Origin of the sequence: Nocardioides sp. J54 (genome assembly GCF_000519005.1) — a bacterium.
Lineage (GTDB): Bacteria > Actinomycetota > Actinomycetes > Propionibacteriales > Nocardioidaceae > Nocardioides.
This window is the reverse complement of the sequence record NZ_JAER01000004.1, coordinates 1-112686: the sequence shown is the minus strand read 5'-3', so window position 1 is coordinate 112686 and position 112686 is coordinate 1. Positions and strand designations below refer to the sequence as shown.

At 72.1% G+C, this 112686-nt stretch carries 108 protein-coding genes and 1 pseudogene (1 of these 109 only partly in view); 62 read left to right on the top strand and 47 right to left on the bottom strand.

The genetic code is table 11. The features are described from left to right. Positions 1-721: the 5' portion of an SDR family NAD(P)-dependent oxidoreductase gene (locus NOCJ54_RS0104230; RefSeq protein WP_028654484.1), read on the bottom strand. It extends 68 nt beyond the left edge of the window; 721 of the gene's 789 nt are visible here — the first part of the coding sequence; its start codon is at positions 719-721; its stop codon lies beyond the left edge, outside the window. A gap of 139 nt (positions 722-860) precedes the next feature. Here NOCJ54_RS0104230 and NOCJ54_RS0104225 point away from each other — a divergent pair, with 139 nt between their 5' ends. Next, a complete protein-coding gene (locus tag NOCJ54_RS0104225; RefSeq protein ID WP_028654483.1) occupies positions 861-2483 on the top strand; it encodes an AMP-binding protein in 1623 nt (540 codons plus the stop codon). 82 nt (positions 2484-2565) lie between these two features. On the opposite strand, the gene NOCJ54_RS23795 is transcribed toward NOCJ54_RS0104225, so the two are convergent. Genes NOCJ54_RS23795 through NOCJ54_RS0104210 form a run of 3 tightly spaced genes read right to left on the bottom strand, consistent with a single transcriptional unit; the run spans position 2566 to position 6014 of the window. Beyond that, on the bottom strand, positions 2566-3468 hold the full coding sequence (locus tag NOCJ54_RS23795) for an acyl-CoA dehydratase activase (protein WP_232221674.1): 903 nt from the start codon (positions 3466-3468) through the stop codon (positions 2566-2568). A gap of 26 nt (positions 3469-3494) precedes the next feature. Then, complete coding sequence (locus NOCJ54_RS0104215; protein WP_028654482.1) at positions 3495-4835, bottom strand: 2-hydroxyacyl-CoA dehydratase subunit D; 1341 nt, start codon at positions 4833-4835, stop codon at positions 3495-3497. 15 nt (positions 4836-4850) lie between these two features. Then, positions 4851-6014, bottom strand: a complete 1164-nt coding sequence (locus NOCJ54_RS0104210; RefSeq protein WP_028654481.1) for a 2-hydroxyacyl-CoA dehydratase subunit D — start codon at positions 6012-6014, stop codon at positions 4851-4853. 98 nt (positions 6015-6112) lie between these two features. Here NOCJ54_RS0104210 and NOCJ54_RS0104205 point away from each other — a divergent pair, with 98 nt between their 5' ends. After that, positions 6113-7177, top strand: coding sequence for an NAD(P)H-dependent flavin oxidoreductase (locus NOCJ54_RS0104205; RefSeq protein ID WP_051485462.1), 1065 nt, complete (start codon positions 6113-6115; stop codon positions 7175-7177). Positions 7178-7298: 121 nt separating this feature from the next. Here the strand turns inward: NOCJ54_RS0104205 and NOCJ54_RS0104200 are convergent, their stop codons facing one another. From NOCJ54_RS0104200 to NOCJ54_RS0104180, 5 genes are all read right to left on the bottom strand, one after another. After that, positions 7299-7568 (bottom strand): cytochrome C oxidase subunit IV family protein, encoded by a 270-nt coding sequence (locus NOCJ54_RS0104200; protein ID WP_028654479.1) that lies wholly within the window; start codon positions 7566-7568, stop codon positions 7299-7301. Next, complete coding sequence (locus NOCJ54_RS0104195) at positions 7565-8182, bottom strand: cytochrome c oxidase subunit 3 (RefSeq protein WP_028654478.1); 618 nt, start codon at positions 8180-8182, stop codon at positions 7565-7567. Before NOCJ54_RS0104195 ends, NOCJ54_RS0104200 begins: the two co-directional genes overlap by 4 nt. Further along, positions 8179-8973, bottom strand: a complete 795-nt coding sequence (locus NOCJ54_RS0104190) for a hypothetical protein (RefSeq protein WP_028654477.1) — start codon at positions 8971-8973, stop codon at positions 8179-8181. Before NOCJ54_RS0104190 ends, NOCJ54_RS0104195 begins: the two co-directional genes overlap by 4 nt. Before the next feature lie 193 nt (positions 8974-9166). Further along, positions 9167-10303 carry an acyl-CoA dehydrogenase family protein gene (locus NOCJ54_RS0104185; protein ID WP_028654476.1) on the bottom strand — a complete coding sequence of 379 codons (1137 nt, stop codon included), beginning with the start codon at positions 10301-10303 and terminating at the stop codon, positions 9167-9169. Between the two features lie 8 nt (positions 10304-10311). Beyond that, complete coding sequence (locus tag NOCJ54_RS0104180; protein ID WP_232221671.1) at positions 10312-11115, bottom strand: enoyl-CoA hydratase-related protein; 804 nt, start codon at positions 11113-11115, stop codon at positions 10312-10314. A 108-nt stretch (positions 11116-11223) separates the two neighbouring features. Between NOCJ54_RS0104180 and NOCJ54_RS0104175 the strand changes: the two genes are divergently transcribed. Then, a complete protein-coding gene (locus NOCJ54_RS0104175; protein ID WP_028654474.1) occupies positions 11224-11991 on the top strand; it encodes a PaaI family thioesterase in 768 nt (255 codons plus the stop codon). A gap of 7 nt (positions 11992-11998) precedes the next feature. Here the strand turns inward: NOCJ54_RS0104175 and NOCJ54_RS0104170 are convergent, their stop codons facing one another. Next, on the bottom strand, positions 11999-12511 hold the full coding sequence (locus NOCJ54_RS0104170; protein ID WP_036516780.1) for a thioesterase family protein: 513 nt from the start codon (positions 12509-12511) through the stop codon (positions 11999-12001). A 148-nt stretch (positions 12512-12659) separates the two neighbouring features. Here NOCJ54_RS0104170 and NOCJ54_RS0104165 point away from each other — a divergent pair, with 148 nt between their 5' ends. After that, positions 12660-13121 (top strand): MaoC family dehydratase, encoded by a 462-nt coding sequence (locus NOCJ54_RS0104165; protein ID WP_028654472.1) that lies wholly within the window; start codon positions 12660-12662, stop codon positions 13119-13121. Here the strand turns inward: NOCJ54_RS0104165 and NOCJ54_RS0104160 are convergent. Both NOCJ54_RS0104160 and NOCJ54_RS0104155 read right to left on the bottom strand, forming a co-directional pair. Continuing rightward, complete coding sequence (locus tag NOCJ54_RS0104160) at positions 13106-13501, bottom strand: DUF2834 domain-containing protein (RefSeq protein ID WP_028654471.1); 396 nt, start codon at positions 13499-13501, stop codon at positions 13106-13108. The two genes, NOCJ54_RS0104165 and NOCJ54_RS0104160, sit on opposite strands and share 16 nt — an antisense overlap. 108 nt (positions 13502-13609) lie before the next feature. Next, positions 13610-14623 carry an LLM class flavin-dependent oxidoreductase gene (locus NOCJ54_RS0104155; RefSeq protein ID WP_028654470.1) on the bottom strand — a complete coding sequence of 338 codons (1014 nt, stop codon included), beginning with the start codon at positions 14621-14623 and terminating at the stop codon, positions 13610-13612. A gap of 220 nt (positions 14624-14843) precedes the next feature. On the opposite strand from NOCJ54_RS0104155, the gene NOCJ54_RS0104150 reads away from it, so the two are divergent. Genes NOCJ54_RS0104150 through NOCJ54_RS0104130 form a run of 5 tightly spaced genes read left to right on the top strand, consistent with a single transcriptional unit; the run spans position 14844 to position 19324 of the window. Next, the gene (locus NOCJ54_RS0104150; protein WP_028654469.1) at positions 14844-15947 is read left to right on the top strand and encodes an NAD(P)-dependent alcohol dehydrogenase; all 1104 of its coding nucleotides are present in this window, start codon (positions 14844-14846) and stop codon (positions 15945-15947) included. Between the two features lie 30 nt (positions 15948-15977). Next, complete coding sequence (locus tag NOCJ54_RS0104145) at positions 15978-17435, top strand: aldehyde dehydrogenase (protein ID WP_028654468.1); 1458 nt, start codon at positions 15978-15980, stop codon at positions 17433-17435. A 15-nt stretch (positions 17436-17450) separates the two neighbouring features. Next, on the top strand, positions 17451-18782 hold the full coding sequence (locus NOCJ54_RS0104140) for a cytochrome P450 (RefSeq protein ID WP_028654467.1): 1332 nt from the start codon (positions 17451-17453) through the stop codon (positions 18780-18782). A 22-nt stretch (positions 18783-18804) separates the two neighbouring features. Then, positions 18805-19017: a ferredoxin gene (locus tag NOCJ54_RS0104135; protein ID WP_028654466.1), complete on the top strand. Its 213-nt coding sequence runs from the start codon at positions 18805-18807 to the stop codon at positions 19015-19017. Then, a complete protein-coding gene (locus tag NOCJ54_RS0104130; protein ID WP_028654465.1) occupies positions 19010-19324 on the top strand; it encodes a 2Fe-2S iron-sulfur cluster-binding protein in 315 nt (104 codons plus the stop codon). The genes NOCJ54_RS0104135 and NOCJ54_RS0104130 overlap by 8 nt, the downstream gene beginning before the upstream one ends. A 433-nt stretch (positions 19325-19757) precedes the next feature. Here NOCJ54_RS0104130 and NOCJ54_RS23790 read toward each other — a convergent pair whose 3' ends face one another. Further along, entirely contained in the window at positions 19758-20705 is a 948-nt protein-coding gene (locus NOCJ54_RS23790; RefSeq protein ID WP_157514785.1) for a LuxR C-terminal-related transcriptional regulator, read from the bottom strand. Positions 20706-20935: 230 nt separating this feature from the next. Between NOCJ54_RS23790 and NOCJ54_RS0104120 the strand changes: the two genes are divergently transcribed. From NOCJ54_RS0104120 to NOCJ54_RS0104005, 24 genes are all read left to right on the top strand, one after another. After that, positions 20936-23299, top strand: coding sequence for an ATP-binding protein (locus NOCJ54_RS0104120; protein ID WP_036516850.1), 2364 nt, complete (start codon positions 20936-20938; stop codon positions 23297-23299). Positions 23300-23481: 182 nt separating this feature from the next. Further along, a complete protein-coding gene (locus tag NOCJ54_RS0104115) occupies positions 23482-23904 on the top strand; it encodes an SCP2 sterol-binding domain-containing protein (RefSeq protein WP_028654463.1) in 423 nt (140 codons plus the stop codon). Continuing rightward, entirely contained in the window at positions 23901-25133 is a 1233-nt protein-coding gene (locus NOCJ54_RS0104110; protein WP_028654462.1) for an NAD(P)/FAD-dependent oxidoreductase, read from the top strand. The genes NOCJ54_RS0104115 and NOCJ54_RS0104110 overlap by 4 nt, the downstream gene beginning before the upstream one ends. Positions 25134-25270: 137 nt before the next feature. Next, positions 25271-26128 carry an MlaE family ABC transporter permease gene (locus tag NOCJ54_RS0104105; RefSeq protein ID WP_198020095.1) on the top strand — a complete coding sequence of 286 codons (858 nt, stop codon included), beginning with the start codon at positions 25271-25273 and terminating at the stop codon, positions 26126-26128. Between the two features lie 10 nt (positions 26129-26138). Then, entirely contained in the window at positions 26139-27002 is an 864-nt protein-coding gene (locus tag NOCJ54_RS23785) for an ABC transporter permease (protein WP_198020094.1), read from the top strand. Between the two features lie 72 nt (positions 27003-27074). Then, positions 27075-27902 carry an ABC transporter ATP-binding protein gene (locus NOCJ54_RS0104095; protein ID WP_084254903.1) on the top strand — a complete coding sequence of 276 codons (828 nt, stop codon included), beginning with the start codon at positions 27075-27077 and terminating at the stop codon, positions 27900-27902. A gap of 1 nt (position 27903) precedes the next feature. Continuing rightward, positions 27904-29133, top strand: a complete 1230-nt coding sequence (locus tag NOCJ54_RS0104090) for an MlaD family protein (RefSeq protein WP_028654458.1) — start codon at positions 27904-27906, stop codon at positions 29131-29133. Beyond that, on the top strand, positions 29133-30557 hold the full coding sequence (locus NOCJ54_RS0104085) for an MlaD family protein (RefSeq protein ID WP_028654457.1): 1425 nt from the start codon (positions 29133-29135) through the stop codon (positions 30555-30557). The genes NOCJ54_RS0104090 and NOCJ54_RS0104085 overlap by 1 nt, the downstream gene beginning before the upstream one ends. A 3-nt stretch (positions 30558-30560) precedes the next feature. Then, positions 30561-31823 carry an MlaD family protein gene (locus NOCJ54_RS0104080; protein WP_036516778.1) on the top strand — a complete coding sequence of 421 codons (1263 nt, stop codon included), beginning with the start codon at positions 30561-30563 and terminating at the stop codon, positions 31821-31823. Next, positions 31823-33124, top strand: coding sequence for an MlaD family protein (locus NOCJ54_RS23780; protein WP_036516777.1), 1302 nt, complete (start codon positions 31823-31825; stop codon positions 33122-33124). Before NOCJ54_RS0104080 ends, NOCJ54_RS23780 begins: the two co-directional genes overlap by 1 nt. Further along, positions 33121-34353 carry an MlaD family protein gene (locus NOCJ54_RS0104070; RefSeq protein WP_028654455.1) on the top strand — a complete coding sequence of 411 codons (1233 nt, stop codon included), beginning with the start codon at positions 33121-33123 and terminating at the stop codon, positions 34351-34353. The genes NOCJ54_RS23780 and NOCJ54_RS0104070 overlap by 4 nt, the downstream gene beginning before the upstream one ends. Then, positions 34350-35654: an MlaD family protein gene (locus NOCJ54_RS0104065; RefSeq protein WP_028654454.1), complete on the top strand. Its 1305-nt coding sequence runs from the start codon at positions 34350-34352 to the stop codon at positions 35652-35654. The genes NOCJ54_RS0104070 and NOCJ54_RS0104065 overlap by 4 nt, the downstream gene beginning before the upstream one ends. Next, positions 35651-37909: a hypothetical protein gene (locus tag NOCJ54_RS23775; protein WP_051485457.1), complete on the top strand. Its 2259-nt coding sequence runs from the start codon at positions 35651-35653 to the stop codon at positions 37907-37909. Before NOCJ54_RS0104065 ends, NOCJ54_RS23775 begins: the two co-directional genes overlap by 4 nt. Further along, positions 37906-39048, top strand: a complete 1143-nt coding sequence (locus NOCJ54_RS23770; protein WP_084254902.1) for a peptidylprolyl isomerase — start codon at positions 37906-37908, stop codon at positions 39046-39048. The genes NOCJ54_RS23775 and NOCJ54_RS23770 overlap by 4 nt, the downstream gene beginning before the upstream one ends. 4 nt (positions 39049-39052) lie before the next feature. Next, the gene (locus NOCJ54_RS0104050; protein ID WP_028654453.1) at positions 39053-39271 is read left to right on the top strand and encodes a hypothetical protein; all 219 of its coding nucleotides are present in this window, start codon (positions 39053-39055) and stop codon (positions 39269-39271) included. A gap of 108 nt (positions 39272-39379) precedes the next feature. Further along, positions 39380-39772, top strand: coding sequence for a hypothetical protein (locus NOCJ54_RS23765; RefSeq protein WP_051485454.1), 393 nt, complete (start codon positions 39380-39382; stop codon positions 39770-39772). 108 nt (positions 39773-39880) lie between these two features. Continuing rightward, entirely contained in the window at positions 39881-41545 is a 1665-nt protein-coding gene (locus NOCJ54_RS0104040; RefSeq protein WP_036516775.1) for an AMP-binding protein, read from the top strand. A 145-nt stretch (positions 41546-41690) separates the two neighbouring features. Next, positions 41691-42644, top strand: coding sequence for an LLM class flavin-dependent oxidoreductase (locus NOCJ54_RS0104035; RefSeq protein WP_198020093.1), 954 nt, complete (start codon positions 41691-41693; stop codon positions 42642-42644). Continuing rightward, positions 42641-43621: a zinc-binding dehydrogenase gene (locus NOCJ54_RS0104030; protein ID WP_028654450.1), complete on the top strand. Its 981-nt coding sequence runs from the start codon at positions 42641-42643 to the stop codon at positions 43619-43621. Before NOCJ54_RS0104035 ends, NOCJ54_RS0104030 begins: the two co-directional genes overlap by 4 nt. Before the next feature lie 13 nt (positions 43622-43634). Next, entirely contained in the window at positions 43635-44414 is a 780-nt protein-coding gene (locus NOCJ54_RS0104025) for an enoyl-CoA hydratase/isomerase family protein (protein ID WP_028654449.1), read from the top strand. After that, positions 44411-44698, top strand: coding sequence for a hypothetical protein (locus NOCJ54_RS0104020; protein WP_028654448.1), 288 nt, complete (start codon positions 44411-44413; stop codon positions 44696-44698). The genes NOCJ54_RS0104025 and NOCJ54_RS0104020 overlap by 4 nt, the downstream gene beginning before the upstream one ends. A gap of 151 nt (positions 44699-44849) precedes the next feature. After that, entirely contained in the window at positions 44850-45362 is a 513-nt protein-coding gene (locus tag NOCJ54_RS0104015; RefSeq protein WP_051485453.1) for an aromatic-ring-hydroxylating dioxygenase subunit beta, read from the top strand. Next, positions 45359-46165 (top strand): SDR family NAD(P)-dependent oxidoreductase, encoded by an 807-nt coding sequence (locus NOCJ54_RS0104010; RefSeq protein ID WP_028654446.1) that lies wholly within the window; start codon positions 45359-45361, stop codon positions 46163-46165. Before NOCJ54_RS0104015 ends, NOCJ54_RS0104010 begins: the two co-directional genes overlap by 4 nt. Positions 46166-46183: 18 nt before the next feature. Beyond that, the gene (locus tag NOCJ54_RS0104005) at positions 46184-46849 is read left to right on the top strand and encodes a dienelactone hydrolase family protein (protein WP_028654445.1); all 666 of its coding nucleotides are present in this window, start codon (positions 46184-46186) and stop codon (positions 46847-46849) included. A gap of 188 nt (positions 46850-47037) precedes the next feature. On the opposite strand, the gene NOCJ54_RS0104000 is transcribed toward NOCJ54_RS0104005, so the two are convergent. Further along, the gene (locus NOCJ54_RS0104000; protein ID WP_028654444.1) at positions 47038-48351 is read right to left on the bottom strand and encodes an aromatic ring-hydroxylating oxygenase subunit alpha; all 1314 of its coding nucleotides are present in this window, start codon (positions 48349-48351) and stop codon (positions 47038-47040) included. A gap of 193 nt (positions 48352-48544) precedes the next feature. Between NOCJ54_RS0104000 and NOCJ54_RS0103995 the strand changes: the two genes are divergently transcribed. Genes NOCJ54_RS0103995 through NOCJ54_RS0103985 form a run of 3 tightly spaced genes read left to right on the top strand, consistent with a single transcriptional unit; the run spans position 48545 to position 51207 of the window. Further along, complete coding sequence (locus NOCJ54_RS0103995; RefSeq protein ID WP_028654443.1) at positions 48545-48880, top strand: non-heme iron oxygenase ferredoxin subunit; 336 nt, start codon at positions 48545-48547, stop codon at positions 48878-48880. Continuing rightward, positions 48877-50091 carry an NAD(P)/FAD-dependent oxidoreductase gene (locus NOCJ54_RS0103990; RefSeq protein ID WP_028654442.1) on the top strand — a complete coding sequence of 405 codons (1215 nt, stop codon included), beginning with the start codon at positions 48877-48879 and terminating at the stop codon, positions 50089-50091. The genes NOCJ54_RS0103995 and NOCJ54_RS0103990 overlap by 4 nt, the downstream gene beginning before the upstream one ends. Before the next feature lie 48 nt (positions 50092-50139). Beyond that, positions 50140-51207 (top strand): extradiol ring-cleavage dioxygenase, encoded by a 1068-nt coding sequence (locus tag NOCJ54_RS0103985; protein WP_028654441.1) that lies wholly within the window; start codon positions 50140-50142, stop codon positions 51205-51207. Between the two features lie 113 nt (positions 51208-51320). Here the strand turns inward: NOCJ54_RS0103985 and NOCJ54_RS0103980 are convergent, their stop codons facing one another. Beyond that, positions 51321-52133 carry an IclR family transcriptional regulator gene (locus NOCJ54_RS0103980; protein ID WP_028654440.1) on the bottom strand — a complete coding sequence of 271 codons (813 nt, stop codon included), beginning with the start codon at positions 52131-52133 and terminating at the stop codon, positions 51321-51323. Positions 52134-52308: 175 nt separating this feature from the next. On the opposite strand from NOCJ54_RS0103980, the gene NOCJ54_RS23760 reads away from it, so the two are divergent. The 4 genes from NOCJ54_RS23760 to NOCJ54_RS0103960 all read left to right on the top strand — a co-directional run bounded on the left by NOCJ54_RS23760 (position 52309) and on the right by NOCJ54_RS0103960 (position 57163). Then, positions 52309-53334, top strand: a complete 1026-nt coding sequence (locus tag NOCJ54_RS23760; RefSeq protein WP_198020092.1) for an amidohydrolase family protein — start codon at positions 52309-52311, stop codon at positions 53332-53334. After that, positions 53331-54518, top strand: coding sequence for an FAD-dependent monooxygenase (locus NOCJ54_RS29315; RefSeq protein ID WP_028654439.1), 1188 nt, complete (start codon positions 53331-53333; stop codon positions 54516-54518). Before NOCJ54_RS23760 ends, NOCJ54_RS29315 begins: the two co-directional genes overlap by 4 nt. A gap of 72 nt (positions 54519-54590) precedes the next feature. Continuing rightward, the gene (locus tag NOCJ54_RS0103965; RefSeq protein ID WP_028654438.1) at positions 54591-55442 is read left to right on the top strand and encodes an alpha/beta fold hydrolase; all 852 of its coding nucleotides are present in this window, start codon (positions 54591-54593) and stop codon (positions 55440-55442) included. 5 nt (positions 55443-55447) lie between these two features. Further along, on the top strand, positions 55448-57163 hold the full coding sequence (locus tag NOCJ54_RS0103960) for an AMP-binding protein (RefSeq protein WP_157514783.1): 1716 nt from the start codon (positions 55448-55450) through the stop codon (positions 57161-57163). Here NOCJ54_RS0103960 and NOCJ54_RS23755 read toward each other — a convergent pair. The 7 genes and pseudogenes from NOCJ54_RS23755 to NOCJ54_RS0103920 all read right to left on the bottom strand — a co-directional run bounded on the left by NOCJ54_RS23755 (position 57138) and on the right by NOCJ54_RS0103920 (position 63406). Further along, the gene (locus NOCJ54_RS23755; RefSeq protein ID WP_198020091.1) at positions 57138-58310 is read right to left on the bottom strand and encodes an MFS transporter; all 1173 of its coding nucleotides are present in this window, start codon (positions 58308-58310) and stop codon (positions 57138-57140) included. The two genes, NOCJ54_RS0103960 and NOCJ54_RS23755, sit on opposite strands and share 26 nt — an antisense overlap. A 79-nt stretch (positions 58311-58389) precedes the next feature. After that, positions 58390-59415 (bottom strand): 4-hydroxy-2-oxovalerate aldolase, encoded by a 1026-nt coding sequence (dmpG, locus tag NOCJ54_RS0103950; RefSeq protein ID WP_028654436.1) that lies wholly within the window; start codon positions 59413-59415, stop codon positions 58390-58392. After that, the gene (locus NOCJ54_RS0103945; protein WP_028654435.1) at positions 59412-60368 is read right to left on the bottom strand and encodes an acetaldehyde dehydrogenase (acetylating); all 957 of its coding nucleotides are present in this window, start codon (positions 60366-60368) and stop codon (positions 59412-59414) included. Before NOCJ54_RS0103945 ends, dmpG begins: the two co-directional genes overlap by 4 nt. Then, the gene (locus NOCJ54_RS30665; protein WP_442937290.1) at positions 60368-60904 is read right to left on the bottom strand and encodes a 2-keto-4-pentenoate hydratase; all 537 of its coding nucleotides are present in this window, start codon (positions 60902-60904) and stop codon (positions 60368-60370) included. The genes NOCJ54_RS0103945 and NOCJ54_RS30665 overlap by 1 nt, the downstream gene beginning before the upstream one ends. 353 nt (positions 60905-61257) lie before the next feature. Next, positions 61258-61728: a DUF6069 family protein gene (locus NOCJ54_RS30660; RefSeq protein WP_442937289.1), complete on the bottom strand. Its 471-nt coding sequence runs from the start codon at positions 61726-61728 to the stop codon at positions 61258-61260. 37 nt (positions 61729-61765) lie between these two features. Then, positions 61766-62731: pseudogene (locus tag NOCJ54_RS30655) on the bottom strand (RNA polymerase subunit sigma-70); the annotation flags it as partial. 237 nt (positions 62732-62968) lie between these two features. Further along, the gene (locus NOCJ54_RS0103920) at positions 62969-63406 is read right to left on the bottom strand and encodes a hypothetical protein (protein WP_157514782.1); all 438 of its coding nucleotides are present in this window, start codon (positions 63404-63406) and stop codon (positions 62969-62971) included. Positions 63407-63562: 156 nt separating this feature from the next. On the opposite strand from NOCJ54_RS0103920, the gene NOCJ54_RS0103915 reads away from it, so the two are divergent. Together NOCJ54_RS0103915 and NOCJ54_RS0103910 are read left to right on the top strand one after the other, a co-directional pair. Continuing rightward, the gene (locus NOCJ54_RS0103915; RefSeq protein WP_028654431.1) at positions 63563-64441 is read left to right on the top strand and encodes an AAA family ATPase; all 879 of its coding nucleotides are present in this window, start codon (positions 63563-63565) and stop codon (positions 64439-64441) included. Positions 64442-64449: 8 nt separating this feature from the next. Beyond that, positions 64450-65862, top strand: coding sequence for a vWA domain-containing protein (locus NOCJ54_RS0103910; RefSeq protein WP_036516772.1), 1413 nt, complete (start codon positions 64450-64452; stop codon positions 65860-65862). A gap of 228 nt (positions 65863-66090) precedes the next feature. Here NOCJ54_RS0103910 and NOCJ54_RS0103905 read toward each other — a convergent pair whose 3' ends face one another. From NOCJ54_RS0103905 to NOCJ54_RS0103865, 9 genes are all read right to left on the bottom strand, one after another. Then, positions 66091-67557: a flavin-containing monooxygenase gene (locus tag NOCJ54_RS0103905; RefSeq protein ID WP_028654429.1), complete on the bottom strand. Its 1467-nt coding sequence runs from the start codon at positions 67555-67557 to the stop codon at positions 66091-66093. Then, positions 67554-68267 carry a TetR/AcrR family transcriptional regulator gene (locus NOCJ54_RS28030; protein WP_028654428.1) on the bottom strand — a complete coding sequence of 238 codons (714 nt, stop codon included), beginning with the start codon at positions 68265-68267 and terminating at the stop codon, positions 67554-67556. The genes NOCJ54_RS0103905 and NOCJ54_RS28030 overlap by 4 nt, the downstream gene beginning before the upstream one ends. Positions 68268-68287: 20 nt before the next feature. Continuing rightward, positions 68288-69979, bottom strand: a complete 1692-nt coding sequence (locus tag NOCJ54_RS0103895; RefSeq protein WP_028654427.1) for an FAD-dependent oxidoreductase — start codon at positions 69977-69979, stop codon at positions 68288-68290. A 35-nt stretch (positions 69980-70014) separates the two neighbouring features. After that, complete coding sequence (locus tag NOCJ54_RS0103890) at positions 70015-71034, bottom strand: AurF N-oxygenase family protein (RefSeq protein ID WP_028654426.1); 1020 nt, start codon at positions 71032-71034, stop codon at positions 70015-70017. Positions 71035-71264: 230 nt separating this feature from the next. Next, a complete protein-coding gene (locus NOCJ54_RS0103885; RefSeq protein ID WP_028654425.1) occupies positions 71265-72644 on the bottom strand; it encodes a hypothetical protein in 1380 nt (459 codons plus the stop codon). Further along, the gene (locus NOCJ54_RS0103880; RefSeq protein WP_028654424.1) at positions 72641-73582 is read right to left on the bottom strand and encodes a hypothetical protein; all 942 of its coding nucleotides are present in this window, start codon (positions 73580-73582) and stop codon (positions 72641-72643) included. The genes NOCJ54_RS0103885 and NOCJ54_RS0103880 overlap by 4 nt, the downstream gene beginning before the upstream one ends. 8 nt (positions 73583-73590) lie before the next feature. Then, entirely contained in the window at positions 73591-74058 is a 468-nt protein-coding gene (locus NOCJ54_RS23740) for a hypothetical protein (protein WP_051485451.1), read from the bottom strand. A gap of 74 nt (positions 74059-74132) precedes the next feature. Beyond that, positions 74133-75302, bottom strand: coding sequence for a pyridoxal phosphate-dependent aminotransferase (locus NOCJ54_RS0103870; RefSeq protein WP_028654423.1), 1170 nt, complete (start codon positions 75300-75302; stop codon positions 74133-74135). A 108-nt stretch (positions 75303-75410) separates the two neighbouring features. After that, on the bottom strand, positions 75411-76895 hold the full coding sequence (locus NOCJ54_RS0103865; protein WP_232221670.1) for an FAD-binding protein: 1485 nt from the start codon (positions 76893-76895) through the stop codon (positions 75411-75413). A 152-nt stretch (positions 76896-77047) separates the two neighbouring features. Between NOCJ54_RS0103865 and NOCJ54_RS0103860 the strand changes: the two genes are divergently transcribed. Further along, positions 77048-78556 carry a potassium/proton antiporter gene (locus tag NOCJ54_RS0103860; protein WP_028654421.1) on the top strand — a complete coding sequence of 503 codons (1509 nt, stop codon included), beginning with the start codon at positions 77048-77050 and terminating at the stop codon, positions 78554-78556. A gap of 10 nt (positions 78557-78566) precedes the next feature. On the opposite strand, the gene NOCJ54_RS0103855 is transcribed toward NOCJ54_RS0103860, so the two are convergent. Both NOCJ54_RS0103855 and NOCJ54_RS0103850 read right to left on the bottom strand, forming a co-directional pair. Continuing rightward, positions 78567-79109, bottom strand: a complete 543-nt coding sequence (locus NOCJ54_RS0103855; RefSeq protein ID WP_036516769.1) for a LytR C-terminal domain-containing protein — start codon at positions 79107-79109, stop codon at positions 78567-78569. 2 nt (positions 79110-79111) lie between these two features. After that, on the bottom strand, positions 79112-79408 hold the full coding sequence (locus NOCJ54_RS0103850) for a type II toxin-antitoxin system VapB family antitoxin (protein ID WP_028654419.1): 297 nt from the start codon (positions 79406-79408) through the stop codon (positions 79112-79114). 248 nt (positions 79409-79656) lie between these two features. Here NOCJ54_RS0103850 and NOCJ54_RS0103845 point away from each other — a divergent pair, with 248 nt between their 5' ends. After that, positions 79657-81147 carry a helicase HerA-like domain-containing protein gene (locus tag NOCJ54_RS0103845; RefSeq protein ID WP_396954720.1) on the top strand — a complete coding sequence of 497 codons (1491 nt, stop codon included), beginning with the start codon at positions 79657-79659 and terminating at the stop codon, positions 81145-81147. Positions 81148-81349: 202 nt separating this feature from the next. On the opposite strand, the gene NOCJ54_RS0103840 is transcribed toward NOCJ54_RS0103845, so the two are convergent. The 4 genes from NOCJ54_RS0103840 to NOCJ54_RS0103825 form a co-directional block, all read right to left on the bottom strand. After that, the gene (locus NOCJ54_RS0103840; protein ID WP_232221669.1) at positions 81350-82321 is read right to left on the bottom strand and encodes a PfkB family carbohydrate kinase; all 972 of its coding nucleotides are present in this window, start codon (positions 82319-82321) and stop codon (positions 81350-81352) included. A 219-nt stretch (positions 82322-82540) separates the two neighbouring features. Then, positions 82541-82759, bottom strand: a complete 219-nt coding sequence (locus NOCJ54_RS23735; protein WP_036516768.1) for a hypothetical protein — start codon at positions 82757-82759, stop codon at positions 82541-82543. Between the two features lie 107 nt (positions 82760-82866). Beyond that, positions 82867-83148 carry a hypothetical protein gene (locus NOCJ54_RS0103830; protein WP_157514781.1) on the bottom strand — a complete coding sequence of 94 codons (282 nt, stop codon included), beginning with the start codon at positions 83146-83148 and terminating at the stop codon, positions 82867-82869. Between the two features lie 4 nt (positions 83149-83152). Continuing rightward, entirely contained in the window at positions 83153-83908 is a 756-nt protein-coding gene (locus NOCJ54_RS0103825; RefSeq protein ID WP_028654415.1) for a helical backbone metal receptor, read from the bottom strand. Positions 83909-83926: 18 nt separating this feature from the next. Between NOCJ54_RS0103825 and NOCJ54_RS28025 the strand changes: the two genes are divergently transcribed. After that, entirely contained in the window at positions 83927-84280 is a 354-nt protein-coding gene (locus tag NOCJ54_RS28025) for a YrdB family protein (protein ID WP_198020090.1), read from the top strand. Between the two features lie 39 nt (positions 84281-84319). Here NOCJ54_RS28025 and NOCJ54_RS0103815 read toward each other — a convergent pair whose 3' ends face one another. Continuing rightward, positions 84320-84817, bottom strand: a complete 498-nt coding sequence (locus NOCJ54_RS0103815; protein ID WP_028654414.1) for a thioesterase family protein — start codon at positions 84815-84817, stop codon at positions 84320-84322. A gap of 147 nt (positions 84818-84964) precedes the next feature. On the opposite strand from NOCJ54_RS0103815, the gene NOCJ54_RS23725 reads away from it, so the two are divergent. Continuing rightward, complete coding sequence (locus tag NOCJ54_RS23725) at positions 84965-86236, top strand: MFS transporter (protein WP_051485449.1); 1272 nt, start codon at positions 84965-84967, stop codon at positions 86234-86236. A 178-nt stretch (positions 86237-86414) separates the two neighbouring features. Next, positions 86415-87149, top strand: a complete 735-nt coding sequence (locus NOCJ54_RS0103805; RefSeq protein ID WP_028654413.1) for a hypothetical protein — start codon at positions 86415-86417, stop codon at positions 87147-87149. A 10-nt stretch (positions 87150-87159) separates the two neighbouring features. Here the strand turns inward: NOCJ54_RS0103805 and NOCJ54_RS0103800 are convergent, their stop codons facing one another. The 3 genes from NOCJ54_RS0103800 to icmF all read right to left on the bottom strand — a co-directional run bounded on the left by NOCJ54_RS0103800 (position 87160) and on the right by icmF (position 92250). Beyond that, a complete protein-coding gene (locus tag NOCJ54_RS0103800) occupies positions 87160-88437 on the bottom strand; it encodes an RNA polymerase sigma factor (protein ID WP_028654412.1) in 1278 nt (425 codons plus the stop codon). Between the two features lie 91 nt (positions 88438-88528). Then, the gene (locus NOCJ54_RS0103795) at positions 88529-88906 is read right to left on the bottom strand and encodes a YciI family protein (protein WP_036516766.1); all 378 of its coding nucleotides are present in this window, start codon (positions 88904-88906) and stop codon (positions 88529-88531) included. A gap of 179 nt (positions 88907-89085) precedes the next feature. Beyond that, on the bottom strand, positions 89086-92250 hold the full coding sequence (gene icmF / locus NOCJ54_RS0103790) for a fused isobutyryl-CoA mutase/GTPase IcmF (RefSeq protein WP_028654410.1): 3165 nt from the start codon (positions 92248-92250) through the stop codon (positions 89086-89088). Positions 92251-92366: 116 nt separating this feature from the next. Between icmF and NOCJ54_RS0103785 the strand changes: the two genes are divergently transcribed. Continuing rightward, a complete protein-coding gene (locus NOCJ54_RS0103785; RefSeq protein WP_028654409.1) occupies positions 92367-92873 on the top strand; it encodes a MarR family winged helix-turn-helix transcriptional regulator in 507 nt (168 codons plus the stop codon). Between the two features lie 110 nt (positions 92874-92983). Here NOCJ54_RS0103785 and NOCJ54_RS0103780 read toward each other — a convergent pair whose 3' ends face one another. The 4 genes from NOCJ54_RS0103780 to NOCJ54_RS0103765 form a co-directional block, all read right to left on the bottom strand. Further along, a complete protein-coding gene (locus tag NOCJ54_RS0103780) occupies positions 92984-93838 on the bottom strand; it encodes a 3-hydroxybutyryl-CoA dehydrogenase (RefSeq protein WP_028654408.1) in 855 nt (284 codons plus the stop codon). A gap of 119 nt (positions 93839-93957) precedes the next feature. After that, positions 93958-94488 (bottom strand): low molecular weight protein-tyrosine-phosphatase, encoded by a 531-nt coding sequence (locus tag NOCJ54_RS0103775; protein WP_036516764.1) that lies wholly within the window; start codon positions 94486-94488, stop codon positions 93958-93960. Between the two features lie 7 nt (positions 94489-94495). Beyond that, positions 94496-94888 carry a phage holin family protein gene (locus NOCJ54_RS0103770; RefSeq protein ID WP_028654406.1) on the bottom strand — a complete coding sequence of 131 codons (393 nt, stop codon included), beginning with the start codon at positions 94886-94888 and terminating at the stop codon, positions 94496-94498. A 41-nt stretch (positions 94889-94929) separates the two neighbouring features. Next, the gene (locus tag NOCJ54_RS0103765) at positions 94930-95631 is read right to left on the bottom strand and encodes a GntR family transcriptional regulator (RefSeq protein ID WP_051485478.1); all 702 of its coding nucleotides are present in this window, start codon (positions 95629-95631) and stop codon (positions 94930-94932) included. Positions 95632-95823: 192 nt separating this feature from the next. Here NOCJ54_RS0103765 and NOCJ54_RS0103760 point away from each other — a divergent pair, with 192 nt between their 5' ends. From NOCJ54_RS0103760 to NOCJ54_RS28010, 14 genes are all read left to right on the top strand, one after another. Next, positions 95824-96741: a dimethylarginine dimethylaminohydrolase family protein gene (locus NOCJ54_RS0103760; protein WP_028654404.1), complete on the top strand. Its 918-nt coding sequence runs from the start codon at positions 95824-95826 to the stop codon at positions 96739-96741. A gap of 76 nt (positions 96742-96817) precedes the next feature. Further along, entirely contained in the window at positions 96818-97402 is a 585-nt protein-coding gene (locus NOCJ54_RS28020; RefSeq protein ID WP_051485448.1) for a DUF2510 domain-containing protein, read from the top strand. A gap of 4 nt (positions 97403-97406) precedes the next feature. Then, entirely contained in the window at positions 97407-97670 is a 264-nt protein-coding gene (locus NOCJ54_RS23715; RefSeq protein ID WP_051485447.1) for a hypothetical protein, read from the top strand. 96 nt (positions 97671-97766) lie between these two features. Further along, positions 97767-100250: a circularly permuted type 2 ATP-grasp protein gene (locus NOCJ54_RS23710; RefSeq protein WP_036516762.1), complete on the top strand. Its 2484-nt coding sequence runs from the start codon at positions 97767-97769 to the stop codon at positions 100248-100250. After that, positions 100247-101131, top strand: coding sequence for a transglutaminase family protein (locus NOCJ54_RS0103740; RefSeq protein ID WP_028654403.1), 885 nt, complete (start codon positions 100247-100249; stop codon positions 101129-101131). The genes NOCJ54_RS23710 and NOCJ54_RS0103740 overlap by 4 nt, the downstream gene beginning before the upstream one ends. Positions 101132-101200: 69 nt before the next feature. Beyond that, positions 101201-101491, top strand: a complete 291-nt coding sequence (locus tag NOCJ54_RS0103735) for a hypothetical protein (protein WP_028654402.1) — start codon at positions 101201-101203, stop codon at positions 101489-101491. A gap of 17 nt (positions 101492-101508) precedes the next feature. Continuing rightward, positions 101509-102477, top strand: a complete 969-nt coding sequence (locus tag NOCJ54_RS0103730; protein WP_028654401.1) for a zinc-binding metallopeptidase family protein — start codon at positions 101509-101511, stop codon at positions 102475-102477. Between the two features lie 5 nt (positions 102478-102482). After that, positions 102483-102983: a hypothetical protein gene (locus NOCJ54_RS0103725; RefSeq protein WP_157514779.1), complete on the top strand. Its 501-nt coding sequence runs from the start codon at positions 102483-102485 to the stop codon at positions 102981-102983. A gap of 90 nt (positions 102984-103073) precedes the next feature. Beyond that, the gene (locus tag NOCJ54_RS28015) at positions 103074-104093 is read left to right on the top strand and encodes a DUF2510 domain-containing protein (RefSeq protein WP_051485446.1); all 1020 of its coding nucleotides are present in this window, start codon (positions 103074-103076) and stop codon (positions 104091-104093) included. Between the two features lie 38 nt (positions 104094-104131). Further along, positions 104132-105025, top strand: coding sequence for a hypothetical protein (locus tag NOCJ54_RS0103715; RefSeq protein ID WP_028654399.1), 894 nt, complete (start codon positions 104132-104134; stop codon positions 105023-105025). 157 nt (positions 105026-105182) lie between these two features. Further along, positions 105183-106313: a pyruvate dehydrogenase (acetyl-transferring) E1 component subunit alpha gene (gene pdhA, locus NOCJ54_RS0103710; RefSeq protein WP_036516761.1), complete on the top strand. Its 1131-nt coding sequence runs from the start codon at positions 105183-105185 to the stop codon at positions 106311-106313. Position 106314: 1 nt separating this feature from the next. Then, a complete protein-coding gene (locus NOCJ54_RS0103705) occupies positions 106315-107292 on the top strand; it encodes an alpha-ketoacid dehydrogenase subunit beta (RefSeq protein ID WP_028654397.1) in 978 nt (325 codons plus the stop codon). A 13-nt stretch (positions 107293-107305) separates the two neighbouring features. Continuing rightward, positions 107306-108769, top strand: a complete 1464-nt coding sequence (locus NOCJ54_RS0103700) for a dihydrolipoamide acetyltransferase family protein (RefSeq protein ID WP_028654396.1) — start codon at positions 107306-107308, stop codon at positions 108767-108769. Positions 108770-109028: 259 nt separating this feature from the next. After that, complete coding sequence (locus NOCJ54_RS28010; RefSeq protein WP_332248984.1) at positions 109029-110051, top strand: serine/threonine-protein kinase; 1023 nt, start codon at positions 109029-109031, stop codon at positions 110049-110051. 27 nt (positions 110052-110078) lie between these two features. Here the strand turns inward: NOCJ54_RS28010 and NOCJ54_RS0103690 are convergent, their stop codons facing one another. Continuing rightward, positions 110079-111623, bottom strand: coding sequence for a hypothetical protein (locus NOCJ54_RS0103690; RefSeq protein ID WP_028654395.1), 1545 nt, complete (start codon positions 111621-111623; stop codon positions 110079-110081). 82 nt (positions 111624-111705) lie between these two features. Continuing rightward, complete coding sequence (locus NOCJ54_RS0103685) at positions 111706-112368, bottom strand: substrate-binding domain-containing protein (RefSeq protein ID WP_028654394.1); 663 nt, start codon at positions 112366-112368, stop codon at positions 111706-111708. Positions 112369-112686: the final 318 nt, after the last annotated feature.

Below are 112686 nucleotides of genomic sequence, written 5' to 3'. Positions count from 1 at the left end.
CGAGGAACACGGCCATGGCCGCCAGGTCCGTCGGCTCCGCCACGCCGAGGTGAGCCTGCTCCGCAGCCTTCTCGAACAGCTTCTTGCTGAAACCGTCGCTGAGGACGTTGGCTGCCGTCGGGGTGCCGGCGATCAGGGAGGGAGTCAGCACGTTCACCCGGATGCCGTCACGCTTCGCCTCCAGCGCCGCAACCCGGCTGAACATGACGATGGCGGCCATCGCGCCGCCCAGCGCCGCCTCGCCGGGAGTCGGGACCTTGGCTGCGTCAGATGCGATGTTGACGATGCTCCCGCCTCCCTGCTCGCGCATGTAGGGAAGGACGGCGCGGGTGAGGAGCATCGGAGGCACTGCCTGGGCCACCAGGATCGACTCCAGGTCGGTAGGTGCTGTCCGGTGGAGCAGCTCGGGTCGGTAGGCCGCGGTCACGGAGCTGACCAGCACGTCGATCCCGTCGAGCTGCTCGTGCGCCAGGGCGACGGCCCGGTCGACTTCGTCCGCCCGGCCGGCGTCGCAGGGAATGAATTCGACCCGGGTGCTGGGGAACCGCTTCAGGACCGACTCACGCGCCGCGTTGCCCCGCTCCTCATTGCGCCCGAGAAGCGCAATGCGCCGGGAGCCGGCCTCGGCGTACCCGATGGCGGTGGCGAGCCCTACCCCCGAGGTTCCACCGGCGATGAGGACGGCGGACTCGGCATAGCCTCGGACGAGTGGATCGGGCATGGGCCCTCCTGTTGTTTTCTACAGAAATGGTGACTGAGTTTCTTTGATCGTATAGCGTCGCGCTCGTAGTGTGGCGTGACGCGGGTCACTCGACCCATCCGTTTGGCAGAGAGACGCAGAGAACTACAGGAGAGCGCAGATGTTGACCCAATCCCACTGGCCCGCAGAACCCGGGGACGTCCGAGCGACGACCGTGTGCGACCTGCTGCGTCATGCGGCCGCCACCGTGCCTGAGCGCACGGCGCTGGTCGACTACGGACCTGATCCCGACCGGCGCCGCGCCTGGACCTACGCCGAGCTCCTCCGCGACGCCGAGCGGGTGGCCAGGGCGCTGTTGCTGCGCTACGCCCCCGGGGACCGCATCGCGGTCTGGGCGCCGAACAGTGGTGAGTGGGTCGTGCTCCAGCACGGGGTCGCGCTGGCCGGCATGGTCCTCGTCGCACTCAACCCGGCGTATCGCACCCGTGAGATGGCCTTCGTGCTCCGCCAGTCCGGTGCCGCCGCCGTGTTCTGCGTCGATGGCCACCGCGGCTTCGACATGCGGTCGATGGTCGACAGCATCCGTGCGGACCTCCCGGAGCTGCGCGAGGTCCACTCCTTCTCGGACTGGGACACGTTCATCGACAACGTCGACCCGGAGCTGGCGCTGCCGGACATCGACCCCGAGGACATCATCCAGGTCCAGTACACGTCGGGAACGACCGGCTTCCCCAAGGGAGCGATGCTCCATCACATGGGACTGGTGAACGAGGCCACGTTCGTGGCGGAGCGTGCTGCCTTCGGTGACGGCGACGTCTACGTGAATGCGATGCCGATGTACCACATCGGGGGAGGCGCGGTGACATCCTTCGGCGCCTGGGCCAAGCGAGGCACCTTCGTGCTACTGCCGGGCTTCGACCCTGCTCTGCTGCTGGAGGCGATCGAGGCTCATCGGGGAACGCACAGCCTGGTGGTCCCGACGATGCTGATCGCGCTGCTCGACCACCCGGACGCGGGGAAGCGTGATCTCTCCTCGGTGAAGACGATCCTGAGTGGTGCGGCCGCGGTGCCGGCGGCCCTGGTGCGCCGGACGATCCGGGAGCTCGACTGCGGGTTCAGCATCCTCTTCGGGCAGACCGAGACGCACGGTGTGATCAGCCAGACGCGGGTGACGGATGCCCCGGAGGACCAGGCAGGCACGGTGGGACAGCCGCTGCCGCAGCTCGAGGTCAAGATCGCGGACCCGACCGACGGCTCTCCCGTGCCTACCGGGACGCAGGGAGAGATCTGTGTCCGCGGTTACCAGAACATGCGCGGGTACTACGACATGCCGGACGAGACCGCCGAGACCATCGACGCCGACGGCTGGCTGCACATGGGGGACGTCGGCCAGATGGACGCGCGAGGCTTCCTGCAGGTCACCGGCCGGGTGAAGGACATGATCCTGCGCGGTGGGCTGAACCTCTACCCGGCCGAGATCGAGGCGGTCCTCCTGGACCACCCCGCGGTCGAGACTGCGGCCGTGATCGGGGTTCCTGACGACCACTGGGGTGAGCAGGTCGGTGCCGTGCTCCGCCTGCGTCCCGGGCACGAACGCCCGAGCGTCGCGGACCTGACGAGCTTCGTGCGCAAGCAGATCGCGCCGCACAAGACCCCGACGCACTGGGCCTTCGTCGAGGACCTGCCCATGACGCCCACCGGGAAGATCCAGAAGTTCGTGCTCAGGGACCAGATGAGGGCGGGGACGCTCGTCTTCGACGAGGTGCGCCAGCCCACCGGCTGACGCCCAACCGGCGGACAGGGTGCCATGACAAAGGCCCCGGCGGGAACTCCGCCGGGGCCTTTGCCGTACAGAAGCTGGCGCCTCAGCCGCCGAGTCGCACAGGCAGGCCGAGGGCGACGGCGCCGGTGCTGCTCGTGCCATCGCACGAGCCGCAGGAGTGCGTCTCGGGCGGGCGGGGGAACAGGTCGTCGGCCCCGGCGACGTCGTCCATCACCTGGCGTCCTCGGCGGCCTGCGTCGCGAGCGAGGAGTGCCGCGCCGTACGCGCCCGTGATCTGTGGGTGCTCGGGCACGAGTACGCCGGTGTCGAGCGCCCGGGCCAGGAACTCGACCGCTGCCGGGTTCCGGGCAACGCCGCCGGTGAGGACCACGGGGGTGTGGCGACCAACCTGTGCGACGAGAGCCAGCGTTCGGGAGGCGATGGCACGATGCACGGACGCGGCGATGTCAGCGATCGGCGCATCCCGCGCAAGCAGTGAGACGATCTCGGTCTCGGCGAAGGTCGCGCACATGGTCGAGATCTCGAGATCGTTGGAGCCCTGCAGGGCGAGCTCGCCCACCTCTTCCAGCGGGACCTCGATCGCCTGGGCGAGCACCTCGTAGAAACGACCCGTGCCGCTCGCGCAGCGGTCGTTCATCGCGAACTCCTGCACCATGCCGTGGTCGTCCACGGTGATGGCCTTGGAGTCCTGCCCGCCGATGTCGATGACCAGCCGGCACCCGGGGACCATGGCCGAGGTGCCACGTGCGTGGCAGGTGATCTCCGTGAAGCTCCGCTGCGCCCCCGGGACCAGCCGCCGCCCGTACCCGGTCGAGACCGTGCCAGCGAGGTCTGCAGCGGACAGGCCAGCTGCTGACAGCGCCTCGTCGACCGCACGGCGCATCCCTGCTCGTGACACCGCCCCCATCGCGACGGTGCTCGCGGCGAGGATCGTGCCGCTCTCGTCGATGACGACAGCCTTCGCCGTCGTGGAACCGAGGTCCACCCCGAGGTATGCCTGGGTCGTGGTCGTCACGATGCCTGTGCCCTCTTGACGTCGATCGCCTCGAGCATCGCGGTCAGGCGGCTCTCGAGGATCTCGTCCTTGTAGAAGGACGCGTCCGCGACGTCGCCCTCGAAGAAGATCGACGGGATGCCGAGGGTGTTCTGCGCGGAGCGGGCCAGCAGGCGCTGGGGTCCGGTGAAGGCGCGGCACGTGCGCGTGGAGTGGAAGACGATGCCGTCAACGCCGTACTCCTCGCAGTCCCGCAAGGTGAGGTAGTCGAGGGTACGCGTCCCGTGGTTCGTCGGGCAGAGCAGGTAGTGCTGTGCCATGCCCAGGAGCGGGTCCTCGGTGTCGATGAGCTGCGGCTCCTGCCAGAAGGCGTTGGTGATGTAGCGGCCGGCAACGACGGCGACACCGTGCTCGGCGAACTTTCGCGAGAGGAACCCGAGCTTGTTCCAGTTCATGATGCCGTCGAAGTAGACCCGGTAACGCTCGTTCTCGACGCCGGAGATCCCGTTGTCCAGCCGGTGCTGGATCTCGTCGCGAACCGACTGGAAGTAGTCGACGAGCTCCTGGTTCCCCGGGAGGAAGTTGATCGGGGCGATGGCAGAGATCCAGTCCCAGAAGGTTGCCGGCGCTGGCGTGGACTTGCACAGCTCCAGTCCTTCCCGGCGAAGCTCAGCAGCGCGTTTGATGTAGGTCATCGACTCACGAAGCATGTCCCAGTCGAACGGGTTACCGGTCCGCTTCTCGAGCCAGGCGATGAGATCGACCAGCTGGTCACGCACGTAGTGCGAGGCCGACTCCCACTCCTCGCCCTTCAGGTAGCCCGCGTCTGGCCTGTTCCCCCAGAGGAACGGGTGGGAGATGTTGAAGATCGGCACTTCCTTGTCGAAGACCCGGTAGGAGATCTCATCCCACTGCTGCCCGGTGCTGCAGCCGGCGTAGTTGTTGACGAAGAAGTCGGGGGCAGGCAGTCGCGCCGCGAGCTCGGCCTGGTCGTGGGCTCCGACCACGCCGGTGTTGGCTCCCTCGTCGCCCTGGACTGTCAGGACGGCACAACCGAGGTGGGTGCGCGAGTAGGAGCATAGTTCGGCGTTGTAGCCGTACTCAGCGCCGGCCAGCTGCGCTGGCCCCTCGAGCTGCTGGGCCGCGAGCCGGGCCGCGAAGGCCTCGCCGTGGCACCAGGCCAGGCCGGCGGCCTGGAAGATCGGGTTGATGGCGCCGCCGTTGTACCAGACGATCTGCTTGCCGCGCTCGCGTGCGGTGAACAGGTCCTCCCAGTACTCGGCAACCATCTGGCCGCCATTGCGAGTTGCGGCCAGTCGGCGTGCCCGCTCCGGGGCGGGTGCGGCGGTGGTGGTCATGAGAGTCTCCTCGGGTCAGGCGTAGGCAGGGCGGTTGCGGTGAGCGCGCTCGACGAGAGCTTCGAGCCGCGTCCGGAAGGTCTCGAGCGGGATTCCCTCGTGCTCGGTCTCGACCAGGAGCTGGGGAACGCCTGCGGTGTCGAGGGCACGTCGGAGCTCGGGGTAATACAGCATGTGCGGCTCGCAGAACTTCGGCATGAGGTGGATGACGGCCTCTGCCCCGCTTCGGTGGACGGAGTCCAGCAGCCACTCGTCCCAGTCGACATCGTGTTGCACGCGGGTCGGACATGGCATCGCAACGTTGCGGTCGGCGTACCACTGGGCGATGGCTTCCATCGGCGGTATCGCCTCCGGCACCGATGCCTGCAGGTAGCGCCGCCCGGTCCACAGGTCGTCGTCGACGACCACCGCACCCGCCTCCTCGATGACCTCGAGCAGCTCGCGGCGCGGAGCGTGGCAGAGGTGGCCGGAGAGGTGGACCCGGATCCGCTCGTCGCGGGCGGTTGCCTCGCGATCCCGGAGCACAGCGGCCAGGAGCTCTCGGTGCTCGTCCGGGTCCATGACCTGCGCCGCGGCAACGATGTCCTGGAGTTCGACAGGGGAGAAAGCGCTGTCCCCAGAGCGACGCGCGTCGAAGACCTCGCGGAGCAATGCACGGTCGCGGTTGAATGCCCGGATGCTTGCCGCGAGGGCAGTGTCCTCGATGGTGACGCCTGCAAGTCGCTCGACCTCGGAGCGCAGCTCGGACATCATCTCTGCCGTCTTGCGGACAGCCCACGGCTCGTTCAACGAGCTGATCAGCTGCCCGAGGAAGACCGGCCGGGCGGGGTCGAGCTCGCGCGCCACGTCAGTGGCGCCCAGCAGCTGGATGCAGTGGTCCGCGACGAAGAGGGCGTCGTAGTCGCTCAGCCGCCCCGTGGCGGCCTGGTCAGCGAGGTTGCGCGTGTAACCGCAGTAGAACTCGGGCAGGAAGGCTCGCCCCTCGGTCACCGGTTCCTGGTCGTCAGGAACGATCACCGGGAGCACGCCCGCGGCGTGGGCGAGCTCCCGCGGGAAGTTCATGGGCAGGACGCCCAGCACCTTCTGGCCGGGGTGGGTCGAGCGCCACGCCCGGATGTAGCTCCGCGGGTCGCGGGCTGCTGCCCGCAGGGCCTCGAGCGCCGCGCTTCCGCTGCTCATGGTGCCCCTCTCTCCTCAGTTTATTGGACAGATCTAGTCATTACGTCACCGTAAGTGTATAACAGAGACGTCGACTTCGTCACCCAAGGAGCCCGCAGATGAGCGCCGCCGCCCCGATCAGCAACCGATGGACCCGCCTCGTAGGGGTGGATCACCCGATCGTGCAAGAGGGGCTCGGGCCCTTCCGGACGCCGCGGCTCGCCGCGGCGGTCTCCAATGCAGGTGGCCTCGGCACTGTCTCGATGCCCGGGATGCCCGAGGACATCGAGGCCGGCGCGAGGACGTTCAGGGAGCACATCGAGGAGTGCGCATCCCTGACGGATCGTCCGTTTGCCGTCAACATTCCGGTCGGCGTGGACGCTGCCGGGAAGGTCCTGCCGTTCACCGACAGCTACATCCGAATGGTGCTCGAAGCGCGCCGCGCTGACAGTGAGATCGCGCGCCGACTCACGGTGATGACGACTTCTGCGGGATTCCCCGGTGACTACGTCGGCATGATCAAGGACGCCGGGATGGTCCACCAGCACAAGGTGGGGGCAACCAAGCAGGCAGTGAAGGCGGCGGAAGCGGGTGTGGACGTGATCCTCGCTGCCGGTTTCGAGATGGGGGGGCATGCGCCGTCGGCGAAGGTCCACACCTACGTGCTGGTCCCGAGCATCACAGAGGCCGTCGACGTCCCCGTCCTCCTGACCGGCGGTGCGCGGGACGGACGCGGCCTCGCTGCGGCCCTCGCCATGGGGGCCGAGGGGGTGGCGATGGGGACCCGGTTCATCACCAGCACCGCCAACGCCGACTGGCACCCTGCCTACGTCCAGGCGCTGCTTGACGCGCAGGAGGGCGACGACGTCGCCTTCGACGGGGTGTACGGACCCTGCCGGGGGCTGCGCAACGCGGCTTCGCAGGCCCTCCTCGATCACAGCGCCAGCGACGCACCGCTCGACCCGGTAGAGCTGGTCCGGTGGAAGATCGAGTCGATGCAGAGGGCGCAGACCACCGGGGACACCACGGACAGCCTCGTGATGACGGGACAGGTTGCCTCGGCGATCAACGAGCTGGTGGACGTCGCCGAGTTCGTTCCCGCCATGGCGAGGGAGGCGGCTGACGTGCTGCGCAGTCTGGCTGCCTCGCTCGACGCAGGTGTTCTCGCGCCGGCGGCCGGTTGATCCTGATCCCGTAGCACCGGGCACGGGCGCGTCAACGCTGGCGATGCAGAAGACCGCCGTCCCGTGCGCACGGGTCCGGCGGTCTTCTCGTTCCTGTCAGTCAGCGGCGGGCTGGTGCAGGTCAGCCGATGAGGAACCGGCTGATCATCATGATGCCGAGCGCGGCCAGCCAGGCGTCGGTCGCGCGGCCCAGCCACAACGGTGCCGTCCGCACCTCCATGAAGTCCGAGAGCACGAAGCGGACCTTCACCAGGCTGATGAGGAGGATCACGACCCCGGCGGTCTCGACGTCGGAGATCCCCATCCCGCTGCCCATCGCCCAGGACAGGACGGTGACGCCGGCGAGGGCGGCCCAGACGGCGGTGGTTCGTGTCTGCAGGAGTTCGGTCATGACTGGCCCACCAGGTAGAGAAGAGCGAACAGGACGATCCAGAGCAGGTCGACCAGGTGCCAGAAGGTGGCTCCCGACTCGATGTTGCGCTGCTCGTTGCCAGCGAGCTTGCTGCGGCGAACGGTCGCGGCCATCGACAGCAGCACGCCGCTGCCGATGACGACGTGGATCATGTGGATCCCGGCGCAGCAGTAGTAGAACATGAAGAACTCGTCGCTGCTCATGGTGTGGCCGTCGGCGACCTTGCCTCCCCACTCCACGGCCTTCACGACGGCGAAGGCGGCCGCGCAGCCCACTGCTCCGAGGAAGCAGCGCGCCGCCAGGTCTCCCCGCTGGCGCGCCGCGAAGCGGACGCCGGAGGCCACGAGCCACGAGCTGGTGAGCATCAGCAAGGTGTTCAGCAGGCCGAGGTTCTGGTCCAGGTGCGCTTGGGACGCGGTGAACCCGGCCGTGTCGTTCGCCCGGTAGTGCAGGAACAGGAAGAACAGGAACGAGAACGAGATCATGTCCCCGCCGATGAACATCCAGATGCCGACCTCGCCGGGGATCTTCCGGCGGTGCCGTTCCGGCTGGCCGGCGGTGTCCGGGGCGGTGCGGACGTCGACGGCGGTCATGCGGCCGCTCCGTCCCGGCCGGCGACGGCGGCCTGGCGCTCTTCCTCGGCCTTGCAGGCACGCAGCGTCACGCCGCTCATCACCATGATCCAGCCGAAGAAGACGAACCAGACGAACCAGAAGGAGAGCTCGCCGTCGTAGGCGAACGGACCCGCCGTGTAGAACTCCACCAACCCGGCGGGGATGATCAGCACCGCGGTCCAGAGGTTGAAGAAGCCGACCCAGCGCGGGAAGACCGGCGTGGGGTTGCGGTCGCCGAGGACGGCCAGGGCGACGTACACCATGAAGAGCGCGAACGGCGGCCAGCTGAGGATGAACACGAACCAGACGTAGTCGTTCGCGATCTGCATCAGCGCGGGGTCCAGCGTCTCGGGGCGGAAAGCGAGTGCGGCCCAGGTGATCGGCATCAGCAGGAAGAAGACGTACCCGCCGCCGTTGTTGGCCATGGAGGTGTACGTCAGCACCGGCATGCCGCGCTCCATGCGCCGCATGAAGACGACGATCGACATCGAGAAGGTCAGGTAGAACGTGAACCCGATGCACTCGATGAGCGTGCCGACGCGGATCGCCAGCTTGCGGTCGATGTAGAGGTCCGCGATCTCCTGCGCACTCATCGCGGGGGACGGCGGCGGGACGAAGCGCATCAGGAGGCCCTGCGCCACCACCAGGCTGATGACGAGCGCGACGCCCGACCAGGCCATGAGGCGCACGACTCGAGTGTTGATCGGTTTCACGTCGTCGACGGGCGGGTCGAGCCGTGATGGCTCGTCGGTTGTCTCCAGGACGGCCATGGTCACCACCTTCGGAGGAGGGATAGGTCTGCGTCCTGACGGTAGGGACCCGTGCGCCTCGTGGAATCACTCCCAGGAGGGGGGCGGCATCATCCGCTCGGTCCGCCCGGCTGCCCGTCGCCGGGTACGACGAAGCCCCGGGCGGCGGCGCCGTCCGGGGCTTCGTCGTACGTCGCGGTGCGACGCGGTCCGGCTAGAAGATCGACTTCGCGATGATCTCCCGCTGGATCTCGTTGGTGCCACCGAAGATCGGCGGCGCGAGCGCGCGGCGGACCTGGAACTCCATGCCGTACTCCCGCGCGTAACCTGCGCCGCCCATGAGCTGCATGCCCTCGAGTGCGGCCCGCTTCGCCACCTCGGTCGCGCGCATCTTCGCCATCGCCGACTCCCGCGCCAGGTCGTCCTCGCGCCCGTCGTCGATCGCCTGGGCGACGTCGTAGATGAAGGCCCGCGTGGTCGCGATGTCGGTCGCGATGTCGGCGACCCGGTGCCGGAGTGCCTGGAACTCGCTGATCGACTGCCCGAACGCGTCGCGCTGCTTCATGTAGGCGACGGCGTCCTCCAGGGAGCGCCGCGCGGCGCCGATGCTGAACGCCGCGATGATCATCCGCTCCACGCTGAGGCCGCGCATCAGCTGCTTCCAGCCCTGCCCGGGCTCCCCGACGACGGCCGAGACCGGGACGCGGGCCTGGGTGAAGAAGACGTCGTTGCAGGTGCGCGCCTCCATCGTCCTGACCTCGCGCATCTCGATGCCCGGGGTGTCGCACGGCACCATGAGCAGCGTGAGCCCGGCGTGCTTGGGGCCGGAGGCGTCCTCGCGGACGAGCGTCAGCATGTGCTCGGCCACGTGCGCGGTCGAGATCCAGGTCTTCTGCCCGTCGATGACGTACTCGTCTCCGTCGCGCACCGCCTTCGTGCGCACGGCCCCCAGGTCGGACCCGGTGCCGGGCTCGGACAGGGCGATCGCCTCGATCCGGCCCGCCGCCAGGTTGGAGACGATCGTCTTCTTCTGCTCGTCGTTGCCCCACTTGAGGTAGGTCTGGGCAGCGGTGAGCCCGGTGGTGTAGGCGAGCAGGCCGGGGGCCAGCCCGCGGTGGGCCTCCTCGATGAACACACACTCGTCGACGAACCCGGCCCCGCCCCCGCCGTACTCCTCCGGCAGCGAGACGCCGAGCCAGCCCAGGTCCGACATCTTCCGGAGGAGCTCGAAGCTGGTGGCGACGGTCTCGTTGTCGGTCAGCTCGTCGCGTTGCGCAAGGGTCCCGCACTCACGCGCACAGAAGTCCTCGATCGCCTTCGCGAACTCGAGGCGCTCGGCGTCCAGCTGCATCGTCGGCCTCAGTTCCCGCGGTACTTCGAGAAGTCGGGCTGCCGCTTCTCGTTGAACGCGGTGATGCCCTCCTGCGCCTCGGGCGTCTCGCCGAACAGCTTGAGGGTGGTGATGGCCATGTTGCCGACCGCGACGAAGTGCTCGGTGTCGCTGTTGAACGACTGCTTGAGCACCTTGAGCGCGGTGGGGGAGTAGGCGTTCATCGTCTCGGCCCAGCGACGCACCTCGTCCTTGAGCTCGGCAGCCGGGACGACCTTGTTCACCAGGCCCCAGTCCAGCGCCTCCTCGGCGCTCAGGCGGCGCAGCATGAACCAGATCTCGCGGGCGCGCTTCTCGCCGACGACCCGGGCGAGGTAGCCGGAGCCGAGGCCGGCGTCGAAGCTGCCCACCCGGGGGCCGTTCTGGCCGAAGCTGGCGGTGTCGGCGGCGATCGTGAGGTCGGCGAGCACGTGGAGGACGTGGCCTCCGCCGATGGCCAGGCCGTTCACGGCGGCGATGACCGGCTTCGGGACGTCGCGCATCACCCGGTGCAGGGCCTCGACCTCGAACAGACCGGACTGCGACGGGCCGTAGTCGCCGGTCTCCATCCGCTGCTTCTGGTCACCGCCGGCGCAGAACGCCTTGTCGCCCGCGCCGGTGAGGCAGATGGTGCCGACGTCGGGACTCGCCCACGCCCGCTTGAACGCGAGGACCAGCTCGTCGACGGTCTGCGCGCGGAAGGCGTTGAACCGGTCGGGCCGGTTGATCGTGATCCAGGCGAGACCGTTCTCGACCTCGTAGGTGATGTCGGTGAAGTTGTCCATGAGCGACATGTCCTTCTCGTGAGGGGCGTGGGGCCGCCACGTCGGCGCGACGTTTGGCCTGACCATTTGTACAATAGGGGTGTAAACGATCGTTCACAAGACCCCTAGGGTGGGTTCGTGCAAGAGCTGACCTTCATCCCCAGTGAGCCGGAGCGGCTCTTCGACGTCCACGGGCTGCAGCAGGTGCCCGGCGGGGTGACCTGCCGGAGCGCGCTCGGCCCGTGGGCGACCGGTCCGGACGGTCGTACTGCTCCCGGCGCACTCGGCGTGCTGGCCGACGAGGTGTCGGGCTACGCGCTCATGGCCTCCCTGCCCGAGGGATCGTGGTCGATCAGCACCGAGATCTGGATCGACGTCGTCGGCGAGCTCCCGCTCTCAGGTGCTCTCGAGGCGTGCGCCCGACCGGTCCAGGAGGGCTCGTTCGCCGTCGGGCGCATCCGAGACGAGGAGGGGCAGGTGGTCGTGGTGTGCCGGCAGCGCGGCCGCGCTGTCGCGCGTCCCGAGGGACTCGACCTTGCCACGGTCGAAGCACCTGCCGGAACGCTCCGGGCGCCTGACCTCCTGTCCCTGCTGGGACTGCGCGCCGGCGCGGGGGCCGGCGTGCTCCCTGCCTCGCCGTCCCTGCTCAACCCCCGCGGGATGTTGCACGGCGGCGTGTCGCTCGCGGCCTCCGACGCGATGGCCACCCTCTCCCGCCTCGACGCCGGGAGCACGCTGCCGACGACCTCGATCCACATCGTCCACACGCGCGGGATCGCAGAGGGCGCCCAGCTCGAGCTGCGGGCGACGACCCGCCACTCCGGCCGGACCCTGTGGGTCACCGACGTGGTCGGCACCGTCGACGGGCGGACCTGCACGGTCGCCACCGTGACGGCGCAGCCGTAGTCGCCGGTCAGGCGCGGCTGCGGATCCCCATGGCGCCCGACAGCGGCAGGGGCCAGGCCAGCCTCGTCGCCTCGGCGACGTGCTCGTCGATGCGGCCGGCGATGTCGTCGGGGAAGTCTGCGGGTCGCCGGGTCTCCAGGTCGACCGCCACCACGATGATCTCGACCGTGCAGGAGAGCCGCTCGTGCTCGCGGTCGAGGATGAAGGACAGCAGGTGACCCGCCTTCGCCGACCGTGCGACGAACGCCGTGTGGGCGCTGAACCGGCCGCCGGCGTGCATCTCGGTGAAGTAGCGGATGTGGTGCTCGGCGGTGAAGACCCCGCGCCGGCGGCTGGCGCGGTAGGCGTCGTCCACCCCGATCCGGCGCAGCAGCACGTCGGCTGCGAAGGCACCCGCGTCGAGGTAGTGGCGGATGTTCATGTGGCCGTTGGCGTCGATGAAGTCCGGCGTCACGTCGCCCTCGTGCAGGACGGGCAGGTCGAGGACCTGGTGGTACGACGGCAGGTCGGCGTTGCTCATGGCGCCACACTGGCGGATCGGTGCCGTGGTCCGCGTCTGGTGTGGTCCCGCTCACTGTGGGCGGCGACAGCAGGCAGGGACCGGTCACGTTGACCGCGCCCCGCCGAGTGGTCGACGGTGGGCGCCCAACCCGAGACGAGGAGTGTCGATGACCCTGGAGATCACTGTCGCCGAGCTGGCCGAGGCCACCGACCTCGACCTCGGGGCCTCCCCCTGGCAGCGGGTCGAGCAGGGCCGCATCGACACCTTCGCCGATGCGACCGACGACCACCAGTGGATCCACGTCGACGCCGAGCGCGCAGCGGACGGGCCGTTCGGTCGCACGATCGCCCACGGCTACCTCACGCTGTCGCTGGTCCCGTCGATGCTGAAGAAGCTGATGGTGATCACCGACCACGGCCGGGGCACCAACTACGGGCTCGACAAGGTCCGCTTCACCGCGCCGGTCCCGGTCGACGCCGAGATCCGGCTCGCCGCCTCGATCCCCGAGTCCACCCGGCGCGAGGACGGTGGCGTCCAGTACCGGGTGGCGCTCAGGGTCGAGGTCAAGGGGCAGGACCGCCCCGCGATGGTCGGCGAGTCGATCTACCTAACCTACCCGCGGGCCTGAGTGACCTCGGTGTCCGCCGTCGCGACGGGTGTCGCGGCGGCGACCCGCGCAAGGTAGCGCTCACGCGTCACCAGGTAGACCGGGAACGCCATCGAGACGCCGATGTAGGACAGCGCCACGAAGAACCAGCCCCACTTCTGCCCGAGGCCGATCCGGGTGGCGTCGGTGACGACCCACACCATGAAGACGCCCCAGGCAACGAGCATGTCGAGCGACAGGAACGCCGCCGTGCCGCCGGCGTCGACGGCGTCGCCGAAGAAGTCCAGCGGGTCGAGGATGTTGCCACCGGCGTCCATCCAGTCGAACGCGTGGGGCCAGGTCACGCCGAGCGCGACGAGTCCGGCGAGGAGGTAGGCGGCGTGGCGGACAGTGGTGGACATGGCGGGCCTTCCGTTAGAGCAGGGGCACCTGCACGCTAGGAAGGCGCGCCGGACCGCCGAATCGGCCGTGGGGCGGAGGACCGTGCGTCGTTCGGTCCGTGCCCGCTGCTACCGGCTGAACGCCTCGATGATCGCGAAGGTGTTCTCGCGGACGCGCTCGGCCGCCATCGTGAAGCTGGGGGAGTAGAGCGCGGCGTGGTCGTAGCGCTTCTCCAGCAGGGCGACGCGCTCGCGCACCTCGTCGAGCGTCCCGGCGGCGGCCATCTCTTCGAGCATCCGGTCGGACACGGCGCCCACCATCGCGTCGTGGTCCTTCGCGCGGAACGCCGCCTGGATCGCGGCGGCCTCCTCGCCGAACCCGGACGCCTCCATCACCGGGCCGTAGGCCTTGGGGGCGACGTAGAACGCGATCTGCGCGGCGGCCTCGCGCCGGGCCACAGCGGGGTCGTCGTGGATCGACGTGATGATGACGCCCTTGAGCTGGACCTGCTCGGGGTCGCGCCCCGTGCGCGAGGCGCCCTTCTCGATCGCCGGCCGCGCCACCTCGTCGAGGTAGCGGTCGGTCAGCGTCGGGTGGCAGATGAGGCCGTCCGAGACGCGGCCCGCCACCTCGATCATCCGGGCGTTCACGCCAGCGGTGAAGATCGGGACCTGCGGGCGCAGCGGCGGCTGGATGTCCGCCGTCGGGGTGATGTCGCAGCTGTAGAAGCGACCCTCGTGCTTGACGGGCTCCTCGTGCAGCCGCCACAGGCGGCGCAGCAGCGGGATGAGCTCCTCCATCCGGCTGGCGGGCCCGTCCGGGTCGGTGACGCCGTGCCAGCCGACCATCATGCCGCGGGTGCCGGTCCCGAGGCCGAGGGTGAGCCGTCCGCCGCTCATCTCGTCGAGGAAGCGGGCGTCGTTGGCCAGGACCAGGGGAGAGCGTCCGACGGCGTACGCGATCGCCGTGCCGACGCCGATCCGCTCGGTGGCAGCGGCCATCGCGGCGACGGAGACGACCGCCGACCGGTTGAGGAACTCGCCCGACCAGGCGCCGTCGAAGCCGGCGCGGTCGGCTGCCGTGGTGATCTCCACCGTCTCCGCCAGCCCGCCGGCCAGCACGGTGATGCCTCGTGTCGTCACCGGGCCACTGTCGCCGACCCGCGGGGACCCCGCAACGCCGGCCGTGCGTCGCGACTGGAGGTCTCCCCACCGCCTGCGCGGGACGGGCCCAACGGCACATGTCGATCTGTCCCAAGGGGGATGCCCGTCAAGTGTGACCGAGGAAACACTCGAGATCGTCCAGGTACGGCGGTGGGCCGACCGGACCACTCACTCTCGAGCTTCCTGAAGGGATTCCGCCATGCAGATCAAGGCAGCCGTCGTACACGAGGTCGGGGGCGACTTCACCATCGAGGACGTCGAGCTCGGCGACCCGCAGTCCGGGGAGGTCCTCGTCGAGATCGCGGCGGTCGGCCTCTGCCACACCGACCTGGCCGCGCAGCACGGACACCTGCCCTTCCCGATGCCCGGTGTCGTGGGGCATGAGGGCGCGGGCGTCGTGAAGGCCGTCGGCGAGGGCGTCACCAAGGTCGCGGTCGGGGACAAGGTCGCGCTCACGTTCAACACCTGCGGCGAGTGCCCTTCGTGCAAGAAGGGTGAGCCGGCGTACTGCGTCAACTTCATGGCTCTCAACTTCGGCGGCGTCCGCCCGGACGGCAGCTCGGCGCTGTCCCAGGGCGGCACCCAGCTCGGCGCCAACTTCTTCGGCCAGTCGTCCTTCGCGACGGCTGCGATGGCCAACCAGCGCAACGTCGTGAAGCTTCCGGCCGACGCCGACCTCGCCCTGTCGGCTCCGCTCGGCTGCGGTATCCAGACCGGCGCCGGAGCGGTCATGAACAGCTTCGACGCGCAGGGCGGTGAGGCGCTGCTGGTCATGGGCGGCGGATCGGTCGGCCTCTCCGGTGTGCTCGCCGCGGTCGCGCGCAACCTGGGCACGATCATCGTCGTCGAGCCCGTCGCCGCGCGGCGCGAGCTCGCGATCGAGCTCGGCGCCACCCACGCCATCGACCCTGCGGCCGGTCCCGTCTCGGAGCAGGTGCGGGCGATCATCCCCGCGGGCGTCGACTACGTCCTGGACACCACCGCCAACGCCGCCGTCCTGGGCGAGGCCTTCGCCTCCATCGGTTACCGCGGCACCATCGGGCTGGTCGGCGTCCCGGCCGACCCGGAGTCCGTCATGGCGGTCCCCATGATCCCGGCCCAGGTCCTCGGTGCGCGGGTGATCGGCATCGTCGAGGGCGACTCGAACCTCGACGAGTTCATCGGTGAGCTGCAGGCGCTGCACGCCGCCGGCAAGTTCCCCTACGACCGCCTGATCAGCACCCGTCCCTTCAGCGAGCTCAACCAGGCCATCGCGGCCCAGGCGGCGGGCGAGGCGGTCAAGGTCGTCCTCACCCACAACTGACCCCCCACCCACGAGACACGAGGTGACCAGATGAGCACCATTGACTACGACAAGCTCTACATCGGCGGCGAGTGGCGAGCGCCGGCCGGCAGCGCCCGGATCGACGTCCGCGCCGCTGCCACCGAGGAGATCATCGGCTCCGTCCCGGAGGGGGCCGAGGGCGACATCGACGCCGCCGTCGACGCCGCTCGCCGGGCCTTCGACGGCCCGGACGCCTGGGGCAGCTGGGAGCCCGCCCGGCGCCAGGAGGCGCTGCACCGCTTCGCTGACGAGCTGGAGAAGCGCGCCGGCGAGACCGCCGCTCGTGTGGCCCAGCAGAACGGCATGCCGATCGTCGTCGCCGAGCAGTTCGAGTCGGCCTTCCCGCCGCTGCTCCTGCGCTACTACAGCCAGCTGGTGGTGGACCAGGGGGAGGAGCGCCGTCCCGGGATGCTCGGCGGGTCGTCGGTCATCCGGCGCGAGCCGATCGGCGTCGTCGGCGCGATCGTGCCGTGGAACGTCCCGCAGGGGATCACCTTCCTGAAGCTCGCGCCGGCGCTCGCCTCGGGCTGCACCGTCGTCCTCAAGCCGGCGCCGGAGACGGTGCTCGACGCCTTCCTCATGGCCGAGGCTGCGCTCGCCGCGGGCCTGCCCGAGGGCGTGCTCAACGTGGTCCCCGGCGGACGCGAGCTCGGCGCGTACCTCGTCGAGCACCCCGGCGTCGACAAGGTCAGCTTCACCGGCTCGACCGCGGCCGGACGCGCCATCGCCGAGACCTGCGGCCGCCTGCTGCGCCCGGTGACCCTGGAGCTCGGCGGCAAGTCCGCCGCGATCGTCCTCGACGACGCCGACCTGCTCGGCAACATCGAGAGCTTCTTCGCCTCCACGCTGCTGAACAACGGCCAGATCTGCTGGCTCGGCACCCGCGTGCTCGCCCCGCAGAGCCGGTACGACGAGGTGGTCGACACCATCTCCGGCCTGGCGTCCAACCTGGTTATCGGCGACCCCCTCGAGCGCACCACGCAGATCGGTCCGCTCGTCTCGCAGCGCCAGCGTGAGCGCGTCGAGTCCTACATCGCCAAGGGCAGCTCCGACGGTGGCCGGCTGACTGCCGGTGGTGGGCGCCCGGCCGACCGGGACCGTGGCTGGTTCGTGCAGCCGACCGTCTTCGCGGACGTGGACCCGAACCACACCATCGCGCAGGAGGAGATCTTCGGTCCCGTCCTCGCGGTGATCCCTTACCGCGACGAGGAGGAGGCGGTCCGGATCGCCAACGACACCGACTACGGCCTCGGGGGCTCGGTGTGGACGGCCGACCCGGAGCGTGGCGAGGCGTTCGCCCGCAAGGTGCGCACCGGGACCATCGGGCTCAACCACTACGTGAACGACCCGACCGCGCCGTTCGGTGGCATCAAGTCGAGCGGCATGGGCCGCGAGCTGGGTCCCGAGGGCCTCGTCGCCTTCCAGAACCTCAAGACCATCTACCTGCCGCCGGCCGCGGCCAACTGAAGTCGAGGAGACACAATGACCGTCATCGACGAGAAGACCACGACCCCCGTCGTCCCCGACGACATCGCGCAGCAGATCGTGCTCCCCGAGGGGCACGTCGACCACGACAAGCTGTTCGCCGCCTACCAGTGGCTCCGGGAGAACATGCCCGTGGGCAAGGCCGTCGTCGACGGCTTCGACCCGCTGTGGCTGGTGTCGAAGCACGCCGACATCATGGAGGTCGAGCGCAACACCGACGTTTTCACCGCGGGTGGCCATGAGGATCCGGGCAGTCACAACCCGATCCTGAGCAACCAGGCGGGCGACGCGTTCACCAAGAGCCTCACCGGCGGCAGCCTCCGGATCATGGACGCCCTGCCCTACCTCGACCCGCCGGAGCACACCGAGGTCAAGGACATCGCCGGGGCGTGGTTCCGCCCGGCGAACCTCAAGCAGTGGGAGGACCAGATCCGCGGCCTCGCCCGCGAGGCTATGGCGAAGTACCTCAAGCCCGGCGTCAACGAGATCGACTTCATCGAGGACTTCGCGCTCTACTTCCCGCTCCACGTCATCATGACCCTCTTCGGCGTCCCCGAGGAGGAGGAGCCGCGGATGATGAAGCTGACGCAGGAGTTCTTCGGCGTCGCGGACCCTGACCTCCAGCGTAACGACGTCGAGGCCGCCACCCCGGAGGCGATGGCCCAGCAGTTCGCGGCGTCCTTCCAGGACTTCTGCGGCTACTTCGCCGGGCTCGTCGCGGACCGTCGCGCGAACCCCCGCGACGACCTCTCCTCGCTCATCGCCAACGCGCGCCAGCCCGACGGAGAGTTCTACCCGGACTCCTACGCCTACGGCTGGTTCATGGCGATCTCGACGGCGGGCCACGACACCACGTCGGCCACCATCACGGGCTGCATCGAGGCACTCGCGCAGAACCCGGAGCAGCTGGCAAAGGTCCAGGCGAACCCGGAGCTGATCCCGGACCTGGTCAACGAGGCGCTGCGGTGGGTGTCGCCCGTCAAGCACTTCATGCGGAGGGCGCGGGTCGACACCGAGCTCGGTGGAGCCCAGATCAAGGCCGGGGACCGGATCATGCCGCTCTACCAGTCGGCCAACCGGGACACGGACGTCTTCGACGCCCCGACCACCTTCGACCTGGAGCGCAAGCCGAACAAGCACATCGCCTTCGGCTACGGCCCGCACATGTGCATCGGGCAGCACCTGGCCAAGCAGGAGCTGCGCATCATGTTCGAGGAGCTCCTGCCGCGCATCAAGTCGATCGAGCTGCTCGGGGGGCGCAAGCTGACCCAGACCAACTTCGTAGGTGGCATCAAGCGGCTCCCTGTCCGCCTGGAACTCACTGACTGAGCAGCCGGAGGAGGCCAGCGAGATGAAGGTCGTACACACACAGGGCACCTGTGGCGGCGTCGAGGAGTGCCTCGCGATCGCTCCGGACTACTTCGTCGTCGACGACGACGGGCTGCTGCAGGTGGCCCGCGCCGACATCGACGGTGACGACCTGGAGCGGGTGACGGAGGCCGTCAACGCGTGCCCCACGGGCGCGCTCCGGCTCGAGAAGATCCTGGAGGGACGTCATGCCTGAGGTCGTCTACGTGCTCGCGGACGGGAGGGAGCTGTCCATCGACGTGCCCGTGGGGCAGAGCGTCATGGACGGGTCCGTGCGCAACAACCTGCCGGGCATCGTCGCCGAGTGCGGGGGGAGCTGCTCCTGCGCGACCTGCCACGTCTACGTCGACGAGGCCTGGCAGGACCGGTTCGACGAGGTGACCGACGAGGAGCGCGAGCTCCTCGAGTTCGCCGACGGGGTGCGGCCCAGCTCGCGCCTGTCGTGTCAGCTCATCGTCAGCGAGCAGACCCACGGTGCGCGCGTCGTGGTGCCGACCGACTGACCCCAGCGCCCCCGTACCACCGCTGGCCGCGGGGGAGATGCCGTTCGCGCCCTCGAACGGCGTCACCGGCCCCGGGAACCCTGACCGGTTCCCGGGGCCGCTCGTCTTTTGTCACGCTCCTTGCCGCCTTCCCGGCTCTCGCGGAGGGGCAACGCGTACGACGAGGTCCGGGCCCGCTCGGGGAAGGCAACGACCTGCCCGGCCCCGTGCCGTGTGCGCCGAGGTCCTCGTACGTGTCGCGGCAGGGCGTGGGGCCAGCACGGACCGCGCCCGGCCGCTGCGCCGCCGAGGACGGGTGCGGGAGGAACGGCGATCCCCACAGGTGCCGCCGCCGCAGCGGTCATCCACCGGCTCCGGCCGGGATCCCGCCAGGGCACGCCAAGAGGCCCGGGACCGCGAGGTCCCGGGCCTTCGGCGTTCGGCGGTGGACTGGTCAGACGGGGGCGCCGGGGCGCTGCAGCCAGCGGCAGACGGCCTCGGCCCGGTTGGCTGCGTTCAGCTTGCGCAGGATGTGGCGCACGTGGGACTTCACGGTGCCCTCGGTGATGACCAGGCGGCTGGCGATGCGGCCGTTGGTCTCGCCCAGCGCCATCAACCGCAGCACCTCGCGCTCACGCTCGGACAGCAGGCGGTCGATCTCGGGCGAGCTCGCGAACGTCTGCTGCTGCATCTGCACCGGGGCGCCGGCGGCGACGCCGATGGGTGTCACGGTCGCCACCGGCTCGAGCCCCACGGGCCCGGAGAGGCAACCGTTGACCATCCCGCCGAGGGAGGAGCGGAGGTTGTCGACGGTGACGCGCAGCTGCTCGAGCCGCTCGCGCATGTTGGCCGCCGCGACGAGGGTGCCGAGCTCCTGGGCGAAGAGCGCCACGATCTCGCGGTCGAACTCCGTGACGACGCCGTCGACCCGGTCGGCGTGGATGAAGCCCACGACCTCGTTCTCGGGGGCGACCGGCGCGGCGACGTAGGAGCTCGAGCCGGTCATCCGGGCCAGCTGGGGGTGCACCCGCGGGTCGCGCTGCACGTCGAGCACGAGCAGCGGCACCCGGCGCCGGACCATCTCGAGCTCGATGACGTTGGGGCCGAGGCGCTGGTTGTTGGCCTTGGCCATCTCCGTGATGCGAGCGGCCTGCTCGGGGTCGAGCTCGCTGTGGAAGCGCTCGACGACCCACTCGGAGTCGGCGACGCGCGAGATCATCGCCCGGTCGAAGCCGACCCGGCACAGCGCCGCCGGCGCGCGCTGGACCAGCTGCTGCACGGTGGTGAGCGCGCGGAGGTCGTCCAGGGCCCTGCCGACCCGCCGCACCATGGACGTCTTCGGAAGGTCTCGTTCGGCAGGCGCGAGGAAGTGCTGGGAAGCGGACTCGGGGAGCGCGGTCACGATTCCTCCTTGAATGGTCGGACCAGATGGGTGTGATGACCGTCACCATCCCTCGCGGTGGCGGTGGGGTGGACCGGGGGCCACCCCCGGATCACTACCCGAGTAGGATTTCCGGGTAGTTCCGAGTGGGTCGGGCGTCTCGGGCATGACACCCTTGTTTGGTCGGACCATTTCGGCCACACTTGTGCTCTGTGACGTCCCGCACACGAGTCGACATGGGGGTGACGACGATGCCCAGCCGAGCTCGCGCCGGGTCCTCGGTCGACGACACCGCCCCCGGGGGACGCCTGCCTGCGGACCTCACGTCCTTCGAGGGGCGCCGCACCGACCTCAACCAGGTCAAGCGGCTGCTGGGCGAGACCAGGCTGTTGACGCTCGCCGGCTTCGGAGGCGTCGGGAAGACCCGGCTGGCGCTCCGGGCCGCCCGGGAGCTCGTCCGCAGTCACCCCGACGGCGTCACGTGGGTCGAGCTCGCCGACGTCCGTGACCCGTGCCTGCTCCGCCAGGCCGTGGTCGAGGCGCTCGACCTCCCTGACCTCCCCGGCCGGGACACCTGGAGCGTGGCCCTCCAGCACGTGGCGGAGCGCCGGATCCTGTTGGTGCTCGACAACTGCGAGCACGTGCTCGAGCCGGTCGCGGAGATCGTCGACGAGCTGTTGCGGCACAGCCCGGGCCTGAGGGTCCTCGCCACGAGCCGTCAGACCCTCGGAGTGCCCGGCGAGACGGTGTTCAGCGTCGCACCGCTGCCGGTGCCACCTCCGGAGAAGGCCGCGGAACCGGGCGTCGCCTCGCTGTTCCCGTCGCTCGCACTTTTCCGCGAGCGGGCCGCCTCCGTCGTGCCGGGTTTCGAGCTCACGCCGGCCAACCAGGTCGCGGCCGTCGAGCTGGTCCGCAAGCTCGAGGGCATCCCGCTCGCCATCGAGCTCGCTGCCGTCAAGCTGCGCGTCCTGGGCCTCGACGAGCTGGTGCGTCGCCTGGACGCACGCCTCGACGTCCTGCGCCACTCCGCGCGCACCGGTCCGTCGCGGCACCGGACGATCGAGGCCACGATCGACTGGTCCTACGACCTCTGCACGGATGACGAGCGCACCCTCTGGGCCCGGGCCTCGGTGTTCACGGGCGGGTTCGGTGTGGAGGCTGCCGAGGCGGTGTGCGCCGGTGGGACCCTGCCGGAGGAGGCCGTCCTCGACGTGCTCGAGGGCCTGCTCGAGAAGTCCGTCCTGAGCCGCGTCGAGAGCCACGGACAGGTGCGCTTCCGGATGCTCGAGCCGCTGCGGGAGCACGGCCAGCACCGACTCCGCGTCCTCGGTGAGCACGACGACCTGGTCCACCGCCACCTCGAGTGGGTCGAGGGCCTCGTCGGTGAGGCCTGCCTGCAGTGGTTCGGGCCGCTCCAGGAGGCGTGGTGCACGACTCTGCGCCTGGAGCAGGCGAACCTGCGCGCCGCGGCCGAGCACTGCCTGACCCACGAGCCGTGCCACGAGCGGTCCCTGCCCCTGGTGGGTACGCCATGGTTCCTCTGGATCGCGCTCTTCCTCGACGAGGGCCGGCAGTGGCTCGAGCGGGCCGTGGCGACCTGCCCCGCGCCGACCACCGACCGCGCGGTCGCCCTGGGCACGCTGGGCTACGTCGCCGGTCTGCAGGGCGACCAGGCCCGCGCCGCCGAAGCCGCCGACGAGGCCCGGGGCATCGCCGTCGCGCTCGGCGACAGCCGGGTCGAGGCCTACGCCACCCACGTCGCCGGGTTGTCCGCGCTCTTCCACGATCCCCAGCGCTCCAAGGAGCTGCTGACCCGTGCACTCGGCCTGTACGACGGGCACGACGCGCTCGACGACCACCTCACCGCCGTCCGGGTCCAGCTGGCCCTGGCCCACATCTACTGCGGTGAGGTCGACGCGGCGCAGGAGCACTTCGATGCATGCCGGGAGCTGTGCACCCTGACCGGTGAGCGCTGGCTGTTCTCCTACGCCCTCTACGGCCTCGGGTTCGTCGAGAAGATGCGGGGGGACGCGGAGCGTGCCGTCGAGCTCGCCCGACAGGCGCTGGACATCAAGTGGTTCTTCCGCGACCTGTGTGGTCTGGCGACCACGATGGACCTGCTGGCCTGGGCGCAGGCCGATGCCGGCCGGCACCAGGACGCCGCCTGCCTGCTGGGAGCTGCGGAGAGCCTGTGGACCAGCTTCGGGATCCGGCTGTTCGGGTCGCCCGACTGGCTCAGCAAGATGCGTGACGCCGAGCAGGCCTGCCGACGCGAGCTCGGTGACCGCGTGTTCGAGACCGCGTTCCGCGCCGGGCGGGAGATGAGCCACGCGGACGCGATCGCGACCGCCCTGGGGCGCGTTCAGGTGCCCTCGCCGACGGCGCTGGCAGACCCCACCGTCGTCAAGCTCACCCGCCGGGAGCAGCAGATCGCCGACCTCGTCGCCGAGGGCCTCTCCAACCGGGCCATCTCCGAGCGGCTCGTGATCTCGCCCCGCACGGCCGAGGGGCACGTCGAGAACATCCTCGCCAAGCTGGGCTTCCACTCGCGCTCCCAGGTCGCCGCCTGGGTGGTCGAGAAACGGGTGACCATGCCGTCCGCAGCGCGGTCCTGACGCCGGCCCCGGCGCGGACGTCCGCCGCGCCCGCGACGCCGATCGACATACGCCTTTCCGCCCCACGGGCGATTCGGCGGCACCCTCCACCCGCTTAGCGTGCGGGACGTGCTGCCCCACCGGGACGGCACTCCCGTCGGGGAACCCCTCGCGGGACGCACCGACGAGACCGGATCGCCGCCATGCCCTTCTTCGCCAGTGCTGCCGAGGTGGACTGCTACGTGGGCGGCGTGCTCAGGCTCGCCGCGACCGACCCCGTCCTCGGGCCGCAGCTCGCCCGCGCCGCGATGACCTTGCGACTGTCCTGCACGGACCTGCCCGCGCACCTGGTGCTCGACCTCCGCGACCCGGTCGCGGTCGTCTGGAACGGGATCGGGGTGGCCGCCGACGTCGAGCTCCATTGCGACTCCGACGTGCTGGACGGCGTGCTCCGCGGTGAGGTCGACGTCGTCGACGCCCTGGCCCGCGGCGTGATCCACGCCCGGGGGCAGGTGAGCAAGGCGCTCAAGGTGCTGCCTGTCCTCGAGCAGGCCTACCCCTTCTACCGCCAGCTCGTGGCCGTCAAGGAACGCGCGACGAGCGACCTCCCAGGAGTACTGCCATGACGAACCCCCGCTCCGACACCATCGTCATCGTCGGCGCCGGCCACGGCGGCGCGAACGTCGCCGCGCTGCTGCGCCAGCAGGGGTTCGAGGGGGCCGTCGTCCTCGTCGGGGACGAGCCCATGTGGCCCTACCAGCGCCCGCCGCTGTCCAAGGACTACCTCAAGGGTGCGATGAGCGACGACGACCTGCTCATCAAGCCCAAGGACTTCTACGCCGACCAGCGCATCGACGTGCGTTTCGGGAACGCAGTCGAGGCGATCGACACCGAGGCACGCACCGTCACGCTCGGCGGTGGGGAGTCGATCTCGTACGACACGCTCGTCCTCGCCACCGGTGCCGCCCCGCGCCAGCTCCCGGTCGACGGTGCCGACCTCGACGGGGTCCACTACCTCCGCAACCACGACGACGCCCTCCGCCTTGGTGCTGACGTCGTCCCGGCCGCCCGGCTCGCCATCGTCGGCGGTGGGTACGTCGGCCTGGAGGTCGCCGCGTCGGCCCGCCACCTCGGTGCCTCCGCCGTCGTGCTCGAGCGCGAGGCCCGTGCCCTGGCGCGCGTGGCCGGGGCCGACCTCGCCGCGTTCCTGGTCGAGCAGCACGCCGCGCGCGGCACCGAGATCCGCACCAGCGCCGACGTCGTCCGCCTCGACGGCGACGACGGCCGGGTCGCCGCCGTCGTCCTCGGCGATGGTTCGCGCGTCGAGTGCGACACCGTCGTCGTCGGGGTGGGGGCGATCCCGCGGACGGCTCTCGCCGAGCAGGCCGGGGTCGCCTGTGACGGGGGAGTCCTGGTCGACGACCACGGCCGCACCTCCGTCGACGGCGTGTACGCCGTCGGTGACGTCACCCGGCGTCCCCTGGACCACTTCCCGGGCCGGCACCGCCTGGAGAGCATCCCCAGTGCGGTCGAGCAGGCCAAGCAGACGGTCGCCCACGTGCTGGGCCAGCCGGCCCGACCGCACGAGGTGCCGTGGTTCTGGTCCGACCAGTACGACCTGAAGGTCAAGATCGCCGGTCTCGTCGGGTTCGCGGACCGTTCGGTCGTCCGCGGCGACGTCGGCTCCGGCCGCTTCGCGGTCTTCCACCTCTCCGGCGACGCCGTCGTGGCGGTGGAGACGGTCAACAGCGCCCCGGACTTCATGGTCGCGAAGAAGCTGATCGCCTCCTCCGCCCACGTGGACGCCGCCCGGCTCGCCGACCCCTCGGTGCCGCTGAAGGAGCTGCTGGCCTGACCCCCGGGTGGCGCTCAGTGGGGCGGTGAACCGCACGGATGAGCCACCTCTGCCTGAGGGGGGATGCCCCCGCCCACCGCCTACAAGAGATTGGTGACGGCGACCACACCGCCGCCGATCCGCCTCGAAGGAGAGTCATGACCGCGACGATGTCCCCGCCGGGGGCCGCCGGTACCGAACCGGAGGCAGCACCCCCGAAGCGGCGCAGCGGCCTGAAGCCCCTGGAGACCGTGCTCGTCCCCGCCGGTGAGATGGGCGTCCTCCTGGGGACGGTCGTCTGGAGTGCCGTGCGGCACCCGCGTGGCTACTGGGGCGAGGTCCGCGACCAGATGTTCAGCATGCTCAAGCTGTGCTGGATCCCGATGGCCATCTCCACGGTCACCTTCGGGTTCGGTGCCCCGGGCCTGCAGGGCGGCAACATCTACAACCTCTTCGGCATCCCCGAGCGGCTCGGCTCCTTCTTCATCATGGCCAGCGTCCGCGAGTTCGCCCCGTGGATCAACGCGATGGTCGTCGCCGGCGTCGTCGGCGCCGCGATGACCGCCGACCTGGGCGCCCGGAAGATCCGCGAGGAGATCGACGCGATGGAGGTCCTGGGCATCGACCCGATCCGCGACCTCATCGTGCCGCGGGTGATCGCCGTGACGCTGATGACCGGCCTGCTCGACCTGGTCGCCCTGACCTTCGGCGTCGTCGGCGGCTACATCGCGGCCGTTCCGATCCTCGGCGCCTCCTCGGGCGCGTTCTTCTCCAGCTTCTTCGCCAATGCGACGGTGACCGACCTGTGGGGGAGCGTCTTGAAGACGACGATCTTCGGCCTCGTGATCGCGGTGGTCTGCTGCTACAAGGGCCTGACCGTGAAGGGCGGCCCGATCGGTGTGGGGCGCGCGGTCAACCAGGCCGTGGTGATCTCCTTCGCCGCGATCTTCATCATCAACTCCCTGTTCACGTCGATCCTGCTCGGGCTCAACCCCGACATGCAGGTCTACAAGTGAGGCCACGCCCGTGACCATCGAGATGAACGGCCACCGCGCCGCCCCGCCGCCGCCTCCGGAGAAGGAGGACGTCGAGGTCAGCGCCAGCTCGGTGATGGCCAGCACGAAGGCAGCGTTCGCCACCGCGGGCGAGATCGCGCAGTTCGCCGCACAGACCTTCCGCGAGCTGCCGCGGGTGCGGATGTACACGGCAGAGATCTTCCGCCAGTGCGGCATCCTCATCCTCGCCAGCGGCCTGATCATCTGGATGATGGAGTTCGTCATCGGCACGGTCTGCGGGACCGAGGCGAACTACACCCTCCGCGCCATCGGGGCGCCGCTCTACTCCGGCGTCTTCACCGCCTACTGCAGCCTCCGCGAGATGGCGCCGTACATGTGGGGCTACATCCTGGCCGCGAAGGTCGGCTGCGGGCTGGTCGCCGAGATCGGCTCGATGCGCATCGCCGAGGAGATCGACGCGATGGAGGTCATGGGCATCAAGTCGCGCAGCTACCTCATCGGCACCCGCCTCGTCGCCGCCTGGATCGCGATGCCCTTCCTCTACTTCGTGGGCCTCGGCTTCATGTACCTCTCGCAGTGGCTGGTCGTCGTCTTCCAGTACGGCAGCGTGTCCCCGGGCGGCTACTCGCTGATCTTCTGGCTCTTCCAGAACCCCCTCGACTTCATGTTCTCTCTCATCAAGGTGATGTTGATGGGCACGGTCATCGTGATCGTCGGCTGCTACTACGGCTACACCGCCAAGGGCGGGCCGGTGGGCGTCGGCGTGAACACGGCCAAGTCGATGATGGTGAACATGGTCCTGATCCACGTGATCGGACTCCTCTGCACCCAGCTCTTCTGGGGCCTCTCCCCCAACGCACCGATCGCGAATTAGCGGCCGGGTCTCCCGGCCGCCCCGCGTCCCACGTCCTCCGCTCCCTCCGACGTCCGACCCCTGGAGTCAGTCATGAACACAGCTCTCGTCGACACCGCAATGGCGCCGTCCTCGGGCTCCGCGTTCCAAGCGCACCACGCGGACCGCACCGCCACCATGCAGGTGCGCAACGTCCACAAGAAGTTCGGTGACTTCAAGGTCCTCCAGGGCCTCGACATCGAGTTCGTCGACGACGCGATCACCACCGTGCTCGGCCCGTCCGGCACGGGCAAGAGCGTGCTGCTCAAGCACCTGGTCGGCCTCCTCGAGCCCGACCAGGGCGAGGTGATCGTCTTCGGCAAGGACATCTGGAAGGCGAGCGAGGACGAGCGCTACGAGCTGCGCAAGCGCTTCGGAGTCCTCTTCCAGGACGGGGCCCTGTTCGGGTCGATGAACATCTTCGACAACGTGGCCTTCCCCCTTCGCAAGCACACCGACATGGCGGAGTCGGAGATCGGTGACCTCGTGATGAGCCGCCTCCAGGAGGTCGGCCTCGAACGGTCCGCGCACAAGCTCCCGACCGAGGTGTCCGGCGGCATGCGCAAGCGCGCGGGCTTCGCGCGCGGGCTGATCATGAACCCCGACATCGTCTTGTTCGACGAGCCGGACTCGGGCCTCGACCCGGTGCGAACCAGTCTGCTGTGCGACCTGATCCAGCAGATGCACGAGGAGCACGGGGGCACCTACCTCCTGGTCACCCACAACATCTCGGCCGCCCGCTCGGTCAGCGACTACGTGGGCATGATCTGGCAGGGCAAGCTCGTGCACTACGGCGACTGCGACGAGGCGTTCGCCAGCGAGGACCCGTTCGTTCGCCAGTTCCTCGCCGGCGAGTCCGCAGGCCCGCTGGGGATGGACTGAGATGCCCCGACCACTCATCGCAGCCCTCGGCGCCGGTGCCCTGCTCGTGGCGACCGCCGGCGTGGTCACGGCGGCGGACGACGACTACACCCTCGACGTGGTGCTGCCCGCCGCGACCAACCTGGTCGCCGGTTCGGAGGTGGAGATCGACGGCGCGACCGCCGGTCGGGTGAAGGAGCTCCAGACCCGCGACGGCAAGGCCGTCGTCACGGTCGCACTCGAGGACGACCACGCCCCGCTGCACGACGGTACGACGGCGCGCGTCTCCTACAAGGCCCTCTTGGGTGAGCGCATCCTCGAGCTGTTCCCGGGGAAGGACGCAGCGCCCGAGCTGCCGGACGGCGCCCTCGTCGAGGGCTCGGTCGACCGGGTCGAGCTTGACCAGGTGCTGGCTGCCCTCGACAAGCCCACCCGGACGAGGCTCAAGAGCCTGCTGGACCGCCTCGAGACCACCCTCGACGGCAAGGAGAGGGACGTCCGGTCGACACTGGAGTCGCTCGGTCCCGCCGTCGAGGCGCTCGGCCAGGTCCTCGAGGCCGTCGGCAAGGACGGACCGGCCATCCGCAAGCTGGTGACCCGGCTCTCCACCTTGATGTCGACGCTCGACGAGCGCGACGGTGAACTGGCATCCACGGTCAGCGACCTGAGTCGCGCCACCGGCACGATCGCCGCCAACCGCTCGCAGCTGTCGAAGGCCCTCGCTGACCTCCCGGAGACCCTGGCGGTCGCGAAGTCGACGCTCGACGACGTGCCGGCCACGGTGGACGAGGCGACGCCCCTGCTCGAGGCGCTCGCGCCCGGGATGGAGCAGCTGCCGGGCGTGGCGAAGCAGCTCGAGCCGGTGCTGCGCGACCTGCGTCCGACGATCGCCCAGCTGCGCCCGACGCTCGCTTCTGCCCGCTCGCTCCTCGAGCTCACGCCGGCACTGCTGGACGGCGCGGACAGCGTGCTCCCGCAGGCGAACCAGGTCCTCGCGGACCTCGGACCTGCCGTGACCTATCTCCGTCCCTACACCCCGGAGCTCGTGGGCTGGCTGGCGAACTGGGGTTCCGCCGCGGCCAACTACGACTCCAACGGGCACTACCTCCGCGCCTTCATCACGGAGGGGACGACGAGCCTGAACCACAACCCCGGCATCGTGCCCCCGGGCATCACCCGGAAGCTCACCCGGCTCCCCGGTGAGTCCGAGGGACAGCCCTGGACCGACGCCCACGGAAGCGAGATGCAGTGATGAGCGCCACCCAGGTCCGCATGGTGGCGGTCGCGGTCGCGACGGCACTCGGCCTGTCGATCACGATCGGCACCACCGCCAGCATGATGTCCGACGAGGACCCGGACGTCTACGTCTACTTCTCCGACGCCAGCCCGCTGATCAAGGGCAACGACGTGAAGTCGGCCGGCGTGAAGGTCGGCACGATCGGCTCGATCGAGGTCGAGGACGGGATCGCCAAGGTCGGCCTCGTCCTCGACGACGAGGTCCTGCCGATCCACTCCGACGCCACCGCCCGCGTGCGGCCGGTCGGCCTCCTCGGCGAGCGGTTCGTCGAGCTCGACCGCGGCTCACCTGAGGCGGAGGTCCTCGCCGAGGGTGCCTCGCTGCCGGTCGAGCAGTCGAGCCGGGCGACCGACCTCGACGAGGTGCTGGACATGGTCGACGCCCCCACCGGGACGGCGCTGTCCATGCTGGTGACGACGCTCGGCCAGGGCATTCTGGGCAAGGGGGAGAAGGCCGACCGCGCGATCAAGGCGCTGGCTCCCGCGCTGCAGGACACTGACCGCCTCGCCCGGATCCTCAATGACCAGAACGGCGTGCTGAAGCAGCTCGTCGACGAGGTCACGCCCGTCGCCGAGCAGCTCGCGACGGACAAGGGCGTCGCACTCGACCGTCTCGTCGGTGCGGCCGACAAGACGTTGACCGCGACCGCGCGGAGCGACCGCGCCCTGTCGGCCACCCTCGAGCGGTTGCCCGCGGCCCTGCGGGAGGCGCGCACGACGCTGGCCGCACTCGCCGGAGCCGCTGGTTCGACCGCCCCTGTCCTGGCCGCGCTCCGCCCGGTCACCCAGGACCTGGTGCGGATCAGCAAGGAGCTCGAGTCGTTCTCGAAGAGTGCCGAGCCGGCCCTCAACGGGCTCGACCCGGTGCTGGACAAGGCCGAGGTGCTGCTCGAGCGGGCCCGCCCCGTCGCCCGGTCGCTGCAGGACCTCTCGCCGGACCTCCGGACCACCGCACACCACGGTCGGGAGATCGCCACGCAGGCCCTCGACAACCTGACGACGGTCATGGACTTCATCCGGTCCTGGGCGCTCACGACCAACGGCCAGGACGGGCTGGCGCACTACTTCCGTGCGCACGTGGTCGTCACGACCGAGGTGCTGACGGGACTCCTCCCCGGTGGCGAGGACGCGCTGAAGCCCGCTCCGTCGGGGTCCGCCGGCAAGCCCGGCACCAAGGGCTCCGGCGGTGACGGCGGGCAGTCCGGTGCCAAGCCGCCTCTGGGCGGCCTGCTGGACGGCCTCGAGGACCTGGTGGGCCCGCTGGGCGGGTTGCTCGGAGGCGGGAAGACCAGCACCCGGGCGGCTGACGGCGGCAGCGCGACCGGCCTGTCCACGTCCCAGGAGAAGAACCTCCTCTCGTACCTGATCGGAGGCCGCTGAGCCATGCGCCTCGCAGCTCCCAACGTGATCCGGGCCGTCGGTCTCGCGGTCGTCCTCGGGCTCGTGCTGGCCCTCTACCTGGCCCTCACCGCCAGCACCGGCCTGCCCGGCCAGTCGTTCCGCACGGCGAACGCGGCCTTCGACGACATCGGCGGCCTCCGGGTCGGTGACGACGTCCGCACCGCCAGCGTCCGGATCGGCCAGGTCCGCGACATCACCTACCAGGACGACAAGGCCGTGGTCGACATGCAGCTCGACCCCGACCACGACGTCTACCGCGATGCCTCGGCCGTCATCGTGGCGCGGTCGGCGCTCGGCCAGAACTTCGTCATGATCGACCCCGGCAAGCCCGAGTCCGGCGAGATGCCGCAGGACGGACGCCTCGACGACTCGCGCGTCACCGCCCCGGTGAACCTCGACCAGGTGCTCTCCGTGCTCGACGCCCGCACCCGGAAGGCGACAGCGTCCCTCGTCTACGAGGCCGGCACCGGCGCGGCCGGGCACGCCCCGGACGTCGCGGACGTGCTCAACCGGGCGCCGGAGCTGCTCGACGACCTGCGGGTCGTCGCCCGCACGCTGGCCGAGCCGGGCACCGAGCTCGACGAGTTCCTGGAGTCCTCGGCCACCCTGGCCAGGCGCTTCGACGGTCGCACGGAGAAGGTCGGCCAGCTCGTCGAGGACCTCTCGACGACCCTCGACGCGCTCTCCGTCGACGACGGGGCCGCGCTGGAGGACACGGTCGAGGAGGCCGCGCCGGCGCTCACCTCGGCAACGAAGGCGCTGACGGACCTGCGGGCCCCGCTCGACGAGCTGGACTCCGGCATGCGCGCGCTGCGTCCCGGCGCCAGGTCGCTCGGCAGCTCGACACCGACGCTCCGTGCCGCGCTGCGTGAGGGTGTCCCGGTGCTCGACAAGGTGCCGGGCGTCGCCGAGGACGCCGTCCCGGCCGTGAGCTCCCTCTCCGGGGCACTGAAGGACGCCCGGCCGCTCGCACAGCGGCTGGAGAAGACGCTGGTCGGCGCGGCGGGGACGACGGCGGTCCTCGCGCCCTACACGCCGGAGCTGATCCGCTTCTTCGAGCGCTGGGTCAGCGCCAACCAGTACGGCGACAAGTCGGGCAACTACCTGCGCATCGACCTGGTCGTCCGGCCGGAGAGCATCACGGGGGTGCTCCCGGTGCGAGACCCCCTGGTCCATCGCAACCCCTACCCGGCGCCGGGCCAGGCCGACCTGGACCGCGCCACCTCGCTCCTCGGGAGGCGCTGATGTTGCTCAAGGCTCTGCACCGATTCGAGCGGTTCTCCGCGCCCAGGGTCGGGGTCGTCGCCATCACCCTGCTGGTGCTCTTCGGCGTCACGCTGTTCCAGAAGACCCAGATCACGACGTTCCTCAGCCCGGGTGACGACATGACCGTCGCCTTCGACCGGGACTACCAGCTGCGCAGCCACGTCACCAAGGTCAAGGTCGCCGGGGTGCCGGTCGGCATCGTCACCGACGTGGAGCACCGCAAGGACGGCACCGCCGTGGCGACCCTGCACCTGGAGAAGGGCGTCAAGGACAAGCTGCGCTCCGACCCGGGTGCCGCCATCCGCCCGACGACGCTGCTCGGCGGGAACTACTACGTCGAGCTCTCGCCCGGCGGCGACCCGGGCGAGGTCGACGCCATCGGCGTCGACCGGACCACCACGCCCGTCGAGCTGGACCGCGTCCTCGAGGTGCTCAAGCCGGAGGCGCGCACCAGTACGCAGCGCACGGTCCGCCGCCTCGACGCGCTCCTCGACGAACCGGGACGCGACGCGATCCACGGGCTCGTCGACGACGCGCCGGCCACGCTGCGCCCGCTCGGCACCACGCTGAAGGCCCTGCGCGGGAAGTCGAAGGGGGACCTGCGCAAGCTGGTGTCGTCGCTCGACGACACCGCCCGCACCCTCAACGACAACCGGGACAGCCTCGACGCCGCGCTGGCGGGCCTGTCGGACGTCAGCAGCACGCTGGCCGCCTCTGCCCCCGACGTCGCGGCAGCGGTCGACGACCTGCCGCAGACCCTGCGCGCGACCCGTGCCGGCCTCGGGGCCCTGGACCACAGCCTCGGAGAGCTGCGCGACGTGTCCGACGACGCGGTCCCGACCGCCGAGCGGCTCAGCACGACGCTGCGCGCCCTCGACCCGGCGCTGCGGGAGCTGCGCCCGGTCCTGCGCGACCTGCGCCCCGCGCTCGCCGACCTGCGTCCGGTCGTCGACGACCTCGTCCCCTCGGCGGTCGACGCGACCCGCGTGCTGAACGACGTCGACGGGCCCACGCTCGACCGCATCAAGGGCCCCATCGTCGAGAAGGTCAACAGCGACTGGCACGGGACCGGTGAGTACGCCAAGGGCGGCAACGACACCGTGTTCTACAAGGAGCTCGGCGACCTCATCGCCGGCATGAACAACGCCGGCCGGATGACCGACCGCAACGGCTCCACCATCCACTTCCAGCCCGGCTTCGGGCTGGGGTCTGTCTCGAACCTGCCGATCAGCCTCGAGCAGCTGATGATGCAGCTCGCCTACCCCCAGGGGGCACCGTGACCAGGAACCGTCTCACCCGTGCCTGGGAGCGCGCGCGCACCGTCCCCGGCCTCGGCCGTGACGTCGCGGCGATCCTCGCGCTGGTCCTCGCCGGCCTGCTGGTCGCCGGCGTGATCCTCGCCAAGCAGCGGGTCCACTGGCCGTGGCAGGACGAGGTCGTCATCCAGGCCGACTTCCGCAGCGTGCCGGCGATCAGTCCCGGCAACGGCCAGGAGGTCCGCATCGCTGGTGTCACCGTCGGCCGGATCACCGAGGCCGACGTGACGGACGACGGGCGGGCCCGGCTGACCCTGTCGATCGAGCCGGGCAACCCGGTCTACAAGGACACCCACCTCGTGCTGCGGCCGAAGACGCCCCTCAACGACATGTACGTCGAGATGAGCCAGGGCACCGAGGCCGCCGGCGAGCTCGAGGACGGCGCGGTGATCCCCGTCGAGCAGACCTCCAACCCCGTCCAGGTCGACGAGGTGCTGAGCCACCTCGACGACAGCACCCGTGCGGCCCTCACCACCCTGCTCGGGGAGTCCGACGTCGCGCTGGCGAGCGCTGCCAAGGCGTTGCCGGCCGGCCTCGACGCGGCCGACGAGACGCTCGGCACGCTCCGGCCGGTGGTGAAGGCGATGGCCCAGCGGCGCGAGTCGATCGCATCGCTGGTGACGTCGCTACGGACCATCGCGACCGCCGCCGGTGCCGACGACGCCCGGCTGCAGCGGCTGGTCACGTCGCTCGCCACGACGGTCGAGACCCTGGCCGCCCACGACGGCGACGTCCGCGCCGCGCTCAAGGCGCTGCCCGGGGCGACCGACCAGCTCCGCGAGGCCACCTCCGCCGTCACCGAGCTCAGCACGGAGCTCGACCCGGCGCTGGTGAACCTCCGCAAGGCGTCCGGCGAGCTGCCGTCCGCGCTCGCCGCCGTCGGGAAGGTCGCGAAGGAGGTCGAGGACACTGCCCAGCGTGCCCGTCCGGTCGTGGCCGAGCTGCGCCCCGTCGTGGCCGACCTGCGCCCCTTCGTCCGTGCGCTGCAGCCCGCGCTCGACGACGTCGTGCCGATCGCGTCCCGGCTGGACCGTGGTACCCGCATCCTCACCGAGCGGTTCACCGACCTGCAGGCGTTCGTCTACAACACGGCATCCGTCGTGAGCCTGCAGGACGCCAACGGCGGCATCCTGCGCGGCCAGGTACAGGTGAACACCTCGACGCTCCCGATCCCGATCAACAAGGACCGATGATGCGCATTCCTTACGCCGCCGTGCCGCGGCTCCGCGGACTGACCGTGATGGCGTTCGTCGCCGTCTGCGCGACGCTGTTCGGATACCTCTGGGTGAACATGGGTGGCCGCCTGCCGCTCGTCTCCGGCGACGGCTACCGGGTCACGGTGGAGTCGAAGGACGTCGACAACCTGGTCTACGACTCCGACGTCATGGTCGCCGGTGTCCGGGTCGGGAAGGTGCGCCAGCTCGACGTCGAGGGTGGCACCGCCCGCGTGGTCGTCCAGATCGACGACGACGCCGTCACCCCGCTGCACGAGGGCGTGCAGCTGCGGCTGCGCTCCAAGTCGCTGATCGAGGAGACCTACGTCGAGATCGTCGATGGGTCCGGCCCCGAGCTCGACGACGGCGCCGAGCTCCCGGCCGAGGCACTCGTGCCCAGCGTCCAGCTCGACGACGTGCTCGCCAGCCTGGACAAGGGGACCCGCGACGACCTGGGCGCCGCCCTTCGCGCGCTCGGGAAGTCCACGGACCAGACCGGCGACGAGATCGCCCAGACCCTGACCGGCCTGGGCAACCTCGGTCGCGAGGGGTACGACGTGCTCGACGCCCTCGAGGCGCAGTCCGAGGACCTGCAGCGCCTGGTCTCCACGTCGGGCCGGGTGATGGAGTCGCTGGACGTCGGACAGGGCCGCATCGTGAGCCTGGTCGAGAACGCGCAGCTGCTGACCTCCAGCACCGCCTCGCAGAAGGCCGACATCGAGGCCACGCTCCGGCAGCTGCCCGGCGTGCTTCGCACGGCCCGCGAGGCCACGGGCGACCTCTCGGCGCTCGCCGTCGACCTGCGACCGGTGACGGAGGGCGTCGAGGCCGCCGCCCCGGCCCTCACCCGCGGCCTGGCGCACCTCCCCGCGACGACGCGGGACCTGCGCGGGCTGCTGCCGTCGCTGGACGCCACCCTCGACAAGGCGCCCGCCACGCTGGACCGCGTCCCGGACGTGGCGAAGGAGGTCGTGCGGGTCATCCCGACGACCCGGGCCACCCTCGCGGACGTCAACCCGATGCTCGCGTTCATCAAGCCCTACGCCAGGGACCTGACGGCCTTCATCGCGAACTGGTCGGCCATGTTGGCGAAGTCGGACGTGAACGGGCACTACCTCCGGATCTTCCCGGTGCTGAACGAGCAGTCGATCAAGGGCAACCCGTTGCCGCTCAACTACGGGCTCCTCGACAAGTCGAACGCCTACCCGGAGCCCGGCGGGTCCTTGAACCCCGGCCCGTTCGAGGGGACCTACCCGCGGGTGGAGCGTGACCCGGAGTGAGCACGCGCCTGCGCCTCCTGCTCGCCGCCGCCCTGCTGGCGGCGGCGAGCGCCTGGGCGGTCGTCGGACTGGGACGGCTCGAGGTCGACAGTGACCTGGAGTCGCTGCTCCCTGCCGACGACCCTGCGGTGGAGGCGCTGGACGGCATGGCGCGCCAGTTCGGTGGAGATCCCGTCGTGGTCCTCGTCGAGGGTGGGGGCGACCCGCTCGCGGCAGACCGACTCCCTCGCCTGCTGCAGCTCGAGGGCGAGCTCGCCGAGGTCGACGACGTCGTGGCGACGTACGGACCGGCGACGACGCTGAACCAGATCGCGTTGCGGGTCAAGCAGATGCTGGCCGACCTCAGCGGGCAGCGGGACGCGTTGCGGCAGGCCGGGAAGAAGCGGGAGCTGCGCACGTTCGAGCGACGGTACGGCGCGCTCTTGGTCCAGGCCCTGCCGGCCGGCCTTCCGACGCTCAGCAACAAGGACTTCGTCGCATCGGTCGTCGCAGACCCCGGCACCGGTCGCGTTCGCCCGCAGTGGCGGCAGTACCTGCCCGGCGAGGAGACGGTCGCGATCTTCCTCCGCCCGCGCGAGGACCTCGACGAGAAGGCGTCCGCCGCGCTGGCCGACGACGTGCGCGAGGTGCTCGCCCGCGACGGCGCCGTGCCCGACGGTGCCCGGGCGACCGTGACCGGGGCGCCGGTGGTCAGCGTGGCGCTGGCCGAACGCCTGCGCGGCGAGCTGCCGCGCCTCGCTCTCACGGCCTTCGGGGTGGTCGCCCTCGTGCTCCTCCTGGTCCCGTGGACCCGCCGCCGCTGGCGGCTCGCTCCGCTGCTGGTGATGGCAGGCGCCACGGTCGGCACGCTCGCGACCTTCGGCTGGCGCGACGAGCCACTCTCGCTGGGCGCGGCCACCTTCCTCCCGATCATCCTCGGGCTGGGCAGCTACTACCCGGTCTACCTCTCGCGCGTGGGCCACCGCCGGGTGGTGCTCGCCGTGGCGACCTCGTCGGCCCTGGCCTTCGCCGGGCTGCTGCTGTCGCCGCTCCCGTTCGTCTCCGAGCTCGGTCTCGCCGTGCCGGTCGGCCTCGCCCTTGTCGTCGGTCTCAGCCTGCTGGCAGCCTGGGTGCGTCCGCCGACCGACCAGACGGGCACGGAGCCCTCGGTCGCGACCTGGTCGATGTCCCGCAGCCTCGCCGGCGGCATCGTCCTGCTGGGCGTCGTCGGTTCCGGGGTGGGCTGGAGCGTGCTCTCGGTCGCGGACCTGAAGACCGACCCCCAGCAGCTGCTGGCAGGCCTGCCCGCCCTGGAGGATGCAGTCGAGGTCGAGGAGGCGTTGGGCTTCAGCGCCGAGGTCGACATCCGGCTCGTCGGCGATGACGTCCTGCGGCCCGAGGCACTGGCCTGGGCGCGCACCGCCGAGGAGCAGGTGGTGACCCGGTTCGGGGACCGCGTCCAGCCCGTCGTCACCGTCAGCGGGCTGCTCTCCTTCCTCGGCGAGGAGCCGACTGCCGACCAGGTGCTGGCCGGGGTCGCCGCCCTGCCGTCGTACATCACGTCGGCGGTCATCTCCGCCGACGGGCGGGAGGCGCTGGCCAGCTACGGCGTCGCCTGGACCGACCTCGCCGACGACCGCGACCTGGTCGAGCAGCTCGAGGACGTGCTGCCGCCGCCCCCCGCCGGGTACGAGGTCCGTGTCTCGGGCCTGCCCGCTGCCGCCGAGCGGGGCTACGACCTGGTCGACGGCGAGCGGTACCGGTCCAGCGTCGTCGCCCTCGTCGCTGCAGCAGCCGCGCTGCTCGTCCTGCTGCCGCACCGGAGGGACGCCGTGCTGGCGGGGATCGCCGCGGTCCTCGCGACCGGGCTCTCGATCGCGCTGCTCGTCGTGGTCATCGGCGCGCTCAACCCGCTCACCCTCGCCCTCGGCGCACTCACCGCCGCCGTCGGGTCGGAGCTGACCGTCCTCCTCCTCGCCGCACGTCGCTCCGCCGACGCAGGCATGCGCCGCTCGGTCATGCTGGCCGTGCTGCTCTCCCTCGGTGGGTACGGCGTGCTGCTGACCTCGTCCCTGCCGGTCCTGCGCGAGCTCGGCCTCGCGCTGTCCGGTTCGGTCGCCCTCTCCGTCGTCGTGGCGCTCGCACTGGCGACGCTGGCCCCGACCCGGCCGGGCCGGGAGTGTGCCGCAGACGACGACGCCGACGCCGACGCCGGTGACCACGCCGGTCCCCGCGACAAGACCCACTCGCTCGAGCTCACCGGAGGCACAGCATGAGCACTACGGAGACTGCGACGCCCGAGGACAGCACCACCACGGAACCCGCAGACGCTGCGGGGGAACCGTCGGTGCGCGTCGTCGACGAGGGGCCGGGGTGGCGGCACCGGCTCCGCCTCGACGCCGTTGGCCGGCGCCGGTCGGGCGTGGTCGTCGTGGTGCTCGCGGTGCTTGCTGCGGCGCTGACCTGGTGGCTCGTCCAGCGCGACGCCCTCCCCGACGGCGCTGCGTTCCGGATCGGCGACGAGGTGGTCACCGCGAAGCAGGTGGAGCGCCGCGTCGACGGCCTGGAGGCCCTCTACGGCGTCGAGGTGCCTGCGGCAGGCTCGGAACGTGAGGACTTCCTCCGCGATGCCGCCAAGTCGATGGCCGTGCAGCGCATGCTCCAGCAGGAGGCGGAGGAGCGGGGAATCGTGGTCGCCGCCAAGGACGTGGACAGCACGCTGCAGGGCATCATCACGCAGCGCTACCCCGACGGCGGCCGCTCGGCGTTCGTCGCGGCCCTCGGTGAGCTCGGCGCCACCGAGGAGCAGGTGCGCCAGGAGATCCGCGACCAGATCCTGGTCTCGCGCCTCTTCGACGCGGTGGCGGGCGACGTCGACGTGACCGAGGCGGAGCTGAAGGAAGCCTTCGCCCAGCGGCGCGCGGAGCTCGGCACGCCGGTGCGCCGCGAGCTGCGCAACATCGTGGTGGCCGACAGGCGGTCCGCGCAGGCCGTGCTGCGGCAGCTGCGCGACGGCAGCGCCTTCGCCGCGGTCGCCCGTAGCGCGAGCCTCGACTCGGCGACCCGTGACGCGGGTGGTGCGCTGGGCGCCGTCGCGCGCGACGACCTCGAGAAGGCGTATGCCAAGGCCGCGTTCGGTGCCCGGGTCGGCAGCTTCTTCGGCCCGGTGCGCACCGAGTCCGGCTGGAACGTCGGCGAGGTCGTGCGCCAGCTCCCGGCCCGTGCTGCCGTCTACTCCGAGCTCCGCGAGGAGCTGCGCCGGACGGTCCTGGCCGAGCGCTCACTCGAGAAGTGGCGCGCCTGGCTCGAGGACGTCATCGCCGGGCACGACGTGACCTACGCGGACGCCTACCGGCCGGCCGACCCCGGCGCCGTGCCGGACATCGACCAGGCCGACGTGACGGGTGGGCGGTGAGCCCGTGGTCGAGCAGCTGGTCCACGCGGCCGCCCTGGTGGTCGCCGCCGTCCTCGTCGGCGCGGTGGGGTACTGGGGTCGCAGCCAGGCGGTGACGCTGGTGCCCGCTCACCTGGAGGTCTACGACCGCGAGCGCCGTGTCCGGACCCTGCGCCGGGGAGCCGCGTCCTGTTACCTCGCCGCCGCGGTGCTCGTCGGGGCCGCCGTCCTCGCCGTGCTCTGAACCCGGGAGAGCCGGACGGGCACGTGGCGTGGGTCACGGTCCGTTCGGGGGAGCGGCCTCTGCCCCAGGATCGATGCCGTCGCCGCCGGCGATCCCTAGGTTCGTCGCATGAGCACTCGCGCACTCGGGTACGCCGCGGTCATCCGCGGTGCGTTCCGTGGCTTCGGGGTTCTCCTGGTCGGGGGACTGGTGCACCCCGTCGTGGCACAGGTGGTCGAGCCGCTCGGCTACGCCTGGCTGCCGCTGGTCGCGGTGCTCGCCTTCGGGGTGGCGGCGGTGGCCGCCACCCCGGCGGGGACGCCGGTCTCGGCCTGGCGGCAGGCGCCGGTCGCGGCCGTCGGGAGCTACGTCCTGATCCTGCCGCTCGTGCGCGCCGGTTCCGGCGAGCTGCCGCTCGTGCAGCTCCTCCTCACCACGCTCACCGCGGTGCTGGTGGGGGTGGCGATCGGCCTCGCCCGGACGTCCTTCGAGGCGTCTCGCGCCGCCAGTCCGGCCGCCTAGCGCGTGGGGCGCTGGGCACCGGACACGGCCATTGCGCGAATGGCCTGACCATTATATTCTGCGACTAAGCCTGTGATGCACGTCGCACACCCGGGAAGAGGGACAGCAATGGTGGAGCAGTTGAAGACCGTCCGCGATCGGTACTCCGAGGCCGACATCGCGTCGTTCTACGAGAACGGCTACTGGCAGGAGTCGAGCTTCTACGACCTGGTGGTGGGGCAGGCGGCCGCGACGCCGGACGCGCCCTTCCTGGTCGACGCAGCGACGACACTCACCTTTGCGGAGTACGCCGACCGCGTGCGCCGGCTGGCCGTCGGCCTCAAGCGGGCGGGGTTGCAGCGTGGCGAGCGGATCGCGGCGCAGCTGCCGAACTGGGTCGAGTTCCCGGTCGTGGCCGCCGCGGCGTCGCGCATCGGCGCGATCCTCGTCCCGATCATGCCGATCTACCGCGGTGACGAGGTCGGCTACGTGCTGCAGCACTCCGGCGCCGCGCTGGCCGTCACCTGCGGCGAGTTCCGCGGCTTCGACCACGCCGCCATGTTCGGCGAGCTGCGCTCCGGGACGCCCGCCCTGCGGGAGGTCTACGTGGCGCGCGCTGCTGCCCCGAGTGCGGGCACGCCGCTCGAGAGCCTGTACGTCGAGGGCGACGCGGAGACCCTGGAGGCCGAGCTCGGCCCCGACTCCTCACCCGACGACGGCTTCCTGATCGTCTACACCTCGGGCACGACCTCGCGTCCGAAGGGCTGCTTCCACACGTTCAACACGGTCCGCTCCAGTGCGGCCGCGATCGGCAAGAGCCTCCAGTACAGCGCGAAGGACGTGCAGTTCGGCCCGTCGCCGATCACGCACAGCACCGGCCTGGTCACCAGCGTCCTGCTCCCGCTGCTCTACGGCGCCAAGTCCTACCTGATGGAGGCCTGGGACCCGGCCGAGGGCCTGCGGCTCATCGAGGAGCACGGCTGCACGGCGTCCGTCACCGCCACGCCCTTCCTGCAGATGCTCATGGGCGCCTACGACCCGGCCAAGCACGACGCGTCGAGCCTGCGACTGTGGGTGTGCGCGGGGTCCCCGATCCCCGGCTCGGTGGTCGAGAAGTCCCGCGAGCTGTTCGCTGGGTGCCAGACCCTGTCGCTCTACGGGCGCTCGGAGAACTTCCTGACCACGATGTGCACCGTCGAGGACGACGCGTCGCGGTCCGCGACGTCCGACGGCCGGGCGCTCCTCGGTGCGGAGGTCCACGTCGTCGACTCCAGGGGAGCGCAGGTGCCAGCGGGGGAGGAGGGCGACATCGCCTACCGCGGGCCGAGCCACATGATCGAGTACTTCCGCAACGACGAGGAGACGGCGGCATTGTTCACCCCGGACGGGTTCTCGCGCTCCGGCGACCTCGGCCGGATGGACGCGGACGGCTTCGTGCGGGTCACCGGGCGGCTCAAGGACATCGTCATCCGCGGCGGCATGAACATCAGCGCCCGTGAGCTCGAGGAGCACCTGCTCACCCATCCGGCCATCGCCAACGTCGCCGTGGTCGGCATGCCCGACGAGCGTCTGGGCGAGAAGGTCTGCGTCTACGTCGTCCCGGCGGAGCCCGACACGCAGCTGACGCTGGACGACGTGACCACGTTCCTCCGCGAGCACAACGTGGCGACCCAGAAGCTCCCGGAGCGCCTGGAGATGACCTCCGCGCTGCCGATGACGGCGACCGGCAAGGTCCAGAAGCACGTCCTGCGTGCGGAGATCGCGGCCAAGCTCGCGGCGACCGCCGACGCCTGACCTCCCTCCTCCCCGGCCGTGGGTGGGCGACGACGAGGTCGCCCGCCCGCGGCCGTTGCCGTACCGCGCCATGGGGCCGTGGCACGGGACGGCTGGAGGGAACTCCACTTTCTGGTCTGACCTTTAGTTGAGAAGGAGCAGCGTGATGGCCGACCATCGCGACATGAACACGGACATCCAGGTGGGCGTCGCGCTCAACGACGACTTCCTCGAGGCCCCGCCCGCGCGCCGCCGCGCCCTGCTGCACGGCATGGAGGCTGCCGGCCTCGACCACCTCACGGTCGGCGACCACATCAGCTTCCACGGCGGCCAGGGCTTCGACGGCTTCGTCGCCGCGACCACCGCCCTGGCGACGAGCGACTCGCTGAAGGTGCTGATGGGCGTCTACCTCGCGGGCCTGCGCCACCCGCTGGCGACCGCCCGGCAGCTCGCCACGCTGAGCCAGGTCGCCCCGGGGCGGCTCACCCTGGGCGTGGGCGTGGGCGGCGAGGACCGTTCCGAGGTCGCCAACATGGGCATCGACCCGGCGACCCGCGGTCGCCGCGTCGACGAGACCCTCGGCCTGCTGCGGCAGCTGGCGTCGGGTGACGAGGTCGACCACGACGGCGAGTTCTACAGCTTCCGGGGGGCCAGCATCCGGCCCGCGCCCGACCCGCGCGTGCCGATCGTCATCGGTGGAGGTGGCGACGTCGCCGTCCGCCGTACGGTCGCCCACGGCGACGGGTGGCTCGGCATGTGGTGCTCGGCGCGACGGTACGCCGCCACCCACCAGCAGATACTCGACGGCTTCGCGGCGAGCGGTCGGGAGGGGCCGACCTTCGCCGGGCTCAACGTGTGGGCCGGCCTGGGCGCCGACGCCGACCGGGCGCGCGCTGCGCTGGGGGAGCGGATGTCCACGCTCTACAACCTGCCGCCTGAGAAGTTCCAGCACATCAGCGCTGCTGGAACGCCCGACGACGTCGCCGACTTCGTCGCAGGCTACGTCGAGGGGGGAGCCCGCACGATCACCCTGATCCCCGTCGCCGCGTCGGCGGAGGAGGCGATCGAGCTCTCCGGTGAGGTCCGCACGCGGCTGCGGTCCCTCACCCCGGTGCCGTGAAGGCCGTCGTCCAGGAGGCCTACGGCGGTCCGGAGGTCCTGCGGCTGGGGGACCGGCCCGACCCTGCGGAACGACCGGGCTGGACCGTCGTCGAGCTGCGGGCCGCCGCCCTCAACTGGCACGACGTCCTGGTGCGCCAGGGCAAGTACGGCTCGCCGCTCCCGCACACGCCCGGCGCCGACGGCGCCGGGGTCGACCTCGCCACCGGCGAGGAGGTCGTCGTCCTCCCGTCGCTGGGGTGGGGGTCGGACGAGTCCGCCCCAGGCACGCAGTGGGAGATCCTCGGCGACCACCGTCCCGGCACCTACGCCGAGCGCGTCGCGGTTCCCGTCGAGTGCGTCGCGCCGAAGCCGGCCGGCCTCAGCTGGGCGGAGGCAGCAGCCCTTCCCCTCGTCGGGCTGACCACCTACCGTGCGCTCTTCTCGCGGGCCCAGCTGTCCGCCGGCGAGAGCCTCCTCGTGCTCGGCGCGGGCGGTGGTGTTGCCACGGCTGCGGTCACGCTCGCCTCGGCGGTCGGTGCCCGGGTCGTGGTGACCTCGTCGGCGGACCACAAGATCGCGCAGGCCGTCGAGCTCGGTGCCGCTGGCGGTGTCCGGTACGACGGTGCCGGCGCCGAGACCTGGCCCGAGGAAGCGAGGGAGCTGGTCGGCGGTGGCTTCGACGTCGTGCTCGACGCCGTCGGGAGCTGGCGCGAGGCGATCCGTGCGCTCCGCCCCGGGGGTCGCCTCGTCGTGCTCGGCGCGAACCGCGCGGAGCAGGCCACGATCGACGTCCGGCCCTTCTACTTCGGCCAGTACACGCTGCTCGGCACGACGATGGGCAGCCCGCGCGACTTCGCGGGACTGCTCGACCTGATGACCGAGCACCGGGTCCGACCGCCCGTCGTCGACCGGACCTTCTCCCTGGCCGACGCTGCTGCAGCCCACACCCACCTCGAGACCGGCGCCGGCTTCGGCAAGGTCGTCCTCGAGGCCTGACCGGAGGAACCACATGAGCCTGGTCCGCTACGAGGTCGAGGGCGACGGCGTCGCCTTCGTGACCCTCGACTCGCCCGACACCCGCAACGCCCTCAGCGACGCCCTGCTCGATGAGCTGATCGCCGCCCTCGAGGACGCCGGCTGCGACCCGGACGTCCGCGTCGTCGTCCTCGGGTCCTCGCACGACCGGGTCTTCTCGGCCGGTGGCGACCTCAAGGCCTTCGCCAGCGACGCGCCGACGATCGACAAGTACGCCGGGCTGGACCGCTTCCCGCGGCTCTACCGACTCATCGGCAGCCTCGGCAAGCCGGTCATCTGTGCCGCCGGCGGAGACGTCCTCGCCGGTTCGTTCGGGGTCGCGCTGGCCTGCGACCTGGTCGTCGCGCGTGAGGGCGTGCGCTTCGGCTGCCCCGAGATCAACGTAGGCGTCTTCCCGTTCATGATCTCGGCGCTCATCTACCGCAACGTGCCGCGGATGCGCGCCAACCAGCTGATGATGCTCGGCGAGCCGATCGACGCCGCGGAGGCCGAGCGCCTCGACATCGTCAACGCCGTCGTACCCGCCGACGAGTTCGACGCCACCGTCCGTGACTGGGCCGGGCGGATCGCCCGCAAGTCGCCACTGCTGATGCGCCTCGGCAAGGACGCCATCGACGCCACCCGCGACATGGCGCTGCCCGACGCCCTCTCGTCCCTTCAGTCGCAGCTGGCGTTGGCGTTCACCACCGAGGACATCAAGGAGGGCGTCGCCGCCTTCCGCGAGAAGCGCGACCCGATCTGGAGGATGCGATGACCACCGCAGTGACCGGCGGAGGGCGTAGCGGCACGGCTGCAACCGGCCGTCGCTGGTACGTCACGGCGACCCACGTGCGGCACTTCTACGTCGACGGCGAGCTCGTCACCCGGCCGGCGTCGGTGGCACACGCCAAGGAGATGGGTGGCATGTCCACCGCCTGCGGGCAGTGGGCCTACTCCTGGCAGCGGATGCTCGACGTCCCCTTCCCGCCGCCGCGCTTCGCCGGCTCCGCGGTGCACACCTGCGAGGCCTGTCTCGAGCTCGTGGTCGGGGACTGGTGACGTCCGGCGACGGCGGCGTTGACGGCGCCTGACACCCGCCACGCACCGGCGGTTCCGGGGTCCGGAACCGCCGGTTCTCCGTTGTCGGGACAGGCGGCAACCTGAGGTCGTCGCCCGGCGCACCCGGGCCCGAACGACCGAGGAGACCGACGTGACGACCGCCCCCTTCCGCACCGAGCACGACGTGGCCCTCTCTGCGGAGGCAGAGCGCTTCCTCTACGAGGAGGCGAACCTGCTCGACGAGTGGCGACTGCCCGAGTGGCTCGACCTATTCCTGCCCGAGGGCCAGTACCTGGTCCCCTCGACGGACCTGCCGGAGGGTGACCCCGGCCGCGACCTCTTCCTCGTGCAGGACGACCGCTTCCTGCTCGAACAGCGCATCGGGTCGCTGATGAAGCGCTCGGCCCACGCCGAGTACCCGCACTCCCGCACCCGCCGCATGGTCACCAACGTGCTCGCCGGACAGGACAAGGACGGTCGGCTGCGGGTGACCGCCAACTTCGCCGTCTTCCGGATGCGTGGCACGGCGTTCGACACCTACGTCGGCACCTACCGCCACGTCCTCGAGCGAGACGAGAGCGGCGCACTGCGCTTCCTCACGCGCCGTTCGGTCCTGGACCTGGCTGCGCTGCGTCCCCACGGCAAGGTCAGCATCATCCTGTGAACCGGCTGCGTGACAAGGTCGCGATCGTCACCGGCGCGAGCCCGAACATCGGCGGGACCCTGGCGGCAGGGCTCGCCGCCGAGGGGGCGCGGGTGCTGTGCACCGACCTCTCCAAGGACGTCGCCGAGGCCGCGGCCGCCCGCATCCGCGACCGGGGCGGCTACGCCCTCGCGCTGGCGGGCGACGTCACCGACCCCGCCCACGCCGACGAGGCGGTCGCCATGGCCGTCGACGCGTGGGGCGGTATCGACGTCCTCGTCAACAACGCCGTGTTCTTCCAGCAGCAGGGCGTGCTGGACATGCCGTACGACGACTACCGCCGCCAGCTCGAGGTCATCCTGGGTGGATCCTTCCTCTTCACCCGAGCCGTGGCCCGGTCGATGATCGAGCGGGGCCGCGAGGGCAGCATCATCAACGTGCTCTCCACCGCGGCCTGGCAGGGGCAGCCGGGCAACGTCGGCTACTCCACCGGGAAGAGCGGGCTGATCAACTTCACCCGGTCGGTCGCGATGGAGCTCGCTCGCCACGGAATCCGCGTCAACGGGTTCACGCCGACGGCGACGGCGCCGACCGACCCCGAGGCGCGGCGCGCCATGGAGGACCTGCTCGCGCGACCCTCCACCTACCGCAACGACTTCGCGGCCCAGCTGCCGCTGGGCCGGCTGCCCACGCCGGACGACTATGTCGGCGCCGTCGTCTACCTGGCGTCGGACGAGTCGGCGATGGTCACCGGAACCAACATCACCGTCGACGCGGGGGCGACGGCGAAGTACTGGCCCTGGACCCCGCACCCCGAGGCCTGACGGCAAGGAGGACGTCCGATGTCCGACGTGATCATGATCGAGCCCCGCACGCAGGAGCTCGGCAACGGTGTGGTCGCCAGGGAGATCCAGCTCGGCGGGACACCGCGCGGGCTCGTGGTCCTGCTGACCGATGCGACGGTCGCCGACGGCGAGGTCGTCGAGGTGATGAACAACCTCGCCGTCGAGGGGCTCGAGACGCTCGCCGTCCCGGCGGGTCCCGGCGTCGCGGACCTCGTGGAGGCGCGCGCCGCGGTCCGCGACTGGTACGGCGACCAGGTCGGTGTCGTCGGCATCGGTGAGGGGGCCACCGCTGCCCTCGAAATGGCGCAGCGGCGGCGACTCGGTGCCGTCGTGGGCATCTCCCCGGCCCCGGACGTGGCGGCGGTCGAGGCCGACCCGGCGCTCCTGACGCCGTGGCTCGGCCTGCTCGGTGAGGACGCCGCGGACCTGTCCGCTGCCGAGGTGTCCCGCCTGCGGCGGGCCCTGGACAGGGGATCCGACGTGCACAGCCAGGTCGTCGTCTACCCCGGGGTGGGCGCGGACTTCCACCGCCGCTCCGAGGACGGCGTCAGCTTCGCGGCGTCGTACGACGGCTGGCAGCGCACCGTCGAGTGGCTGCTCGCCCGGGTGGCACCGCGGCTGACGCCACTGGCCCTCGCCTGGCGGGAGCGCCAGGCCAGCTGACCTTCCCGGCCGGACCGACAGGCGCGAGACGACCCGACCATCCGACGGCGACGACGAGGACCCGCCCACGCACCGCGTGGGCGGGTCCTCTGCGTCCGACTGTCGGGTCGTCCCAGCCACCACCTGCGAGCAGACGACGAGGCCCGTCCACGCGACGCGTGGACGGGCCTCGTGCAGGAGGGCGGGCGTCAGGCCGTCGGGACGGCTCCGCGGTCCTCCCGCGGGGCGACGAAGACGTCGCCGAGCGGGTCCTTCGGCTCCGGCGGGAGCACCTCGCCGGTGACCAGCTCGTTCCAGCGGCGCCACCAGGTGCGCATCTGCAGCTCGTCGGTCGTGTTGTTGACGCTCTTGTTCATGCCGCGGGAGATGTCCGACCACTCCAGCTCGCGCGCAGCGCCGTAGCCGACCTGGCAGGTCTCGAGGGCCTCGACGTCGTCGGGCGAGGCGAGGCCGCCGGGCCCCCAGAACGTGAGGAAGTTGTCCAGGCGCTGCTTGCGCAGCTCCTCGCCCTCCTCCGGCGGGGCGAGCTCCCAGGCGGTGACCTCCATGTAGTCCGGCGAGACCGGGTCGATCTTGCGGATGACCACGCCCATGACCAGGTCGATGATGACCAGGTTCGGGAAGATCACGAGGTTGCGGTTGCCCTGCATGCGGTCGACCCAGCCCGCGCCGTACCGCTCACGGAAGCGCTCGAAGCGCGCCTCCCGCTCGGCAGCGCCGGCCTCGGACAGCGGGCGCCCGAACAGGCCCTCGGTCGCCGGCGCCCCCGCGACGACGGCGTGGCCGTTGCCGAGGTCGATGCCGCGCGAGTCACCGAGCGCGCTCGGGTCGAGCTTGCCGCGTGCGGCGAGCACCATCTCGAAGTAGCGCTGGTGCGTGGACACCGCGTGGTAGCCGTCGAAGCTGTTCTCGACGAGCAGCTTCCAGTTGGCCTTGATCGAGTACTCGTGGGTTCCCTCGAGCACCTCCATGCCGACCTCGGACTGGTCGCAGACCAGGTCGATGTACTCGGTCGCACCGGCGAGGTAGGTCTTCAGGTCGACGATGTCAGGGTCGAAGCTGACGAAGACGAAGCCGCGGTAGGAGTCGACCTTCGCCGGCGCGGCCAGACCGGGCCGGGGGAAGTCCGGGCCGTACGACTCGTCGCCCGGCATCGACACCATCTCGCCGGCCGTGCTGAAGCTCCACCCGTGGTAGAAGCAGGTGAGGAAGCGGGCGTTGCCCTTGTCCTCCCGGCACAGCATGGCGCCGCGGTGCGGGCAGGAGTTGATCCAGACCTTGATCTCACCCTTCGCGTCGCGGGCGAAGATCAGCGGTCGGCCGGCCACCGAGCGCGTCTTGAAGTCGTTCTTCTTCTTCAGCTCCGTCTCGTGGCCGATGTACAGCCACGAGTGGTTGAAGATCCGGTCGCGCTCGAGGGCGAAGACCTCGGGGTCGACCATCGCTGCGCGGTTCACCTGGAAGCGCGGCGTCTCTCGGTCGTCGTTCACGTAGGCGGACACGCACGACTCCTTGTCTCTCAGGGGCCGGCCAGCCGCCCTGGGGCCAGGGAGGTGGGACGGCACGATCACGTCCAGATCACCGTGCAGCACCCGCCGTGCCGCGGCACGACGTGGTTCCGGACGTCGGAACGTCCCGTGGTGACGGGATCCCGCGATGACGAACAGTGACGACATCGCAGAGAAAGGAACGCCCATGGAGACTGCGCAGACGATCGGCCGGCGCTTCGCCTGCAACGAGGGCGACCTCGCCCCCGGCGAGTCGATGACCGTTCCCGCCGACGGCGAGGACATCGCCGTCGCGCTCTACCGCAACGACGACGGTGAGTACTTCGCGACCGCCGACACCTGCACCCATGAGGACTGGTCCCTGGGCGAGGACAGCGACCTGGAGGGCAACGAGGTCGTCTGCCCGCTGCACATGGCCCGCTTCGACATCCGCTCGGGCGAGGCACTCTGCTTCCCTGCGACGATCGCGCTCCAGACCTTCGACGTCGTCTGTGAGGACGGGAAGGTCTACGTGCTCCGATGAACCGCATCGTCGTCGTCGGAGGATCGACCGGGGCCGTCCGCTCCGTCCAGGCCCTGCGCCGTGCCGGGTACGACGGAGAGCTGGTCCTCGTGTCAGACGAGGCCCACCTGCCGTACGACCGACCGCCGCTGTCGAAGGACCTGCTGGCCCCCGAGTCGGACGGCTCGCCGGTGCCCCTGCTCACTGCCGAGGACGTCGAGCGCCTGGACCTCGACGTCCGGCTCGGAACCCGCGCGGTCGGCCTGGAGCCGGCGAACCGGACGCTGCACGTGGTCGACGACGAGGGGCCGTCCGCCATCGTCTACGACGGCCTCGTGGTCGCGACCGGTGTGCAGCCCCGCCGCCTGCCGGGGACCGACCACATCGACGGCGTGCACGTGATCCGCACCCTCGAGGACGCCCGTGCCGTCCGGGACCGGCTCGGCGAGGGACGTCGCGCCGTGGTCGTCGGAGCCGGTTTCATCGGTGCCGAGTTCGCCAGCGTCGCCCGTGCACGCGGGGTCGAGGTCACCCTCGTCGAGGCCCAGGAGGTCCCGCTCGCCCACGTCCTGGGCCGGGAGGTCGCCGCGGAGGTGGCCTCCGTCCACGAGGCGCAGGGCGCCCGCCTGATGGCGGGCCGCTCGGTGGCTGAGGTCGTCACCGACCAGGGCCAGGTCCGTGCGGTGCGGCTCGACGACGGCACGGAGCTGCCGGCGGACCTGGTCGTGGTGGGCATCGGCGCGACCCCGGCGACCGACTGGCTCGTCGGGTCGGGCCTCCCGGTCGACGACGGAGTCGAGTGCGACGTCGACCTCCAGGTCGTCGGCCACCCCGGCATCTACGCCGTGGGCGACGTCGCCCGCTGGCCCCACCCCGCCTACGGGCGCCCGCTACGCATCGAGCACTGGACCAACGCCGGGGACCAGGCCGAGGTCGTGGCGGCGCACGTCGTCGGCCGTGACCGCCCGAACGTCCCCCTGCCGTACGTGTGGTCGGACCAGTACGGCCACCGGATCCAGATCGTCGGCCGCCCGGCGGACGGCGTCGCGGTCGCGGTGCACGGCAGCGTCGCCGGCGGCGACCTCGCCGCCCTGTACGCCGGCCCGGACGGACGTCTCGTCGGCGCCGTGGTCGTCGACGACCCGCGCCTGCTCATGCGGCTGCGCAAGGCCGCGACCGCGGGCACACCCGCCGGAGAGGTGGAGCGCGCCCTGCTGACCCCGGCGTCCTGACCGTCAGGACCTGAACCCGAACCGACCCCGTCACCCCAGGAGGACACCGTGACCGACGTACTCGGCGTGGGGCTCACCCACTACCCGCCGCTCGCCGGATCGGACGAGCACATGGCGAACCTGCTCAAGAGCGCCATGAAGGACCCGGACATCCCGGACGAGGTCAAGGACCCGGGGAGCTGGAGCGACCTCGCCCGGCAGGAGTGGGGCGAGGACGGCGGCACCACCGCTGCTGCCGCGCACCGCCGCCGGCTCCTCGACGACATGCGCCGCTGCCGCGAGGCGATCGACGAGTTCCAACCGGACGTGCTCCTGGTGTGGGGCGACGACCAGTACGAGAACTTCCGCGAGGAGGTCATCCCGTCGTTCTGCGTGCTCGCCTACGACGACACCGTCGTCGAGCCGTTCGGCGTGCTCACCCAGAAGCTGAAGGTCCCGAACGTCTGGGGGCTCCCCAGCGACACCACCTTCACCATGAAGGGTGACCCGCAGTTCGCCAAGCAGCTCACGAGCGACGTCCTCAACGAGGGCGTCGACGTGGCCTACTCGTACGAACCGCGCGAGGGGATCTACTTCCCCCACGCCTTCGGCAACACACAGCTCTTCCTCGACTACGACAATGTCGGGCAGGAGTTCCCGTACCCGATCGTCCCGCTCGCCGTGAACTGCTACGGCGAGCACGTGATCGCCCGCCAGGGCGGGATCGCGCGGTTCGCCGACATCAGGGCCGGCGAGGACCTCGACCCGCCCGGCCCCAGCCCCCGGCGCTGCTTCGAGTTCGGACGCGCCGTGGCGCGCTCCGTCGCCCGGAGCGGCAAGCGGGTCGCGCTCGTCGCCTCCTCGAGCTGGTCGCACGCCTTCCTGTACGACGCCGGGTGGCACATGCGGCCTGACACGGAGTCCGACCAGCGCCTCTACGACGCGATGCTCGCCGGCGACTACGACACCTGGAACGCCCGAACCAGCAGGGAGATCGTCGACTCGGGCCAGCACGAGATGCTGAACTGGTTCTGCCTGCTCGGCGCGATGTCAGAGCTAGACATGGAGCTCGAGTGGTCCGACTGGGTGGTCACCGAGATCTTCAACTCCAACAAGGCCTTCGCGATCTTCCGGTGACGACGGACCGGGTGACGGCCACGACGGCCGTCACCCGGCGGCGCCGTCCGGCGGACGGCCAACGGGGGCGGCGGGATGCGCGTCCCACCGCCCCCGGTCCCAGGGCCCGCGCGTCAGACCTCGCGGGGGAACCAGTGCTCCCGGCCGGCCAGGCCGGTGTCCACGTCCTCGGCGATGCGCCGGGCGGTGATCGACAGCGCCTGCTCGGCGCGGGCCGGCAGCTCGCTACCAGTGGGGAAGCCCAACGACACCGCTCCGATGGCGAAGCCGTTGAGGACGACGGGCGCCGCGACGCAGGACAGGCCGGGCTGGGCCTCGCCCTCCTCGCGAGCGATCCCCGTGACGCGCACGCGACGCAGCTCGTCGATGAGCTCGTCCACGTCGGTCACGGACCGGGCGGTCATCCGGGGCAGCGGCTGCGGCAGGAACGCCCCCAGGTCGTCGAAATTCTCGTGCGCGAGCAGCGCCTTGCCGATCGCGGTGCAATTCGCGGGAAGGCGCCCGCCGACGCTCGTGATGCCGGCGGGGGAGCCGGGAGCATTGAGCTTCTCGAGGTAGACCACGTCGAACTGCCGCAGCACCGCGAAGTGCACCGTCGCGCCGCTCCACCGGTGCAGCTGGCTGAGGTGGGGCATGCCCAGGTCGCGCATGTAGCCCGCCGGCGTGCCGGCGCCGAGCTGCAGCAGGCCGAGGCCGATCTTGTAGCCCGAGCGATGGTGCTCGACCGCGCCGAGCTCGACCAGCCGGGCGAGCAGCCGGTGCACGGTCGACTTCGGGAGCCCCGAGGCGCGAGCCAGCTCGCTGAGGGTCATCACCCGCTGGTGCGGGTTGAACGCCCGGAGCAGGTCGAAGGCCTTGGTGAGGATGCTCGGCGGCTCCGCGTCGGGGGTCCGCGAGCGCGTGGGCGGCTCCTGGGTGACGCTCATCGCGACTCCTTGGTCTGACCATTTGCGTGATGCCCGTCACTGTACGTCGAGGGCGGCGTGCGCGAAAGTCCCCCGTTCCGGCGGCCGGAATGCCCCGGTGCGGGGACCCGGGGTGCTCCGGCACCGTGGCGGCCTGCACCAGCCGCCGGAGCGCACCGTGGAGGAGATCCAGCCGATGACGGTCCCTGATCTGCGCGGCGGGGTGGACCTGCACGCGCACTGGCTGGGCACCGACGTCTTCGCCGACGGCGTCCTCCCCGCCGACCTGCCGCACCTCGTCGTGCTCGACGAGGAGCGGGGACAGGTCGTGCGCGCCGGGCAGGTCTTCCGCGAGGTGCGCGCTCCGTTGTGGGACGTCGGAGCGCGCCTGCGCGACCTGGATGCTGCCGGCCTCGAGCAGCAGGTGATCTCGCCGGTCCCGGTGACCTTCCCCTACGCCGGCGACCCCGGCGCGGCACGGGCCTACGCGGTGGCCATGAACCGGTCGATCGCCGCGGCGGTGAGCAGGGGCGGCGGCCGGCTGCACGGCCTGGGCACCGTCCCCCTGCCACACGCCGCGGACTCGGTCCAGGTGCTCGAAGGGCTGATGGGTGGCCCGACCCCGTTGGTCGGCGTCGAGATCGGGGCCCGGCCCGGGGGCCACGAGCTCGACTCGCCCGCGCTGCAGCCGTTCTTCGAGGCGGCCGAGGCGCTGGGCGCCGTCGTCTTCGTCCACCCCGCCGACGGCGGGGCCGGGACGGTACGCCGGTCGGGACAGCCCTACGACTTCGGGCTCGGCATGCACGTCGACACCGCCCTGGCCGCCGGCGCACTCGTCTTCGGCGGCGTCCTGGAGCGCTTCCCCGGCCTGCGCGTCGTGCTGGCCCACGGCTGCGGTGGCTTCGCCTGGTCCTACCCGCGGCTCCGGCTCGCGGCGGGCTTGTTCGACGGCGCCCCCGTCGAGGCCATCGACGAGCGGGTCCGCTCGCTCCACGTCGACACCCTGGTGCTCGACCCGGAGCACCTGCGGCTGCTGGTGCACCGGTTCGGTGCGGACCGTGTCGTGGTCGGCACCGACCACCCCTTCTTCCCCGACCTCACCGGTGACGTCCGGTCGTTCCTCGTCGACGCCGAGGCGCGCGGTGCCCTGCCCCCGGGTGGGGCGCAGCAGGTGTTCCGCGACAACGGCCTCCAGCTGCTGGGCAGCCGGGTGCCCTCGTGACCGCGCGGGTGACGGACGTCGCGGTCGTGGGCGCCGGCACGGCCGGCCTCGCGACCGCGCTCGGGCTCGCCCGCAGCGGGGTCGCGGTCACCCTGGTCGACACCGCCGCGGGCTCGTCCACGCGACCGGGGCCGACCTGGTCGGGCGTCCACCACTGGTCCGTGCTGCCGATCCTGGACCGGCTCGGCGTGCTCGACGCCGCGCTCGTCGCCGGTGAGGCGACCGCATCGTGGGGCATCTCGGTGCTGGCCACGGGTGAGCGGCTCGTCTTCGACCTTCGTGAGCTGGGCCCGGAGGCGCCGTACCCGTTCAACCTCCGGCTGGAGCCGGCGCGGCTGCGCGCGATCCTGCGGGACGCGCTGCTCGACCACCGGGTCTCGATCGTCGACGCGCCCGGCATCGACGGCCTGCGGCAGTACGTGGACGGAGCGGTGCTGACCCTCCCCGACGGACGGGGGATCGCTGCGGACTGGGTCGTCGGCGCTGACGGGCCTGCGAGCGGCGTCCGCCGGGCCACGGGCCTCGGGTTCGAGGGGACGACCTGGACCGAGCGCGGCGTGGTGGCGGTGGTGGACCACGACTTCACCCGCCAGGGCTACGCCGACACCACCCTCCAGGTCGACGGCCGTGCCGGTGCGGTCGTCGAGCGGTTGGGGCCGTCGACCTGGCGCTACGTGTGCCAGGAGTCGCTCGCCCTCGACGAGGCCAGCGTCGCCCTCCGGCTGCGCGGTGTCCTGCGCCGGGTGACCGGCGGTGACCCCGAGGTGCTCGGCCTCGCGACGGCGCGGATGCACCAGCGCAGCGCCACGTCGTACCGGGCGGGGCGGGTCGTGCTCGTCGCCGCCGCAGCGCACGTCACCCACCCCCTGGCCGGGCACACCTCGCTGACGGGCTGGCACGACGGCGCGACCCTGGTCCCCGTGCTCCACGACGCACTGCGCGCTGGCGTCGACGATCGGGTGACCGCCTGGGCGGACGGTCGACGCCGGGTGTTCCTGGACGAGGCCGCGCCGATGAGCCTGGCCCGGCGCAACCTGATCGCCCAGATCGACGACCCGGCGCGCCTCGCCGTCGAGCTCGACGCGTTCCGCCGGGCCTCGGCCGACCCGCAGCTGCGCCGCGAGCTGCTCCGGGCGGAGCACGACGCCGTGGCAGGTGACCGCTCGTCCCTGCCGCCCCTCTGAGGGCCGCCCAGCGGTTTCTAGCGGCTGGAACCGCGCGTTGTCGACGGCATCGGCGGTTCCTAGCGTCGCGGTGTGACCACCTCAACTGCTTCCCACTCGCCGACGGACCTCGTCGACGGCGCCTTCATCGACGTCCGCGGCACGTCCACGCACTACCACGACGTCGGCTCCGGCACGCCGGTGCTGTTCCTGCACGGCTCCGGGCCCGGCGTCTCCGCCTACGCCAACTGGCAGCACGCCCTGCCCGCCGTGGCCGCGCACGCTCGGGCACTCGCCCTCGACATCGTCGGCTTCGGACACACCGAGCGTCCTGCTGACGTGCGCTACAGCCTGCGCACCTGGACCGACCACGTGTGGGGCTTCCTGGACGCCCTCGGCCTGGAGAAGGTGTCGATCGTCGGCAACTCGCTCGGCGGCCGGATCGCGCTGCAGATGGCGGAGGACGACCAGGACCGCCTCGACCGGCTGGTGCTGATGGGTGCCCCGGGGGTGGGCATGACGATGACGAAGGGCCTCGAGGCACTGCGGGCGTACGAGCCGTCGCCCGAGGCGATGCGCGACCTGCTGCGCGGGCACTTCGCGGTCGACCCGGACCTGATCACCGACGAGCTGGTGCAGATCCGGTACGAGGCGAGCGCCGCTCCCGGTGCTCACGAGGCCTACCGCCTGATGTTCTTCCACCCCGACCACGCCGGTGGGCAGCTCGGGATCACGGAGGAGCAGGTGCGCGCCGTGACCCGCCCGACCCTGCTGGTGCACGGGCGCGAGGACAGCATCGTCCCCGTCGACGTCGCCCTGACCATGCTGCGCCTGCTCCCGAACGCCGACCTCCACGTGTTCGCGGGCTGCGGCCACTGGACGCAGATCGAGCGGGCGGGCGACTTCAACGACGTGATCGTCCAGTACCTGGGCCTGGCGGGGTGAGCCCGGTGACCGACGCGACGGCCTCCTTCCGCGCGGCGCGCGACCAGCTGCTCGCGTGGCGTGGCGACCACGACGCCGCCGTCGCTGGCTTCTCCTTCCCCGACGTGGGTGAGCGGTGGTGCTGGGCGCACGACTGGTTCGACGCGTTCGCGCGCGACGACCAGAGGGAGGCGCTGGTCGTCCTCTCCGAGGACGGCTCGCGGACCGCCGTGACGTTCGACGAGATGGTCGTGCGGTCCAACCGGGTCGCGCACCTGCTCGCGAGCCTCGGCGTCGGCAGGGGTGACCCGGTCGTGGTGATGCTCGGCAACCAGGTCGAGCTCTGGGAGGTCGTCCTCGGCGTGATGAAGCTCGGTGCGGTCATCGTGCCGACCGCTCAGGCCGCCGGCCCCGCCGACCTGCGTGACCGGCTGGAGCGCACCTCCGCCCGGGCGGTGGTGTGCGGCGAGGGCGACGCAGGCAAGTTCGACGAGGTGCCCGGTGACTACCTCCGCGTCGTCGTCGGCCACCGTGCCGGCTGGACCCCGCTCGCCGACACCGCCCAGCACGCCGGTGTCGACCTCCCGCACCCGGGGACGCGTCCGGAGGACCCGCTGCTGCTGTACTTCACGAGCGGCACGACGTCGCGGCCGAAGCTCGTGCAGCACACCCAGGCGTCCTACCCCGTCGGCCACCTGTCGACGATGTACTGGATCGGCCTGCGTCCCGGCGACGTGCACCTCAACATCTCCAGCCCCGGCTGGGCGAAGCACGCGTGGTCGTCGCTGTTCGCGCCGTGGAACGCCGAGGCGACGATCCTCGTCCACGACTACCAGCGCTTCGAGGCCTCCACGCTGCTCGACCGGCTGCACACCGAGCGGGTCACCTCGTTCTGCGCGCCGCCGACGGTGTGGCGGATGCTCATCAACGCCGACCTCGGGACCAAGCCCGCGCCGCTGCGCGAGCTCGTCGGCGCCGGCGAGCCGCTGAACCCCGAGGTGATCAGCCAGGTCGAGCAGCACTGGGGCCTGACCATTCGCGACGGGTTCGGCCAGACCGAGACCACGGCGCAGATCGGCAACACGCCCGGGTCCCCGGTGAAGCCCGGCTCGATGGGCCGTCCGCTGCCGGGGGTCCCGAGCGTGCTGGTCGACCCGGTCAGCGGCGAGATGGTCCACGGCGTGGGCGAGGGCGAGATCTGCCTGGACCTCTCGGCGTCCCCGGTCGCGCTGATGACCGGCTACCAGGGTGACCCGGAGAAGAACGCGGATGCGATGGCGGGCGGCTATTACCACACCGGCGACGTGGCGGCACGCGACGAGGACGGCTACATCACCTACGTGGGCCGCACCGACGACGTGTTCAAGGCGTCGGACTACAAGGTGAGCCCGTTCGAGCTGGAGTCGGTGCTGATCGAGCACCCGGCGGTGGCGGAGGCCGCGGTGGTGCCGGCGCCGGACCCGGTGCGACTGGCGGTGCCGAAGGCGTACGTCGCGCTGGTGGACGGGCACGAGCCGGGTCCGGAGACGGCGGAGTCGATCCTGCGGTACGCAAGAGAGCACCTGGCGCCGTACCTGCGGGTGCGTCGGCTGGAGTTCTTCGAGCTGCCGAAGACCATCTCGGGGAAGATCCGTCGGGTCGAGCTGCGCCACCGTGAGGTCGAGGTGGAGGGCCAGCGGCCGGCGGGGGAGTACCGCGACGACGACTTCCCGTTGCTCAAGGGCGAGTCGCGCGCGAGCTGACAGCACCGCCCGCGGCCAGGCCGCGGGCGGTGGCCAGCGCGCACGCCACGCAGCAGGCTGCCAGCACGGCAGTCGAGGTGCCGTAGCCGACGAGGGGGAGCAGCGCCGCGAGCACGGCCGGGAGCGCGAAGCCGACGTAGGTCAGCGCGTAGAAGACACCGGTCAGGCCCGGGAGCTCCTCCTCGGCGGCGATCCGGCGCACCTCGACCAGGCCGGCGACGATCGTGATGCCGTAGGCACTGCCGAGGACGAGGGCCGCGACGACCGCGAGCGGCACGGAGCGGACGTGCACCTCGACGGCCACGAGGACGACACCGACCGCCATCGTGCTGATCCCGACCAGGGCCTCCCGGTGCCCGGTCACCCGGCCGAGTGCAGGCACCCAGCGCTGGACCACTGCACCCGAGCCCAGGGTGAGCACGGTGAGCAGGGTCGCGAACGCGACGCGCAGCCCGTCCGTCTCCTCGCGCACCAGTTCGGGGACGATCGCGTAGGCGAGGCCCGCCGACGCGAACACCCACGGTGCCGTCGGCAGCACAAGCCACAGGAACCGGTGCCGGTGGCACCGCGGCAGGCGCAGGTCGACCCACCTGCCCGGCCCCGGGCCGGGCGGCGCCGTCTCCCGCGCACCCCGCAGCACGACGGCGGCCGCCACGACGAGCAGCACGTGCCCGAGGTACGGCAGCACGCGCGGCCACGGTGCCCACTGGGAGAGGCAGCCGGCGACGCCCGCCCCGATGCCGAACCCGAGGGTCAGCGTGGTGGCGGCCCGCCGGGCCGCGGTGCCGGTGGGAGCGGCGTCGTCGGTGAGCTCGTCCACCCAGGTCGTGCCGACCACCATGGCGACAGCCACGGCGAACCCGGCCAGCAGCCGTCCCAGCGCCAGGACGGCAGGCTGCCCGGGGGCGAGTGCCAGCAGCACGCTGGACAGGGCCGAGACGACGAGGCCTGCCCGGACGCAGGTGGACCGGCCGAACCGGTTACACAACGGCCCGACGAGCTGGAAGCCCGGAACCAGCCCGACGACGTACATCGCCAGCAGGAGGTTGACCGTCGCCGCGCCGTACCCCTCGAGGTCGCGGTACATCGCCAGGAGGGGCGTGAACTGGTTGCCGCCCCACGCCAGGGCGAAGAGGGCAGGGGCCACCGGCCACCACCCCCGGTCGTCCCGGACCGCGGCTCTGGTCGTGGCTGCGACGCTGCCGCGGCCCGGGACGGTGGGCACCTCAGGCGGGGACGGTCGTCCGCGCCGAGACGATGGTGAGGGCGATGTCGACGATCATGTCCTCCTGGCCGCCGACGAGGCCGCGGCGGCCGCACTCCATGAGGATGTCGCGGACGTCGACGTCGTACTGCTCGGCTGCGCGCTCGGCGTGGCGGAGGAAGGAGGAGTAGACGCCGGCGTAGCCGAGGGTGAGGGTCTCACGGTCGACCCGGACCGGGCGGTCCTGCAGGGGGCGGACGATGTCGTCGGCCGCGTCCTGCAGCTTGAACAGGTCGCAGCGGTGCTCGAACCCGGAGAGGTCGGCCACGGCGACGAACGCCTCGAGCGGACAGTTCCCGGCGCCAGCGCCGTGCCCGGCAAGCGAGGCGTCGACGCGGCGGACGCCGTTCTGGACCGCGACCACGGAGTTCGCCACGGACAATGAGAGGTTCTCGTGGGCGTGGATGCCGATCTCCGTGGCGGGATCGAGGACGTCGCGGTAGGCACGGACCCGGGCGGCGACGTCGTCCATGGTCAGCCGGCCGCCGGAGTCGGTGACGTAGACGCAGTGTGCGCCGTAGGACTCCATCAGCCTCGCTTGCTGCGCCAGGTCCTCCGGCGAGGCCATGTGGGACAGCATGAGGAAGCCCGACACGTCCATGCCGAGCTCGCGCGCCGCCTCGATGTGCTGGGCCGCGACGTCGGCCTCGGTGCAGTGGGTCGCGACCCGCACCGAGCGGACCCCGAGGTCGTAGGCGTGCTTCAGTTCGTGCACGGTGCCGACGCCGGGCAGCAGCAGGGTCGTCAACCGGGCCCGCTCCAGGACCGAGGCCGCGGCCTCGATCCATGCCCAGTCGGTGTGCGAGCCGGGCCCGTAGTTGAGCGACCCGCCGGCCAGCCCGTCGCCGTGGGCGACCTCGATGGCGTCGACGCCCGCCTCGTCGAGGGCGACGACGATCCGCTTGACGTCCTCGGTGTCGATCCGGTGCCGCACGGCGTGCATGCCGTCGCGCAGGGTCACGTCCTGGACGAAGATGGGGGTGCTCATGCGCTTGTCCCTGCCGCCGCGATCCGCTCGGCGACCTGCAGGCCGGCCGACGTCATGATGTCGAGGTTGCCGGCGTACGCCGGCAGGTAGTGCCCCGCGCCGGTGACCTCCAGGAACACCGAGACCTGGTGGGTCGGCCGCGTGCTGCTGTCGGCGTCCTCCGCGAGCAGGGTGTGCACCGGCTGGTCCTCGGGGACCGGGGTGACCTGGACGTCCTGCACGAGCCGGTAGCCGGGGACGTAGGCCGCGACGTCGGCGACCATCTTCTCTATGCTGGCGCGGACCTCGTCGTGGGTGGCCGGATCGGGCGCGTGGACCAGGGCCAGGACGGTGTCGCGCATCATCAGCGGCGGCTCGGCGGGGTTGAGGATGATGATCGCCTTGCCCCGCCGCGCCCCGCCGACCGCGGTGATGGCGGCGGAGGTGGTCTCGGTGAACTCGTCGATGTTGGCGCGGGTGCCCGGACCGGCGGACCTCGACGCGATCGAGGCGACGATCTCGGCGTACTCGACCGGCACGACGCGTGAGATCGCGGCGACCACGGGGATGGTGGCCTGTCCACCGCAGGTCACCATGTTCACGTTCGGTGCGTCGAGGTGCTCGTCGATGTTGACCGCCGGGATGACGTACGGGCCGACAGCGGCCGGGGTCAGGTCGATCAGGCGCTTGCCGAGGGGGCGCAGCAGCGCGTCGTTGTGCAAATGTGCCTTCGCCGACGTGGCGTCGAAGACGATGTCGATGTCGTCGAAGCCGGGCAGGGCGACCAGGCCCTCGACGCCCTCGTGCGTGGTCGCGACCCCCAGGTCGCGGGCCCTGGCCAGGCCGTCGGAGGCGGGATCGATGCCGACCATCGCACCCATCTCGAGGTGCTTCGCGGTCGTCATGACCTTGATCATCAGGTCCGTGCCGATGTTGCCCGACCCGATGATCGCGACCTTCGTGCGGTCCGACATCACGCCTCCTCTGCGAAGGTGATGGACAGCGAGCCCAGGCCGCTGATCGACACCTCCACCTGGGCGCCAGGGGTGGCGGGGCGCATCGGGCCGAGCGCACCGGAGAGGACGACCTGGCCGGCCCGCAGCGGGTCGCCGAGGTCGCGGGCCGTCCGGGCCAGCCACTGCAGCGCGAGCAGGGGGTCGCCGAGGCAGTCGGCGCCGGTGCCGGTCGAGTCTTCCTGACCGGTCACCGTCATCGACATCACCGCGTCGACGGGCGAGAAGTCAGCCAGCGCCCGCCGCACGGTCCCGAGCACGAAGCCGCCGGCGGATGCGTTGTCCGCGACCGTGTCGCCGAACGTGATGTCCCACCCGGCGACGCGGCTGTCGCAGATCTCGATCGCGGCCACGGCGTGGTGCACGGCGTCGCGCACCTGGTCCAGGTCGAGCTCGCCGTCGACGAGGTCGGTGCCCAGGACGAAGGCGATCTCGGCCTCCACCTTCGGCTGGAGGTAGCGGTCCACGGGCACCGGTCTGGCCGCGTCGTGCTCCATGTCGGTGAAGAGCACGCCCAGGTCCGGACGGTCGACGCCCAGCTGCTGCTGCACCGCCGAGGAGGTCAGGCCGATCTTGCGGCCGACCACCCGGGCCCCGGCCGCGACCCGGGCGCCGTTGACCTGCTGCTGGACCGCGTAGGCACGGGCGATGTCGGCGGCGCCGATCAGGTCACGGACCGGAGCGCAGGCGACACCGATGGCAGCCGCGGAGCGCAGGCGCTCCGCGGCCTGGGCCACGGCGGTGTCGGACTCGAGGAGGGTGTCGCTCATGGGCTCCACCCTCCGGGCGCCGGGCGTGGTGCTGAAGGCCGAGTTCCGTCCAGCGGTACGCCCGGCGACTCTCCTCGCGCCTACTGCTGCCGGCGATTCGCGGGCCGCAGTGCGCGGGCCAGGGCCGGTACGACGATCGCGGCCGCCACGAGGTGGAGCGCGGCGAGGGTGCAGGCGGTCGGAAGGCTCGCACCGACGAGGAAGGGCGGCGCCATCGACACGGCGGTCAGCGCGACGCTCACCTGAACGAACCGCGCGGCCGCCCGGGTGCTCCAGCGGTGCAGGGCGACGGCGAGGACGAGACCGACGGTGGAGAAGAAGCCGGTCAGCACGGCGATGCCGCCGAGCGGGACCCGCTCGCCGTCGTCCGGCACCTCGAGCTCGACGCCGAGGGCCCGGGCGGCGGCGCCGGCCAGGGTGGTGGCCGCCGTCGCGGCCGGCACGGCGAGGGCGGCGGTGCCGAGGACCCGGCGCAGGCCGCGGGGTCCGGGGGCGTCGCGGCGCCCGGTCGTGGGGGCAGGGGTGCCCGTGGAGGCGGTCGTGGGGACCATCGTCGTCACCGCCCCTCGGTGTCGTCTGCCGCTCGGGGAGCCCGAGCCGCGGGAACTGGTCGGCGTGGAAGGTGAAGATCTCCGTGACCATCCCGCCGCTGATGCGCAGCGTGTCGATGGTGAGCGGCAGCCAGGCGCCCTCGTCCTCCTGCCACTCGTAGAAGGCGATCGCGGGCTGGCGGTTGGCGGCCGTCGGGACGGCCCGCAGCCCGGTCATCGACTCGAAGCCGTCCTCGACCCAGTTGCGCACCACGGCGTCGCGCCCGACGTACAGGCCCGGCATGGGTGGCATCGAGCAGCGCACGTCCTCGCGCAGCATGGTGGCCAGGGTGGAGACGTCGGCGGCGACGCTGGCGTCGGTGAAGCGGCGGACGAGGTCGCGGGTGTCGTCGTCCTCGCTGCCGGTCCAGTCCTGGCGGTCGGTGGGCAGGTGCTCGCGCATGCCGGCGCGGGCCCGCTGCAGCGCGCTGTTGACCGAGTTCACGGTGTTGCCGAGCATCTCGGCGACGTCCCTGGCCGGCCAGCCGAGGACGTCGCGCAGGATCAGCACCGCGCGCGGTCGCGGGGCGAGGTGCTGCACCGCGACGACGTACGCGAGCTCGATCGTCTCGCGCGCCACCGCGACCACCTCGGGCTCGTCGGCGTCGTCGGCGGCGAGCTCGTCGAGCAGCCGGTCGGGGTAGGGCTGGAGCCACCGCACCTCGCCGCTGGCCGGCTCGGGCCGGCGTCGGGCGAGCAGGTCCAGGCAGGCGTTGGTGGCGATCCGGTAGAGCCACGCCCGGAAGGTGGAACGGCCCTCGTACGTCTCCCGCCGGCGCCAGGCGCGCAGGAAGGTCTCCTGCACGGTGTCCTCGGCGTCCTGGAAGGAGCCGAGCATCCGGTAGCAGTGCACGTGCAGCTCGCGCCGGTGGCGCTCGACCAGCTCGGCGAACTGCGGCTCGTCGACCTCCGCGACCATGCCGGCCTCCTCGACGGTGAGGTTGGTGGTGGTGTCCACGATCATCGTCTCGTCCTCTCTCATCGTGTCCTGTCATCACGTGTGACGGCAGGGGGCGCGAGAACTCATCACTCGCCGGGACGGCGGGGCGGTGTCGGGACGACCGCAAGGGCGGACCGCGCGTGGCACCACCGGACCGGAGGTGCGGACGGCGTGCCTGGTGGCACCGGTACGACGACAGGCCAGCCGGCGCTGGTGCTGGCGTTGCTCGGCCGGGCGCTCACGCCCTGAGGAAGTGGAGGATCAGTGGGGTGCGGCGTTGCGCGGGCCGTGGTGGAAGGGCGCCGGCGTCGGCACGGCGGCCTCGTCAGTGGCAGGCTGCTCCCGCTCCGGGCCGAGGCACACGGCCACGAGCGTGCCGGCGACCCGGCCGCTGAAGACGTCCCACCCGTGGTCGAAGGACACGAGCTTGGTGTCACCCTCGGGGGTGCGCACGATCGCCGAGCTCGGGATCACCGACTTGTCGAACCCGGTGAAGGAGCAGCGGTTGTCCTGCATCAGGTCGTCCAGCGGGCCCGCGGCCATGTCGATGTGGCGCTCGGGCGTGCTCATCGACGGTTCGCTGACTACGCCGAGCGCGCCGAAGCCGACGAGCAGCGTCATGCCGGCCACCGTGGTCGTCGTATGCAGCGAGTGGACCGCGACGCGCAGCCAGGCAACCGGGGCAACACGATGAGACATCGTTCCCCCCCTTGGTCGCTGTCGTCGTGGTGGTCGTCCCCGTTGCCGATCACAACGACACGGACCGCCGCGGGTCACGACCGGTGTGCGCGGCGTCGGGTGTGATCTGTGACAGGTGCCGCGCCGCCACCACCGTGCAGCAGGCAGGATGAGGCCATGACCTGGTTCGACTCACCGAGCGACGTCGCCACCCGGCTCGAGGCCGCGGGCTACCTCGCGGACGCCGCCACCGCGACCACCACCTTCCTCGCGGGCGCGCTCGAGAAGCCGCTGCTGCTGGAGGGGCCGGCCGGGGTCGGCAAGACCGAGCTGGCGAAGGCGGTCTCGCGCTCGACCGGCGCCGAGCTGGTCCGGCTGCAGTGCTACGAGGGCCTGGACGAGGCGCGGGCGCTCTACGAGTGGAACTACAAGAAGCAGCTGCTGCGCATCCAGGCCGCGAACGCCGCGAGCTCCGGCGGGCAGGACTGGGACGCCACCCACGACGACATCTTCACCGAGGAGTTCCTGCTCACCCGGCCGCTGCTGACCGCCATCCGGCGCGAGGAGCCGACGGTGCTGCTCATCGACGAGGTCGACAAGACCGACATCGAGGTCGAGGGCCTGCTGCTCGAGGTGCTCAGCGACTTCCAGGTCACTATCCCCGAGCTCGGCACGGTGGCCGCCGCCCGGCGCCCGTACGTCGTGCTCACCTCGAACGCGAGCCGCGAGCTGTCCGAGGCGGTCAAGCGGCGCTGCCTCTACCTGCACATCGACTACCCGGACGCCGAGCGGGAGCGGCAGATCCTGCAGCAGCAGGTGCCCGGACTCGACGACCGGATCGCCCAGCAGGTCGTGGAGACCGTCGCGCGGCTGCGCGACCTGGAGCTGAAGAAGGCGCCGTCGATCGCGGAGTCCGTCGACTGGGCCCGCACCCTCATCGCGCTGGAGATCCGTGACCTCGACGAGGCCGCGATCGCGCAGACCCTGGGCGCCGTCCTCAAGCACCAGTCCGACCACGACCGCGCCGCGAAGGAGCTCAAGCTCAACCGGGCTTGAGGAACGCGATGAGCGCCGACCGCTCCGGACTCCTCGACCGCCACCTCGCCTTCGTCGAGGCGCTGCGGGGCGCCGGCCTGTCCGTCTCGCTGGCCGAGGACCTCGACGCCGTCGCAGCCCTCTCGGCGCTGCGGTGGAGCGACCGGGCCACCGTCCGCGACGCGTTCGCGGCCACGATGGTCAAGAAGCAGTCGCAGCGCACCACCTTCGACGCACTCTTCGACGTCTACTTCCCGGCGATGGTCGGCGACGGTGCGGCCGCCGCGGAGGAGTCTGCCGATGACGACAGTGGGCCGGTGAAGGACAACGCCACCGCGCTGGTGTCCTTCCGCGACCGGCTCGCGCAGGTGCTCGAGGCTCCGCAGGTCGACGCCACCGAGCTGCGGATGATGGCCGCCGAGATGGTCGGCACCTTCGGCTCGATGCCCGGCCGCGGCCCCGGCCTGTCCTCGTGGTCGGCCTACACCGCGCTGCAGCGCGTCGCCCCGCAGGAGCTCGTCGACCGGCTCGTGCAGGCCATGCTCGCCGACACCGGCTCCGGCACCGACGAGGAGGACGCCCGCCGGCAGGCCAACCGCCGGATCGGGCAGTTCACCGCGCTGGTCGAGGACGACGCCCGTCGCCGCATCGCCGAGGAGAAGGGGCCTGACCACATCGCCGACGTCGCGATCCGTCCCAGCATCGACAAGCTCGCCTTCATGGCCGCCCGGCGCACCGACCTGGAGGAGATGCGCAAGGAGATCTTCCCCCTCGCCCGGCGCCTCGCCACCCGGCTCGCGAAGGAGCAGCACTCGCGGCACGCGCGGACCGCGCCACTCGACTTCCGTCGTACCGTCCGTGCCTCCATCGCCACCGGCGGCGTGCCCATCACCACGCACCACCGGCCGAAGCGCCCGCACCGCACCGACCTCGTCGTGCTGTGCGACATCAGCGGCTCGGTCGCGAACTTCGCGCAGTTCACGCTGCTCTTCGTCTTCGCGCTGCGCGAGGTCTTCCAGAGCATGCGGGCCTTCACCTTCATCGACCACGTGCACGAGGTGACCGGCCACTTCCGCCCCGGCGCCGACCCGGTCGACGTGCTCGCCGACCTCTCCGCGTCGGCCAGCCACGCCGCGCTGTGGGGCCGCACCAACTACGGCCGCGCGTTCACGAAATTCGAGGAGAACCACCTCGACGCGCTCACCCCGAAGACGACGCTGCTCATCCTCGGCGACGCCCGCTCCAACTACAGCGACCTCCACGAGGACACCCTGCGCCGCCTGACCGGCGCGGTGAGGCGCTCCTTCTGGCTCAACCCCGAGCACGAGCGGAACTGGGGGACGGGCGACTCCGCTGCGCCGACGTACGGCGAGATCGTGCCGATGGTGGAGTGCCGGAACCTGGCCCAGCTGCAGGAGTTCGTGCACGACCTGGCCTGGTGAGGCGGCCGTGACAGTTTCGCCGGTCGACCGGCGAAACTGTCGCTTGACCGACGAAGGTTCGTCGGTCAGGTGTGAGTTTCGTCGGTCAGGTCCGGGGGCGGGCTGAGTGGGGTTTCACCACCTAGGTGGTGAAACTACGCAACTGAGCACACGAAACTTGCCGATCCGGCCCTGATTTCGTGTGCCAGGTCGGGGTTTCACCACCCAGGTGGTGAAACCCCACCCGCCTCAGGCGCTGAACTCCAGCGCCTCGTCGTCCACCGGCCTGCGGAAGACCAGCAGGTCCTTGAAGTAGTTCATCTTCAGCCGCCACGGGTACGACGAGCCCTGCTTCGGCAGCTCGTGGATGGAGCGCATGACGTAGCCGGCCTCGAAGTCGAGGAAGGGCTCCTCGGTGACCGACGGGTCGCGGCGGGGGACGGCGATGCGGTTGCCGGTCCCGTCCATGCGGCGCAGCAGCTTGACGACGTACTCGCACACCAGGTCGGCCTTGAGCGTCCAGGACGCGTTGGTGTAGCCGATGATGAACGCGAAGTTCGGGATGTCGCTGAGCATCAGGCCCTTGTAGGCCATCGTGTCGGCGGGCTCCACCTTCGCGCCGTCGACGGCCAGCGTCGCGCCGCCGAAGACCTGCAGGTTGAGGCCGGTGGCGGTGATGACGATGTCGGCCTCGAGCTCCTTGCCGGACTTCAGCAGGATGCCCTTCGGCGTGAACCGGTCGATGTGGTCGGTGACGATGTCGACGGTGTGCTGGCGCAGTGCCTTGAACAGGTCGCCGCCGGGCACGGCGCACAGGCGCTGGTCCCACGGGTCGTACGGCGGCCTGAAGTGCTCGTCGAAGGAGACGTCCTCCGGGAGCTGGCGCTCGAGCAGCTTGCGCAGCAGTGCGCGTGACTCCTTCGGGCGGGCCTGGCAGAACTCGTAGAACGCGATCCGGCTGGTGAGGTAGCGGGTGCGCACCAGCTTCTGCGCGACCTTGTCGGGCAGGGTGCGGTACATCCGCGCCGAGACCTTGTCGTAGGCCGGCTGGCTGATGATGTACGTCGGCGTGCGCTGCAGCATCGTGACGTGCCCGGCGCCGGAGTCGGCCAGCGCGGGGATGAGGGTGACGGCCGTGGCGCCGGAGCCGATGACCACGATCCGCTTGCCCTCGTAGTCGAGGTCCTCGGGCCAGTGCTGCGGGTGCACCACCTGGCCCTCGAAGTCCTCGATCCCCTGGAACTGCGGGGTGAACCCCTCGTCGTACCGGTAGTAGCCCGACGTCGACCACAGGAAGCCGGCGGTCAGCTGCAGCGTCTCGCCGGTGTCGGTGCGCTCGACGGTCACGGTCCAGCGGGCGTCCTCGGTGGAGAAGTCCGCGTGCAGGAGCTTGTGGTGGTAGCGGATGTGCTCGTCGATGCCGTTCTCGGCCGCCGCCTCCTCCAGGTAGGCGAGGATGTCGGGGCCGTCGACGATCGCCTTCTCACCCTTCCACGGCTTCCAGCCGAAGCCGAGGGTGTGCATGTCGGAGTCGGAGCGGATGCCGGGGTAGCGGAACAGGTCCCACGTGCCGCCGAGCGAGTCGCGCATCTCCAGCACGGCGTACGTCTTGCCGGGCAGGTGCTTCGTGACGTGGTAGGCCGCGTCGATGCCCGAGAGGCCGGCGCCGACGATGAGGACGTCGACGTGGTCGACAGGGGCAGGCGTGTCGGTCATGGCGCTTCCTTCGTGGTGAGGAGCTGCTCGACGGGGACGTCGGGCACCTCGATGTTGCGGCTGTTCATCAGGCCCTCGACCTGCGCCCAGGTCACCTCGGCGAGCAGGTCGATGAAGGCCGGGGCCTCGGGGCGGAGCTCGGCGCGCGAGCTCCAGCTGCGCACGGCGGACATCACGCCGCCGACGAGCAGGAAGACCCAGGGCGTGAGCGCGTCGCGGTCGTCCTCGCTGATCTCGGCGTCGACCAGGGCGATGACGCCGCCGATCAGCAGCTCGATCTGCTCGGCGAACTGGCCGATCGCGTCGTCCAGCGGGCGTTCGGTGGTGCCGGTGACCTGTCGCTCGACGAACCTCATCAGTGCGATGTTCTCGGTCGCCCAGGTGACGTAGGAGCCGATGACGCGGTGCGTGATCTCGCGGATGGTGCCCTCGAGCGTGATCGTGCTGAGCAGCACCTCCCCGGCGCGCAGGCAGATCTCCCGCTGGATCGCGAGGTCGAGGTCGACGCGGTCGTCGAAGTAGCGGTAGAGCACCGTGCGGTGCACCCCCGCCTCGGCGGCGATCTGCTGCACGCTCAGCTCGTCGCCGGGCTTCAGGTCGCGGTTGAGCACGACGAGGGCAGCGTCGATGACGGCCTGCCGCCGCGCGGCGTTGTGCTCCTGCCAGCGCCGCTTGCGGCCGTCGGTCTGGTCGCGCTTCGCCGTCCCCATGGCGAGACCTCCTCGGATCGTCACGGCGTCAGCGACACCGTACGCCGGAGGAGCCCGCGGCGACGTACGACGGCCGGGGCGGTCGCGACTGCCCGCTGGTCGGCGGGGTCGGTGACCTTGACCCGGGGACGCCCGGCGGCGGCGCCGCGCTCGCGCTCGGCGGCGTCGATGCGCTGCCAGCCGTCGATGCCGGTGGCGTGCGGGGCCCGCTCGCGCACGAGCGCCGCGGCGGAGTCGAGGGTGCCGGTCGGCTCGGGCCGGCCGCGGTCGAGGTCGTCGAGGATGCTCTCGACGGTCTCCTGGGCGCAGGTCTTGTTGGTGCCGATGAAGCCGACCGGGCCGCGCTTGACCCAGCCCACGACGTACACGCCCGGCTCGACGCGGCCGGCCCGGTTCGGGACGGTGCCGGTGCGCTCGTCGAAGGGCAGGCCCGCGACCGGCAGGCCGCGATGGCCGACCGAGCGCACGACGAGGCCGGCCTCGAGGACGCGCTCATCTCCGGTCTGCTCGGCGCGCACCAACCCGTCGACGCCCTCGACCAGCCGGTTGCGGGCGACCCGGACGCCGGTGGCCCGGCCGTCGGTGCCGAGCACCTCGACGGGGGAGACGGCGAAGGAGAGCACGATCCGGCGGCGGCCCGGGGCGCCGGACGGCGTGCGGTCCGCGAGCTCGCGCAGCAGGCGGCTGCGCTGGTCGGCGCCGTCGAGCAGCGCCGGGTCGCAGTCGACGACCACGTCGACGTCGTCGAGGGCGGCGAGGCCGATCAGCTCCGGGACGGTGAACGCCGCCTGCGCCGGGCCGCGGCGGCCGAGCACCACGACCTCCTCGACGTCGCTGGCCCGCAGCTGCTCGAGGGGGAGCGGGGCGAGGTCGGTGCGCTCGAGCACCTCGACCGGGCGGGCGAGGGTCCGCGCGACGTCGAGGGCGACGTTGCCGTTGCCGACGACCACGGCCCGGCGCGACGGGTTGCGCGTCGCGTCCAGTGGCACGTCGAGCTGCTGCTGGTCGGGGTGGCCGTTGTACCAGCCGACCAGCGCCGTCGCGGGCAGCGAGCCGGCCAGGTCCTCCCCGGGGATGCCCAGCGCGCGGTCGGCGGAGGCGCCGACGGCGTACACGACGGCGTGGTAGCGCGCCCGCAGGTCGGCCAGGGTCACCTCGGCGCCGACGTCGACGCCGAGGAAGTAGCGGAACCGCGGCTGCCGCTCGATCGCCTCGAACAGCCGGGTGACCAGCTTGGTCGACGCGTGGTCCGGGGCGACGCCGTGCCGGACCAGGCCGTACGGCGTGCGCAACCGCTCGTAGACGTCGACACCCTCGACCTCGGGGTGCTTGAGCAGCTCGTCGGCGGCGTAGAGCCCGGCCGGGCCGGCGCCGACGATCGCGACCCGGAACGGGCCGGGGCGGGTGAGCCGGCGCTGCGGCGGCACCAGCGCCACCGGCGTGCGGTCGGCGTGCGGGAAGGCGTCGTAGTAGGCGGCGTTCAGCTCGACGAACGGCAGCTGCTGGGTGGTGAGCGCCGCGTCCGGCACCATCGCGCCCACCGGGCACGCCGTCGCGCAGGCACCGCAGCCGACGCAGGCGGTGGCGTCGACGTACACCATCTCGGTGGAGCCGAAGCCGGGCTCGCCGGGGGCGGGGTGGATGCAGTTGACCGGGCAGGCGACGACGCACGAGGCGTCGGCGCAGCACGACTGCGTGACGACGTAGGCCATGGCGGGTGCTCGCGTGGGTGGTGTGGGCGGCGGCGTCAGACCGCGGCGGACTTGGGCTCGCTGCGGAAGCGCGACGCGGTGCCGGCGATGCCGAGCAGGCGCCACACCCGGCGGGAGACCGGGTTCATCAGGCCGAGCTCGTCGGCGAGCATCCGCACGTCGCCGAAGGTGTCGCGCAGCAGCTTCTGCGACTTCTCCGAGCGCCAGTAGACCTCGCGCATGACGTCCTTCGGGATGTCGAGGTCCTTCTGCATCTTCCGGGTCGGCTTCATGATCACGTCGCACAGCACCCGCATGATCACGGGGTAGGCGAGCGAGAGGCCGAAGCGCTGCACCGGGCCGTAGTCCTTCGAGCGCTCCTCGAGGTAGGTGTGCGCGAAGCCGATGTGGCGTGCCTCCTCCGCGACGTGGATCTGCATGACGCGGGTGACCATCGGGTGCATCTCGTGGCCCGAGCGGAGCACGGACTTCTGCAGGTGGTCGATCGGCTCCTCGCCGGCGAGGATGCCCATGAAGAAGACGTTCGGCAGCGCGCGGCCGGCCAGCGAGAGCAGCGGCGCGACCTTCACGAACCAGCCCGGCCCGCCCTGGACGTCGAGGCCGATGCGGTTCACGCCCTCCTGGAACATCTGGGTGTGGTGGCACTCCTCGGTCACCTCGTGGGTGGAGTAGCGGAACTCCGCCTTGCCGTTCGGCATGCCGATGAGGTGGTTCATCACGCCGGCGATGAGCAGCTGCTCGAACTGGAGGCCGACCTTCATGATGTTGGCCATCCGGTACTGCCCGATCGCGATCTGCCGCTCCAGGGGCAGCGACCGGTACCAGTCCGTCCCGCCGAGCGAGTCGACCTCGGGCAGCACCCACCGCGGGTCGTCGTCGCGGACCTCGAAGTCCGGGTCGTCCCAGGCGATGTCGAGGAACGCGTCGAAGTGCTGGTGCACGGAGGCCTCGGAGAGGATGCGGAGCTTCTCCTCGTAGCCCAGCCCGGTGGTGTCCGGCAGCCCGGGGACGGTCTCGGCGGTGCGATCGGCGGTGCGGTCGGCAGTGGCGGTCATCGTGGGTTCCTCGATCTGTTTCGTCGTCGAAGTCCGGAGCATGCACTCAGTTAGCGCAACAACATGTTGCATACATTGACCCCGGTTTTGTCAAGGAGTTCGTCGCAGATCCGGGTACGACGACGTGCTGGCCCCGCGGGCGGCGTGACGCGGATCGCGGCAGCCCGGTCCGGTCGGACGGTCCCGGACGGTCCGACCGGACGTGGGCCGGAGTGGCGGGGACCGGGCGGTCAGCCCGCGGGGCGCAGGTAGCCCAGCTCGCGCCAGCGGGCCAGCGTCGCGGCGAGCTCGGGGTGGTCGGCGCGGTCGGCCGCCCGGCCCCCCGCGACGAGGGCGGGGACGTCGGGGTCCGCGCCGGCGTCGTACACGACGGTGAGGCGGTTGGCACTGCCGGCGTTGATCAGCGAGCCGAGGAGCGCGACCGGGTCGCTGCGGTCCTCCAGGGACAGCACCCGGACGTGGGGCGGCAGCGCCGGGAGTGCGGCGGCGGGCGCGGAGGCGGTGACGACCTGGTCGACCACGAAGCCGGGGAGGTCGGTGCGGGTGGCGATCTCGAGCGCCGCCGAGCCGCCGGTGCCGCGGCCCACCAGCATCACCCGGGTCTCGCCCGGGCTCTCCGCGGCCGCTGCGGTGAGGGCGCGCACCACGGCCTCCGCGTGCCGCGAGGAGTCACCGGAGACCAGCCGGAGGCGCCCGGCGCGCGGCGTCGGCGCGGCGGCCCCGGAGAGGAAGGCGAGCAGCCGGTCCGGCCCGACCCGCAGCACCCGCACCAGCAGGCTGTCGTCACCGTCGGCCAGCAGCGCCATCAGGTCCCCGAGGCCGGCCGGCACCTCGGACGCGGCGGCCAGGTCGGCCGGCACGGGCGCCGGCTCGCCGGCGTCGAGGTCGACCGCGACGTCGCGCAGGGCCGCGCCCCAGTCGTCGGCGAGCGGCGCGATGCCGGAGGCGCGCAGGCCGCCGGCGCGGGCGGCCCGGCCACCCTCGCCGGACAACACCCCCGCCGTGAGCAGGCCACGCATCTGGAGGCTGTCGAGCAGGCCACCGCCGGTGGTGACGTGCTCCATGACCTCGGGGTTGGCCTCGGCGAGCTCGTTGAGGTAGGTCGTGACGCCGTCGCGGTCGAGGGCATCGGTCTCGATCAGTCCCGCGGCCACGATCGCGCCGCCGAGGCTCACCTGCGGGGCGAGGTAGCCGATCGCCTTGCCCGCGATCGTGCCGAGGGTCTGGTAGGCCGCGGCCTGGAGCTCGTCGATCCATCGGTAGGTCAGCACGGTCGCGCGCAGCACCAGCGCGTCGGCGTCGAGCTCGATGGACCGGCTGAGCAGTCCGTCCTTGCCCGTCGTCGCGGCCCGGACCTCCTCCTCGGCGCTCGCCCACGTGGCTGGCGAGAGCCGCGCCGAGTCGACCACGTCGGGGTCGGTGAGCACGTCCCGGCCGAGCCTGGCCCAGGCCCGCATCTGCGCGCCGGCGTCGTCGAAGAGGTCGGCCAGGCGCAGCATCTGGTCGTACTTGTCCGCCAGGTCGGCGGCCTGGGCCGCGGTCGGTGGCTGGTCGGGCCCGGCCGGCGTGCCCGCGTGGTCGGGGAGGTCGGACGCCGCCGTCCCGGTCACCGGATCTCCTCCAGCACGGGGGCGACCACCGTGGCGAGGTCGGCGGGCTCGACCGCGCGCACCTCGAGCCGCGGCACGCCGTCGACGCGGTGGGGGCGCAGCGTCCGCCAGCCGTCGGCGAGCAGCGACCACGACACGACGCCGGCGGCGCCGACCGACGTCTCCGACACGTCGGCCACCAGCGCGCGCAGCCGACCCTGCGCCTCGGCCGCGAGCGCCGCGAGCACGCGGGCGACGACGTCGTCAGGCAGCGGCCCGTCGGCACCGAGGACGGCACCGGAGTGCCGGGCGGCGAGGACCGGGAGGAGGTCGCCACGACCGACCCGCGTCGCCTCCGCGGCGGTGTCGGCGAGCTCGAAGGGGAGGTCGACGTACGACGGCACGGCGGACTCCCCGAGGCGGACGTCCTCGGTGATCGCCGCGACCCGGGCCAGCTCGCCGGCCCAGGCGTCGGTGCCGAACCAGTCGAGCTCGAAGACGATCCCGTCGACGGTGGCCAGCGACGCGACCGCGCCGGCGCCCTGCCGGTGCCAGACCTTCGCCTGGATGCCGGCCATGCGCAGGTCGATGTCGACGGCGGTGCTGGGCGCGGCGAGCAGGCCGATCGCGCCGGCCACCCCCGCGTCGAGGGTGCCGTCCACGAGCAGGCCGCGCCGCTCGAGGCTGTCGGCCGGGTCGTGCAGGGCGGCGACGACCCCGCGGTAAGCCTGGTCGCCGGTGGTGGCCGGGCTCGCGCCGAGGCGGTCCTGCATCACATCGGTCCCGGCCGGGGGTGCGACCTCGAAGGGGAGCGGGGCGTCGCCGGCGAGTGTCGCGGCGTGCTGCAGCTCGCGCACGGTCAGGCCCAGCCGCCGGGGCGCGGCGTCGAGCGGATTCGCCGCTCCCGCGGGGTCGCGCTTCGCGAGGGTGGCGACGGTGGTCAGGTCGATCGTGGGCACGCCGGTCCTCAGCGCTCCAGTCCGGGGACCTCAACCGAGAGCCAGTCGCGGTGGCCCGGCGGCGGCGCGACGAACGCGACGAGCGCCTCGTCGACCGGGTCGGGGGAGACCTGCGGCGCGTCGGGGCGCTCGGCGCCGGCCCGCTCGTTGCGGGCGCGGACGGCGGCGACCCGACCCTGCGCCTCCTCGACCAGTCCGCGCACCCGCGCCTCGACGGCGGCGATCTCGTCGTGGACCGCGTCGACCGCGGCGGCGTGGTCAGCGAGGGCGTCGGCTGCGGACACGTGCCGGTCGGCGACGACCCGCAGGTGGTGGGCGCGCTCGGTGACCCGCTCGCGCATCGCCTCGCCGGCCCGGCCGGCCCAGCCGAGGCCGTCGACGCGGGCGACCAGCTCGTCGGCGAGCGCGCGCACGTCGGCGCCCTGGTCCCGCGGCGCGGCGACGCGGCGGCGGATCAGCTCGGTGTCGCCGTACATGTGTCGCGCCCTTCCCCGGGAGGGCCCGCCTCAAACCTGTCGGTTCCGCGGGGCCGGGGGCGGCGGGGCGGCGCTCAGAGCGCTCCGTCGAGCCGGTCCAGCGCCTGCACGATGTCGTCGGTCGACCCGGCGAAGCTGAACCGCAGGAACCGTCCGCCGTCGACGGTGTCGAAGTCGATCCCGGTCGCCACGGCGACCCCCGTGCGCGCCAGCAGGTCGCGGGCGAAGGTCATCGAGTCCTGGGTCAGGTGCCCCACGTCGGCGTACGCGTAGAACGCCCCGTCCGCAGGCGCCAGCTCGGTGATGCCGAGCCGGGGGAGGCCCTCGAGCAGCACCGTGCGGTTGTGGGCGTAGCGCTGCACGTGCCCGTCGAGCTCGGCGTACGCCGCGTCGTCGAACGCGGCCAGCGCTGCGTGCTGGGCGAGCACCGGCGGGCAGATGCTGAAGTTGCCGGTGAGCACGTCGACCGGGCGCCGCAGCCGCTCCGGGGCGAGCATCCAGCCCAGCCGCCAGCCGGTCATCGAGAAGTACTTGGAGAAGGAGCCGAAGACGATCGCCTCGCGGGAGGTCTCCCAGGCGCAGCTGGCGCTGGCGCCGGCGTACTGGATGCCGTGGTAGATCTCGTCCGAGACCAGCTGCACCCGGTTCTCCTCGCACCAGCGGGCGATCGCGGCGAGCTCCTCGGGCAGCAGCATCGTGCCGGTCGGGTTGGCCGGGCTGGCCACCACCAGCCCGTCGAGCGGCTGCCGTGCGTGTGCCTCCGCCAGCTGCTCGACGGTGGGCTGGAAGCGGGTGTCCGGGCCGGTGGCGACCTCGACGACCTCGCAGCCCAGGGCGGCGAGCACGTTGCGGTAACAGGGGTAGCCCGGCCGCGCGATCGCCACCCGCGCGCCGGTGTCGAACGCCGCGAGGAAGGCGAGCAGGAAGCCGCCGCTCGAGCCGGTGGTGACCACGACGTCCTCGGCGGAGACGTCGATGCCGTAGCGGCGCCGGTGGTGCCCGGCGATCGCCTCGCGCAGCTCGAGGATGCCGGTGGCGGTCGTGTAGCCCAGCGGGTCGCCGCTGTTGAGCAGCCGCACCGCCTCCGCGGTCACCGGCGCCGGCGCCCCCGTGCTCGGCTGCCCCGCGACGAGGTTGACCAGATCGCCGTGCGTGCGCTGCCGCTCGGCCGCCGCCGCGAGCAGGTCCATGACGTGGAACGGCGGGACGTTCGCCCGGGCTGCGGCGGTGAAGCGGTCGGTCACGTGCGTCCCTCCAGTCACAAGATTCGCCGGTCGACCGGCGAAACTCCTACCTGACCGACGAAGTTTCGTCGGTCAAGCGACAGTTTCGCCGGTCGACCGGCGAAACTCTCAACCGGCCGCGTGCCGCCCTGCGCGCCGCCCGAAGAACGACCCCTCCCCGAGCTGGGTGCCCGAGCAGTAGCCGTTGCCGTCCTGGGCGATGTTCGAGGCGCAGGCGCCGGCGGCGTAGAGGCCGGGGACGACGGAGCCGTCGGTGCGCCGCACCTGTCCGTCGACGGTGGTGGCCATGCCGCCGATGGTGAAGCCGGCGTAGAGCGCGACGCCGAGGGACAGGTCGAGCACCGCCCACGGGCCGGCGGTCTGCGGGGCCAGCCAGTCGGGGTGCTTGTGGAAGTCGGGGTCCTCGCCGCGCGCGGCGTTCTCGTTGTAGCGCGTCACCGTGCGCACGAGGGCGCCGGCGGGCATGCCGAGCCCGGCCTCCATCTCCTCGATGGTCTCGAAGCCGTCCTTGAGCGGCACCAGCGGCATGTGGTCCTCGCCGAGGTGCTCGCTGTCGACGATGAGGTACGCGACGGCGTCGGGCTGCTTCATCACGTGGTACGACGTCCGCGCGTGGTAGCTGTCCTCGGCGACGAAGCGCTCTCCGTCGCGGTTGACGATGATCCCCTTGCAGCGCGAGGACGGCGGGTAGAACGGCGCAGTGATGAACGGCTCGTCCATGTGCTCGAGCGCGGCGCCGACGGACTCGCCGAGGCGGATGCCCAGCCCGTCGTCGTACGTCGAGCCGAGGGTGAACAGCTTGGAGCCGAGCGCGGGGGTGTAGCGGGCGACCATGTCGGCGTTCATCACGAAGCCGCCGGCGGCGACGACGACGCTGCCGGCGCGGACCAGGCCGGTGCGGTCGAAGGACTTCCACGCCAGACCGACCACGCGGCCGGTGTCCGGGTCGCCGTCGACGACGAGGTTGGTCGCACCGGTCTCGTAGCGGACCTCGACGCCCTCCTTCTCGACGTGCTCGCGCAGCAGGTCCATCACGATCCGGGTGCCCTCGGTGTCGCCGGGGACGGGGACCTTGTGGCCGCGCGGGGCCGGGGCGACCTTCTCGCGGTAGGGCCAGACCTTCTCGTTGCCGGTGAACATCAGGCCCTCGGTGCCGGGCTGGATGACGGCCTTGCCGGGGAAGTAGGAGCGTTCGAACTCGAATCCGAGGTCCTCGAGCCAGTCGAAGTGGGCGACCGATCCCTCGCAGTAGGCGCGGATCTTCTCCTCGTCGGGGTCCTTGGTGCTGGCCATCAGGTAGTCGACCATCGCCTCGACGGAGTCCTCGTGGCCGGTGGCCTGCTGCACCGCCGTACCGCCGCCGAGGTAGAAGTGGCCGCCGGACATCGACGACGTGCCGCCGTGGACGGCGGCCCGCTCGAGCAGCAGCACGCGGGCCCCTGCGCGGGCGGCCTCGAGGGCCGCGCATCCGCCGGCGATGCCGAAGCCGACGACGACCACGTCGAAGGCCTCGGTGTCGGCGTCGAGGGCGCTGGCCGGGAGCACGTCGGGAATGACCAGGCCGGCCGGGAGGTTGCTGTCTGCACTCGTCACAGGGGCAAATCTAGAACATGTTCTAAGTTCGGGCCACGGTTCGCCGCGGATCGGGCTCGGGAGCCGCCGGGCGAGCTGCCGCCCGACGCGGTGGGCGGAGCGCCCGGTCGATAGACTGCTCCCCCGCCACCCGACGAAAGCCGAGTGTCCTTTTGACCTTCGACGTCCACCAGCTCGACACCTTCCTGCTGATCGGCGCCGCAGTCACGTTCCTCGCCGTCCTGGCGGTCCGGATGTCGTCGGGAGCCGGGCTCCCCAGCCTCCTGGTCTACCTCCTCATGGGTGTCGCCCTGGGGGAGGCCGGCCTCGGCATCGACTTCGACGACGCCGAGCTCGCCCACGCGCTCGGCTTCGGCGCGCTGGCGATCATCCTCGCCGAGGGCGGCATCACCACGAGCTGGCGCGAGGCGCGCCCGGCCATGCGGATGGGCGTCTCGCTCGCGACCGTCGGCGTCGCGATCTCCGTCGGCGTGATGGCGGTGGCCGGCCACTTCCTGCTCGGCCTGTCGTGGGAGCTGGCGATCCTGCTCGGTGCCGTCTGCTCCCCGACGGACGCCGCCGCGGTCTTCTCGGTGCTCCGGGTGGTGCCGCTGCCGAAGCGGGTCACCGGCGTGCTCGAGGCCGAGTCCGGTCTCAACGACGCCCCGACGGTCGTCGTCGTCAGCCTCGTCGCGTCCGGAGCCGTCGGTGAGCACGGCTGGCTGGGGACCACCGGGATCGTCGTCTACGAGCTCGCCGCCGGCATGCTGATCGGCCTCGCCGCCGGCTTCGGCGGGACGTGGGTGATGCGTCGCGTGGCGCTGCCCGCCTCCGGCCTCTACCCGATCGCGGTGCTGTGCCTGGCGATCATCGGGTACGGCAGCGCCTCGGCCGTGCACGCCAGCGGCTTCGCGGCCGTGTACGTCGCCGCGCTGGTCCTCGGCAACGCCGACCTGCCGCACCGGGCGACCACCCGGTCCTTCGTGGAGGGGCTGGCCTGGCTGGCGCAGATCGGGCTGTTCGTCATGCTCGGCCTGCTGCTGTCGCCGGACCGGATCTCGTGGACCACCATCGGCATCGCGGTCGCCGCCGGCACCGTCCTCACCGTCCTCGCCCGACCCCTGTCGATCGTGCTGTGCGCCGTGGTCAGGCCGATGCCCTGGAACGAGCTCGGCTTCCTGTCCTGGGCCGGCCTGCGCGGCGCCGTGCCGATCGTGCTCGCCACCATCCCGCTCGCCGAGCAGGTGACCGACGCCGACCGGCTCTTCGACATCGTCTTCGTGCTGGTCGTCCTCGACACGATCATCACCGCGCCGACGCTGCCGTGGTTCGCCCGCGTGCTGCGGGTGACCCGCCGCTCGGAGCCGCGCGGCTTCGACCTCGAGGCAGCACCTCTCGACCGGGTCGCCGCCGACCTGCTCCAGGTGCGGATCAGCCCGACCTCGAAGATGCACGGCGTCGAGGTCGGCGAGCTGCGGCTGCCGGTCGGGGCGAACGTCTCGATGATCGTGCGCGACGGCCAGGCGATGGTGCCGGAGCGTCGTACCGTGCTGCGCCACGGCGACGACCTGCTCGTGGTCACCCCGCGCAAGCTGCGCGAGGCCACCGAGCAGCGGCTGCGCCAGGTCAGCACCGGCGGCCGGCTCGCGCAGTGGCTGGGCGAGGAGGAGCGCCGCGCCTGACCCGGCGGGGTCAGGGCAGGTCGTCGGGCTCGCTGCTCAGCGGCGGCGTGCAGACGTAGGAGTCCTTCTGTGCGGTGATCGCCGCGCGGCCCTTGCGGACCTTCTTGAACTTCTTGCCGACCACGATCGTGACACCGGGGTAGCCGGAGCCGCGGTCGACGATGTCGACGTTCCGGCCGAGGTAGGACGCCAGCAGCAGCGCCGCGGGGTCGCCCGGGTCGCTCGCCCACACCTGCGCGGCGACCGGTCCGGTGTCGGACGGCGCGTTGCCGGTCTCGCCGGCGGCGAAGCCGAAGCGCTCGAGCCGGGACATGGTGCGGCTGGCAAGGCCGTTGGGGCCGCCCGCGTTCAGCACGGTCACCATCACCTGCGGCGGCGAGACCTCCTCGCCGGCGGAGATCAGGGTGTCGGTGCAGGGGGCCGCCTGGATCTTCTCCGGGAACGGCTCGGTGACCCGCGACCACGCCCAGGCGACGCTGGCGAGGAAGACCACGGCCAGCACGGCCAGGGTCAGGGCGGCGCGGTTGCCGTTGCGGGGCTCGTCCTCGGCCATCCTCAGCCCTCCATCCGGATCACGCGGGCGTGCAGGACGTTGCGCTGCTGCAGGGCTGCCCGCAGCGCACGGTGCAGGCCGTCCTCGAGGTAGTACTCGTCGTGCCAGAGCACGACGTGGGCGAACAGGTCGCCGTAGAACGTGGAGTCCTCGTCGAGCAGGGACGACAGCTGCAGGGTGTCCTTGGTGGTCACGAGCTCGTCGAGGCGGACCTGGCGCGGGGGTACGGCGGCCCACCCCCTGGAGTCGAGGCCGTGGTCGGGGTACGGACGCCCGACTCCCACGCGCTTGAAGATCACGGGCTCGGAGTCTACGGGGCCGCCGCGCGACACCACCTCGCGCACGGGGAGCCGGACGGCGGGCGGGCATAGAGTTCCGTGGCATGACGCAGGAGCAGACGCCCGCAGAGACGCCCGCGCCCGACGCCGCCGCCCCCGGGGAGGCCCCCGAGGCGCCCGACGCGCCCGCAGCCGAGTTGGGGCCGATCGAGCAGGCGGTCGCGCCCGGCTACGCCTTCGAGGGCCCGGCGCTCGAGCTCGGCGGGCTGATGTCCGGCCCCGACGAGCTGACCGGCAGCACGATCCGGATCCCGCTCGGCATGCTCAACCGCCACGGCCTCATCGCCGGTGCCACCGGCACGGGCAAGACGAAGACGCTGCAGCTGCTCGCCGAGCAGCTCAGCGCCCACGGCGTACCGGTCTTCGCCGCCGACATCAAGGGCGACCTGTCCGGCCTGGCGACCGCGGGCGAGGCGAACGACAAGCTGCTGGCGCGCACGAAGTCGGTCGGCCAGGACTGGACCGCGACCGCGTTCCCGGTGGAGTACTACGCGCTCGGCGGCCAGGGCATCGGCATCCCGATCCGGGTGACCGTGACCTCCTTCGGCCCGATCCTGCTCAGCCGGGTCCTCGGTCTCAACGACACCCAGGAGTCCAGCCTCGGCCTGGTCTTCCACTACGCCGACAAGAAGGGCCTGCCGCTGCTCGACCTGCAGGACCTGCGCGCCGTCGTCCAGCACCTCACCAGCGCCGAGGGCAAGGCGGACCTCAAGGACCTCGGCGGGTTGTCCGCGGCGACCGCGGGCGTCATCCTGCGCGAGCTGATCGCGTTCGCCGACCAGGGTGCCGAGGCCTTCTTCGGTGAGCCGGAGTTCGACTCCGCCGACCTGCTGCAGCTCGCCTCCGACGGCCGCGGCCTGGTCAACCTGGTCGAGCTGCCGAACCTGCAGGACCGCCCGGCGATCTTCTCCACCTTCCTGATGTGGCTGCTCGCGGACCTCTTCCACGACCTGCCCGAGGTCGGCGACATCGACAAGCCCAAGCTGGTGTTCTTCTTCGACGAGGCGCACCTGCTGTTCAAGGACGCCTCGAAGCCCTTCCTCGAGCAGATCGCCCAGACCGTGCGGCTGATCCGCTCGAAGGGCGTCGGCGTCTTCTTCGTGACGCAGAGCCCCACCGACGTACCCGACGACGTGCTCGCCCAGCTCGGCTCGCGCGTCCAGCACCAGCTCCGCGCGCACACGCCCAACGACGCGAAGGCGCTCAAGGCGACCGTCAACACCTACCCGCGCAGCGCCTACGACGACCTCGGCGAGGTGATCACTACGCTCGGGATCGGCGAGGCGATCGTGACGGTGATGGGGGAGAAGGGCGCCCCGACCCCGGTCGCGTGGACCCGGCTGCGCGCCCCCGAGTCGCTGATGGCGCCGAGCCCGGCCGAGTCGATGGAGGCCACCGTCGCCGCCAGCCCCCGCAACGCCAAGTACGCCGAGGTCGTCGACCGCGAGTCGGCCCGCGAGATCCTCGCGAAGAAGCTCGAAGAGGGCGCGAAGGAGGCGGAGGAGGCGGAGGAGAAGGCCGGCTCCGGTGCCGCGGGGAAGACCTCCTCGAAGTCGAAGGCGAAGAAGAAGGACGAGGGCGGCGGCGCCGGCGAGATCGTCAAGGACGTCGTGAGGTCCTCGGCGTTCAAGCAGTTCATGCGCACCGCTGCCGCGGAGATCGCGCGGGGGATGTTCGGCACCGCCCGTCGCCGACGCTGATCGCTGCGAGGCCCGGGCGGCGTACATAGTGGCCGCTTCCTGGACTTGTTGGCTCTTGCAGCGGTCAACAAGTTCGGGAATCGCCGCCCAGGCGGTGATTCCCGGCCCCCGCCGGCGGACTTCCTGACCGTCTCTGCCGCTTCCTGGCCGTTGCAACGGTCGGGAAGTGCAGGAATCGCCTCTGAAGAGGTGATTCCCACCCCTACCTCCCCACCTCCGGCAGGTCCGCGCGGCGGGGCGGGTCGGCGCCGGGGCGGGAGACGGTGACGGCAGCGGCGGCGTGGGCGTGGCGGACGACGGCCTCGACGGTGGCGTCGTCGAGGGCGGTCAGGCGCGCGTACGCGTCGGCGCCGTGGATGCCGAGGGTGAGCAGGGCGTCGAGCAGGCCGGCGGTGAAGGTGTCGCCGGCGGCGATGGTGTCCACCACCTCGACGGCCTTGCCGGGCACGTCGAGGCGGGTGCCGTCGGCGCGGACGACGGTCGCCCCGGAACCACCGCGGGTCACCACGACCAGGGCCGGGCCGAGGCGGGCCCAGCGGGCGGCGGCGTTGGCGGCCGGGATGCCGGGGAAATACCACCCCAGGTCCTCGTCGCTCACCTTCACCAGGTCCGACAGCGCCACCAGCTCCTCGACCCGCTCCCGCGCGCTGTCGACGTCGGGCGTGATCGCCGGGCGGGCGTTCGGGTCGAGGCTGACCAGGGCGTGCCGCCGACGGCGCCGGACCAGGTCGCGCACGTCGCGGGCGCCGGGCTCGAGCACCGAGGCGATCGATCCCACGTGCAGCACGTCGCACGGGTCGTCGCCGACTGGCGGCAGCGCCCACGACAGGTCGAACTCGTAGCGCGCCGCACCGTGCTCGTCGAGGACCGCGCGGGCCGTGCTCGTCCCCCCACCCGGAGGTACGACGACCGCGAGCTCGACGTCGCTGTCGGCCAGCCACCGACGGAGCCGGTCACCGCGGTCGTCCTCACCCAGGGCGGTGGCCAGCCGCGGGCGGCGTCCCAGCCGGCCCAGGGCGAGGGCGACGTTGGCGCAGCTGCCGCCGGGCAGCTCGACTGGCGCCCGGCCGGCACGCTCCACGACGTCGATGAGGGCCTCCCCGGCAACCAGGACCCGCGGCAGGTCCTGCGGCAGGTCCGGCGCCGCGTCGGCAGGGTCGTCCAGCGGGGTCACCGCTCGAGCCTAGGCGAGGGGCACCGATGGCACCGGCCGGCCGCGCAGGTCCGCGTCCGCCACACCACCCCCGCAATGCCCCGCACCACCCCGGACGCACCCGCGGCCGCCACCCGCCCGAGCGTGTCGGGTGGTGCGGCAGCCGCGGGTGGGCCGTGCGTGACGGCCGGGTGAGGGTCTGGTGAGGATCTGCTGAGGGTCGCTGAGGCTCGGAGTGCCTCAGGCGGTCCAGCGGAGCGCGTCGTCGACGAAGTCGGCGAGCTTGTTGACGCCGCGCAGGTCGCTGCGCTGCTCCATGAGGCGGGCGATGTTCTGGGCGTGGCGGTCGCGGAGGCGGGCGGCGCGGGCGGCGGCCTCCTCGGAGCGGTCGGCGGGGGTGGTGCCGACGGACTCGAGGTGACGGCCGGACCCGGTCCCGGTGGAGGTCGTCTTCGTCATGTCTCCACAGTGCGCCGGAGAGGTTTCACCAACCCCGCCACGGGGTTACGAGTTCGTGTACAGCCGTGTGGCGTGCGCGACAGCAGGACGGATGCCCGGTCGAACGGTCAGGCGCCGTCGAACCCGTTGAGCAGCAGGAAGAAGAGCACCAGCCCGACCACGGCCCCGAGCAGGCCCAGGCCCGCGCCGGTGAGGGCCCGCCGGCGCGGCGCCCACGCGGGGTCGAGGGCGAGCGAGCCGAGCACGGCGCCGATCGCTGCGGCGAGAAGCACGTGGACCGGCAGGACGAGGTCCTCCCCGGTGCGCGTCCCGTCGAGGACGAAGGCGGTGATCGGCAGCAGCACGCAGCCGACGAGCGCCATCACGGCGCCGACGAGTAGTGGTCTCACGGGCTCAGGATGGCAGCACAGTGGCCAGCACGTCGTGCGCCTCGACCATCGCCGGGCCGTACCACGTCAGCAGCCGCCCCGACACCAGCCGCGTCGGCACCCGGGTGAAGGCCTCGGGCCCGTCGGCCTCGGTGAACACGTATGGCTCGTCCGGCAGCAACGCCAGGTCCACGCCGTCGGTGTCGAGGTCGGCGAGCTCGGCCTTCGGGTAGCGGTCCTCGCCGGTGGCAAAGGCGTTCTCCCAGCCCAGCCGCCGCAGGAGGTCGCCGGTGTAGGTCCGCGGCCCGACGACCATCCACGGGTCCCGCCAGATGGGGACGACGACCCGCCCGCGCGGCTGCGGTAGCGGGCCGGACCAACGTGCCCGGGCCGCGGCGAGCCAGTCCGGCTCGGGCACGGCCAGCGCCTCGTCGTACAGGCGGGTCAGCGAGGCGAGGGCCTGCGGCACGGTCTCGATGTCGGTCACCCACACCGGGACGCCGGCCTCGCGCAGCCGCCGGACGTCGAGCTCGCGGTTCTCCTCCTTGTTCGCGACGACGAGGTCGGGGGAGAGGTCGCGGACCGCGGCCAGGTCGGGGTTCTTGGTGCCGCGGACCCGGGGGACGTCGAGGTCGGCGGGGTGGGTGCACCAGTCGGTCGCGCCGACGAGGCGGTCGGGGACGTCGCTCGCGAGCGCCTCGGTGATCGAGGGGACGAGGGAGACGATGCGCGCCGGCGGGGCCGGCAACGGCACGTCGTGGCCGAGGTCGTCGAGGGTCACGCCCCTATGATCCCCGACGTGGGAGCGATCTTCGGATGGACCGTGCTGGCCCTGGTCTTCGTCGACGAGCTGCTGGTGATGGCGGCCTTCGGTGTCTGGGGCGGGGCGCACGACCCCCGTGCGGTGCTGGTCTGGCTGCTGCCGCTCGTGGCGATGGGCGTGTGGTGGGCGTTCGCCTCCCCGAAGGCGCCGTACGGCGGCACGTGGGTGCGCCCGCTGGTGAAGGTCGTCGTCTTCGGCCTGGGCACCCTCGCCCTGTGGGACGCCGGGCACGAGGGCTGGGCGGTCGCGCTGCTCGTCTTCTCCGTCGTCGTCAACGCCCTGGCGCTGCTGCCGAGCATCCAGGTGCTCGTGGAGGAGCAGCGCCTCTAGGAGCCAGGGGCGCCGCCCGGCGACGCGGCCCGGACCGGCTCAGCGCAGGTTGAGGCAGCCCGAGAGCTCGGGCTTCCAGTCGATCCCGGCGTGCTCGGCGACCCGGCGGTCGAGCCCGGCGGCGACGTCCTCGGGCCACGGCGCGGTCTTGCGGTCGGCCAGCTTCACGCAGAGGAAGATCTCCTCGAACACGCAGGCGATGCGCTGGTTGGTGTCGTCGAGGACGTAGACGACCGCGTGCGCGGCCCGCTCGGAGCGGCCGACCAGGCGCACGCGCACCGACATCTGGTCGCCGGTCTTGAGCTCGTGCAGGTAGGTCAGGTGGTGCTCGGCCGAGAGGCACGCGAAGCCGCTGACGATCGGCCAGTTGAACGGGATGCCGACGTCGTAGAGCGACTCGTCGAGGCCCTCGCTGCCGATGCCGAGGTAGTGCCGCACGTTGAGGAAGCCGTTGCTGTCCTCGAAGGCCGTCGGGACCGGCTGGACGGCGAAGGCGGGCAGGGTGGCGAGCTGGTCGTACGTCGGCTGCGTGCTCATGCAACGGACCCTAGCGACTCCGGGCCGGGATTGGCTGGGCCTGACGCGCCGGGCGTACCATGGGCCTGCCAGATCAAACCGCGTGTATCACCTCGCGCCGGCCCGGCCGGCGGTCCAAGGCGGCACCTGAGCCACTGGACCGAGGACATGCAGGATCACTCCCCGTCGTTGCTCCGGGCGACCGGACCGGCCTACTTCCCGATCGCGCTCGTCGCGCGCCTGCCCTACGCGATGATGGTCGTCGGCGTGCTCACGCTCGTCGTCGACGGTCGCGGCTCGCTCGCCTTCGGCGGCCTCAGCTCGGCCATGGTCGGCGCGGGCGCCGCCTGCTTCGGCCCGCTGCTCGGCGCCGCCGCCGACCGGTTCGGCCAGCGGCCCGTGCTGCTCGCCGCCGGCATCGCCTCGACGACCGCCCTGGGCACGATGGCGTGGATCGTGCACAGCCCGCTGCCGGGCGCGGCCGTGCTCGCCGTCGCCTTCCTCGTCGGCGCCACCGCCCCGCAGGTCGCGCCGATGTCGCGCAGCCGGCTGGTGCAGGTCATCGCCGCCCGGATCGCGCCCGCGCGCCGCGAGCGCACCTTCGACGCGACCATGGCCTACGAGTCCGCGGCCGACGAGATGGTGTTCATCGTCGGCCCGATCCTCGTCGGCGTGCTCGGCACGCTGCTCGACCCGTGGGCCCCGGTCGCGGCCGCTGCGGTCGTCACCCTGGTCTTCGTCTCCGCGTTCGCGGTGCACCCGTCCGCGACGGCGGTGCGCCCGGGCCGCGGCTCCGAGGTCGTCACCGCACCCGCCGCCGAGCTGCTGCGCGCGCGGCTGGTCGTCGTCGTGGTCGGCATCCTCGGCGTCGGCCTGTTCTTCGGCGGCATGCTCACCTCGCTGACCTCCTTCATGGCCGACCACGGCAACCCGGAGGGCGCCGGCCTCGTGTACGGCGTCATGGGGGTCGGCTCCGCGGTGTTCGCCCTCGGCGTCGCGCTGTTCCCCTCGGGGTTCACGTTGCGCGCCCGGTGGCTCGTGTTCGCGGGTGTCCTCGTCGCCGGGACCGCGGTGATGCCGTTCGTCGAGTCGGTCGGCGCGATGTGCCTGCTGCTGCTCGTCATCGGCATCGGCGTCGGCCCGACGATGGTCACGCAGTACAGCCTCGGCGCCGTGCGCAGCCCCGTCGGCCGCTCGGCGACGGTGATGACCCTCCTCGGGTCGGCCGTCATCGTCGGCCAGGCGAGCGCCTCCGTGGTCACCGGGAGCCTCGCCGACCGCTTCGGCACCGGCACGGCTCTCGTCGTACCGGTGGTGGCGGCGGGCGTGGTCATGCTCGCGGGCCTCGTGAACTGGCGCCTGTCGGCGGGGGACGCGACCGCGTCCGGCTCGGCAGGTGTGCCGGAACCGCGGCACGAGGCCGACGCCCTCGCCGGCTGACCTGCAGGCGAGCCGCGACGAGGTGTCGCGGAAAGTTTGGCGAGGCTTCCTCACTTTTTGGTCCGTTCTGCGGGCGCCCCGGGGGCGTCGCTGCTAGGTTCCGCGACCGTCGTGCCCGGGGAGCGTGCGTGCGCTGCGCCCTGCCCCGGGCTTCCCCATGTCGAGGACCGGAGGTCCGATGTCCCTGAAGTTGCGCCGTACTGCCGTCACGATCGCCGCCACCTGCGGCCTCGCCCTCACCGCCTGCGGTTCCGACGGGGACGGGGAGGACGCGGGCGACCGGGCCGGCAGCGGTGCGGGCACGGCGGCGGCGCCCTCCCTCGAGGACGCGAAGGCGGTCGTCCTCGACTACTTCGAGAAGTTCTTCTCCGGCGACCCTGCCGCCTGCGCGCACGAGTCGGTCGAGTACGCCGCCGCGCAGGACCAGGAGAACGACGCGAAGGACTGCGCCGAGCGCGTCGCCGCGATCGCTGCGCTGGTGCAGGACGGCGAGCCGCTCCTCGACGTGTCGAAGAGCGTCGTCGTGGTCAACCAGGACGCCGACGGCAGGGCGGCCGCCGACGTCCAGCACGAGCTCGAGGGCAGTGGCGGCGTCTACTACCTCGTGGTGCAGGACGGTGTGTGGGTCATCGACGGCGAGGCCGACTACGGCGAGCAGGACCCCGACCCCGAGGCGATCGCGGAGGACGCCGCGCGGAGCGCGGAGTGGTCGAGGGCCTTCTGCGAGGTCACCCTCGACTCCACGAAGGAGGAGGTCCTCGAGGTGATGGGCGAGCCCACCGCCGAGGAGACCGACGAGGACGGCGAGCTCGAGCTCTCGTGGACGACCGACCAGGCCGGCTTCTACGTCTGGATCGGCGAGGACGGCACCGTGGCGTCCACCAGCGCCTCGGGCAGCGACCCCTGCGAGTGAGGCGGGCGGGCTAGTCCGTCGGGCCGCCCGCCAGCCCACGGGCGTGGGCGGCCCGGCGCAGCAGGAGCGTGCGCTCGCCCTCGTTGCGGGTACGACGTGCCGCCTCCGCGAACTCCTCCGCGGCCGCCGCGTGGTGCCCGCTGCGCTCGAGCAGGTCGCCGCGCACGCTCGGCACCAGCGGGGAGTCCCGCAGCGCGTCCGGGTCGACCGCGTCGAGCACGGCCAGCCCGGCGGCCGGGCCTGCCGCCCGGCCGTGGGCCACGGCCCGGTTGACCTCGACGACCGGCCCGGGGGCCGCCGTCGCCAGGACGTCGTACAGGCGCGCGATGCGGCCCCAGTCGGTCTCGGCCGCCGTGCGCGCGCGGGCGTGCACCGCGGCGATCGCGGCCTGGAGGGAGTAGGAGCCGACCGGCTTCCCGCGACCGGCGAGCTCCTCGGCGCGGGCCAGCGCCGCGAGACCGCGCCGGACCAGCAGCTGGTCCCAGCGGCTGCGGTCCTGGTCGTCGAGGAGCACCGGACTGCCCTCGGCGTCCGTGCGCGCCGGCAGCCGCGAGCCCTGCAGCTCCAGCAGCGCCTGCAGGCCGTGCACCTCCGGCTCGTCGGGCGCGATCTCCGCCAGCAGGCGGGCGAGCCGGATCCCCTCCTGGACGAGGTCGGGTCGCGCCCAGTCGTCACCGGCCGTGGCGACGTACCCCTCGGTGAAGACGAGGTAGACCACCGCCATCACGTCGTCGAGGCGCTGCGTGCGCTCCGCTCCCGTCGGCAGCTCGAGGTCGGTGCCCGCCTCGGCGACGGTGCGCTTGGCGCGGGAGATCCGCTGGCCCATCGTCGCGTCCGGGACGAGGAAGCCGCGCGCGATCTCGGTCGTCGTGAGCCCGCCGACCAGGCGCAGGGTGAGCGCGGCGCGGGACTCCGGCGTCAGCGCGGGGTGGCAGCACAGGAACATCAGCCGCAGGACGTCGTCCTCGATGTGGTCCACCTGGCTGTCCAGGTCCGGCATCGCGCTCACCTCCTCGGCTCGTCCGAGCTCCTCGGTCTTGCGGCGCAGGTTGTCGGCGCGCCGGATGTGGTCGATGCCGCGGCGCTTGGCGGTCGTCATCAGCCACGCGCCGGGGTTCGCGGGCACGCCCTGCCCGGGCCACGTCTCCAGCGCCGCGACGAGGGCGTCCTGGGCGAGGTCCTCGGCGAGGTCGATGTCGCGGGTCATCCGCACCAGCGCCCCCACCAGCCGGGCCGACTCCCGCCGCCACGTCGCCGTGATCGCCTCCGCGGTCGCCGCCTCCACCATGCGGCCAGCCTAGGACCGCCGAGGTGCGTGACTTCCGACCGCGAGGTGTGCCGGTTCGCGGTGCAAGGCCTCACACCTCGCGGGGCCGGGGTCAGGCGTCGGAGGGGGTGGGGCCCTCGTCGGGGACCTGGCGCAGGGTGGCGACCATGCGGCACTCGGGCCAGTGCTTGGCGTGCAGCTGCGCGAACTCCTCCTGGCCGGCGATGGCCTCCTCGAGGGTGTCGTACTGCAGCAGCGCCCAGCCGCCGACGGCCTCGCGAGCCTCGGCGTACGGCCCGTCGACCCGGGTGACCTGGCCCTCGCGGACCACGAAGTTCACGGCGTCCTCGAGGCCGAAGAGCCCGCCGCCGTCGAGGAAGACGCCCTTCTGGGCCTGCTCGCCGATGTAGGCGTCCATCGCGTCGAACATCTCCTGCGGCGGGTTGCCCTGGCCCTCTTCCATCCGCACGAAACCCATGAAACGAGGCATGTCGATCAGTCCTTCACAGTGGTGGGTGGGTTGTTCCGAACCTACGTCGATCGGGACGACCCGCCTTCGACATCGACCTCGAAGAAATTTCTCCGACGACCTTCCCCGGGTACGCCGACGGGCGGCCTCCCCGTGTGGGGAGACCGCCCGTCGGGTGGTGAGGCGTGCCGGAGTCGGGCTCAGACGTTGCGGCGGTACTGGCCGCCGACCTCGAAGAACGCCTCGGTGACCTGGCCGAGCGAGCACACCCGCGCCGCGTCCATGAGGACGCCGAAGATGTTCTCGCCGGTGGTCGCAGCCTCCTTGAGGCGTGCGATCGCGGCCGCGGCCTCGTCGGCGTGGTCGGCCTGGAACTTCCGGACCCGCTCGAGCTGCGAGTCCTTCTCCTCCGTCGTCGCCCGGGCCAGCTCGATGTGGTCCGGGGTGCCGTCGCCGGCGCCGGGGTTGCGGAAGGTGTTCACGCCGATGATCGGCAGCGAGCCGTCGTGCTTCTTGTGCTCGTAGAGCATCGACTCGTCCTGGATCCGGCCGCGCTGGTAGCCGGTCTCCATCGCACCGAGCACGCCGCCGCGCTCGGAGATCCGGTCGAACTCGAGCAGCACGGCCTCCTCCACGAGGTCGGTGAGCTGGTCGACGATGTAGGAGCCCTGCAGCGGGTTCTCGTTCGCCGCCAGGCCCCACTCGCGGTTGATGATCAGCTGGATCGCGAGCGCGCGGCGCACGGACTCCGCCGACGGGGTCGTGACGGCCTCGTCGTAGGCGTTGGTGTGCAGCGAGTTGGCGTTGTCGTAGATCGCGATGAGCGCCTGCAGCGTGGTCCGGATGTCGTTGAAGTCCATCTCCTGCGCGTGCAGCGAGCGGCCCGACGTCTGGACGTGGTACTTCAGCTTCTGCGAGCGCTCGTTGGCGCCGTACCGCTCCTTCATCGCGATCGCCCAGATGCGGCGGGCGACGCGGCCGATGACGGAGTACTCCGGGTCCATGCCGTTGGAGAAGAAGAACGACAGGTTGGGCGCGAAGTCGTCGATGTCCATGCCGCGCGCGAGGTACGACTCCACGTAGGTGAAGCCGTTGGCGAGGGTGAACGCGAGCTGGCTGATCGGGTTCGCCCCGGCCTCGGCGATGTGGTAGCCGGAGATCGAGACGGAGTAGAAGTTGCGGACCTGCTGCTGGATGAACCACTCCTGGATGTCAGCCATGCAGCGCAGCGAGAACTCCGTGGAGAACAGGCAGGTGTTCTGGCCCTGGTCCTCCTTGAGGATGTCGGCCTGCACCGTGCCGCGCACGGACTTGATCGCCTCGTAGGGATCGATGCCGCGCTCGCGGGCCTGGTCCATGACGGTGTTGAGGAAGAACGCCAGCACCGTCGGGGCCGGGCCGTTGATCGTCATCGACACCGAGGTGGTCGGCGAGAGCAGGTCGAAGCCGTCGTAGAGCGCCTTCATGTCGTCGAGCGTCGCGACGGACACGCCGGACGTGCCGACCTTGCCGTAGATGTCGGGCCGCTCGTCGGGGTCGCGGCCGTAGAGCGTGACCGAGTCGAAGGCGGTGGAGAGGCGGGTCGCGGGCTGGCCCTCGGACAGCAGCTTGAACCGCTTGTTGGTCCGGAACGGGTCGCCCTCGCCGGCGAACATGCGGGCCGGGTCCTCGTCGGCGCGCTTGAACGGGAAGACGCCGGCGGTGAAGGGGAACTTGCCCGGAAGGTTCTCGCGGCGCCAGAAGCGGACGAGCTCGCCGTGGTCCTCGAAGCGCGGGACGGCCACCCGCGGCACGTGGGTGCCGGCCAGCGAGACCCGGCCGTTGGTCTTCGTGTCCTCGTCGTACGCCGCCACGACCGACGGCCACTCCTGGATCTGGTCGCGCAGGTCCAGCGGCAGGTCGTCGTTCGCGCGGGCGGCGGCCGCGGCGAGGTCCTCGATCTCGGCGAGCTCCTCGGCGACGGCCGCGTAGCGCTGGGCGCGGCGGGCCTTCTCGACGAGCAGCTCGGTGTCGGCGTGGTAGCCGCGCACGGTGTGCGCGATCTCGGCGAGGTAGCGCACGCGCTCGGCCGGCAGCACCTGCTGGATGCGGGTGGAGAACTTGCCCTCGACCGGGGCGAGCATGCCCTCGGCGGCGGGCAGACCCTTCTCGACGAGCAGGCCGCGCAGGTGCTGGTAGAGCGCGGTGACGCCGTCGTCGTCGAAGGTCGCGGCGGAGGTGCCGAAGACCGGCATGTCGGAGGGCTGCTTGCCGAAGGCCTCGCGGTTGCGGACCATCTGGCGACCCACGTCGCGCAGCGCGTCCGCGGCACCGCGGCGCTCGAACTTGTTGATCGCGACGGCGTCGGCGAAGTCGAGCATGTCGATCTTCTCGAGCTGCGAGGCGGCGCCGAACTCCGGCGTCATCACGTAGAGCGAGGTGTCGACGAAGGGCACGATCGCCGCGTCGCCCTGGCCGATGCCGGGGGTCTCGACGACGACGAGGTCGAAGCCGGCGGCCTTGACCACGTCGATGACGTCGGTGAGGTGCTCGGGGACCTCGTGCGCGCCACGGGTGGCGAGGCTGCGGAAGTAGACCCGGTCCCGGTCGAGGCCGGTCAGGTCGAGGCTGTTCATCCGGATCCGGTCGCCCAGCAGCGCGCCGCCACCCTTGCGGCGGGTCGGGTCGACGGCGATGACCGCGACGCGGACCTTGTCCTGCTGGTCCACGCGCAGGCGGCGGACCAGCTCGTCGGTGAGGCTCGACTTGCCGGAGCCGCCGGTGCCGGTGATGCCCAGGACGGGCACGGGGCGGCCGCTGGTGGCCTCGCGGAGGCGGGCCAGGAACTCCTCGTCGAGGCGGCCGAGCTCGGCACCGGTGATGGCGCGCGCCAGCGCGGTGCGGTCGCCGGCGAGGACCTGGTCGGCGGTGACGGCGCCGGTCTCCCACAGGTCGGTGTCGCAGGCCTCGACGACGGTGTTGACCATGCCCGGCAGGCCCAGGCGCTGGCCGTCCTCGGGCGAGAAGATGGTGACGCCCGAGCTGCGCAGGCGCTCGATCTCGTCGTGGACGATGACGCCACCGCCGCCGCCGACGACCTGGATGTGCTCGGCGCCGCGCTGGCGGAGCAGCTCGACGAGGTACTCGAAGTACTCGACGTGGCCGCCCTGGTACGACGACACGGCGATGCCCTGCACGTCCTCCTCGATCGCGGCCTCGACGACCTCGGCGACGGAGCGGTTGTGCCCGAGGTGGACGACCTCGCAGCCCTGGCTCTGGAAGATCCGCCGCATGATGTTGATCGACGCGTCGTGGCCGTCGAACAGGCTCGACGCGGTCACCAGGCGGACCGGGTTCTTCGGGACGTGCAGGGTGCTGTCGGTCATTGAGGGATCCCTCCGAGGCGATCGGGAAGTGCTCGGACCTCCGATAGTAGGATGTCCTACTAAATCTGTGAAGTTGATGTCCACCACACGCCCACGGATGCCCTAGAGTCCGCGTCATGCCCACCGCCCCCCGCCTGCCCTTCGACCCGATCGATCGCGCGGGCGACCTCTGGGAGGAGTACTTCGGCGACGCGACGGCCATGCGCCTGGCGACGTCGGTGATGCGGGTGCAGCAGCTGATGATCAGCGCGCTCGACGCCGCGCTGAAGCCCTTCGGGCTGACCTTCTCCCGCTACGAGGTGCTGGTGCTGCTGCACTTCAGCAACCGCGGGTCGCTGCCGCTGAGCAAGATCGGCGAGCGGCTGATGGTGCACCCCACCTCGGTGACGAGTGCGATCGACCGGCTGGAGGCGCAGGGCTACGTCGAGCGGGTCCCGGACGAGGACGACCGCCGTCGTACGCTCGCGCGGCTGACGCCCGCCGGCCGCGCCACGGTGAAGAAGGCGACCGACGCGGTCACCGCGATCGACTTCGCGATCACCGGCCTCACGCCCCGCCAGCAGGAGGACGCCTACCTGCTGCTGCGCCGGCTGCGCCGGTCCTCGGGCGACTTCCCGGACTGACGTCCGGCCCGACGCCCGCGAGCCTCGAGGCTTGCGGGCCGTGGCTGGTGGGTCCGGGGAAAGCGCAGGAGGGCCGCGCCTCGCGCAGCCCTCCTGGACGTCCGGCCCGGTCAGCCGTAGGTGTAGAACCCGCGGCCGACCTTGCGGCCGAGCAGGCCGGCCTCGACCATGCGGTTGAGCAGCGGCGGCGAGGAGTAGAGCGGCTCCTTGAACTCCTCGTAGAGCGACTCGGCGACGGCCTTGGTGGTGTCCAGGCCGATCAGGTCGGCGAGCGCCAGCGGGCCCTGCGGGTGCGCGGCGCCGAGCACGAGGCCCTGGTCGATGTCCTCGGCCGAGGCGAAGCCGGACTCGAACATCCGGATCGCCGAGAGGATGAACGGGATGAGCAGCGCGTTGACGACGAAGCCGGCGCGGTCCTGGCAGTCGATCGCGTTCTTGCCCAGGTCGTCCTGCACGAACGCGCGGGCGCGCTCGGTCGTCTCGTCGGCGGTCAGCAGCGACGGCACGAGCTCGACGAGCTTCAGCACCGGCACCGGGTTGAAGAAGTGCACGCCCAGCACCTGCGAGGGGCGCTTGGTCGCGACGCCGAGCTTCATGATCGGGATCGAGGAGGTGTTGGAGGCGAGGATCGCGTCGGGGTCGGTGACGACATNGTCGAGGCGGCGGAAGAGCTCGGTCTTGGCCTGCTCGTCCTCGACGATCGCCTCCACGACCAGCTGGCGGTCGGCGAGGTTCTCCAGGCCCTCCACGACGCGGATCCGGTCGAGGACCTCGGCGGCGGACTCGATCTTGCCGCGGCTCTCGGCGCGCTTGAGCGACGTCTCCAGGCGGTTGCGCGCGGCCTCGACGGCGGCGGCCGACGACTCCACGACCACCACGTCCTTGCCGGCGCGGGCGCTGACCTCGGCGATGCCCGACCCCATCAGTCCTCCGCCGACGACGCCGACCCGCTCGATGTCCGTCATTCCCGTCTCCGTTCGCTCGAATTACTAGGACGTCCTAGCAATCTACGCCGTCGGCCCGTCCGGGACGAGGGGCGACCCCACAAAGAAGGGGGCGGTGCGTTGTGGGCCGCGCGCAGCGCTCAGGCGTCGACGACGCGGTCGAGCCCGGCGACGATCGCCTCCGCCGTCCGCTCGACCATCGCCAGCACCTCGCGGAAGCCGGCGTCACCGCCGTAGTAGGGGTCCGGGACGTCGCCGGTCCCCTCCGGGTCGAAGTCGCGGAAGGCCCGCACCCGTGCCGGATCGGCGTCACCGCCGGCGCTGCCGGGGCCGAGGTCGCGCAGGTCGGCGAGGTTCTGGGCGTCCATCGCCAGCACGAGGTCGTGCTCGTCCAGCCACGCGGCGAGCACCTGCTGCGCGCGGTGGCGCGAGGCGTCGTACCCCTCGCTGGTGAGCAGGGCGGCAGCGCGCCGGTCCATCGGCTGGCCGACGTGCCAGTCGCCGGTGCCGGCGCTGACGACCTCCACCCGGTCGGCCAGGCCCGCGTCGGCGACGCGGGCGTTGAGGACCACGTCGGCCATGGGGGAGCGGCAGATGTTGCCGAGGCACACGACCGCGATGCGGTAGCGGCCGGGCGTGCGGGCAGGCGGCAGGCTCGGGGCGGTGCTCATCGCGGCCTCAGTCGTCGACGCCGACGATGGCGTCCAGGATCCAGGTGGTGATGCTGATGATGATCGAGCCCCACACCGCCGGCCAGAACCCGTCGACGTGGAAGCCGAGGTCCACCCCGTCGGCGAGCCACGCGGTGAGCTGCAGCAGCAGCGCGTTGATCACGACCAGGAACAGGCCCAGCGTGAGGAGGATGAACGGGATCGACAGGATCGTCAGCACCGGCTTCACGAACGCGGTGATGGCGCAGGAGATGAGGGCGACGACCACCAGGGGCACGATCTTGTCCTCGACCTCGGCGCTGCCGCGGGTGGCGCCCTCGAACCAGATCCCGTCGATGAGCTGGGCGGCCACCGCCAGCGCGGCGACGGTGATGGCCCAGCGCGAGAGGAACGCGATCATGCGTCCAGTCTGGCAGGCCGGGGTGCGCCGTCCGCCCACGGTCACTCGAGGTCGAGCGCCTCGATGATCTCGACCTCGGCGTCGTCGATGTGCTTGCGCAGGAACTCGTAGGCGCCGTCGGGGCCCTCGATCCGCTCGGCCTCCAGCAGCTCCACCAGGCCCTCGTGCGACTCCGCCTCGTCGTGGGCGTTGCGCTTGATCCGGTCGACCTGGGCGAGCGCGAGCTTGAGCTCGTCCATGAGGGCCTCGGCCATTTGCACCAGCCGTGGGCTGCCGGTGAGCTCCACGAGGGAGACGTGGAAGGAGAGGTGGCGCTCGTTGAGCTCCTCGTACGACGCCTCCCCGCCTCGGACCGCCGCCGTGTAGGACTCGAGGGTGTCGCGCACCCGCTGGCGTCGTACGACGTCGGCGGTGGTCCACGCCTGGACGCCGGCCCCCTCCAGCACCCACCGGGCGCGGCACACGTCGCGCACGGACTCGGCCCGCGGGGTCGCGACGCTCACCCCCCGGTTGGGCTCGCGGGTCGCCAGGCCCTCGGCGACGAGGACGGTCAGCGCCTCGCGCACGGTCGGCCGGGAGACCCCGAGCGACTCGGCCAGCGCGATCTCGCGCAGTGGGGTGCCGCTCTCCAGCTCCCCCTCGAAGACGGCCCGGCGCAGCTCGGCGGCCACCCGGGAGACCGTCGACGCGTGCTCGACGCTCAGCGTGGCGAACGCCTTGCGGGTGGCGGGGGCGGCGGGCATGCGGTCCATTCTGCCGCCTCGCCGGGAGCCGGGACCCGCGTGTCCGCGGTGCTTCCCGCCGGGCGCCGTCGGGGGCTATCCTGTCGGTTCTTGTCAGATTGTCGGACAATAGTGGTGCTGCCGGTTCCGGCAGCGCCGGCGAGCAGGAGTCCGGGAGCACCGGACCCGACGGACGTGACCGAGGAGGGGCTGATGGGCTCGACGCTGGAGTGGGGACGGCACTACGCGATGGTGGAGCCGTCGTCGTACCGGATCGACTACGCGATCAACCCCTACATGGACCCGGCGGTCCAGCCGGACCCGGTGCGGGCGCGCGACCAGTGGCAGCACCTGGCCGCGACGCTGCGCTCGCTCGGCGCCACCGTGGAGGAGGTGCCGGCGCTGCCGCAGGCGCCCGACATGGTCTACGCGATGAACCTCGGGCTGGTGGCGCTGCGCCCGGACCGGACCGGTTCGGGAGGGCGCTCCGTCGTGCTGTCGCACATGCGCCACCCGCAGCGCCGGGTCGAGACCCCCGCCGCCCGGGCCTGGTTCGAGGCGCAGGGCTTCACGCCGTCGTACGTCGGCCGCGAGGGGATCGGCGCGCACTTCGAGGCCGGCGACGCCTTCCCGTTCCGGGGCGACCTGGTCGTCGGGCACGGACCGCGCACCGACGAGCTCGCCCTGCGCCAGCTCGCCGGCGACCTCGGCGTGCGCGTGCGCGGCCTGCGGATCACCCATCCCGGGATGTACCACCTCGACCTCGCCTTCTGCCCCCTCGACGACGAGCACGCCCTGGTCTGCCCGGCCGCGTTCGACGACGAGTCGGCGCACCGGCTGCTCGACCTCGTCCCGCAGCCGGTGGTGCTCAGCGAGGAGGAGGCGATCGGCAGCTGGTGCGCCAACTCCGTCGTGGTCGGGCGGAGCGTGGTCATGCCGGGCTGCCCCGACCGGGTCCGGAGCCGGCTCGACGCGCTCGGCTTCGACGTCGTCCTCGTCGACGTCTCGGAGTTCCACCTCGGGGGAGGGTCGGTGCGCTGCCTGACCAACCCGCTCGACATCACGGTCGGGCGCGACCTCGAGCCGGTCACCGGCGGGCTGCTCCCCGGGCCGGACGCCGCCGCTGCCTGACCGGTCCGGCCGCGGCCCGGCACCGGGACGGATACGGTGTCCCACCGGAAGTCCCTCCCAGTGCCCAGGAGACCCGGTGACCGGTCCCACACCCAGCCAGCCCGGCTGGTACGACGACGGCGACGGCCGCGAGCGGTGGTTCGACGGCAACGCCTGGACCGACCACGTGCGCGGCGAGGTACGCCCGTCCCCCGAGGCGCAGGACGGGCAGGACGTGCCGAACGGGCAGACCGTCGTGGTCCCCGCCCCGCAGGACGCGCCCGGCCCGGTCCCGCCGGCGACCCAGCAGCTCCAGGTCGGCGGCGGCAAGGGCCTGCGGGTCACCATCGGCCTGCTCGGCGCCCTGGTGCTGGTGGCGGTCGCGGTGGTCGCGGTGCTGCTCGTGCTCGGCCGCGACGGCGACGACGCGGAGCCGGCGGTCGACGACACCTCGACCCCGGTGGAGCCCGAGCCCACCCCCGAGGACGCGCCCTCGTCGCTGGACCTGCCCACCATCGACCCCTCGGACTTCCCCTCGGACCTGCCCACGATCGACCCGACCGACTTCCCGAGCGAGCTGCCGACCGGCCTGCCGACGGACTTCCCGAGCGACTTCCTGTCCGATTTCCCGACCGACCCGGAGGACTTCGCCTCCTGGGCCTCCGAGCTGCTGGAGCCGTGATCCGATGAGCGACCCGAACCAGCCGTACGGCGCCGTACCGCCGAACCAGCCCCAGGGCCAGCCCCACGGCCAGCCCCAGGGCCAGCCGCCGGCCTTCCCGCCGCCGGGCTTCCCGCCCCCGGGCGCGGGCTACCCGCCGCCGGGCACCCCGGCACCGGGCAGCAGCACCGGCAAGGGCGCCGGGAACACCGTGCTGGTGGCGCTCCTGGTGCTCGGCCTCCTCGCGCTCGCCGGCGTCGTCGCCGGGCTCGTGCTCGTCACCCGGTAGCAGCGCGCCCGCCCGTCCCTAGGCTGTCCCCGTGCACGCGACCGCCCCCACTCCCGGCCCCGCCGCCGGGGGACCGCACGGTGGGCGGGCCACCCGGTGACGGTGCTGCGCGACTACGCCGCGAGCCTCTCCCAGCCGACGCTGGCCGGTGGGGCGGGAGGCGCGACGGGAGGCAGTGTCCGGTACGACGAGGTGGTTGGCCCCGACGGCTCGCTGCGCCCGCCGTGGAAGCGGCTCGCGGACGTCGCCACCCGGATCGACGCCGACGAGATGCGCCGCGTCGCCGGCGAGATCGCCCGCTTCCTCGAGGACGACGGCGTCACCTACTCCCGGCCCGGGCAGCGGCCGGTACGGTGGCGCCTGGACCCGGTGCCGCTGGTCGTCGACGGGGCGTCGTGGAAGCAGCTCGAGGTCGGCCTCGCCCAGCGCGCCGAGCTGCTCAACGCCCTGCTCGCCGACCTCTACGGCGAGCAGACCCTGCTGGCGGAGGGGATCGTGCCGCCCGCGGTCGTCCTCGGCCACCGCGGCTTCACCCGGGTCATGGCCCGCGCCTCGATGCACGACCCGCGCCCGCTGGTGCTCTCCGCGACCGACCTCGGCCGCGACCCCGACGGCACCTGGCGGATCCTCGGCGACCGCACCCAGGCGCCGTCGGGACTCGGCTACGCGCTCGAGAACCGTCGCGTGCTGAGCCGGGTGCAGCCCGAGCTCTACCGCGAGGCGGACCTGCACCGAATGGCGCCGTACCTCTGGGCGCTGCGCTCCGCGCTGCTCCAGTCCGCCGGCGGCGACCTGCCCGACCCGCGGGTCGTCGTGCTCAGCCCGGGACTGCACTCGGAGACCTACTACGACCAGGCCACGATCGCCGCCAACCTCGGCTTCCCGCTGGTGCAGGGCAGCGACCTCGTCGTCCGCGACGGCTGGGTGCTGATGAGGACGCCGCAGCGGCTCGAGCGGGTCGACGTCGTCCTGCGCCGCGTGGACGCGGCGTGGAGCGACCCGCTGGTGCTGCGCGGCGACTCGCAGCTCGGCGTCGCCGGCCTCGCCGAGGCGGTGCGACGCGGACGGGTCCGGGTCGTCAACACGCTCGGCGCCGGGGTGCTGGAGAACCCCGGCCTGCTGCCCTTCCTCCCGGCCGCGTGCGAGCACCTGCTCGGCGAGCAGCTGCGGCTGCCGTCGGTGGCGACGTGGTGGTGCGGTGACCCCGACGGGCTGGCCCACGTCCTGGACAACCTCGAGCACCTCGTCGTCCGCTCGATCGACGGCTCGGACCCGACCCTGGCGGGCGCCTCGCCGGAGCGGCTCCGGCTCACCGTGTCCGCCCGGCCGTGGTCGTTCGTCGGGCAGCAGCGGTTCCCGCTGTCGCAGTCGCCGACCTGGCGCGGGCGCACCGTCGAGCCGGCCGAGGTGGTGCTGCGGACCTTCACGCTCCGCTACGGGTCGGCGTACCGCCCGCTGCTGGGCGGCCTCGCGACCGCCCGCGACGGTGACACCACCGTCGCCAGCAAGGACGTGTGGATCCTCAAGGAGGACACGACGCAGCCCGACCAGGGCCTGACCGAGGTGCTGCCGATGACCGCCGTCCGGTCGCTCCCGGCGACGGTGCCGCGCGTGCTGGACGACATGTTCTGGTTCGGCCGCTACGGCGAGCGCTCCGAGGACGTGCTGCGGCTGGTGCTCGCCGCGCACGCGCTGGTCACCGACTACCGCACCCGGCCGCAGAGCACCGGCGGCCTGAGCCTCGAGGTGCTGATGTCCGCCGTGCACCGCCTGGCGGGCCGGGTCCACGAGGACGACGACGAGGACCTCCGCTCGGTCCTGCTCGACGAGGACCGCGTCGGCTCCGCCGCGCACTCGCTCGCGGGGCTCCGTGAGGCCCTGACCGGGGTGCGCGACCAGATGTCGGCCGACGCCTGGCGCGCGATGGGCTCGGTCGACCGCGCCCGCGTGGTGCTGCGGGCCTCGCGCCACAGCCACCAGGTCTCCGAGTCCGCCGGCCGCATGCTCACCGCGGTGCTGGCCCTGCAGGGCGTGACGGCCAGCATGATCCGCGACGCCGGCTGGCACATGGCCGCTGCCGGGCGCTACCTCGAGCGCGGGCTGCAGCTGTGCCACCTGCTGCGGCTGACCACCGAGCGTCGGGGCATGGACGTCGACCGGGAGGTCCTCACCGCCGTCCTCACCGCCGCCGAGAGCGCGGTCACCCACCGTCGCCGCTACCGCGACTACGTCCGCCCTGCCGGGGTCCTCGACCTGCTGCTGATGGACCCGGAGAACCCGCGCTCCCTGGTCTTCTCCCTGGACCGGCTGCGCGAGCACCTCTCGGCGCAGGCCGCGTCCACCGGCTCCACCCGCCCCGAGCGCCTGCTCGACGACCTCCTCGCCGAGGTCGAGGGCGCCGACGTGTCGGCACTCGTCGCGATCGGCGGCGAGCAGCGCCCGCACCTGGTGGTGTTCCTCGACGACGTCACCGCGCAGCTGGAGCGGGTCGCCGACGCGATCCGCGAGCTGCACCTGGCGACCGGCCCGCGGCCGCGCACCTTCGGCGTCCTGCCCACGCTGACGGGGGTGGCCACGTGACCCGCTACCTCGTCGAGCACCGCACCACCTACACCTACGACGACGACGTCACCGACAGCCTCGGGGTCGGCCACCTCGTCCCCCGCGAGCTGCCGTGGCAGCGCGTGGGTGCGTACGACGTCGAGGTCACCCCCGAGGCCGGGGATGCCAGCCGCGACGCGGACTTCTACGGCAACACCGTTGTCTACTTCCAGGTGACCACCCCGCACACCGAGCTGGCCGTCGTGGGCCGTGGTGAGGTCGAGGTGGTGCCGCCCGAGGTGGACACCGACGCCGAGGCACGGCCGTGGGAGCAGCTGCGCCCGCTCGCCGACCCGACCGCCCCCGGTGCGTGGCAGGCCACCGACTTCGCGCTGCCCAGCGCCGCCGTACCGCTGCACGCCGGCGCGCGGGACTACGCCGCCGCGTCCCTCACGCCGGGCCGTCCCGTGGGGGAGGCCGTCATGGACCTCGTCCACCGCATCCACGCGGACTTCGACTACGACCCGACGGCCACCACGGTGACCTCGACGGTCTCGGAGATCCTCGCCAAACGGGCGGGCGTCTGCCAGGACTTCGCCCACCTCACCCTGTCCGCGCTGCGCGCCCACGGCCTCGCCGCCCGCTACGTCAGCGGCTACCTCGCCACCGAGCCGCCGCCGGGCAGGGAGCGCATGGTCGGCGCCGACGCCTCGCACGCCTGGGTCGCGGTCTGGCTCGGCGGCGACGCCTGGCTCGCGGTCGACCCGACCAACGACCAGCGCCAGGACGAGCGCTACGTCACCCTGGCCTGGGGGCGCGACTACGGCGACGTGCCTCCGCTCAAGGGCGTGATCTTCACCGAGGCCACCTCGACCCGGCTCGACGTGTCCGTCGACGTCGCCCCGCTGCCTGCCGGCTGACCCCGGGCGACCAGAAACCGGGCCCCCAGATCGCTGACGCGGTGCCCGCGGTCCGCCTACGCTGGCCCCATGAGCCAGCCGCCGTACGGTGTCCCGCCTCAGCCCGGCCCCCAGCACGGAGGCCAGGGAGCCCCGCCGCCGCCCGCCTACCTGGGTGGGGGCGCGCCCGCGCCGCAGCCCGGCCAGCCGCCGGCGTACGGCGCCCCCGCGCCCGCCGGGCCTGCCGGTCTCGGAGGTCCCGGCCTGCCGCCGCCCCCGTCGAGCGACAAGCGCACCATCGGCTTCTGGATGGGCCTGCTGACCGCCATCGTCCTCGTCGGGATGGTCGTGGTGGTCTGGCTCGTCACGGCGAACAACTGAGCGGCGGGGCGCCCCGCGTGCGCGCCTTCTCCTGCCGTGCCTGCGGCAGCCCGCTCTTCTTCGAGAACTCCACCTGCGTCACCTGCGGCAGCACCCTCGGCTTCTTCCGTCCCGAGCACGACATCGTGCCGCTCGACCCCGACCACCGCTACGTCGACGCCGACGGCCTCGTCTGGCACCGCTGCCGCAACTTCGACCTCTCCGGCTGCACCTGGCTCGCTCGGCTCGAGGGCGGCCAGTGCTCGGCCTGCGACCACACCCGCACCCGCCCCAACGACCACGACGCGCAGGGGATGGCCCAGCTGCCCACGGCGGAGGCGGCCAAGCGGCACCTGCTGGTCGAGCTCGACCGCCTCGGCTTCGACGTCAGCGGGCTGGTCTTCGACATGCTCAGCAGCGTCGGCGAGGACGTCGTGATCGGGCACGCGGACGGAGTGATCACCATCGACCTGGCCGAGTCCGACGACGCCCGCCGCGAGCGGGTCAGGGTGCAGCTCGGCGAGCCCTACCGCACGATGCTGGGCCACCTGCGCCACGAGGTCGGGCACTTCGTCCAGGCGCGGCTGGTCACCGAGGAGCACCCCGAGCGGCTGGCGCGCTGCCGTGAGCTCTTCGGTGACGAGACCGCCGACTACCAGGCCGCGATCGACCGCCACTACGCCGACGGCCCGCCCGTCGGATGGGAGGCGTCGTACCTCTCCGCCTACGCGACCATGCACCCCTTCGAGGACTTCGCGGAGACCTTCGCCCACCACCTGCACATCGCCGACACATGCGAGACCGCCGCGGCGTACGGCCTGACCACCGCCGACGTCACCGGGCACGACGCCTTCCGCGACCTCGTCCGCGAGGTGTGGGTCCCGCTGTCGGTCGCGCTCAACCAGGTGAACCGGTCGATGGGCAAGGACGACCTCTACCCGTTCGTGATCCCGCCGCCGGTCCTCGGCAAGCTCGACTTCGTCGCCGCGCTCGGCGCGGCCGGGTGACGCCGGTGGCGGCACTGGCCGGGCGTCGTACGGCGCTGGCCGTGGGCGTGGTCGTGCTGGCCGTCGCAGCCGGCGTGGTCGCACTCGTGCTGGCGCTGCGCGGCCCCGGCCCGGCGGACGTCGCCGAGGACTACCTGCGCGCGCAGTGGCGCGGCGACTGGCACACCCAGTGCGACCTGGCCACCGCGCAGTGGCGCGACGCCCAGCTCTACGGCGCGCACCCGTTCGCCGACTGCGCGGAGTACGCCGGCGCCGCCGAGCAGGCGGGCTCCGACAACCCCTTCCTCGCCTTCGCCGACGACACCGACGTCCGGGTCACCGTCGAGGTGCTCAACGACGACGACGGCCGGGTGCGGGTCGAGTACCTCGTCGAGCTCGACTACCACGGCGCGGACCGGGCCGGCTTCGACGAGCTGTGGCAGGGCGCCGGGAGCTACGACCGCGGCACGGTCGAGCTGCTGGAGGTCGAGGGCGACTGGCGGATTGCCGGGGTCGACGCGGGTTGAGCCCCCGGCGGACGGGGCACAGTGGCATGATGTCCGCCCGTATCCACGGCCCGAGGGCGGACGCACCGCTCGCACCACGAGGAGTTCCGCATGTCCGACCCGAACCAGCCCACGACCCCTCCCGGGTGGTACCCCGACGGCCAGGGCGGCGAGCGCTGGTGGGACGGCACGCAGTGGACCGAGCACACCCGTCCGGGTGACGGTGGCGCTGCCGGCCAGTCCGGCCAGTCCGGCCCGTCCGGCCCGTCGGCCCCGCAGTCGCCGGGCCTGCCCGACGACCAGGCGACCGTCGTCGCCCCCAACCGGGCCGCGGACTTCAACCAGGGTGGCGCGCAGGGCTACGGCCAGCCCGCGCAGCAGCCGGCCCAGCAGCCGTGGCAGCAGGGCCAGCAGGCCTGGGGACAGCCCGGACAGGGCGGCCAGTACGGCCAGCCCGGCCAGCCCGGCCAGCACGGTGGTCAGTACGGCCAGCCCGGCCAGCAGGGTCAGTACGGCCAGCCGGCCGGCGGCTACGGCCAGCCGGGGTACGGCCAGCCCGGCTACGGCCAGCCGCCCGCGGGCGGCACGAAGGGCAAGGGCAAGCTCTTCGCGATCATCGGCGGCGCGGTCGCCGCGCTCGTCGTGCTGGTGATCGTCCTGGTCCTCGTCGTCGGCTCCCTCGGCGGCAGCAGCCCCGCGGACGTGCTCGAGGACTACCTCACCGCGCAGTCGGAGGCCGACATCGAGAAGCTCTGCGACCTCTCCACCAAGGACAAGCAGGAGGAGGAGTTCGCCGAGTACGAGGTCGACAGTTGCGGCGAGTACGTCGACGAGGCCCAGGCCGACATCGACGACTCGTTCAAGGAGTTCGAGGAGTTGACCGGCGTCTCGTTCGAGGACTTCCGCAAGGACTTCGACTACGAGGTCGAGGCCGGCGACGTGGAGGAGGACGGCGACACCGCACGCGTCGACTGGACCTCCACCGCCGAGTACACCGGCGACAACGACAAGGCCCTCGAGGCCCTCGGCGGCGAGAAGACCGAGGAGGACGAGGGCACCGCGCTCCTGTGCAAGGAGGACGGTGACTGGAAGGTCAAGGACGACAAGGCCGACGACGACGACGAGTGCTGACCGGGTCCTCGTCGAGCGACTGATCGGCTGACTCGTCCGTGCGCTCCTTCTCGGTCCTCGTCCTCGTCGTCCTCGCGACCCTCCTCGCGCCCCTGGCGATCGCCACCACGTGGGTGACCGCGCGCGTCGACGACCGCCAGGAGTACGTCGACACCGTCGGTCCGCTGGCCGACGACCCCGACGTGCGGAGCGTGATGGCGGACGCCGCCTCGGCGGCCGCGGTCGACGCGCTCCAGCAGTACGTCCCGGTCGGCCTGCCGTCCGCGGTCGAGAAGTGGGCGCGCGCCGCGGCCGGGCAGGTCGTCGAGAGCCCCGACTTCCCGTCCTTCTGGCGCACGGCCAACCGCGACCTCCACGGCGACGTCATCGCCCTCCTGGAGGACCCGGGCGCCGACACCAGCGGGATGCTGACCGTCGACGCCAGCCCGCTGGTGGCGCAGGTGCTGCTCGTGCTCGAGGAGCGCGGCATCCCCGTCGGGCTGCTGCCCGTCGTGCCGCTCGACGTGCCCGTCGTCGAGCGGGCCAAGGTCGCCGAGGCCGGCCCGACCTACCGCACGACCCATGACGCGGCCGGCTGGCTGCCCCTCGCCTGGGCGGTGCTGGCCGGGCTGGCCGTCCTGCTCGCGCGCGGGTGGCGCGGCCGGGTCCGCACCGCCGGCCTCGCGCTGCTCGGCGGCGCGCTCGGCGCGGGCCTCGTGGTGCTCGCCGTCGGTCCGCTCACGGACCTCGGCGTCGAGCGCGCCGAGGTCGACAACCAGGCGATGGTGCGCGTGATGCTCGACGCCGTGCTGGGTTCGCTGTCGCCGTACGCGCGGACCTTCCTGCTCGCCGCACCGGTCGGTGCCGTGCTGGTGGCGGCGTCGCTGTGGCCGCGCCGCGAGCGGTACGTCGAGGAGGCGCCCGACTGGGCGCACGAGCCGCTGCCGCGCTGACGCGCGAGCCTTGCCCCGCGCTGCGGCGTGCCGGGTATCGTTGCTGGCAAGTGGCCCGGATCACAGTCACGCCACCCCTGTGACGCCCGAGCGGGCCGCAGCGACGACCCCGATCCGGGCCGCGGCGACCCCGCAGGCGCGGAGGCAAGGAGTGGTGATGACCGATCCCGTCTTCGGACCGGCCCCCGAGCAGGCTGCCGACCCGGAGCTCGTGCAGCTCCTGACCCCCGAGGGCGAGCGGGTCCACCACCCCGCCTTCGACCTCGACTTCTCCGCCGACCAGCTGCGCGGCTTCTACCGCGACATGGTGCTGGTGCGGCGCCTCGACATCGAGGCGACCGCGCTGCAGCGCCACGGCGAGCTCGGCCTGTGGGCCCAGCTCCTCGGCCAGGAAGCCGCCCAGATCGGCGCCGGCCGGGCTTTGCGCCCGCAGGACTTCGTGTTCCCGACCTACCGCGAGCACGGCGTCGCCTGGTGCCGCGGCGTCGACCCGGTCCAGCTGCTCGGCCTCTTCCGCGGTGTCGACCAGGGCAGCTGGGACCCCAACGAGCACAACTTCGCGCTCTACACGATCGTCATCGGTGCGCAGACCCTGCACGCGACCGGCTACGCCATGGGCGTGCAGCGCGACGGGGCCGTGGGCACCGGCGACCCCGACCGCGACACCGCTGTCGTCGCGCACTTCGGTGACGGCGCCTCGTCGCAGGGCGACGTCAACGAGGCGTTCGTCTTCGCGGCGTCCTACAACGCGCCCGTCGTGTTCTTCTGCCAGAACAACCAGTGGGCGATCTCCGAACCCTTCGAGCGCCAGTCCCGCATCCCGCTCTACCGCCGCGCCCACGGCTTCGGCTTCCCCGGCGTGCGCGTCGACGGCAACGACGTCCTCGCGACGTACGCCGTCATGCAGGCCGCGTTGCAGCGGGCGCGGGAGGGCCAGGGGCCGACCTTCGTCGAGGCCTACACCTACCGGATGGGCGCGCACACCACGACCGACGACCCGACCCGCTACCGGCTCAGCAACGACGTCGAGCGGTGGAAGCTCAAGGACCCGATCGCCCGCGTCGAGGCCTACCTGCGCCGCAACGGGCTGGCCGACGACGCCTTCGTCGCGGAGGTCGCGCAGGAGGCCGACGTGCTCGGCGAGCGGATGCGTCGCGAGTGCCACGCGCTGCCCGACCCCGCACCGCGCGACATCTTCTCGCGGGTCCACGTCGAGCAGACGCCCGAGCTGGCGGCCCAGCAGGCGGCGTACGACGCCTGGGTGGCGTCCTTCGAGGAGGTCGGCTGACATGACGACGATGACCCTGGCCAAGGCGCTCAACGCCGGGCTGCGCAAGGCGATGGAGGACGACGACAAGGTCCTCGTCATGGGCGAGGACGTCGGCACGCTCGGTGGCGTCTTCCGGATCACCGACGGCCTGCAGAAGGACTTCGGCGAGGACCGGGTGATCGACACCCCGCTCGCCGAGTCCGGCATCGTAGGCACCGCCGTCGGCCTGGCCATGCGCGGCTACCGCCCGGTGGTGGAGATCCAGTTCGACGGCTTTGTCTACCCCGCCTACGACCAGATCGTGTGCCAGGTCGCCAAGCTGCACTTCCGCAGCCAGGGCCGCGTGCACGTGCCGATGGTCATCCGGATCCCGTTCGGCGGGGGCATCGGTGCCGTCGAGCACCACAGCGAGTCGCCCGAGGCCCAGTTCGTGCACACGCCCGGGCTCAAGGTGGTCGCCTGCTCCAACCCGGCGGACGCCTACGCGATGATCCAGCAGGCGATCCACTCCGACGACCCGGTCGTCTTCCTCGAGCCGAAGCGGCTCTACCACTCGGCGAAGGCCGACGTCGACGAGTCCGCGCCGCCCGCGCCGCTGTGGCAGTCGCGCGTCGTGCGCCCTGGCAGCGACGTCACCCTGGTCGGCTACGGCCCGACCGTGTCCACCTGCCTGGACGCCGCCACCGTCGCCGCGGAGGAGGGCCGCTCCGTCGAGGTGATCGACCTGCGCACCCTCTCGCCGCTCGACCTGGTGCCGGTGCAGGAGTCGGTGCGGCGCACCGGCCGCCTCGTCGTCGTGCACGAGGCGCACGTGACCCTCGGCGTCGGTGCGGAGGTCGCGGCCCGCGTCACCGAGGAGTGCTTCCACTCCCTCGAGGCACCGGTCCTGCGCGTCGGCGGCTACGACACGCCGTACCCGCCCGCGCGGATCGAGGACGCCTTCCTGCCTGACCTGGACCGCGTGCTCGACGCCGTCGACCGCACCTTCGCCTACTGAGGAGGGACGACCGATGACCCAGTCCGCCCCGAGCACCGCCCCGTCCGCTGCCCAGGAGTTCCGGCTCCCCGACGTCGGCGAGGGCCTCACCGAGGCCGACATCGTCGCCTGGCGGGTGAAGGTGGGCGACACCGTCGCCGTCAATGACGTCGTCGTCGAGATCGAGACCGCCAAGTCCGTCGTCGAGCTGCCCTCCCCGTACGCCGGAGAGGTGCTGGCCCTGCTCGTCGCGGAGGGGGAGACCGTCGAGGTCGGCACCCCCATCATCCGCATCGGCGAGCCGGGGGCTGCTCCCGCTGCTGCGGAGCCCGCTGCCCCGGTGACCGAGCCGGCGACCGAGCCGGCGGCCGAGCCGGTGACGCAGGCCGCCGAGGCGCCTGCCCCGTCCGCTTCGTCGGGGCCGGAGGTCATCGACACCAACGTCCCGCCGACCGGGCAGGCCACGCTCGTCGGCTACGGACCGAAGCAGCGTGCGCTCAAGCGCCGGGCCCGCAAGGGCGCGACGACCGACCCGACGGCCGCTCCGGCCGAGGCGCTCTCACCCGCCGCGACCGACCCCGCGCTGGAGGAGCCGGCCACCCCGGCCCGGCCGCCCCGCGCGCTGGCCAAGCCGCTCGTGCGCCGGCTGGCCCGCGACCTCGGCGTCGACCTCACCACGCTCACCCCCACCGGCCCCCGGGGCACGGTCAGCAAGGAGGACGTCCTCGCCGCCGCCGGCGGCACCGCGTCCGGGCAGGCCGCCCGGGTCGCACCGCCGGCCGTGGCCGCCGACCCCGCCGGCCGCGAGACCCGCGAACCGGTCAAGGGCGTGCGCAAGCAGATGGCCGCCGCGATGGTCGCCTCCGCGTACTCCGCGCCGCACGTCACCGAGTGGGTCACCGTCGACGCGACGGCGACCGTGGACCTGGTCGCCCGGTTGCAGGAGCGCCCGGAGCTGCGGGACGTGAAGGTCAGTCCGCTGCTGGTGATCGCCCGCGCCTGCCTGCTCGCGCTGCGTCGTACCCCGCTGGTGAACTCGACGTGGGACGAGGCCGCCCAGGAGGTCGTGGTCAAGCACTACGTCAACCTCGGCATCGCCGCCGCCACCCCGCGCGGCCTGGTGGTGCCCAACATCAAGGACGCACACGAGCTGTCGCTCGTCGACCTCGCCGGCGCGCTCGACGAGCTGGTCACCACCGCCCGTGCCGGTCGCTCGCAGCCGGCCGACCTCGCCGGCGGCACCTTCACGATCACCAACGTCGGCGTGTTCGGCGTCGACGGCGGCACACCGATCATCAACCCCGGCGAGTCCGCGATCCTGTGCCTCGGCGCGATCCGGAAGCAGCCCTGGGTCGTCGACGACGAGGTCGTGCCCCGCCACGTGATGACCCTGTCGCTGTCCTTCGACCACCGCCACATCGACGGCGCCACCGGCTCCCGCTTCCTCGCCGACGTCGCCGGCCTGGTCAGCGACCCCGCCACCGCCCTCCTCTTCTGACCCGAACCGTCGAGACGTCACTTGTGGCGGGTCGAGACGTCAGTTCCGGCGCGTTGAGGCGTCAGTTCCGGCGCGTTGAGGCGTCAGCAATGGCCCGTCGGGACGTCACTGACCAGTCAACCGGCCGTACGTGACCACTCGACGCGCCAGAACTGACGCTTCGACGGGCCACGAGTGACGTCTCGACGAGCCACAGGTGACGTCTCGACGGGGCTGGGGATGACGGAGCGCGGGGGAGCGGGGGAGCAGGTAGAACGGGGTGGTGCCCGGCGGCCTGCGTGAACCACCCGACCAGATCGGTCCCTACCGTCTGGTGCGGCGGTTGGGGCAGGGCGGCATGGGTGCGGTGTACGACGCCGTCGACACCGCGCTCGACCGGCGGGTCGCGGTGAAGGTGGTCCTGCCGGCGCTCCTCGACGACCCGGGGCTGCGGCAGAGGTTCGGCCAGGAGGCACGGCTGCAGGCGTCACTCGACTCCCCGCACGTGGTGCGGGTGCTCGCGCACGGCGAGGCCGACGGGTGGCCCTACCTGGTCACCCCGCTGGTGCCCGACGGCGACCTCGGGCGGCACCTGCGCCGGCACGGCCCGCTGCCGGAGGTGGCGGCACTGGAGCTCGTCGCGCAGGTCGCCGACGGGCTCGCTGAGGCACACCGGGCCGGGCTGGTGCACCGCGACGTCAAGCCGTCCAACGTGCTGCTCCGGCACCGCGGCACCGACACCCTCGCGCTGCTGTCGGACTTCGGGATCGCGACACCGATCCGCGACGGCGGTGTCGCGGAGGGTGTTGCGGATGGTGTCGCGGACGACGTGCGCGCCCTCGGACGGCTGCTCGAGGCCACCCTCGGCGGACCGCTGGGCCGTCGTCTGGGAGCCGCGCTCGACGCGGCCCGGTCGGCCGCCGAGGTCCGCGACCTCCTGCGCACCGCCGCAGCGCGCACCGACCGCTCCCGGTTGCGCGGGCACCGCACCACCCACCTGCGCCCCCGCCACGGTCGGTGGGTGGTCGGAGCAGCCGCAGCAGCCGCCGTCGTGGCTGTGGTCGTGCTCGTGGCACCACCCGCGGAGGGTCCGGGCGAGCGGACCGCGGAGCCGGTCGTCGACCAGGTCACCCGGACGCTCCGGTCGGGCGGGCTGCAGCGTCCGGCCGCCGAGTGCACCGCGCAGGCCCTGGTCACCGAGCACGGGCCCGCCGCCGCGGAGCACCTCGCTGCGCCCCGGCCGGACCCCCACCTCACCTCCGCCGCGCTGGACGCGGCCGTCCGGTGCCTCTGGACCCGGTGAGCGGGGACTGGCCGCGGGTCGGGGTGCTCAGCCGTCGGCCAACCGGACCAGCCCCACGATCGTCGCGACGTAGAGCGCGCCGTCCGGCCCGAGGTAGATCGACGCGTAGTGGTTGTTCCACTGGATGCCGGTGCCGGTGAGCCGGCTCCAGCGGGTCTCGCCGGTGCGGATGTCGATGGCGGTGACGTACCAGGCGTCGAGGAGGTCCTTGCGTGGCGGCTTGGAGTACACGTAGACGAGGCCGTTGCCCAGGGAGGCCTTCGGCACCGACGACGGCGCGACGGTCGGGTTGGTCCACGCCACGCGGCAGCCGCCCTCCTCGACGAGCACCCGCGAGACACCGGGCGTCGTCGAGCGGCCGAGCAGCGTCGACTGGATCCCGGCGTACCCGAAGTTGTTCTCGATGATGAGCGAGCTCCCGGCCGCGACCAGGCTGTTCTCCGTCGTGCTAGCGCCGGTGGAGAGCACCGGCACGGAGCAGTGCTCGCGGTCGGCGACCCCCTTGCGACGGTCGTAGACGATGACGTGGCTCTGGGGGTCGGCGTTGTCGGCGATGGCGATCCAGCGCTCGCCGATCAGGGTGGGCGACGTGCCCGACCCCTGGGAGAGCATCCCCGGCTTCACCCGCGTGCCGCGGTCGTAGGGGATGGCCCAGGTGACCTCGGGGGTGCCGTCGGCCGCCGCGTCGAGCCGGTAGGTCTGGTGCGTCGAGACGAGGTAGACGCCACCGGTCTCGTCGACGGAGATGGAGTTGTAGATCTCCTCGCCCTCGGGCAGGTCGAGCGCGCGGACGGCGCCGGTGCCCCGGTCGAGCGTGCCGACCGTGCCCTGCTGGCTGAACCACCAGACGCGGCCCGCCCAGTCGACGCCGGTGGCCACCAGGCAGTCGCCGGCGGCGAGGTGCGCGGCCAGCGGCCAGGTCCGGCCCCGGGCCAGCCCGCCGCCGGCGGTCACCTGCACCTCGGCGATGGCGCCGGTGGTGGTCGTCGCGTAGGCGCGGTCCTGGCCGTCGAGGAAGAAGTACGTGCCGCCGCACAGGTCGGTGAACGGGTTCGCGGCCTTGCTGAAGTCGCGCGCCGACAGCTGGAACTGGGAGAGGGCGCGCAGAGTCACGGGGTCGATGACCATCATCGTGAAACCCTCGAGCCCGCCGCACAGCCCGACGATCCGGCCCTTCGAGTCGAACGCGATCGTGGCGCACTCGCGGATGCCGTACGACGCCGTGCGCATCGTCAGCGCACGCCCGGTCGGCCCGGACTGGGTGTAGGCGTCGGTGCTGTAGGGGTCGTTGTGCATGCTGCTGCGACCGTTCGGCGCCAGCCAGGGGTTCTGCGGGACCGGCGGCGCCGCCAGCGGCTGCGGCGCCACCGCGCTGCCGGTGAACCGCGGCACCAGCAGGTCGGTCGGCAACGGCGGGATCGGCAGGCCGGGGATGGTCGGCAGGGCCGGGAGGCCGGGCAGGGCCGGGCCGTCGTCGGCGGCCGCGGGGCCCGACGGGAGGCTGCCGAGCGTCAGGGCGAGGGCACCGGCGGCGAGGGCGGCGACGATGCGGCCTGGGGAGCGGAGGCGCATCCCCGGAGGGTAGAACGCGTTCCACTGCTTGGGAAGGGTGCGGTTCCGTCGGTCGCGGCCCGGTCACCCGACCCGGCCCGGCTCACGACCCGGCGTGGTGGAAGCGGGTGTAGTCGCGGGCGCGGTGGAGCAGGGATGCGTGCAGCGAACGCACGGTGGTGGGCGGCTGCACGCCCTCGCGCAGGCAGGCGAGCAGGGTGACGGTCGGGATCGCGCCGGCGAGCGGGCGCGCGGTGACCTGGCCGCTGCGTTGGAGCGGGTGTCCGGCGACGGTGAAGTCGGGCAGCAGGGTGAACCCGATGCCCTGGGCGACGAGCGCCTTGCCGAGCTCGGCGCCGTCCGCGGTGTAGCTCACCGGCGGCATCGCGGCACCGAACCAGCGGTGCGCGAACCGGTTCATCAGGTAACCCGGCCGCATCTCCACGAAGGGCTCGGCGCGCAGGTCCTCCGGGACCAGGGGCGAGTCGCCGTCGGCGAGGGGGCTGGCGGAGGGCAGCACGGCGACGGGCACCCCGTGGATCAGCTCGGAGCGCTGCACCGCCGGTGGCACGTCGTCCCCCTCGAGCGCGTTGATCAGGCCGATGTCGAGTGCGCCGGCGGCGAGCTCGGCGAAGATCTCCGCCTGCTGCATGTTGCGCAGCTCCACCGCGACGTCGGGGTGCTCCGCGCGGAACGCACGGACGGCCGGGATGAGCAGGGTCGAGCTGGCTGCCTGCACCGTGCCGACGTGGATGACGCGGGCCACCGCGCTCTCGTCCCTGGCGCCGGCGCGCAGCCGCTGGACGGCCTAGAGGTCGGCGGGGTTCTTGCGGCCGCTGTAGCCGACGCTGCTCAGCCAGGCCGCCAGCCGCTTCACGCTGAGCCAGTCGGCGCGTTCCTGGGAGTCGAAGCGGGCCAGGAACCGCAGGCTGATCTGGGAGTCCAGGTCCTTGAAGAGACCCACNGCGCCGGGGAACGCGGCCTGCAGGTGGGCGCGCAGCTGGTTGCACAGCGCGACGCGGTGCTTGACCAGTTCGCGGCGGGCCCGGACGGTGGCGCGCAGGGTCTTGGTGGCTTCGCTGTC

Coding starts and splice junctions, on each gene's coding strand:
- NOCJ54_RS0103805 (WP_028654413.1), top strand. CDS start 86,415: ATGTCCCTGAAGTTGCGCCGTACTGCCGTCACGATCGCCGCCACCTGC.
- NOCJ54_RS0104110 (WP_028654462.1), top strand. CDS start 23,901: ATGACGAACCCCCGCTCCGACACCATCGTCATCGTCGGCGCCGGCCAC.
- NOCJ54_RS0103920 (WP_157514782.1), bottom strand. CDS start 63,406: ATGTCTCATCGTGTTGCCCCGGTTGCCTGGCTGCGCGTCGCGGTCCAC.
- NOCJ54_RS0103760 (WP_028654404.1), top strand. CDS start 95,824: ATGGGCTCGACGCTGGAGTGGGGACGGCACTACGCGATGGTGGAGCCG.
- NOCJ54_RS0103700 (WP_028654396.1), top strand. CDS start 107,306: ATGACCCAGTCCGCCCCGAGCACCGCCCCGTCCGCTGCCCAGGAGTTC.
- NOCJ54_RS0104140 (WP_028654467.1), top strand. CDS start 17,451: ATGACCGTCATCGACGAGAAGACCACGACCCCCGTCGTCCCCGACGAC.
- NOCJ54_RS23740 (WP_051485451.1), bottom strand. CDS start 74,058: ATGTACGGCGACACCGAGCTGATCCGCCGCCGCGTCGCCGCGCCGCGG.
- NOCJ54_RS0104205 (WP_051485462.1), top strand. CDS start 6,113: ATGAGCGCCGCCGCCCCGATCAGCAACCGATGGACCCGCCTCGTAGGG.
- NOCJ54_RS0104225 (WP_028654483.1), top strand. CDS start 861: ATGTTGACCCAATCCCACTGGCCCGCAGAACCCGGGGACGTCCGAGCG.
- NOCJ54_RS0104095 (WP_084254903.1), top strand. CDS start 27,075: ATGAACACAGCTCTCGTCGACACCGCAATGGCGCCGTCCTCGGGCTCC.
- NOCJ54_RS0103995 (WP_028654443.1), top strand. CDS start 48,545: ATGGAGACTGCGCAGACGATCGGCCGGCGCTTCGCCTGCAACGAGGGC.
- NOCJ54_RS0104170 (WP_036516780.1), bottom strand. CDS start 12,511: ATGAGCAACGCCGACCTGCCGTCGTACCACCAGGTCCTCGACCTGCCC.
- NOCJ54_RS23780 (WP_036516777.1), top strand. CDS start 31,823: ATGTTGCTCAAGGCTCTGCACCGATTCGAGCGGTTCTCCGCGCCCAGG.
- NOCJ54_RS0104190 (WP_028654477.1), bottom strand. CDS start 8,973: ATGGCCGTCCTGGAGACAACCGACGAGCCATCACGGCTCGACCCGCCC.
- NOCJ54_RS0103895 (WP_028654427.1), bottom strand. CDS start 69,979: ATGGCCTACGTCGTCACGCAGTCGTGCTGCGCCGACGCCTCGTGCGTC.
- NOCJ54_RS23725 (WP_051485449.1), top strand. CDS start 84,965: ATGCAGGATCACTCCCCGTCGTTGCTCCGGGCGACCGGACCGGCCTAC.
- NOCJ54_RS0104215 (WP_028654482.1), bottom strand. CDS start 4,835: ATGACCACCACCGCCGCACCCGCCCCGGAGCGGGCACGCCGACTGGCC.
- NOCJ54_RS0103785 (WP_028654409.1), top strand. CDS start 92,367: ATGCCCACCGCCCCCCGCCTGCCCTTCGACCCGATCGATCGCGCGGGC.
- NOCJ54_RS0103765 (WP_051485478.1), bottom strand. CDS start 95,631: ATGCCCGCCGCCCCCGCCACCCGCAAGGCGTTCGCCACGCTGAGCGTC.
- NOCJ54_RS0104025 (WP_028654449.1), top strand. CDS start 43,635: ATGAGCCTGGTCCGCTACGAGGTCGAGGGCGACGGCGTCGCCTTCGTG.
- NOCJ54_RS28015 (WP_051485446.1), top strand. CDS start 103,074: ATGTCCGACCCGAACCAGCCCACGACCCCTCCCGGGTGGTACCCCGAC.
- NOCJ54_RS0103990 (WP_028654442.1), top strand. CDS start 48,877: ATGAACCGCATCGTCGTCGTCGGAGGATCGACCGGGGCCGTCCGCTCC.
- NOCJ54_RS23715 (WP_051485447.1), top strand. CDS start 97,407: ATGAGCGACCCGAACCAGCCGTACGGCGCCGTACCGCCGAACCAGCCC.
- NOCJ54_RS0104200 (WP_028654479.1), bottom strand. CDS start 7,568: ATGACCGAACTCCTGCAGACACGAACCACCGCCGTCTGGGCCGCCCTC.
- NOCJ54_RS0103815 (WP_028654414.1), bottom strand. CDS start 84,817: ATGAGCACGCAGCCGACGTACGACCAGCTCGCCACCCTGCCCGCCTTC.
- NOCJ54_RS0104035 (WP_198020093.1), top strand. CDS start 41,691: ATGGCCGACCATCGCGACATGAACACGGACATCCAGGTGGGCGTCGCG.
- NOCJ54_RS0103910 (WP_036516772.1), top strand. CDS start 64,450: ATGAGCGCCGACCGCTCCGGACTCCTCGACCGCCACCTCGCCTTCGTC.
- NOCJ54_RS0103795 (WP_036516766.1), bottom strand. CDS start 88,906: ATGCCTCGTTTCATGGGTTTCGTGCGGATGGAAGAGGGCCAGGGCAAC.
- NOCJ54_RS23765 (WP_051485454.1), top strand. CDS start 39,380: ATGAGCACTCGCGCACTCGGGTACGCCGCGGTCATCCGCGGTGCGTTC.
- NOCJ54_RS0104115 (WP_028654463.1), top strand. CDS start 23,482: ATGCCCTTCTTCGCCAGTGCTGCCGAGGTGGACTGCTACGTGGGCGGC.
- NOCJ54_RS0104180 (WP_232221671.1), bottom strand. CDS start 11,115: ATGTCGCTCATGGACAACTTCACCGACATCACCTACGAGGTCGAGAAC.
- NOCJ54_RS0104080 (WP_036516778.1), top strand. CDS start 30,561: ATGCGCCTCGCAGCTCCCAACGTGATCCGGGCCGTCGGTCTCGCGGTC.
- NOCJ54_RS23770 (WP_084254902.1), top strand. CDS start 37,906: ATGAGCACTACGGAGACTGCGACGCCCGAGGACAGCACCACCACGGAA.
- NOCJ54_RS28030 (WP_028654428.1), bottom strand. CDS start 68,267: ATGGGGACGGCGAAGCGCGACCAGACCGACGGCCGCAAGCGGCGCTGG.
- NOCJ54_RS0103775 (WP_036516764.1), bottom strand. CDS start 94,488: ATGAGCACCGCCCCGAGCCTGCCGCCTGCCCGCACGCCCGGCCGCTAC.
- NOCJ54_RS0103690 (WP_028654395.1), bottom strand. CDS start 111,623: ATGCGCCTCCGCTCCCCAGGCCGCATCGTCGCCGCCCTCGCCGCCGGT.
- NOCJ54_RS0104130 (WP_028654465.1), top strand. CDS start 19,010: ATGCCTGAGGTCGTCTACGTGCTCGCGGACGGGAGGGAGCTGTCCATC.
- NOCJ54_RS0103735 (WP_028654402.1), top strand. CDS start 101,201: ATGAGCCAGCCGCCGTACGGTGTCCCGCCTCAGCCCGGCCCCCAGCAC.
- NOCJ54_RS0104065 (WP_028654454.1), top strand. CDS start 34,350: ATGATGCGCATTCCTTACGCCGCCGTGCCGCGGCTCCGCGGACTGACC.
- NOCJ54_RS0103705 (WP_028654397.1), top strand. CDS start 106,315: ATGACGACGATGACCCTGGCCAAGGCGCTCAACGCCGGGCTGCGCAAG.
- NOCJ54_RS0104150 (WP_028654469.1), top strand. CDS start 14,844: ATGCAGATCAAGGCAGCCGTCGTACACGAGGTCGGGGGCGACTTCACC.
- NOCJ54_RS0104165 (WP_028654472.1), top strand. CDS start 12,660: ATGACCCTGGAGATCACTGTCGCCGAGCTGGCCGAGGCCACCGACCTC.
- pdhA (WP_036516761.1), top strand. CDS start 105,183: ATGACCGATCCCGTCTTCGGACCGGCCCCCGAGCAGGCTGCCGACCCG.
- NOCJ54_RS0104120 (WP_036516850.1), top strand. CDS start 20,936: ATGCCCAGCCGAGCTCGCGCCGGGTCCTCGGTCGACGACACCGCCCCC.
- NOCJ54_RS0103800 (WP_028654412.1), bottom strand. CDS start 88,437: ATGGTGGAGGCGGCGACCGCGGAGGCGATCACGGCGACGTGGCGGCGG.
- NOCJ54_RS0103845 (WP_396954720.1), top strand. CDS start 79,657: ATGTCCGGCCCCGACGAGCTGACCGGCAGCACGATCCGGATCCCGCTC.
- NOCJ54_RS0104005 (WP_028654445.1), top strand. CDS start 46,184: ATGTCCGACGTGATCATGATCGAGCCCCGCACGCAGGAGCTCGGCAAC.
- NOCJ54_RS0103945 (WP_028654435.1), bottom strand. CDS start 60,368: ATGTCGGACCGCACGAAGGTCGCGATCATCGGGTCGGGCAACATCGGC.
- NOCJ54_RS0104210 (WP_028654481.1), bottom strand. CDS start 6,014: ATGAGCAGCGGAAGCGCGGCGCTCGAGGCCCTGCGGGCAGCAGCCCGC.
- NOCJ54_RS0104090 (WP_028654458.1), top strand. CDS start 27,904: ATGCCCCGACCACTCATCGCAGCCCTCGGCGCCGGTGCCCTGCTCGTG.
- NOCJ54_RS0104040 (WP_036516775.1), top strand. CDS start 39,881: ATGGTGGAGCAGTTGAAGACCGTCCGCGATCGGTACTCCGAGGCCGAC.
- NOCJ54_RS30665 (WP_442937290.1), bottom strand. CDS start 60,904: ATGGAGCACGACGCGGCCAGACCGGTGCCCGTGGACCGCTACCTCCAG.
- NOCJ54_RS0104085 (WP_028654457.1), top strand. CDS start 29,133: ATGAGCGCCACCCAGGTCCGCATGGTGGCGGTCGCGGTCGCGACGGCA.
- NOCJ54_RS23760 (WP_198020092.1), top strand. CDS start 52,309: ATGACGGTCCCTGATCTGCGCGGCGGGGTGGACCTGCACGCGCACTGG.
- NOCJ54_RS0103855 (WP_036516769.1), bottom strand. CDS start 79,109: ATGGCCGAGGACGAGCCCCGCAACGGCAACCGCGCCGCCCTGACCCTG.
- NOCJ54_RS0103905 (WP_028654429.1), bottom strand. CDS start 67,557: ATGACCGACACGCCTGCCCCTGTCGACCACGTCGACGTCCTCATCGTC.
- NOCJ54_RS0104195 (WP_028654478.1), bottom strand. CDS start 8,182: ATGACCGCCGTCGACGTCCGCACCGCCCCGGACACCGCCGGCCAGCCG.
- NOCJ54_RS0103890 (WP_028654426.1), bottom strand. CDS start 71,034: ATGACCGCCACTGCCGACCGCACCGCCGATCGCACCGCCGAGACCGTC.
- NOCJ54_RS0104185 (WP_028654476.1), bottom strand. CDS start 10,303: ATGCAGCTGGACGCCGAGCGCCTCGAGTTCGCGAAGGCGATCGAGGAC.
- NOCJ54_RS30660 (WP_442937289.1), bottom strand. CDS start 61,728: ATGGTCCCCACGACCGCCTCCACGGGCACCCCTGCCCCCACGACCGGG.
- NOCJ54_RS0103980 (WP_028654440.1), bottom strand. CDS start 52,133: ATGAGCGTCACCCAGGAGCCGCCCACGCGCTCGCGGACCCCCGACGCG.
- NOCJ54_RS0103915 (WP_028654431.1), top strand. CDS start 63,563: ATGACCTGGTTCGACTCACCGAGCGACGTCGCCACCCGGCTCGAGGCC.
- NOCJ54_RS0103770 (WP_028654406.1), bottom strand. CDS start 94,888: ATGATCGCGTTCCTCTCGCGCTGGGCCATCACCGTCGCCGCGCTGGCG.
- NOCJ54_RS0104020 (WP_028654448.1), top strand. CDS start 44,411: ATGACCACCGCAGTGACCGGCGGAGGGCGTAGCGGCACGGCTGCAACC.
- NOCJ54_RS0104145 (WP_028654468.1), top strand. CDS start 15,978: ATGAGCACCATTGACTACGACAAGCTCTACATCGGCGGCGAGTGGCGA.
- dmpG (WP_028654436.1), bottom strand. CDS start 59,415: ATGAGCACCCCCATCTTCGTCCAGGACGTGACCCTGCGCGACGGCATG.
- icmF (WP_028654410.1), bottom strand. CDS start 92,250: ATGACCGACAGCACCCTGCACGTCCCGAAGAACCCGGTCCGCCTGGTG.
- NOCJ54_RS0104105 (WP_198020095.1), top strand. CDS start 25,271: ATGACCGCGACGATGTCCCCGCCGGGGGCCGCCGGTACCGAACCGGAG.
- NOCJ54_RS23735 (WP_036516768.1), bottom strand. CDS start 82,759: ATGACGAAGACGACCTCCACCGGGACCGGGTCCGGCCGTCACCTCGAG.
- NOCJ54_RS0104135 (WP_028654466.1), top strand. CDS start 18,805: ATGAAGGTCGTACACACACAGGGCACCTGTGGCGGCGTCGAGGAGTGC.
- NOCJ54_RS0104160 (WP_028654471.1), bottom strand. CDS start 13,501: ATGTCCACCACTGTCCGCCACGCCGCCTACCTCCTCGCCGGACTCGTC.